Genomic DNA, 115343 nt, shown 5'->3' on the forward strand with positions numbered 1-115343 from the left:
TGCCAGTGAAAGTACGTATGCCAAATATGCATGGGGAATTGAAGACGAAATCCTTTCTCACCAGGGGAATATCTTTAATACCATCAACGAAACGGCTAAAGATCTATCATTAAATGCTAAAGCCATCAATATCCACAGTAGTGATATTTTCTACAGAAAAGATCCTAACACTCCGGAAATTGCAACAAAATACAACTGTCCTGCAGTAGAAATGGAAGCTTTTGGTTTATTTGCCAATGCTCAGCATTTAGGAAAAAATGCAGCGACTATTCTTACGGTAACGGATATTATTCCTACCCACGAAAAAATCTCTGCTGATGAAAGAGAAACAGCTTTGAATCCAATGATGGAACTAGCTTTGGAATCAGCTATAAAGAGTTTGTAAGAAATAAATTCATTATAAAAAAAGAGCTTTACTTCATCAGTAGAGCTCTTTTTTATAGTCTGAAAAAATTTCTGGCTGTTTCTGTAGTATCATCTGCCACTTCAGAAATGCTGATCTTCTTCAGATGGGCAATGGTTTGTGCTACATAAGGTAAAAATGAAGGTTCATTTCTTCTGTTCTGCATTCTCGGCATATTCTTCGGAAGCATAAATGGGGCGTCTGTTTCAATCATCATCCTGTCAAGAGGGACATATTTTATAACGTCTTCAAGGTGTTTAAATCTTTTCTCATCACTGATGGCTCCTGTAAATCCTAAATAAAATCCTTTATCCAGATAAGTTTTTGCTTCATTCAATGTTCCGGTAAAGCAGTGTACAACGGCTTCAGGTAACTTTGAAAGACAGTCATCTGTGATTTCATTAAATCTTTTAAATGCAGATCTTTCATGAAGAAAAAGGGGTTTGTTTACTTCAATGGCGAGTTCAAGCTGTGCCTGATAACATTTTTCCTGCAAAGGTCTGGGAGAGAAATCACGGTCAAAATCCAATCCGCACTCTCCTACTGAAATCACATGATCCTGCTTTAATAGTTTTCTGAGCTCATCAATACTTTGTCCATTAAAAGATTTGGCATCGTGGGGATGAATTCCGGCTGTTGAAAATAAAATTTCGGGATATTCTTGTGCAATTTCCGCAGACTCTTTGCTTCCACGTATGCTGGTTCCGGTGAGAATCATATGTTCAACCCCCTCGTCCAAAGCACGGTTAATAATTTCTTCGTGTTCATTGTAGAACTGTTTATTGGTCAGATTAATGCCAATATCAATATAAGTATTCATTCTTTTACTTTTTATTATTGGTTACTTTTAGTTAAAAAAATAGAAACAGACCGGATTCGAACCGATGACCTTCCTTTGAATGGAATATTTTTCCAGTTAAACTACTGTTTCTTGTTTATGTTTCTGCTCTCAGAAGATTAAAGTATTCTGAAGCTGTAAGAGGTCGTATTTCTCCGGTAGGAGTTACTTTTTCTTTCAATTCGCAGATGAGCAGATCTCCCTGTCTCTTCAAGCATTTTATATAAGGAATCAGATTACTGTGTATTCTGAAGGTAGATGCAATGGCCGTTAAAGCATCGGATTTATAATCGGATTCTATCCACAGCCAGTGTTCTTTTTCCGTAGATGGGCACCAACATTTCACTGCATAAGAATATTCTGCTCTGCTCCCCCAGATGAACACTCCCAATTTACGGTTTTCAATTTCATGTACTTCATAACGGTTAACTTTTTGGGTTAGTTTTTCGTTTCCGTTTTCATCATACTCCTCGTAGGCAATTTCAATTTCTTTTTCATTGATCTTTCTGGATTCAAGTTTTTTCATCAGATTTCCTACGCCATAATAACTGAAACAAAACAGTTTAAAGTTCCTGTCTTCTGCTTTAAAGAATTCCTCATATTTCATCGGCTCCACTTCTGTCCAGAGACTTTCAATTTTTCCTAAAACCTTTGTAAAAAATGGAGTATTAAAAGACTCCCATTGTCTTTCATACTCACGGGTTTTAAAATTCTGAAAGCTGCTGTGTCTTAATTTTAAGATGGCAACCAGTTTTCTCAAAGGATAACGCTTTTCCTGGAAAATATAAGGAAAAGATGTCCGTGAAATAATAAAATAATCTTTCGTAAGATGCAAATTATTATTTATTTTAAAATAAATATTCTTTGCGATATGTTCAAAGCCATCATAGGTACCGTACAAATAATTGTTGATACATTCCAACGCAGGAAACTTCAGGTCTTTCATTCTGGAATCTCCCCATTCCCCAAGATACTCCAACGATTTAAAATCTGTTGCAGGGTTCACATTATACAAAAACTGAATTTTCCCGTTCACTTTTTGAAGGTGTTCAAAACGATGGGTTTCATGGATAATCAGATCTCCCACTTCAGCAATGTTAGGAGCGAACGTATTATAGGTATTGAAAAAGCCTTTCACATATCGAAGAGCATTCAACTCACACTTTTCAGAACCATTATACATGAAATTTCCAATAATATCAGTCAAAACCGGAAATGCCCCTCTACTTCCTCCATTGAGCATTATATTACCGGATTTTTCAAGTGCCGGAAAAGTGACATAAGAACCGTTTTCCATATGAATACTTCCGCTGGTTTCCTGAAGTACCGGAAATGAGACACCGGTATTTTCAAATTTCAGGTTACCAATCAACTTCTTCAGCATGGGAAAATGATGGGTAAATTTATGCCCGATATGATATTCACTTCTTATTCTAAGCGTACCATGAACAAATTCCAGATTCGGGAATGAAACATTTTTCCCTACAATGGTAATTTTACCACGTATTTCCCGATGAGGAATTATAATATTATCTCCGAGAATATTGATATCAAAAATATCATCTTTCAAAAGCTCATCTGCCTGAAACTGGTACTGAACAGGAATAACATCTCTTGTTTTCAGCAACTTTCCATTTCTGGTATGTACTGTGGCATTCTTTACAGCAATACATCCTCCGATCGTTTCCAGGTTTTTAAAAGCGGCATCCACAATACACTTAAAATTGCCTCTGACTTTTCTAAGCTCATTCATCATGGTATGGCAATGCATGGTAAAATGACGTTCTACTGTTTCAAGTACCGGAAGTTCACAATATTTTGCATCAATAGAAAGATTTCCAGCGATATATTTCAACTCCGGAAAGCGGCAGCCTTCACCACGCAAATACAAGCTTCCTTCTATTTCTGTACAATGAAAGGTGATGTTTTTAGCATAAACTTCTATCAAAGCATATTTATCAAAAACAATATCCGCCCAGTCTTCTTCGGAGAATATTTTATATTTTCTTATGGTATCAGTCGTATGCATTTTCTATGATTTGAGTTATCGGGTTATATTCCTGCTGGATATACTTTACAAAGTAATCGCTTTCTATCCGCAGCATCTTATGTTCATTATGGGTGATAAAGGCATCTTCAGAAATCTGAAATGCTTCTGTAGTTCCGCTTTTAGCATAAATATGATATTGTTCTGTTTTCAACATATGCTGGTTGCTTGTTTTCTCAAGACAATATTCTTTATAATCCTTTGTATATTCTGCCAGATTATTAATTCTGTTCAAATAGTTTCTGTTGGTTTTCCTTTCTCTTACGGGGAGAATAGATTCTGTCACTTTCTTTCCTTTCACTAAGCTTTCTGAGGCTTCTCTTTTTTGTTCCTGCACAATCCTGCTTCTTTCTTTCAGCATTTCAGTTCTCGAACGCTCCAACGCTTTTTCCATTGGAGTTCTATCCCTCCTCTGTATAGGTACCGGAACCTGAATTTCATCAATAATGTTCAGATAAATCAATAGTTTTTTAAGCATGGTATTATATTTTAAAATGAAAGCCAAAGAGACCGGGATCGAACCGGCAACCTATCCTCCATGGATATGCTTTTCCAGATTAAGCTACTGCTCTGACTTTCTGATTAGGGAGATAAGCACGATTCGAACGTGCATCAATTCCGGGCAGGGAATCATTTTTCCGTTAAACTATTATCTCCATTGTTTGCATTGGAAGTACCGCAGGATTTGAACCTGCAGCTCGTCCCTGCTGAGGACGTATTCTTCTCCTTTTGAACTATGTACTCCTGTGAAACGGACGGGAATCGAACCCGCAGCCGTTGACGTGGATGGTCAAAGCTCTTCCGTTGAGCTACCGTTTCAATAGTTGGGAGATAAGCAGGAATCGAACCTGCAACTCATTTTAGCAAAATGTATTTTTCCATTATTACTATTATCTCCGTATGGATTTTACCAGGTATGAACTTTATAGTTTTTCAATAAAACTCCACTGAAGTAATTTCCTTTTATTCCTTCTATCACAGGGTGCAGAATTCTGGCCGCCCCATCCACAGAATCCAGCGGGGGAATATATCCCATCTCAAACTGTTTCTTTCTAAGACTTTCTTTGGCTCCTGTAGAAATCCACCCCACATCTACGGCACTCATATAAATCTGATCATTTTCAAATTCTTTTGCAGAAGTGAGGGTCATCATATTCAGAGCTGCTTTTGTCATATTGGTGTGCGGATGAAAAATCGTCTTATTTTCGTAGCTGAAAATTCCTTCTGATGAAGTGACATTGATGATAAATTTTTCTTTAAAAGCAGAGTTTTTCATCAATGGTTTCAACTCTTTGATCAGAAAATAAGGGGCAATATGATTGATGAGGTTCACCTCTACTAATTCAAACATAGAAACTTCTTCCAGCGTAGAATTCCAACTTGTTTTTTCTCTGTTATCTACCGGCTGTCCAAAACGGGTAAGTGCAACCTGCGTTTCTTCATTTTGAGCATATTCCAGTTTTGCTGTTTCATTTGAAATTTCCGTGTGGTTTGGAATCAGGGTATGAATATCTTTAAATGCTATCAGTTTTTCTTTTTCGCGTTTTATAATTGGCAGATAGTATTCGTCGGGATATTTAATAGTCTGGGCTGCATTATTAATGAGAATATCCAGCGTATCAAAATTCAACTTATAAAAATCAATAAAATCCTGGATTGCCTTCAGATTTCTAAGATCCAGTCCATAGATCCAAAGTCTGTCTTTCCAGTTTTCATAATCTGCCTCCTGCTGCATAAGCTCCATTGCCAATGCCGGAAAACGGGTTGTCAAAACCAAATTGGCCCCGCTTCTCAACACCTTCAATGCAGTAGCAAACCCCACCTTCACTCTTCCTCCTGTCAGGATTAAATTTCTTCCCGTAAGATCAGTTGTTTCAAAACGTTTTTCATAGTTTTCTCCGGCGCATACAGGACACAATCTGGAATAGAAAGAATGGGCATACTGATAACTTTGGTTACAGCAGTAGCAGTTTTTGGGAATCTGAAGCTTTGTAAGTTTCACTTCTTCCTTTTCATCATCATAAAAAGCAGAAATACCAGCCAATGCTTTCTGCATCAGTACCGCATTGGAATTTATCGCCAGATCATGAGACCTCATCTCAGAATAGTTTTCATGACGGCTTTGTCTTTTGGCATTTTTATGAATTTTGGTAATCAGTCCTGAAAATGTTTTATTATCAGGGTTCAGGAAAGGGGTTTCTTTCAAGGAATTAAGTACCTTGAGACATATTTCCCATTCTTCGGCTGAAAATTTTTGTTCTGATTGATTCATAGCTTCTGTTTTATGTCTGCAAAACTAGAAGCATGGTACGCAATGTTTTTACGCAGTTAAAAATTAAGATAAAAAAGACGAAAAACGAAAAGGTGCAATAGTTTTATGAGTAAAAGCAGCATAATCTGCGGGAACTTTTTTTCCCACAGATTTCGCAAATGCACAGATGTTTGTATTTATTTATTCGTTGATAAATTTTTCGAGAAAACCGATCAGCTTTGTTCCTCCGTGACTCCAACGAATTCCATGGCCTTCTTTTTCCCGGACTTCAAAAACCAGCTCATGCTTGTAATGGAAGAAAACATTCCACCAGGTTTTATGATCAAGGATGTCATTGATTTTTGCCATTACTTTTTCCTGCTTCTGTTGGTTATTTCCTTTTATCTCTCCCCAGAAATCATCATCCATTCTTCCAATATGCTTTTCCCAGGCTCTTTGTGCAATGGTAATTTCATTGTTGAATGGTTCTTTGCAGGCATTGATCAACGTTCCTTTCAAAGGAGGAATAGCATTTTCATCACGGATGCTGGCAGAGGTAAGCCTTTGTCCTAAAACATTCAGCCAATGTTCAAAAGGAATTTCTTCCAGAAGTTGAGCTTTTACATCATCTGAATCATTATTATCAAGAATCTTCATCAATTTTTCAAAGCTTTCTTTCCTGTCAATAATTATTTCTTCATTAAAATAAGGAAGGTGCAATTCTAAAGTATTGTCCTTAAACTTCTGGATATTTTTTTCCAGATATTTCAGATGTTCTTGTGCTAAAATGGCTTTGTATTGGCTTTTCCATGTTTCGGATAACAGGGCAATATAAGGTTCGAACGGATTCATATTTTACTTCATTTTGATCAGATTAACAGGAATACTTTCTTCTGTAATCAAATATCCGATCAGATTAAACCATTCTTTACAGTGGTCCAGAATCCAGGCATCTGAGGAAATAACGATGGCTGAACTTTCTACCAGGAATTTATCGGGATTGTATTGCAGATCTGCATCCCAATTGAGTTGATGCTCTTCGGCAAATTCCAGAATAATCTGTTTGATTCTTCCACTGTTGGAAACCGGCTTATCAAAGATCCATACCAATTGATCAATCTGACTTTTCCGGTAAAAAGAAGCTACCAATTCTACTGCTCTTAAGGTTTGATTCACTCTTTTATAAGTTCCATGCACACCTGAAAGATCACGGATACAGCCATCCAATCCTTCAAAAACATAAGCTTCGGAAAGCAGACTTTCCAGTAAAATAAGAACATTGAACCCATCAAGATATACCGTTTTATCTTTCAAATCTGAAGTACCAACATGCTTCAACTGTCTGTTATCAAGCTGTTGAATGGATGCTGACGCTCCCCTCAATGCTTGTATCTGACGGGTTTTCAGTCGATACCTGTTACCCACAAGATCAGAAGCCGCTTTTTCCGGATACTCTCTGCTCAACAGATACTGCATGTCTTCAACAGCCAGTCTCAGTTTGGAGATCTGTTTTTCTGAGCCAAATAAGGTATCATCACCAGTATTTTTTCCGCGGTTTCTGTTATTCATATTCAAAAATAGAGTTTTTGGTGAATTTTTATGGTAAGAAATTGATTTTAATAAATAATGCTAAAAACCACCCCGTCAAAAATTCTTTGAATTTTTGCCAGCCCTCCAAAGGATGGGAATTGGGTACTTTTGATGCAAATTTTGGACATAATACCATTTTTCTCATTCTGAACTGGGATCTGTTATGTTTTTTACAACAAAAGAGATATTTTATACAACATATTAACATTGATTAGGGATAAGTTTGCAAAGACTTAAAAATACCCTTATGAATACACTGAAAAAATTATGTTATCTGTCTGCTGCTATACTGTTATCAGCATCTTTTGTTTCATGCTCAAGTGATGACAATGAAATAAGTATTGAACAACAGACTCCCTCACAGCTATTGTCTTCCACTCCATGGGAAACTACAGCAGCCAAAGATAAAAATGGAAATAATGTAGCCCTTACCGATGCCAGCGTAGCCGGATATGTAGGTTTTGCTTACTTCAAAGCAGATGGAAAGTTTGCAATTTATAATCTGACTGACATATTAAGATCTATGGGAACATGGTCTGTAGATGCTCAGGGTAAAACAAGAACTATTGCAGCATTAAACCCGGATGGGACTACTATTTTCACCCGTGATGTTGAAATTCTTGTTTTGAACAGAAATGAGTTCACCTACAGAATTCGTCCTAACTCCAGCGATCAGTCAGTTTACTATGATATCATCCATACAAGAACCTCTCATGCGGAGCCAACGAACGAGCAGCTTACCCTGGCTTCTACTCCATGGGAAACTACTGGAGCTAAGGATAAAAGCGGAAATAATATTGCATTAAATGATGCCAGTGTAGCCGGATTTGTGGGATATTCTTACTTCAAGGCCAACGGAACTTTTAAAATTTTTGGTTTAAATGATGTGTTAAGATCCGAAGGAACATGGTCTATCTCTCCGGATGGAAAGAAAAGAACACTTACCACTCCTACTTTTACCCGTGTTGTAGATATTCTGGTACTGAACGAAACAACATTTACTTACAGAATTACACCTGATGCTGCAAATCCATCTGTATTTTACGATATTATTCATTCCAAGGTCAATCATAAAGAACCTTTGTAGTGATTATTTTTTTGATAAGAAGGAAGAAACCGGGCCAATAATGGACCGGTTTTTATTTTTCCAGTTCTATCGGATTATCATATGCCAGGTTTTGTTGTTGCTCTCTTTGCTTTTGTCGTACAATTTCCTGCCCTTTTAAAATTGTCGTTCCATAGCTTGCCAGTACAGCAGCCGCATTTTCTCTGGCAGTCTTTAATGCCTGTTCCAGTTTTGGCTGTGTAGTTTCTATGGCTTCTGTATATCTTCTTTTATTAATCTTAACAGGCTTACCTTTTAGTTCAGCAGTGGGTACGGATTTTACAAGTTCAAAATCAAAATCTCCTGTTTCATCGGCTATTTTGATGATCAGTCCCGGCAATCCACCAAATTTATAGGGACCATAGGGAAATGGAATTTCAGTGGAATACCATGCCACCCAGATTCTTCCTCTATAGCTGAGTTCGGCTTTTTTGCAGTGTAGTGTATTAATTATTTTTGATTCATTAATAAGTTTCCAGCCGTTCATAACGGGTTGCTTATACGTAAGCAATGACATTCCGGCTAACTGGAAATATTGTATATTTTCATTGGTCTGTAATATGGTGGAGAGAAATCTTGTTTTGGGTACTGATACTCCTGCAAGGCTAAGACTAATGCTTCCATCCGGATTCTTTGTTGTCTGCAGAGAGTTTTCTATCACCGAATCTCTTTTAAGAGATTGAACACTTGTAAAAAATGCCCGGTTATTACTTACCTGTAATGAGAACAGCTCCTCATGAATGTAATCTGTTTGTGTATTTAACCTGCCTTTTAAGCGGTATGTAAAATCTCCCTGCAAAGTATCTTTTTCATAGGATTGAGCGTATGACAAAATACTGTAAAGCAGAATTAACAATGTTATTAGTTTTTTATAGTAGTACATAAAAGGTTTTAATTATATATAGTCTTCCCACCATTTTTCCAGACTGCAGATCCCAACTGATCCAGATCTACTTTTTCTCCAATCATCGGAAGGGTTATAGGTATATTATTTTCTTCTGCATGTTTCGAAGCGAGCTCCAAAGGTTCATACCAGATGTGCTGGGCAAGCTTGAATTTAGAATTGTGTACCGGGATAAAGTTTTTGGCTTTCAGTTCTTTTATTTCTGTGATCAACTGATCTGGCAGCGTATGAATATAGGGCCATTTTTCATTATACTGCCCATTTTCCATTACGGCTAAATCAAATGGTCCATATTTTTCCCCTATTTCTGTAAAATGATTTCCATAACCGCTATCACCGCCTAAAAACAGATTTTTCGCAGGTGTTTTTAAAACAAAGGAAGTCCAGAGTGAGATATTACGGTTCAGCAATCTGCCGGAAAAATGTCTTGCCGGAGTGAGTGTAATTCTGAAGCCTCCTGCAATATCTATACTTTCCCACCAGTTTTTTTCGATAATTCTATCAAAGCTCCAGCCCCAATATTCGAAATGCTGTCCGGTTCCCAAACCACAAATAACTTTACCTACTTTATCTTTTAATTCATGAACGGTTTTATAATCAAGATGATCCCAATGGTCGTGGGAAATAAGCAGAAAGTCTATTTCCGGCATATGTTCCGGTTTGTAATAATCTGCCCCCTGAAAAGCTTTTATAGAACCGGGCATTGGAGAAGCATTTCCACTGAAAACAGGATCTATAAGAAATTTCTTTCCATCCAGCTGTATAAAATAGGAGCTGTGCCCAAACCATACCAACACATTTTCATCCGGACGAAGATTCTTAAGGTCAGTCACTATAAACGGGAGAGCGATTTTTGGTGATGTATTTTCTACTTTGCACAAGCTTTGAAGGAGCAATTTAGTCATGCTTTCTCCTTCTAACAGCGCCGGGGTTGTTAATATATTCTGAAATCGCCCGTTGAGATAATTCGGTAGTGTACTGAAATATTCTTTCCTTTTTTCATCCGGAAACTGTCCGAGCTGCTTTTTTAAACTTTTCATTCATTTAATTTTAAATCCAGTCATACTTTCCAGAGAATACACCCTGTTTTATTAACCGGAAAACCTTAATATAAAATAAATATAAGCATAAGATTTTGAGATATAAAAATAAATTGAACAGGATATGAAATTTAAATTCTTCGTTAATCAATGAAAGATTCTTAAAAAAGCCATTTAACCAATCCGAGCATGATGGTTCCTAATATTACACAGAATAGTATCATTATTACCAAAATCTTCCCACATTCTGTCCAAAACTTTTTACGATCGAAAGTAAAATCAACAGGATTAATATAATAGACCTCATAAACCAAAGGATTTATTCGCAAATCTGGTCGAAAATACACAATTCCCTGGATGTATCTTCTTCGTAAAGCTCTCAAATTTCCAATATAAGTAGTGTAGCCTGCATCCATTCCATTAAAATCAACGTCTGCTACCGAGCCATTGTTATTTACTTTCAATATATAAGTTTTATGCCTTGGACTGATACTCACATCATATTCATCAGAAAAGGAATATTTTTTCAGGCTATTGTACAAAATTTTATCTATTGTTCCATCGGCTCTCTCATAGTGAACTCCTTTATCATCAACCTCTATCTTTCTGACAATTCTTTTTCTGATTCTCCTTTGGTAAAGAAAAAAACGATATAAACCGAAAGCAAGTGCCGGATAGTATAGTATGGCTACAATAACAAATATAACCGGTTTATCACTCATCACAACAGGCAATCCTATTATGATCAGAAACGCTGCCAACAATAAAAGCCCCCCAAAAGTCCTGGTCAGCCAGGTCATGAACCACCATGTTTTAGAAACTAATGGCAAAAAATCTTTTCTTACATCCTCTTGCATCTGTTCAAGATACAAAAAAAGTAAATAACCTTCAGTAAGCAGTTATGATCTTAATAGCTTCCCTCCTCTGCTTCCAGCTTCCAAACTATAATACAAAAGAGCCACCGCAGTACACCGTGACTCTTTTTACTTAATTGAAAATAAGATATGATTATCGAAACTATAATATCGTATAGGTCTTTTCTGTACTTACACTATAAGTATCAGAGATGACATTGTCTACAAACCTCCATTCTGCAGTAGAACTTCCAGTGGTAAATTTCACATGCAGATATCCTCTTTTATAAAGATTGGCATAATCCAGATCATCAATCAGTAATGAAAATGCCTGGGCCAGTTCTATCGCTTTTGCAGGATCTGAAGTTATTCCCAGATATCCTTCCAAGCCAGGAGAAGAAACGGAACTGCAAGCCAATTCTGTTCCGATAAACTTCCCTTGTGCATCGTTCAGTTTTCCTAACCATGCATTGTGGGTATCTCCCGCTAATACCACTACATTTTTCCCTGCAAGAACAGAATAAAGTTGTTCCCTCTCCATAAAATATCCATCCCATGCATCCAGATTGTATGGTAAAGTAGTTGTGATTCTTGCAATTTCCTGCGGAGTCAGTGTTGGATCCTGCTGCTGGTGTCTTGTTTTAAGAATAATCAGTTGAGTGATGGTATTCTGAAGGGCCTGCATGGTAGCCGGCTGTGCACTTCCGTGTTGCTTAATTTCTGCAAGAATCTGATTCAGCAGCATCAATAACTCTGCTGGAACCATCATTTTAGTCATTAAAATCTGCTGGCCCAGCACTTTCCATTTTGCAGTATCGCTATTGATCTGAGAGCCCAGCCATGCCATCTGCTCATTTCCGATTAGTTTTCTGTTTGTGCTTAAAAAATCTGTTTTAAACTGTATTTGATTAAAATTCCCAGTGCTATCAATATAATCGGAATATTCCATTTGCTTATCTCTTGCAATCACCCTTGTATCCATCATGTATAGTGAAAGGATATTCCCGAAATTGAAACTTCTGTAAATTCTCATATCTTTTCCCGTTTTAAGAGGAATATATTCGCTATATGCCTGGAAAGCCGCCATTTTTCTTGCCTGGAAATCGCCTTCGTTGGGCTGATGATTTTCTGCTCCGGATTTATAGGTATCATTAGCAAATTCATGATCATCCCAAACACAGATGAACGGTTTTTTCTGATGAAGAAGCTGAAGATTTTTATCTCCTCTGTACTGCCTGTATCTTTCTCTGTAATCGCTGAGGTTAAGAATTTCCTTCGCCGGCTGATGAGCTCTTCCTAACTGATTGGTGTAAGGATTTGTTCCGTATTGTCCCGGAGCATATTCATAAATATAGTCTCCAAGGTGTACTACAACATCAGCTTCAGATTTTGCAATCGCACCGTATACATTAAAAAGTCCTGCAGGAAAGTTGGAACAAGACACCACTGCCATTTTCACTTCACTTACAGCATCCGATTTTGAAGGTAAAGTAAGGGTTTCTCCTGTCACACTCACTTCTTTGGTCTTACTGTTATAGAATCTGTAATAATATTTTGTGTTAGAAGAGATATTCTGTACATCTACAGCTATAGTAAAATCATTTACTGCCATAGCATTGGCCTGCCCTCTTCTTACCACCTCCGAAAAAGTATTGTTTTTGCTAATTTCCCATGTAATTTCTGCATCCGTTCCCTTTGAATATCGGGTCCAGATAATAATTCCTGTTGCACTCGGATCAAAACTTGCGACCCCGGATTCAAAACCTCCGTTTTGGAGATTATCGGGAGCATTTCCATTTTCAGTAAAATCGTCACTGCAACTTTCGATAAGAGGAGCAAGAAAAATTCCTCCGGCTGCCAATAGTGAATTTTTAAGAAATCTTCTTCTGTTGAATTGGTGGTTGTTTTCCATCATTACTTTTTTTGCAAAGCAACGGTATATGAAGAAGAAAATTGTTAACTAAATTTTAAATGTATTTTATGGTTTTTTAAACAAATGTTTAATGTTATGCATAGTAAGTTTTATGCTAAAATCATATTTGTTTTATTTTAATTCAAAATTGATTTTTCAATCTCTTTAATATAAATAGACGGAGTAGTTCCTGTCTTTTTCTTAAAAGCAATCGAAAATGCCTGAACGTTATTATAACCTATTTCTTCTGCAATAGCAGGTAATTTATAAGAACGAAATTTCTTATCTTTTACAAGCTGATCTAAAGCATAATCAATACGTAAATCATTAAGATAAGTTGTGAAATTTTTACCTTTATGATTATTAATAATCTCCGATAAGTAAGCAGTATTGGTTTTAATATTTTTTGCAAGACTTGTTAATGTAATCCCGTTTTTCAAAAAATGAAGTTTGTTTTCGAAATTGTCCAGATCCCTTAAGATAGATTGAGCAACATCTTCGGGAACCGTTTTAATTGTTTTGGTTTCACTTTCAACCTTTACCGGTTCGTATATTTCTACTGGTTTATCATTTTTACTTTGAGCTGCTTCAAGATTTCTTTTTTCAATCAAATGAATTAAGTCCTGAGCAATTTTTCGATGTTCTTTCTCAGCTTTCTTAGTTTTATAATAAAAATAGGTAAGTAAAAGTAATATTAAAGTTAAAATACTAACAGAAACATATAAAAATGTTTTTTTATTTTTTAATTCATTTATTATAACTTCTTTTTCTTGTAAAAGATTGGGCGTATCATATTTTTGGTGCAACTCCGTTGATAAGTATCGAAATTGTTCATCAAGCTTTTTATCAACTTTTAGAAAACGGTCAATATAATAGAGTTGCTTTTCTTTATCGCCGTTTTCCCTATAATAATCTATTAGAAAAGTATATACATCTCCTAACTCTGGAAAAGTAATCTCCGTTTTTTTTACATTGGAATCTATCTGAGTAAAATATTTTATCGCCTCTTGTTTGTTATTCAATTCTTCATAACATTTTCCCAGACTATATAATACAAAATTTTGATTGTTATCATTAATACTTGAAAAATAAGTATACGCCTTTGTTAACTCAGCAATTGCAGCTTGATAATTTTTGGTTTTAAGATGCAGCTGTCCAGATAAATATAAATACTGATTCCTATTATATATATTCTTTTGTACAAAGGGAGAATTCAATCCTTCCTGAATGAAAAAACTGGCAGAATCAATTTTATTTATTTTAATATAGCAGTACGCAAGACTTACCCGCATCTGATCATGCTGATATTCATCTGTTATATCGTGGGAATTCAATAAATAATATCTAAATGTTTTTGCTGCCTCTTTATTTTTCCCCATATAGCTATTTAAATAGGCAATGTTCATATTAGCATAAGCTATTTGCTTCAAATTCTTTTGCTTTTTAGAATATTCCAAACCTAAAATATAGTTATCAAGGGCAGCTTTTAAATTGTCATATTTATAGTATAAATTTCCTTTTATAATAAATGTTCTGGCTGGATATACATCTCCTTTCACATTTTTTGTAATCATAGCCAGACTATCAATATACTTTAAGGCCACAGGGAAGTCCTCAGTTGAATGCATAAGATTATATCCTTCTGCAATTTCAAGGATATTTTTTTCTTTTTTTGCTTTTGCTAAGTAATATTGAGAAATAACTTGTGCTTCTAACTTTTTATTAGATTCATCATAAACATTAAATTTATTTCTTAACTCCTCATAATTCAATAATTTTAAACTATCAATTTTGTTTTGAGCAAAAAATAGACTACAAAAGAATGCTAATAAAAGCAGGAATATCTTTTTCATTAATTTTTCTATACCGTACAAAAATATTCATTTTTTCAAGAAAATACATAATCTGTATTTTGATTTTAACTAATTGATCATTATTATTTTATTGACATTTTACAAATATGTATTTATAAATCTATAGATATATTTTCAGTGGGGTCAAAGAAATATTGCTTTCTTTGTAAAATTAATTTTTATAAACAATAACAATCATGAAAAAAGAAAACAACGCGCAAAAGAAATTGTCTTTAAAAAAAGTACAGATTATGAAGATTAATGATTTAAAGAGAATCCATGGAGGATATGGAGGGAATGGTAATCAGGTATCTTTAGATGAAAATGGCGAAGTTGATCCAAACACTCCCATTAAACATACAATCAAGCCTTAAATAAATATGAAAAACTTAATATTTGTCATTATTGCTATTTTATACGTACTTCCCGTAAAGGCTCAAAAAAACAATTTAGCACCTTCAAAACCTGTTACAGAAAATTATTTTGGAACTAAAATAATAGATGAATATAGAAACCTTGAGGATCTTCAAAACGCAGGAACTATAAATTGGATGCAGTCTCAAACCAATTATACCAATTCTATATTAAATCAAATTCCTAAAAAAAACTATTATGTTGAAAAAAGGTTAGAATTTGACAGAAGGCAGGGGTACTCTATATCAGATTTTGAAATTACCGATAATGACAAATATTTTTATTTAAAGAAAAATGGTGATGAAAAGATTGCAAGATTATATTATAAGGAAGGCTTTTTAGGCCAAGAAGTATTGCTATATGATCCTGCTATGTATAAAGAGAATAACGGAAGTCATTCTTTTGTTATCAATTATATAAGTCCATCTTCGGATGGCAGTAAAATAGCTGTTTCCATGTCTGAAAAAGGAAAAGAATTATCAGAAATAATTATCCTGGATGTAAAAACGAAATATGTACATCCTGAGATTATTACCAACTCTGCACCCGCTACTTTCGATGGAATAAAATGGATAGATGATAATACGGGGTTTATCTATGTCGAGTTTTCTACAACTGACCCAACATCTCAAAACTTTTATAAAAATACAAGAACTGTATTCTATAAAATTGGAACTGATCCTAATAAATCGGTTGACGTTTTTTCTGCTAAAAACAATCCTGATCTACATATTACCGAAGATCAATTTCCTATCATTTTAGACTTTAGTGCTGATGATCAATACTATATTGGCATGTTGGTTGATTTCCAGTCTTATAGAAAAACATTTATCATTCGTAAACAGGATTTATTATCAGGTAAAAAAAATTGGAGATTATTTTCCAATTCGGACGATAAAGCTAAAAGTTTAACTTTTCAAAAAGATAAAATATTTTTTATATCAGGTTACAATACTTCTCTCAATAAGCTATGTAAAACCAGTATTATCAATCCTGACTTTAAGAATGGCGAAGTTTTGATTCCTGAAAAAAAAGACGAAATTATTAAAAGCTATACCATCACAAAAGATGGTATTTATTATACCACTACAAAAAACGGAGTAGAAGCTAAACTATACTTATATAAAAACGGACAAAATCATTCTATTGAGCTTCCCTATCCATCCGGAGATATTAATTTAAGAGGCAAAGGAGAAAATCATTCTGATATCTGGATAACTTGCTCCGGCTGGGCCAATGATGAGCAAAGATTTAAATATGACCTAAAGACCAATTCTTTCAAGCCAGAAAATCTTACCCCTATTACTAAATATCCCGAGTTTCAGGATATTATTGTTAATGAAATCATCGTGAAATCAAGAGATGGACAAGAAATCCCGGTATCCTTACTATATAATAAAAACATCAAAAAAGATGGTAAGAATATGACTCTTATTAGCAGCTATGGTTCTTATGGTATTTCTAATAATCCCTATTTTTCCCCCACCTATTTATTATGGGTTCAACAAGGTGGTGTAGTTGCAATAGCTCATGTAAGAGGAGGAGGAGAAAAAGGAGAAGAATGGCGCTTAGGAGGATATAAAGAAACTAAACCCAATACCTGGAGGGATCTAATAGATTGTACAGAATATCTGATAAAAGAAAAATATACCTCACAAGAAAAAGTAGCGATTTGGGGTTCCAGTGCCGGAGGAATTACTGTAGGGAGAGCCATGACGGAGAGACCTGACCTCTTTAAAGTAGTTATTGCAGAAGTAGGAGTAATGAATCCGTTAAGAGATGAAATAACCCCTAATGGCCAGCCCAAAGAATTCGGAACGGTTAACGATCCAAAAGAATTCAAAAGTTTGCTGGAAATGGATGCTTATCAGCATATTAAAAAAGGAGAAAAGTATCCTGCTACTTTTATAACCGGAGGAATAAACGACCAGCGGGTTATAGTCTGGGAACCCGTAAAATATGCTGCTAAACTAATGTTTAATGATGCTTCTTCCAATCCTCAGTTATTAAAAATAGATTTTGAAGGAGGTCATGGAAATAATGTTGCAGTAGATCAAAGATATACTAATATTGATGATATATTTACTTTTGCATTTTGGCAATTAGGCCATCCCGACTACCGACCAAAAGAACAAATAAAAAATTAGATGTCACGCTTCCCTTATCATTTTTTTAATGAGTATATAGTACGAACCCCTTTATTCTCACTAAAGAGCTTTCAGGAACAACTTAGTCAAGATGAAATTTCAGATAAAAACTTAAAAGAGATTTTTAACAATCCTGTTTTTAGGGAGGCTATCTATCTTGCCTCCTCTCATCTATATGAAAAGTTTGACAAATGGCTCAGCTCAGAAAAACCATTATCATCCAAAGAGTTTCATAAACTCAAAAATACCCTTCTAAAATATTATAGCCGAATGAGTACCCGTTGTACTCCATTCGGCTTATTTTCTGGTATAGGATTAGGAGAATTTTCTTTAGAAGCATCAAAATTTTCCGACAACACAACAGGATACCAACTACCTACTGATCAATTAGTACGGGATACCAGATTAGATATGCATTTTCTTGTTTCTCTTGCACAATACTTTACACAACTACCCATAGTAAAGAATAAGCTTTTATTTTTTCCTAATAACAGCATCTATAAAATAGGTAATAGAATTCGATATATAGAATATCAATATACAGGAGGAAAAAGAGAATACATTATTTCCTCGGCTCCAATATCTGCAGAGTTACAGCAAATAATAAATTTTTCAAAACAAGGTAAAACCATTAGTGAAATTTCTCATATCCTGCTTAATGAAGAGATAACAGAAGATGAAGCAAGAGAATTTGTAGAAGAATTGATTGCTAATCAGGTTCTGGTAAGTGAGCTTGAACCTAATGTATCAGGAACTGATTTTTTAAATACTATTATTACTGTTCTAAATAGATTAAAAATAAAAAATGAAACTGATATTTTACTTTCTTTAAAGAATAACTTGGAGAAACTGGATTTAAATATTGGTAATCCTACTATATTATACGATGAAATCAGAGATCTGATACAATCGTTCACTATGGAGTATGAACAAAAATATCTTTTTCAGACGGATCTCTATAATATCTCTCCTTTTTACTTATCCCCAAGTTGGAAAAAACAATTAAAAACAGGAATAAGTTTTCTGAATAAAATCACTTTAACACAAAAGGAAAATCAATTTTCCAGATTTAAAAAAGCTTTTGTCGAAAAGTTTGATACTCAGGAAATGCCTCTGCTATATGTCTTAGATACTGAAATAGGTATAGGATATAAGCAAAATACATCTTCAAAAGGCATTCATCCTTATATAGAAGATTTAATACTCCCTATTTCACAGGAAAAACAAAATAAAAATCTTGAGCTTACTCCGATCCAGATAATACTTAATGAAAAGTTACAGGAAGCTCTACTAGATAACCAATATAGTATAGAACTAACTGATCCGGATTTTGAAGATTTCCAGGAAAACTGGGATAATATGCCTGATACCACCTCTATCATGGCAGAAATAATTTCTGAAAATAATCAGGAAAAAATATTCTTAAATGCAAGCACAGGAACTAGTGCCGGCACTCTTTTGGGGCGATTCTGTTCTGAAAAATCAAAAGTACAGAATCTTATCAAAAACATTGCTGAAAAGGAAAAAGAACTCAACTCTGACGTGATCTTAGCTGAAATCATTCACTTACCTGAAGCAAGGATAGGAAATATAATAAGAAGACCTACTTTGAGAACGTATGAAATTCCTTATTTAGCTCAATCTTTATTGCCTCAAGAAAATCAGATATCTACAGAGGATCTATATATTTCTTTAAAAAATGATGAGATTATTTTACGTTCAAAAAAACTAAATAGGAGGGTTATTCCTTATCTCACAAACGCCCATAATTACTATACCAATACATTACCTGTCTATCATTTCTTATCAGATTTACATACACAGAATATCAAACCCGGGCTTTATTTTAATTGGGGCGACTTAGAATATATTTATACATTTTTGCCAAGGGTAGAATATCGTAATATCATTCTTTCAAAAGCGCGGTGGAAGATTACAGAAAAAGATATTTTTTTGTTAGATCAATTAAAATTGAACAAAAAAGATTTTTTACAGGAACTAAAAAACTGGAGAAACAAAAGAAAAATTCCGGACTGGATTCAATGGTCCAAATTTGACAATACTTTAACCCTGGCTCTTGAAAATTATGATATGGCAAAGCTTTTTATTGAAACTGTTAAAAGCCAAAAATCAATCATTATAGAAGAATTTTTATCGAATGAAAACGATCATTTCAGACAGGAGTTTATTTTTCCACTGTATAAAGCCGTAAAAGAAAAAAATAAGTAAGATATTTAATAATGCAACGAACTTTTATCCCCGGAAGTAATTGGTTATACTTGAAAATATATACAGGTATAAAAACTTCTGATATAATCCTGGAAGAAGCCATACATCCTTTAATAGAGCTATTTCAGAAGAACGGCTATATTTCCGAATGGTTTTTTATACGGTATTATGATCCTAAATCTCATTTGAGGATAAGATTAAAATTAAATGATCCCCAATACTATCATGAAATTCTTAACACTGCTCAAAATATTTTTCAGCCATATATAGATAGTGGAGAGATTTTTACCATTATGGTCGACACCTATAAACGGGAAATTGAAAGGTATGGAAAGAATACCATGGAAGAAATAGAAACCCTATTTCACAAAAATAGTGAGTTCACGTTGGAGTGTTTACATTATGATGATGAGGAAAAGATCATAGTCAGCTTGTTTTATATGGATGAGATGTTGAATAAACTTAATCTTCCCATCCAAGAAAAGCTGGAGTGGATCAAATATTTTAATCATACTTTTAAACAGGAATTTAATGCCGATAAAAAACTCAATAGCCAGTTAGACAAAAAATACCGCGAGTTTAAACCTAAATTTGTAGACTTTATTAATTCTAAAGAATTTTTGGAAGAAAGAAACTCTATTATTTATAATATTGAAGAAAAGAACACTGCGCTACAAAACATTCTTCATAAACATAAAAATCAATCTTTAGAAATGCCTCTGCAATTCTTATTTCAGAGTATTTTCCATATGAATATCAACAGAATATTTGTTTCTCAGCAAAGATTATTTGAAATGGTTATTTATGATTATCTAGTGAGATATTATAAAACGCTTGCTTATGAATCATTCTTATAAAGAATTTTTCAAAATACCCCATTCTTTTCCCTCAGTTTCCTGATATTATTCGCCGAAAAAAAACACTTTCCAATAGTATCCTATAAATTCTTATGCAGGATACTATTGAAAACACAACAGACTAGCAAACAATAATTTACACAACATTCAATTCTCATTTAAATTTATAAATCCATAAGGATTTTCATCCAAAATTTATAAATCCCACTATACTTTTCTTGTATCATCGAAAAAGCACACGCATCTTTGCCTTGGTTAGAAACACAAATAATCTTAACCTTTTTATATCTGCGCAATATAAAAATGAAACAAGCCTGATCAGCAGAAAACCCATGTCAGGGATTATATGACAAAATTAATTATCATAAAAAAAACAAAATTATCATGAACAAAAAAATCAGAAACTCAGTTTTCGCAGGTGGAATGGCATTCGTATTTGCATTAAATTTTTTAGTACCTAATGTAGTTAAAGCACAAGGTATCGCCTATGGAGATCAAGTACAGTCTTCTAACACTTCACGCCAGGCGCTTCCTCCAGGTTCAAGTGTATCTGCTGTTGCCGGCACCGTTCTTCTTGCTGTAATGGTTGTTTCAGCTCTAGTAGATGGTCTTCACGCAACAGATGATGTTTCAGCAAACATCCAGAACTTAGACTAATAATGATTTAATGGCTCATTAATACAATGAGCCATTTTTATTCCTGACAGTTATGAAAAAAGCAATTAAAATATTTATCGTTACCTGTGTATCAATTTATTGGCTTTTTACATTTTTATACAATTCACCCAATAATTTTATAAAGATTGAGTATCAAAAAGAAATGAAACTATTTTCTACTTTTTTTGCTCAAAAATGGAGTTTTTTTGCCCCTCCACCACAATTTAACTACAAACTTTATTTTACCTATCTGGATGAGAATAAAAATGAAATTGCTGCTTTCGAAGTCTATTCTTCAATTATAGAATCAAAACGAAATACAAGGCCATTTAATGGCAGAGCCGAGATGGTAGACTATACAATTTATGGATCTATCGAAGGTATCGTTAATACAATAGTGAAAGAAAGAACTGAAATAAATACTACACAACCCGAGCTAAATCTTCACAATGCCAATCTTCTGGCAGTACAAAGACTCAATGAAGTTCCTGAACAAGTTCAAGGTTTTCTTCTTTTAAAAGACTATGCGAAGATTGTTGGAAAAGATAAAATGTCTGCCGAAAAGTTAAAGACAGTAAAATATGTAACGATAAACATAAATTCTGAGGAAATTAAAAAATTTGCTAATAGAGAAAGTAAAAAGCCAAATGTAGAATCTAAAGTAATTGCTTTCAATCCTTATCCTTTTTAAAATGAAAAAACTATTCCACTCAAATCACTATATATATCTTTCGATTTTCAGGATATTGATATCAATACACGTGTTTAAAAAATATTTACAATTATTTTTTAATAAGGATCTCATCACTGATGCTACATTTTTGAAAGGAGCACCTGTTAATCCAATATTTCAATTATTTGGAATTCAGCAATCCTCTATTTTTCAAAATATTAATATTATTCTTAGTGCTATAATGTTGCTAAGTATTTTATTTGCCTTTGGAATTTTCAGGTATTTCACTCCCTTATTGTTATATATTTCCGTAGAAATTGTTCAAAGAGCATATCCTTTTATATTAAATGGTGGTGATAATTTATTGAAATTTCTTTTACTGTACATGATTTTTACGGATTGCTACAGGTATTTCACATTAAATAACAGTACCGGACAAAAAAAGATAGTATCAGCTATTTTGTCAATCAAATATCCGTTTTATCTATAAAAATTCATTTATCTTTGATTTATTTCGTTTCTGCCGTATTCAAACTTAATGCTAAAGTATGGTTCAGCGGTGTTGCCACTTATTATACATTACAATTAGAAAGATTTAAGGGAACAGAAATGAATAATATACTAGCAAAAAATGGGATTTTTGTGACACTTTCTACCTATATTACTTTAATGTGGGAGTTAGCATTTCCTTTTCTTGCATGGCATAAAACCGGTAAATACGTTGTGTTTGCTCTTGGAATAATGATCCATCTGGGAATATACATTTTTATGATGATCCATGATTTTGAAATCCTATTTATGATGTGTTATGGTTTTTTCATAAGTGATGAAGAATGGAAAAAGGCTGGAGTATATTTTCAAAAAATTGTATCGCTATTCAAAAGAAAAATATTTATTAAAGAATATGCTTAAGAGATATCTGAAACTGAGATTAAAATTATTACTTAAAGCGTCAAACCAAAGTATGGATATTGGTGTTTTAGTAAGTATAATACTTTTATTTTTACTTTTTTTTAAAACGAATCATATTGGCTATTATGCATTAATTTCATCAACTGTTTTATTTATCATTCATTTTACTCGAAAGGATATTAATTTTTTAAAAAATATTTTAGGAAAGCAATTCTATATAAGCCTCGCATTAGAATATTTGATAATTTGGATATTTATAAATTTATTTTTCGTTTTCAAAGAAAATAACTTTGCCTTTTTGGGAAATGGTTTTATATGCTTCATTTTACCATTATTAAAGCTTAAAAAATATTTTGCAAACCCAAGGTTTATCAATAAACTCCCTAATGCATTATTAGAGTGGAAAGCCTATATACGAAAGAATATTATAATTTTCTTTTCCTTTGTATTACTTTCCGTTTTCTTAGGATATCATCCTGCAACTTTGATAATATTAGGATTATGCTGGCTACATATTCTTTTGCATGTTTATTCACTCCAGGAAAATAAAGAAATTCTCATTCTGCAATTCTCAAAATTCAGATTAGAAAAAAAAATCATATACTCTTTTCTGATTTGCTTGATGATCTCCATTCCTGCTATAATCAGCTTTGCATTTTTAAATCCTCTACAAAAAGATTATATAATTTATTTCAGTTTTTATCTTTTTCTTTCAAATTATGTTATTATTATTAATAAGTACGTAAATTATAATGAAAAATAAAGGTAACTCATATCAATGATGCTGAATTTTTCAAATTTACACTTATTATTGGGCTACTAATTCCAGCAATAATTTACATTATAAACAATAGAAAATCAGCCTTAAAGAAAATTACAAAGTATGTTTAGTATACAAAATATCACCTTGAGTTATAACTCCAAAAAAATTTTGGATAACCTAAGTTTAAATATAAATGAAGGAAGCATATTCGGTGTTCTTGGAAGGAATGGTGCGGGAAAAACAACTTTATTTGAATCTATTTTTCAAAATACAGGATACCATGGAAAAATAGTATTACAAGACCAACCCATATATAAAAGAGATATTTCATATTTGGAATCTGAAAATTACTTTTATCCTTATCTGTCGGTTAACGATATTTTAAACCTGTTTATTCATGATAACGAGGATGAAAAGATAACAAGACTCACAAATTTCTTTAATATTCCAACAGACGCTATTGTTGAAAAACTTTCATTAGGAACCAAGAAGAAACTTGCAATCCTTTGTAATATTTTAATTGACAGACCCATATACTTATTTGATGAACCATTTAACGGACTCGATTTTGAAAGTGTCGAAAAGTTTTATTTTATCATTGATGACCTCAAAAAAAGAAATAAGATCGTTTTGATAAGCTCTCATATTATGGAAACTCTTACAAATTGTTGTGATTATATCGGACATTTACAAAATGGAAAATTCGCTAAAATTTACCTATCAGAAGAATACCATTTAATAAGGACACATCTTACAGAAGATATTCAGAAAGATTGGGTCTCTTACATCAACATTTAGCATTTAAAAACTAATTTCTATGGACAATAACCTTATTTCATTGGAGTATATTTTTATTACTTCAATAGTGATCGCTTTATCCTTTACAGGATGTATTTATGGCATTGCATACTATCTTTCTTATGATAATTTTAGTATTACTGCAGTTGCTTTTTTCCCTATTCTATCATTGTTTATTGCTTTTATGATCGCTGCAATTATTTTGTTTCTGTCACTAAAGAAATATAAAAAGGTAAAACAGGTAAATCATATCGCCAATTTTTATTATGTGATTTGTACGTTCATTCTTAGCGCCATCATGATTTTTTTGATTGATGTTTTCGTGTATGCTTTAATTGATAAAACATTATCTTTAAAATATGCTGAAACATTGCAGATGATATCCAGACAATATGCGGTAACCTCAAAAAATATTGATTACATGAAAAAAATTCCATTTATTCTTCAAAGTGGAGTCATGATATTTACAGGGCTTTTGGCAGGGTCATTTTCTTCGTTATTCATTTTATCACAATATAAAAACATAAAAACGCAGCCAGACTTGCAATCTATTTAAAAATTCACAAAATGAAAGTTATTATTTATGATTCTGAATGTAAGTTTTGCACAAGGTTTTCCAAATGGAGCCAATCTAACGTTAAAACACTGGAAATCATTTCCGTAAGAAACAAAGAAGCAAGGAAAATTCTTCGTGATAAAGGAATTAAGTTTATAGATCTTCAGACCATCTATTTTGTGAATGATAATGAAGTCTGGGTACGTTCGAAGGCAATATTTGAAATATTTGCCCACTTTACTTCTCCCTGGAGAATTATTTCTTTTTTCTCTTTTTTACCTACTCCCTTCACGGATTTTTGGTATAAAATTTTTGCAAAATACAGATACAAATTTTAAAAATTAACCCATGAAATACTTATTGATACTACCGTTATTCTTTTTAACCACTATCAAAATCAAAGCTCAGGAGATCAATCGTTTTTTCTATGAAGTACAATATAAACCTAAAAAAGATTCTACAAGAAATGAAACTGCAATGATGGTTTTAGATATTAAAAAAGATCAATCGATTTTTAAAGATTATCAATTAATTGTTTCAGATTCAATCTCCAACGAAGTATTTAAAAAAATGCAAAAAACAGGCATTTACGAAAATCAGTCAGCACCTCCGAATGTCAGATTTACCTATTCTGTAACAAAAAAATATCCTGACATGGAAGTTCAATATACTGAAGATATTATGAACGGATTGACTCCTCTTACCTTTGGCTATCAGGAAAAAATAAATTTTGATTGGAAAGTTCAGAAAGAAAAGCAAAAAATCGGCGAATATAATGCCCAAAAAGCTATAGTAAATTTTGCGGGAAGAAAATGGGTTGCCTGGTTTTGTCCTGATCTTCCTTTTAATGACGGTCCTTATAAATTTAATGGTTTACCTGGATTAATTGTAAAAATAGAAGATGATCAACACAATTATTCATTTACCTTAAAAGGAAATAAAAAAGCGAAAGATAACAGTGAAGATTCACTTGTTAAAAAGTTCACCAATGGTAATGTGAAAATAGTAGAAAAAGTAAAATTTATAAAAACCTTTGAAAATTACAAACAGGATCCTTTAGCTGCCATGAGAAATGAGCTAACTCCTCAATTATTAAGTATGACAATGCCTGGAACTGATATGAAGGTAAAGGACTTTATTGAGAAACAAGGGAAGGAAATAAAAGAATCTTACAAGCTTAACAATAATCCTATTGAAAAAGAATAATAAAGTTTTTTAATAAAAAATCTATATGCAGGGCAGTATGTCCTACTTTTTTATAGCCCTGCACCAATACAGTATTATCATTTAAACCTGAACCTGTATTCAGTATATAGTTTTGGGACATAAAAAAAGCACCTACATTTCTGTAAGTGCTTGATTTTTTGTGGTCCCACCTGGGCTCGAACCAGGGACCACCTGATTATGAGTCAGGTGCTCTAACCAACTGAGCTATAGGACCTCAAAACTTGGTTAAATTTTGTGTTTGCAAAAATAGTAAAATTTCTTTCACTACAAAATTTTTTATTGCTTTTCTTGGCAAAGTTCTACCAGCACTCCGTTTGTAGACTTGGGATGAAGGAATACAACTAATTTGTTATCAGCACCTTCTTTCGGTTCTTCGGAGATAAACTGAAACCCCTCTTTTTTCAGTCTTTTCACTTCTTTCAGTATATTTTCAACGCCAAATGCCAGATGATGGATGCCTTCTCCCTTTTTATCGATAAATTTTGAGATCGGGCTCTCAGAATTGCTGGCTTCCAAAAGCTCAATTTTACTTTCTCCTGTTTCATAGAAAGAAGTTACTACCCCTTCCCTTTCCACTGTTTCTTTTTTATAGGATTCTTTTCCTAATAATTTGGCAAAAAGTTCATCAGAAACTCCTAAAGATTTTACGGCAATGCCAATATGTTCTAGTTTCATAAATACTAATCAATATAATTAAATCGTAAATTTGATACTGTAGTTGAATTTCAAAGTATCAATTCAAACAAAAGTACTAAATTTGCAGAAATTATGGAAAGTAACAGACAAAGAAAAGTAGCACAGATCATTCAGGAAGACTTCGCAGAGCTTTTCCGCAAACAGGCTTCAGAAAGCAAACAGAGCATATTGGTATCTGTTTCAGATGTAAAAGTAACTGCTGACTTAGGAATTGCTAAGATTTATTTAAGCATTTTCCCACAGGAATTCCGTACCGCTGTGATGAAGGAGATTGAAGAAAACAAACCTCAATACAGAAACTTCATTGGCCAGAAAATGGCAAAACAGGTGCGTATTATTCCACAACTTAACTTTTACCTGGATACCGCTCTTGATGATGTTGAAAGACTGGAAAGAGAATTAAGAGGTGAAGGCGACAATCCTGTTTTATAGATCTTGAAGAATATTGCATTTTACATAGCATCCAGATACCTTTTGGCTAAAAAGGGAAGTACTGCCGTTACGTTCATTACGTGGCTGGCTGTAGGTGCCATGACGGTTGCTGTGGCTGCAATGTTCGTCATTATTTCTGTTTTTTCAGGGCTTGAAGACCTGAACAAAGACCTTATTTCCAATCTTCACGCTGATCTTACGTTAAAAAGCACTTCCGGAAAAACCATCAAAAATCTGGATAACGTCAGTAAAGTTTTGAGCAACAATAAGGAAATCAGCAGTTTTTCCCGCGTTATAGAAGAAAAAGTATATATCAGTTTCAACGGAAAGGGTGATATTGCTTACCTAAGAGGGGTAGATTCTGCCTATGTTAAGGTAAATCCTATTAATAAAGAAGTGTTTTACGGAACTTATCCAAGTTTCAAATACTCGAATGAGGTGTTGATGGAAAACAGTCTGGATAACAGACTTTCAATTCCTGTGGATTCTTCCAATCATTATGCAACCGTCTTTATGCCCAAACCGGGAACAGGGATTATCAGTAAGGAAGAAGACATTTATAATAAAAGAGATATTCTGGTAACAGGTGTTTTCCCGGGAAAAGACCAGCTGGACAATTATATCGTTTCTCCTATTGAGCTTACAGAAGAATTACTCACTCTTCCTAAAAAGTCTGCTTACCAGATTGTTATTAAACTGAAAAATCCGGAAAATGCCGATGCTGTAAAACAAAGCCTGCTTTCTTCTCTCGGAAAAAATATTGAGATCAAAACCAAAGAAGAGGAAAATGCTGCTTTCTGGAAAATGATTAATACAGAAAAGCTATTCATTTACCTGATCTTTGCCTTGGTGATCTTTATTACGACTTTTAACCTTGCCGGAGCCATTATTATCCTTCAGCTTGACAAAAAAGAACAGGCAAAATCATTGATATCTTTAGGCTTTCCTTTAAGCCATTTAAGAATGACCTATTTCTACACTGGCCTCCTGATTGTGATTTCAGGTGTGATTACCGGATTAATTCTTGGAACAGCACTTTGCTACTTCCAGCTTTATACAGAGTTCTTCAGAGCTAATGAGGTTTTGCCATTCCCGGTAAAAATTGTGGGAAAAAATTATCTTATTGTAGCCCTTACAGCTTCCTTGTTTGGAATAACTATTTCATGGTTCTTTTCAAAAATCAGTAAAGAATATATTACTAAAGGCTAACATTTCAACTTTATATATTACATAGAATTAATACACTTCGGTTTCATTTTTTCGTACCTTTACGCCCCAATTTTAAAAAATGAAACAAATTTTATCTTTTTTTCTTTTAAGCGTTACATTTATAAGCGCTTTGGCACAGGCTCCGGCTGGATATTATAATCAATCGCCGACCTTAACAGGTGCAGCTCTTAAAACAGCTCTTAAAACCATTATCAGTAATGGACATATAGACAATGGTTACGGTGGCCTGTGGACAGGTTATGCTACCACAGACCGCGATTACTTCTATGAAAATGATGGAACAATTCTGGATATTTATTCTGAAAACCCCAATGGACCGGATCAGTATAATTTCACCCTGGGAACCAGTCAGTGCGGATCTGCCGGATATTCTAATGAAGGTGACTGCTACAACAGAGAGCACGTTGTTCCTCAAAGTTTGTTCAACAATGCTTCCCCAATGGTAGCTGACATTCATTTTATCCGTGCTACAGACGGAAAAGTAAACGGAATGAGATCCAACTACCCTTTCGGAATTGTAGGAACACCTTCTTTTACTTCTAAAAATGGATCAAAACTAGGAAATTCCGTTTCTGCAGGATATGCAGGTACTGTATTTGAACCCATTGATGCTTTCAAAGGAGACATTGCCAGAATGATCCTTTATTTCGTAACAAGATATGAAGACAAACTTCCTAATTTCACTACTGGTGACATGCTTGGTAACACAGCATTCCCGGGACTACAGCCTTGGGCACTTAATCAATATTTAGCATGGAATGCAATGGATCCCGTATCTCCGGAAGAAATTGCAAGAAACAATGCTTCTTATACTTACCAGGGAAACAGAAACCCTTTCATTGATCACCCCGAATATGTTACTCAGATCTGGGGAGCTCCGGTTGTTGATAACCAAGCCCCTACAGCTGCAACCAACCTTGTTGCCAGCAACCCAACTTCAAACTCTATTGCTTTAAGCTGGACAGCTGCTACAGATAATGTGGGAGTAACTTCGTATGATATTTATGCCAACGGAACCTTAAAAGCTACTGTTTCAGGTACAACAACATCTACTATTGTTTCCGGATTATCACCATTGACTCAATACACATTCTACATTATTGCTAAAGATGCTTTCGCAAACTCTTCCCCACAAAGTACAACAGCTACAGAAACAACTCTTGATGTACCTGCCGGAGGAGGAAACTGTGGAACTGAAAATTTCGAAATGATCACCGGTCCTGTAAATACATACATGACAGTAAACTGGACCAATAATGGAATTTCATGGACTGCTACAGACGCAAGAGTTGACCAGACCATCAATAATAAAGCCATTACCATAAAAAATGGAACTTTAACAAGTTCAACTTTCTCAGGTGGAGTTCAAAGCTTAACTTTAACAACTCAATTGAAATTCTCCGGAAGCGCAGGATACTTCAATGTTCTTGTAAACGACGTCAATGTAGGAACCATTCCTTACAGTAATGTTGTTACTACAACTACCATTAATAATATAAATGTAAACGGAAATGCGGTGATTAAACTGACAAATTCGTCTACGTCCAACAGAGTTGCTCTGGATGATCTTAGCTGGACATGTTTCGGAACTACGTTAGCTACCGCTGAAAACCAAAAAGATACATCAGCAATTACCATCTACCCTAACCCGGTAAGAAATAATGAATTATTTGTAAAAGGAGAAAACCTTAGCAAAATTTCAAAAGCTGAGATCTATGATCTTTCAGGAAAACGAATTGAAACAATTGCCAATCCTTTCAAACATTCAAACAAAATTAATCTTAAAGGTATAGTAAAAGGAACTTATCTCCTTAAAACAGATAATTTCTCTACTAAATTTATCGTAGATTAATTATTAAAAAATATTTCAAACCAAGGCCGGATTTATCCGGTCTTTTTTTTATTTTTGATGTATGGATTCCAATAAAAAATTAGGATTGATAGGACGAAATATTTCTTATTCTTTTTCTAAAAAATTCTTCGAAAACAAGTTCCAAAAGCTCATGCTGAAGAATTTCTCCTACGATATTTTTGATCTCAACGAAATCAATGAAGTAGAAAACCTTTTTGCTTCTCCGGACTTGTTAGGATTCAATGTGACCATCCCTTATAAGGAAAAAATAATCGATTATCTCGATGAACTAAGTGATGAAGCCGAGAAAATAGGTGCTGTCAATTGCGTTCTTATTCAGGATGGCAAAAAAACAGGGTATAATACAGATGCGTTCGGTTTTGAAAAGACGCTTCTTTTGCACAAAAAACCTTCTCAGGATAAAGCACTGATCTTAGGAAACGGAGGGGCAGCAAAAGCCGTCAAATATGCATTGGACAAGCACAATATTCCTTCTGTAACTATTTCAAGGAGTACAGAAATCAATTATGAAAATCTTGATCAGGAAACTGTTGCAGAGCATAAAATTATTATCCAATGTACACCGGTAGGCACTTTCCCGAATGTGAAAGACTGTCTGAACTTTCCTTTTGACGGGCTTTCTTCAGATCATCTCGTTATTGATCTGATTTACAATCCAAACTATACCCAATTCATCATCAATGCCTCAGAAAAAGGAGCAAAAACAGTGAATGGGTACTATATGCTTGAACAGCAAGCAGAAAAAGCTTGGGAAATTTGGAATTTTCAAAAAAAATAACATAAATTAGTACTTTAATTGGCCTTAAAGCTATATTTAAAGGATATTAACGCCACTCACATAAAAGATTTGCTATGACTACAGAAAACAATCTTTCTGAAAACGAAGAAAAGAAAAATCCTAACGAAGTATCTCAGGACCCATCAGAAAACACAGTTTCTCATGATGCAAACCAACATGAAGATGATGCAGAGCACCTGGATGAACATGAGGAAGAAATTTCCCTTGCCGATGCTTTAAAGGAAATGGAAAAAATCATCAACACTCCCAATGCCGGTGAGAACTTCAAAAGATTCAACCAGCTGAAAGAGAAAGCAAGTCATTATATCCATGATGAAGTGGAAGATAAAAAGCATGAATATGTAGAAGCGGGAAATCCAGCTGAAAATTTCAGCTACGAACACCCTTCTCAGGCTAAGTATTCTGCATTGGTTAATATTTTCAAGGAAAAACATGACGACTTCCAGAAAGGACAGGAAGAAGAGCAAAAGAAAAACCTTGACCACCGTCAAAGCATAATCGAAAGACTTAAAAATCTATACACCAGCTCAGAACCAGGAATCAATCTTTTCAGATCTATTCGTGAGATTAAAGAAGACTGGTCAAAAGCAGGACAGGTTGCAAAGTCTGAATTCAAAATTCTCAACAATAATTATTTCCACCACCTGAATCAGTTTTATCAGATGCTGGATCTTAATAAAGAATTTCTGGAGCAGGAATACAGCCACAATCTGGAAAAGAGAGAACATATTATTGCCCGCGCTAAAGAGCTGGAAAATGAACCCGTTATCCAGAAAGCTCTAAACGAACTTCAGTATCTTCATAAACTTTGGAAAGAAGAAGCAGAACCTGTTGCTGAAGAGTTCCGTGAGAAAACATGGGAAGAGTTTAAAGAAATTTCGAATAAAATTCACGAAAGAAAATCTGAACTTTCAGCTTCTATTGAAAAAGAACAGAGTGAAAATCTTGAAAAGAAAAATCAGATTATTGCGGAAATCAAGAAACTGTCTGAGCCTTCGGAAACGCCAAACCACAACTACTGGCAGAATGCCATTAAAAGAGTGGAAGATCTGCGTTCTGAATTCTTAAAAACAGGAAGTGTTCCAAGAAAACTTTCCAACCAAAACTGGAATGATTTCAAAACGACACTTAGAGGCTTTAATACAACGAAAAATAATTACTACAAATCGTTGAAAGGTTCTCAACAGGCAAATCTTGAAGAAAAACTTAAACTGATCCAGACTGCACAGGACAATATGAATAACGAGGAATGGGATATTGCTGTTCCGTTATTCAAAAAACTCCAGGAAGACTGGAAAAAAATCGGCCACGTTCCAAAGAGCATGACCAATAAAATCTGGGATGAATTCCGTGACGCATGTAATGCATTCTTCAATAATTACAGAGAGAAAAGCAATACCTCTACCGACAACTGGAAAGAAAATTATAAGAACAAAAAAGCTCTTCTTGATGAACTGAAAGAAGTTTCCAATGAAGAAGGAAGCATTGAAAGAATCGAGCAGATCAAAACTTCATGGAATAATATCGGAAAAGTTCCGAGAGATAAAATTTCAATCAACTCTGAATTCAACAAAACATTGAGAGAGAAATTGAAAATAAATAAGATCAACGAACTTGAACTGAAAGAAGAAGGTCTATCTGAAAACCAACTTACCGACAAAGCAAGAAAGATCAAAAATCAAATCTCTGATCTTGAGGCAGAAATTGTTAAACTGGAAAACAACCTTTCTTTCTTCAACAAACCGTCCAGAGAAAACCCTCTTTTAAAAGATACCTATAACACGATTGATGAGAAAAAAGCTCATCTTGAAACGTTAAAACAAAATCTTCACAGCATTATCAGCGGAGATTAATACATAACAAAATAAATAAAGGCGGAGCAAAGCAATTTGTCTTCGCTTTTTCTTTTTATACATATGAACAACGACGAATTTTATATCAAAAGATGTATCGAGCTGGCTCAAAAAGCTCTTGGCAACACCTACCCTAACCCTCTTGTTGGAAGTGTGATCGTACACAACGGAAAAATCATTGGTGAAGGGTATCATCACAAAGCAGGAGAACCTCATGCAGAAATCAATGCCATCAATTCCGTTAAAAATAAAGATCTGATTCCGGAATCTACAATCTATGTATCTCTGGAACCCTGCGCACATTATGGAAAAACTCCGCCATGCGCTTTGAAGATTAAAGAATTAGGATTTAAAAAAGTAGTGATTGGCGCAATGGACTCCCATGATAAAGTGAATGGAAAAGGAAAGAAAATCATTCAGGATGCTGGAATTGAAACCGTATCAGGAATTCTTGAAAAAGAATGCATTGAACTGAACAAAAGATTTTTCACCTATCACGAAAAGAAAAGACCATATATCATTTTAAAATGGGCAGAATCCGGTGATGGCTTTTTGGATAAGGATTTTACACCGACAGCCGTTTCCAATACATTAGTAAACCAGTTTGTTCATCAGTTAAGAGCTGACGAGCATGCCATTTTAGTAGGAACTCAAACTGCATTGAACGATAACCCCAGTCTTACCGTAAGAAATGCTGAAGGCGTAAATCCTGTAAGAATTCTGATTGATTTTGATTTAAAAGTTCCTGCCAGTTTCAATATTTATAACAATAAAGCAAGAACATTGGTTTTAAATTCCGTGAAAGAAGGTACTGAAGGACATATTCAATTCATTCAAATCAACAAAGCTCATTTTCTACCTGAGCTCATGGAGGCATTGTATAAAGAACAAATACAATCTGTGATTATCGAAGGGGGCCGCTTTACTCTGCAGGAATTTATTAATGCTAATCTTTGGGACGAAGCCATTGTAATTAAAAACGAGAATTTGACATTAGAAAATGGGACAAAAGCCCCGGAATTCAGTCAAGTTCCTGATACGATTGAAAATTTCAGAGATAATACCATTTCATTTTTTAAAGCAAAATAATACTTTTGTATCACCATCAAATGAAATAATTTCTTTACATTAGTCTTACAAATTAAAATTACTATGAAAAATTTAAAGAAAGTTTCGAGACAGAGTTTAAAAAAAGTAAACGGAGGAATTGCTCCTGAATATTGCTCATTCTATCCTCCTTCATTACAACATTGCTGCGCAACACCTTCCAGTATGAGTTGCCCACCACCTTGGGCAGATGGAACATTCCCTTGTTAAATTTTAATGTAAAACAAAAACTAATATCATGAAAAATTTGAAAAAAGTATCAAGAATCGGTTTAAAATCTATTCAAGGCGGAGCTTTTGTAAACTGTACTTTGCCTAATGGAGACCTTACAAGATGTAGAGATTTCTGTCCTACAGACTTTTGTGGTCCTACAAACTATATTTGTTTACTTCCGCTGGATTATTGCGGATAGAAATAACAAAAAGTTGCAATACATAAAAATTGGGAAGCTGTCAGAAATCTGACGGCTTCTTTCATTAAGTACTAGGATTTATTTAATATTTTTGCACAACAAAGCAGCAATTCCGATGACGTTCGAATACAAAACCATAGAAAGCCCCATAGAAAATACTCTTTTAAAAGAAAAAGGAAGCAAGTTTATCGGATTTGCTTATCCTGTGACTAATGAAAAAGAATTAAAGAGTGCACTGGAGAAAATAAGAGAAGAACATCCGAAAGCAACTCACCACTGTTATGCTTTCAGAATGGGATTGAATGGGGAAAACTATCGCGCCAATGATGACGGCGAACCTTCCGGAAGTGCAGGATTGCCTATTTACAATCAATTATTAGCGAATGAAATCACCAATGTCCTTGTCATTGTTGTCCGTTATTACGGAGGAACCAAACTGGGAGTTTCCGGCCTTGTAAAAACTTATAAAGAATCTGCGAAGATTACATTAGAGGCAGCCAGTATTATCACCAGAGAATTAGAAACAGAAGTAGAGATTCAATTTAACTTCAATCAGCAGAATACAATTTTTACCTTGCTTTCTAAATTTGATGCTAAAGTTTTGAACTTCGATGCGAATGAAAATTGTATTCTCACCGCGTCATTGAAACTGGCACAAAAAGAAAGCATCTCAGAAAAGCTTTCTGAGATGCAATATGTTTCATTTGAATTTAATAATTAATCCCTTCTCCCACCAAGAAGCAAAGATCCCCAGTAAAGAAGTTGTGCCAGAGAACCTAATGCAGCTACCACATAAGTTCTTGCCGCCCATTTTAAGCTATCCTGTACTCCAACAAATTCTTCTGCAGTTACAGTTCCAGTATCTTTAAGCCACTTCATCGCTCTGTTACTTGCATCGTATTCCACAGGAAGTGTTACAAAAGCAAAAAGTGTTGTCATGGCAAACATCGCAACGCCGATTGCCAGCACAGTAGTGTTTCCATTAGGGTTTTCAATTGTTCTGGACGCAGCCATTACTGCGATACCCGCAATAAGGACAAATTGCATCAGATTGGAACTTATATTGACAATAGGAACCAGTTTTGAACGTAAATTCAGCATAGAATACCCTACTGCATGCTGCACTGCATGCCCACACTCGTGAGCTGCCACTGCTGCGGCCGCTGCGTTTCTCTGCATATAAACACCCTCAGAAAGGTTCACTGTTTTATCTGCCGGATTATAGTGGTCCGTCAACTGCCCGGGTACTGATATGACCTGAACATCATTTATCCCGTTATCTCTCAACATCTTTTCCGCTACTTCTTTCCCCGAAAGGCCATTTCGAAGGTGCACATTGGAATAATATTCAAATTTCGATTTCAATCTGGACGAAACCCACCAGCTCACCAACATTGAAATACCAATAATGATATAATAACCCACCATTTTATATAAATTTTGTGTTTAATTTTACCCATAATCATATAAAAACTGTGCCAAAGTATACGATATTATTATTTATATTTGTCCTTTAATTCCTCTCAAAAAACATGTCTACAGTTTCAATTATTGAAGTAAAAACAGCGGGTCAGCTCAAGCAATTCGTAAGGTTTCCAATGGATTTGTATAAAAACAATCCCTACTATGTTCCGTCCTTTATCAATGACGAAATCAACATTTGGAATGCAAATGAAAATCCTGCGCTTCAATATTCAGAAGCCAAACAGTTTCTGGCTTATAAGAATGATAAGATTGTAGGAAGAATTGCTGTTTTGATCAATCACAAAGAAGAGAGAGAGTTAGGCATTAAAAAAGTACGCTTTGGATGGATCGACTTTATTGATGATGCTGAAGTTTCAAAAGCATTGATTCAAAAAGCGGTTGATTATGCCAAAGAAAAAAATATTGACAAAATTGAAGGCCCAATGGGCTTCACCAATCTTGATAAAGCAGGAATGCTGATCAAAGGTTTTGACCAGCTGGCGACGATGATCGGAATTTATAATAACGAGTACTATCCAAGGCATCTTGAGAACCTGGGATTGACTAAAGAAAAGGAATGGGTAGAGTTTGAAATAATCTTCCCCGAAACATTACCGGACAAAATTCATAAATTCAATCAGCTTATTTCTGAAAAATACAAGCTAAAAGTTTTAAAATTCAAAACAAAAGAAGAGATTATTCAGTATGTAGATCCTATGTTTGATCTTCTGGATGAGACTTACAAACATCTTTCTACATACACTCCGATTTCTGATGAACAGCGTAAAACCTATAAAGAGAAATATTTCAAACTTATTGATAAAGATTTCATTGTTTGTATTGCTGATGAACACAATAATCTGATCTCCTTTGCTATTACAATGCCTTCTTATTCCAAAGCTCTGCAGAAGTCCGGTGGAAAACTACTTCCTTTTGGCTGGTGGCATTTCTTACAAGCAGGAAAGAAAAATGACAGAGCGAACTTCTACCTGATCGGAATTCATCCGGATTATCAGAGAAGAGGAGTAACTTCTATTATTTTTAAAGAAATCTGGGATATTTTCAGAAAAAAAGGAGTAAAGTACCTTGAAACCAACCCGGAACTCGAAGAAAACAAAAGTATTCAGCTGTTGTGGCAGGATTACAATCCGGTGAATCACAAAAGAAGGAGAACATATTCAATGGAACTCAACTAATTGATACTGCATTTTGTAAAACGTAAACTCACTACCCAAACTTTGAACTTTATGAAACCACAGCTTATCATATTTGCTATTTTAATTGCCGGATTTATTGGTTATAACATTTTTTTTCAGTCGCCCGATGACAAAACCAATACGGTAATCAATATTCTTTTTGCCAGTATTCTTTTTGGATATATTTCCTTTATGGCCTACACTCTTTTGAAAAAAATGAAAAAATAAGCCATAACCATAGCCCAATAGGTCATTTAATCACTTGTTTTTATTCCTCAATAAATAAATTCAAAATATCCACGATATACATGATGGGATGCAATTTTTCCAGAGTTACTACAAAAAAAGGGGAAAAACACCACAAAAAAATAATCACAAAAAGCTAATTTTTATTGATTCTAAATTACCGGTTTAGCTCATTTTAATCCGACTTTTAAGCTGATAAATTTCATGCTTTCTTGTTTATTCGCTAAATTTGCAAATTGAGATAATAATGCAAAAATGAATTTACCTGAAAGTTATATTCCAATCCTTATCCAGGCTGGTGTAGCAGTAGGATTTGTAGCGGTTTCTTTGCTTGGAGCACATTTCTTAGGTCCACAGCAGAAAAAAGGAAACTCTGTAAAAAACCAAAGCTGGGAATGTGGAGTTCCTGTAGAAGGAAATGCAAGAACACCGTTTTCTATCAAGTACTTCCTGACTGCGGTATTGTTCGTACTATTCGATATTGAAATCGTATTCTTTTATCCTTACGCTGTAAACTTCAGAGAATTCGGTATGGAAGGTTTCCTTGCCGTGCTTACATTCGTTGCGATCTTCTTCGTAGCGTTTTTCTATGTCTGGAAACGAGGCGCACTGGATTGGGATAAATAAATTTTAACATTAAAAGATTGAATAATTTAATCGTTTAAAAACAGAGATGATTAAATTTATAAACGTTTTAATCTTTAAATATCAACAAAAGAAAATGTCAGATAAAAAACCAGTAATAAGAACAGATGCACCTGCTCCCGAAGGCTATGAAGGAGAAGGGTTTTTCGCAACAAAACTGAGCAGTGTAATCGGGATGGCAAGAAAGTTTTCACTTTGGCCGTTACCCTTTGCAACCTCTTGTTGTGGTATCGAGTTTATGGCTACCCTGAACCCGACATATGATGCTTCAAGATTTGGTATGGAAAGAAACTCTTTCTCTCCAAGACAGGCAGATATGCTGATGGTTTGCGGAACTATATCAAAGAAATTAGGACCTGTCCTGAAAGAAGTGTACACTCAGATGGCTGAGCCGAAATGGGTGGTAGCAGTTGGAGCTTGTGCTTCCAGCGGTGGTATTTTTGATACGTATTCTGTACTTCAGGGAATTGACAAGATTATTCCGGTAGACGTTTACGTTCCCGGATGTCCTCCAAGACCTGAACAGATCATTGAAGGTGTAATGCAGGTACAAGCTCTTGCAGAAAGCGAAAGCATCAGAAGAAGAGACATGCCTGAATATCAGAAATTATTAGATTCTTACAACATAAGCAACTAAACGGAAATGACAAACGAATTTGTATTAGAAGCAATCACAAGAGAATTTCCGGAATCTGTCATTTCAAGCTCAGAACCTTATGGAATGTTGACTATTGAAGTAAAGAAAGAAGATATTAAGAAAATCATTCACTATCTGAAAGATTCATCACTGGAATTTAATTTCCTTACGGATATCTGTGGTATTCATTATCCTGAATTCCCTGAAAAGGAAATTGGTGTTGTATACCATTTGCACAATATGATGGCCAATTTCAGATTACGTCTGAAAATCTTTATGTCCAGAGAAAATATTGAAGTAGACTCTCTTGTAGAGCTATTTGCAGGAGCTAACTGGATGGAAAGAGAAACGTATGATTTCTATGGGATTAAATTTAAAGGACACCCGGATCTCAGACCTATTTTAAATATGGAAGATCTTGGATACCACCCAATGTTGAAGGAATATCGCCTTGAAGACGGTACAAGAACCGACAAGAACGATAGCATGTTCGGAAGATAAAAAATAATGCAATAAGCAGTAAGCAGCAAGCAATAAGCTTAAAGCCTAGAGCCTATAGCCTAAAGCATTTAAATTATGAAAGATAACTCATTATCTAATATACTAAGCCAGTACGAAAGTAAGGAACAGATTGACGGACAATTATACACCCTGAATCTAGGACCTACCCACCCTGCTACGCACGGGATTTTCCAGAATATCTTAACGATGGATGGAGAAAGAATCCTTCACGCAGAGCAAACCGTAGGATATATCCACAGAGCATTTGAGAAAATTTCTGAAAGAAGAAACTATTCTCAGATCACTACCCTTACGGACCGTATGAATTACTGTTCTGCACCCATCAATAACTTAGGCTGGCACATGACAGTAGAAAAACTGATTGGCGTAGAAGTTCCAAAACGCGTAGACTATATGCGCGTTATCCTGATGGAGCTTGCCAGAATCGGTGACCACCTGATCTGTAACGGGGTAACCGGAATGGACTCAGGAGCTATTACAGGTCTTACTTATATGTTCATCGAAAGAGAACGTATTTATGATATGTATGAGCAAATCTGCGGAGCCAGAATGACAACCAATATGGGAAGAATCGGAGGTTTTGAAAGAGATTTCACTCCTAAATTCCATGAGCTGATCAAGGATTTCTTAAAAACTTTCCCACCAAGATTCAAAGAATTCTGTACTTTATTAGAAAGAAACAGAATTTTCATGGACAGAACCATCGGTACAGGAGCTATTTCTGCCGAAAGAGCTTTAAGCTACGGTTTCACAGGTCCTAACTTACGTGCAGCAGGTGTAGATTACGATGTACGAGTTGCGCAGCCTTATTCTTCATATCAGGATTTCGACTTCATTATTCCGGTAGGAACTTCAGGAGATACTTACGACCGTTTCATGGTTCGTCAACAGGAAGTCTGGGAATCAATCAAAATTATCAAACAAGCATACGAAAATCTTCCGGAAGGGCCATTCCATGCGGATGTCCCTGATTTCTATCTTCCTGAAAAGGCAGATGTATATCAGAAAATGGAAGCATTGATCTACCATTTCAAAATCGTAATGGGAGAAACCGATGTACCAAAAGGAGAAGTTTACCATGCTGTAGAAGGTGGAAACGGAGAATTAGGTTTCTATCTTGTGAGTGACGGAGGAAGAAGCCCTTACAGACTTCACTTCAGAAGACCATGCTTCATCTACTATCAGGCATACCCTGAAATGATTACAGGTTCTGTAATTTCAGATGCCATTGTAACGATGTGTAGTATGAATATTATTGCGGGAGAATTAGACGCATAAAAAGAAGATGTCAGACATCAGATTTCAGATGTTAGACTCTTCGCTTTATATATAAATTTAAAATCTGATGTCTGAAATCTGGCATCTGAAATCTTAGATAAAAAATGAGCGAAACAATAGCTTTTAAACCGGAAAGTTTAGCACAGGTACACAAAATTATCGCAAGATATCCTGAAGGAAGACAAAAATCTGCTCTTCTTCCTGTACTTCACTTGGCACAGAAAGAATTCGGAGGATGGTTAGATGTTCCTGTGATGGATTATGTTGCCGGACTATTAAGTATCCAACCGATCGAAGTATATGAAGTGGCTACTTTCTATACGATGTTCAATATGAAGCCGGTAGGCAAATATGTGCTGGAAGTTTGCAGAACAGGACCTTGTATGGTTTGTGGAAGCGAAAAAATTCTGGATCATATCAGAACCAAACTGAACATTAAGGATGGAGAAACTACTGAAGACGGTATGTTTACTTTAAAACCAGCTGAATGTCTTGGAGCATGCGGATACGCACCCATGATGCAGCTAGGGAAATTCTTTCATGAAAATTTAACGATAGAAAAAGTAGATGAAATCCTTGATCTTTGCAGACAGGGACAAGTTGCTTTAGACTAATAGAAATTTTAAATTCTACATTTTAGATTTTAAATTATTCAGTTATTTTCTTTAATAATTATAAAAAGCTAGAAGCCAATGGCCAATAGCGAAAAGCATAATAAACAATGAGTAAAAAACTTTTACTTAAAGACGCACATATAGAAGGTATCCGCTACTTTGAAACTTACCGTAAACAGGGAGGTTATACAGCAGCTGAAAAAGCCTTGAAGATGACTCCGGACGAAATTCTTGAAGAAGTAAAAGCTTCAGGACTGAGAGGTCGTGGTGGAGCTGGATTCCCAACAGGAATGAAATGGAGCTTTCTGGCCAAGCCTGAAGGTGTTCCAAGACACCTTGTTGTGAATGCGGATGAATCTGAACCTGGAACATTCAAGGACAGATATCTGATGGAGTTCCTTCCTCATTTATTGATTGAGGGAATGCTAATTTCTTCTTACTGTTTAGGATCCAATACTTCTTATATCTACATCCGTGGAGAATATTCGTGGATTCCGGATATCCTTGAAGAAGCTATTGAAGAAGCTAAAGCAGCAGGATTTTTAGGTAAAAATATTTTAGGAACCGGTTTCGATCTTGAAATCTATGTACAGAGAGGTGGTGGAGCATACATCTGCGGTGAAGAAACAGCATTGCTTGAGTCCCTTGAAGGAAAAAGAGGTAACCCGAGATTAAAACCACCATTCCCGGCTGTAAAAGGTCTTTGGGAAAGACCAACAGTGGTAAACAACGTTGAATCCATTGCGGCAGTAGTTCCGATCATTGATATTACAGGTGCTGAGTATGCTAAAATCGGGGTGGGAAGATCTACAGGTACGAAACTGATTTCTGCTTGTGGAAACATCAACAAACCGGGTGTATACGAAATCGATATGACGATCACCGTAGAGGAATTCATCTATTCTGATGAATATTGCGGGGGTATTAAGGATGGTAAAAAATTAAAGGCTTGTATTCCTGGAGGAAGTTCTGTTCCGATTGTTCCTGCAAACCTATTGCTGAGAACCGTGAATGGAGAGCCAAGATATATGAACTATGAATCATTGGCAGACGGTGGTTTTGCTACCGGAACCATGATGGGTTCAGGAGGTTTCATCGTTTTGGATGAAGACCAGTGTATTGTAGAACACACCATGACATTGGCGAGATTCTACAATCACGAAAGCTGTGGACAATGTACGCCTTGCCGTGAAGGAACGGGATGGATGTACAAGATTTTAAAGAAAATCGAGAAAGGAGAAGGAAAAATGGAAGATATCGATCTGCTTTGGGATATCCAGAGAAAAATCGAAGGAAATACGATTTGTCCGTTGGGTGATGCCGCAGCTTGGCCGGTTGCAGCAGCGATCCGTCACTTCAGAGATGAATTTGAGTGGCACGTAAAAAACCCAGAGTTGTCTCAGACACAAAATTATGGATTGGCACATTATGCTGACCCTATCCCGGCTGTTGAAAAGAACGCATAAGTAAAAGATGAAAAAATTATTGGTGGTCGGCTTAATGATGTCGAATTTTGTATTTGCACAAAATAAGAAAACTGATACTGCAAATTATAACAGATCCGTTGAAGAGGATTTGTCATATTTAGTGAGTGAGAAAGAGCAGATTAAAGCTGAGAGAAAGGAAAAACCTTTACCATTGAGCAAAAAAGGTCAGGTTTTCGTATTTTATGGTTGGAACAGAGCAGCTTACAGCAATTCTGACATCCACTTTACCGGAAACGGATACGATTTTCAACTGAATAATGTAAAGGCACAGGACAGACCTACAAAATTTGGAATTGTCTATTTTGATCCGAGCTGGTTTACTGTAACACAGTATAATTTCAGAATAGGATACTTTATTAAAGATAATTTAGCATTGGTATTAGGGATAGACCATATGAAATATGTAATGGATCAGAACCAGACTGTAGGTTTCAAAGGTCATATTTCAGATCCTGAATATGCAGCAATGGTTCAGAACGGGCAGGTTAATCTTGCAGATGAGAAGTTCCTTACTTTCGAACATACAGACGGGCTTAACTATGAAAACTTAGGTCTAGAGAAATACAAAAATCTTGTTCATAAGAAAAATATAGATTTAGTATGGTCTTATGGAGCCGGAATCGGATTTATGTTTCCGAAAAGTAATGTAAAACTTTTTGGTAACGAAAGAAGTGACCGTTTCCACGTTGCAGGGATGGGAACCGATATCAGATCCAGTCTTAACCTTGTATTCTGGAAAAACTGGATGCTGAGATTAGAAGGAAAAGCCGGTTATATCAACATGTGGGATATTAAAACTACATTAAATAACAAACCGGACAAAGCACGCCAGGATTTTGTTTTCGGACAGGTCCTTGGAGGAATTGGATATACATTTAATACAAAGAAATATAAATAACAAAGCCTATTGCTTAACGCATAAAGCTTAAAGCATATCATATGAGCGAAGAAGTTAAAAAATTCAAAATAACTATAGACGGACAGACTACCGAAGTTTTGCCTGGTACTTCTATTCTGGAAGCTGCAAGACAAATTGGTGGTAAATCTGTACCTCCTGCAATGTGCTACTACAGCAAGTTGGAAACCAGTGGAGGAAGATGTAGAACTTGTCTCGTAGAAGTTTCTAAAGGATCTGAAGCAGACCCACGTCCTATGCCAAAATTAGTAGCAAGCTGCAGAACTAATGTAATGGACGGTATGGAAGTAAAAAATCTTACTTCTGAGAAAGCTCAGGAAGGAAGAAAAGCGGTTACCGAATTCCTATTGGTAAACCACCCGCTGGACTGCCCTATCTGCGATCAGGCAGGAGAATGTCATCTTCAGGACTTAGGATATGAGCATGGTGTGGAAAACACAAGAACAGAATTCGAAAGAAATACTTACGAAGCTGATGATCTTGGACCAAACATCAAACTAAATATGAACCGTTGTATTCTTTGCGCAAGATGTGTACTGACTGCTAACCAGCTTACAGAAACAAGAGAACACGGTATCCTTTTCAGAGGAGATCACGCTGAGATTTCAACGTATTTAAATAAAGCTTTAGACAATGACTTCATCGGAAACGTTATCGATGTTTGTCCTGTAGGGGCATTAACAGACAGAACAGCCCGTTTTGCCAGCAGAGTTTGGTTTACAAAACCAATGAACGCTTCCTGTAAATGTGATAAGTGTTCAGGAAAAGCTGTAGTATGGATGAAAGGTGACGAAATTGTAAGAGTTACTGCCAGAAAAGACCAGTGGGGAGAAGTGGAAGAATTCATCTGCGATACATGCCGTTTTGAAAGAAAATCTTTATCAGACTGGAATATCGAAGGTCCTAGACATATCGACAGACATTCTGTAATTTCATTGAACCACTACGAAAAGCCAAAAGACGAACTAAGAGTTTTAGACAATCCGATGGCTAAAGAAATCAGTGAAAAAGACGAAAAATAATTAATAAGACATCAGATTTCAGATACCAGACTTCAGACAGCAAATTAAATCTGACATCTAGCATCTGACATCTTAATATCTAAATAAAAATGGATTTACTTACATTTAAACTTATACTTGTACTAGCACTTTTCCTGCTATCGCTGACGATTGCAGCCTACTCTACCTGGGCAGAAAGAAAAGTAGCCTCTATCATGCAGGATAGAATTGGTCCTAACAGAGCCGGACCATTTGGATTGCTTCAGCCTCTTGCTGACGGTGGAAAGTTTTTCTTCAAAGAAGACTTTACGCCTGCCAATGCAGAAAGATTCCTTTTCGTATTAGGACCAGCGCTGGTAATGTTTATTTCATTGATTACAGGAGCTGTTATTCCTTGGGGTAAAAGTTTAAATATTGCAGGTACTTCTTTTGATCTTCAGGTAGCAAACATCGATGTTGGTGTACTTTTCATCATCGGTATGGCTTCCATCGGGGTTTACGGAATTATGATCGGAGGTTGGGCTTCGAACAACAAATATTCATTACTGGGTGCTATCCGTGCTTCTTCTCAGATGATTTCTTATGAATTGGCGATGGGATTAGCACTTCTTTCTATCATTATGATGTCTGGAAGTTTGGATTTAAAAGAAATCACTGAAAGTCAGACAACCGGAAAATTATGGGGCGTTATTCCTTGGGTTTCTGGATTGAACTGGAACATTTTCTACCAGCCGATTGCATTCCTTGTTTTCTTTGTAGCTGCTCTGGCAGAAACCAACAGACACCCGTTCGATTTACCTGAGTGTGAATCTGAATTGGTAACAGGATACTCTACAGAGTACTCATCCATGAAGTTAGGTTTATATATGTTCGGAGAATATGTGAACATGTTTATCTCTAATGCTTTTATGGTTGTCCTTTTCTTCGGAGGTTATAACTATCCTGGTATTGAATGGGTAACTCAGAACTGGGGTGAAAACACTGCAGGGATTTTAAGTATCGTAGCATTCCTTACGAAAACAGTAATTGGAATTCTGATCTTCATGTGGATCAGATGGACACTTCCAAGATTCAGATATGACCAGCTAATGCACTTAGGATGGAAAACACTAATCCCTATGGCATTGGTAAACCTATTAATTACAGGAGCTGTAATTTTAGCGTTTGGAAATTAAATTATCTAAACCTAACAGGTTTTTGAAACTTGTTAAGTGTGTGAATATTGAATATTAAAAATTAAGATAACAGACAAGATTAGTCTAAAATCTGGTGTCTAACATCTAATATCTATAATTAAATGAAACTTACAAACAGATCAAAAGTTGTTTCCAATAAAGAAATGACCCTTGCTGAAAAAATCTACCTTCCTGCGATCTTTACAGGGATGGGGATTACATTTAAGCATGCTGTAAGAACCGTGATAAAGGGTGCTCCCGCAGTATATTCATATCCGGAAGTACAGAAACCAAGAACGACTATCTGGAGAGGTCAGCACGTTTTGAAAAGAGACGAAGAAGGCAGAGAAAGATGTACAGCTTGCGGACTTTGTGCGGTAGCTTGTCCTGCAGAAGCCATTACGATGACTGCTGCTGAAAGAACTAAAGAGGAAAAAGGTCTTTACAGAGAAGAGAAATACGCTTCAGTATATGAAATCAATATGCTAAGATGTATTTTCTGCGGTATGTGTGAAGAAGCTTGTCCTAAATCTGCCATCTATCTTACTGACAGATTGGTAGACGTGGAAACAAACAGAGGTTCTTTCATTTACGGAAAAGATAAATTAGTTGAAAAAATAAATGAAAGGATTGATATCACGACAAGACAATCCGAGAAACAAAAAAATGCGGTAAAATAATGGATCAGTTTTTATTTTTCTTGGTGGCGTTTTTAGCAGTGGCAAGTGCTGTTTACTTTGTATTTGCAAGAAATCCTCTTTATGCTATTTTGTCATTAATTGTTACGATGTTTTCAATTGCCGGAATGTACATTCTTCTCAATGCACAGTTCCTGGCAATCATCCAGATTATTGTTTACGCAGGTGCCATCATGGTACTTTTCCTTTACATCTTAATGATGCTTAACCTTAATAAACAAGACGAAAGTAAGAAGAACAATACTTTAAAATTTGTTGGAGTTTTTACGGCAGGTCTTCTTTTGGTAGGTGTATTAGGAGTTTTCAGAGGAGTAAAAGACAATCACATTGTTGTTGAAAATGTAGACAGAGGGGTAGGTCTTACGAAAAATCTGGGTAGACTTTTGTTTAATGAATATGTTTTACCGTTTGAGCTTGCTTCCATCCTAATTCTGGCAGGTATTGTAGGCGCGGTATTAATCGGTAAAAAAGATTTATAAAAATTATGGGAGAAGTAAATACATTTATACAAAGCATCCCTTTGGACTACTTCATCATTCTTTCATCAGTATTGTTCTGTCTGGGAGTAATGGGAGTATTGCTTAGAAAAAATGCTATTGTGATTCTGGGCTGTGTAGAGCTTATGCTGAATTCTGTAAACCTTTTATTGGCAGCTTTTTCAGCGTATAAAGGCAACGGCGACGGACAGCTTTTAGTTTTCTTCATTATGGTGGTAGCAGCGGCTGAAGTAGCAGTAGGTCTTGCAATTATTGCGATGCTATATAGAAACACCCGTTCTGTAGATGTGAGTATATTTAATAAATTAAGAGGATAAGAATGGAGAATCTAGTATATGCAATAGTACTTTTACCACTTTTAGGGTTTCTTATTAACGGGCTGTTCGGGAAAAATCTTCCAAAAATATTGGTAGGATCTCTGGCTACTGCTGTAGTTTTCGGATCTTTCTGTATTGCAGTAAGCCTTTTCATGAATTTCAATTCTGAAAGCCAGCCTGTCATTGTAAAAGCTTTTGAATGGTTTAGAGTCAATGGAGTTCAGATTAATTTTGGATTCCAGATTGATCAGCTTTCTTTAATGATGGTGATGATCATTACGGGTATCGGTTCACTGATCCACTTATACTCTATCGGATATATGAGTCATGATAAAGGATTCTACAAGTTTTTTACTTACCTGAATCTTTTCATCTTCTCAATGTTACTTTTAGTAATGGGAAGCAACTACCTTATCCTGTTCATTGGATGGGAAGGTGTAGGTCTTTGTTCTTACCTGTTGATCGGATTCTGGTATACCAACGAAGAATATGGTAAAGCAGCAAGAAAAGCTTTCATCATGAACAGAATTGGTGACCTTGCGTTATTGATCGGTATCTTCATGATCGCTTCTCAAACCAATGCTGTAGATTATCTTTCTGTAGCAGAAAACGCTTCAAAATTTGAATTAGACGGAACAGTGATTATCTTTATCACAGCGAGTTTATTCATCGGTGCTACCGGTAAATCTGCTCAGGTTCCATTATATACATGGTTACCGGATGCGATGGCGGGACCAACTCCTGTATCAGCGTTGATCCACGCGGCAACGATGGTAACAGCAGGTATCTATTTGGTAGTAAGATCCAACTTCTTATTTACTTTAGCACCAACTGTACAGGGAGGAATTTTGTTCATCGGATTCTTAACCGCTGCTTTGGCAGGGTTCTATGCACTTCGTCAAAACGATATCAAAAAAGTATTGGCTTATTCTACTGTTTCACAGCTTGGATTTATGTTCATCGCTTTAGGTCTTGGTGCCTATACAACAGCAATGTTCCACGTAATGACACACGCATTCTTTAAAGCGTTATTATTCTTAGGTGCAGGTTCTGTAATCCATGCTATGAGCAACGAACAGGATATGCGTTTCATGGGAGGCCTTAAAAAATATATTCCTCTTACCCACGCTACATTCCTTATCGGAACATTAGCCATCTCAGGTTTCCCTTTATTATCGGGGATGATCTCTAAAGACGAAATTTTAGTAGCAGCTTTCGCTAAAAACCCTGTTTACTGGGTCATCTTATTTGTTTTAGCGGCAATGACTGCAACTTATATGTTCAGACTATACTACCTGACATTCCACGGAGAATTCAGAGGTACTGAAGAACAGAAACACCACTTACATGAAAGCCCGTCAAATATGACATTACCATTGATCGTATTGGCTATTCTTTCTGTAATCGGAGGTTTTATCAACCTGCCACACTTTATCGGTCACGGGCATTATGCCAAACTGATGGAATGGTTAAAGCCGGTTCTTACGGAACAAAGCTACAGCCAGATGGAAGCTACTCTTTCAGGAGTACCTTTCAATACTGAAATGATCTTATTAGCAGCTACAGTCTTGATGTTCTTCACTGTATGGTTCATTGTTAGAAATACTTATGTAAGTAAGAAAAAGATGGCTGTTGCAGAGGAAAACTATACCGGATGGGAAAAGCTTTCTGCTAAGAAATTATACGTTGACGAACTTTACAACGCATTGATTGTAAAAACTGTTGAAGGATTAGGACGCGGAGGAAAAATGTTTGATAAGGGTATCTTAGACCGTTTTGTAAACTTTGTAGGTGATGGTGCTGAAGACAGCGGAAAAGCTATGAAGCGTGTACAGAACGGAAATGTAGAGACATATATCCTTATCATGTCTTTAGCGGTGGGAATTATATTAATTGTTAACTTTTTATTACAATAATAATGTCTTGTTTGTTATTAACATTATTACTATTACCTCTAGTAGGTTCGGGATTAGTTTTTGCCTGGAAGAATAATTCCAGCAAATATTTGGCGCTTGGAATTGCATTGGTACAAATGCTCCTTACGTTTTACGTACTTTCGGATTTTGATTTTACTCCGACAGTAGACAGCGTATTGCAGCATGAGATCAATTATCCATGGTCACAATTTATGAAGAGCTCTCTTCACTTCGGTATCGATGGAATGAGCATGCTTCTTTTATTACTGACCAATATTCTGGCTCCAATCATTATTTTATCATCTTTCAACGAAAATGTAAACTATAGAAATACATTCTACGGACTGATTCTATTGATGCAGTTTGGTCTAGTAGGGGTATTCACTTCTTTAGACGGATTGTTATTCTACATTTTCTGGGAAGTAACTTTGATTCCAATTTGGTTCATTGCCGGACTTTGGGGACAAGAGAATAAAAGGTTTGAATTCACTACAAAATTCTTCGTATATACTTTCGTGGGATCATTATTTATGTTAGCCGGATTGATTTATGTGTACAACCACTCTGCATCATTCGCTTTAACAGATTTATATAATGCTCAGCTTAACGAAGTACAGCAGACTGTGGTATTCTGGTTTATTTTCTTTGCTTTTGCAGTGAAATTACCGGTATTCCCTTTCCATACATGGCAGCCTGACACATATACCTACTCTCCTACTCAGGGATCCATGTTATTATCAGGGATCATGCTGAAGATGGCAGTATATGGTGTAATGCGATACTTACTTCCAATCACTCCGCTTCCGATTGCCGGAATTTCCGGACAGATCGTAATTATTCTTGCTATTGTGGGAATTGTTCATGGTGCATTGATTGCGATCATCCAAACGGATATGAAGAGAATCATTGCGTATTCATCTTTCTCTCACATAGGATTAATGGTAGCAGGGATCTTCGCTTCAGCAGTAGTTACTTTAAGAGGAACTTTCAATGTAGAAGGAGCTGAAGGAGCTTTGGTACAGACATTTGCTCACGGTATCAACGTAGTAGGTTTATTCTACTGTTGTGATATTTTATACAAGAGATTTAAATCAAGAGACATCAGACAAATGGGAGGTTTAGCTAAAGTAGCACCTAAGTTTGCTGTATTGTTCCTGATCATTATATTAGGTTCAATGGGAGTTCCATTAACCAATGGATTCATCGGGGAATTTATTTTGTTGAAATCGGTTTATGATTTTAACGGAACAGCAGCAGTAATTGCTGGTCTTACGGTAATTCTTTGTGCGGTGTATTTATTAAGATTCTACGGAAAAGCAATGTTTGGAGAAGGAGATGAAGCCGTTTTAAGTACAGCAAAAGATTTATCAGGCGTAGAATTTTCTGTATTGGCAAGTTTAGCGGTTTTTGTGATTTTACTAGGTATTTTCCCACAACCGGTAATCGACATGGTGAGTAGTTCGGTGAAGTTTATCTACCAATCAATGGTAAGTTAATTTGATATTTTAAGAAATGAGTGTTTTAATTATTGTTTTCCTAACGGCAGTTATTGCGTTATTTTCAGGAGTTTTTGAACAAGGAAAATTCGCAAGATACATTGGGATTTTGGGATTAATCATCGCATTGTACGTAAGTTTTATGCCGGAATGTTCGTTTTTCGACCATTACAAGCATATGTATGAGTACAGTGACAATACCGCATTATTCACTAAAATATCAATCGTAACAACATTATTGTTATTCTTCCTGGGCGGTTTTGCTTTCAGCAACCACAGAAGCCACCAGTCAGAATTATATGCATTGATGCTATTCGCATTATGTGGAGGGATCATCCTTTTCGGATACCAGAACCTGGTGACGATGTTCTTAGGAGTTGAGATCCTTTCTATTCCATTATATGTAATGGCTGGAGCTAACAAAACGGATTTAAGATCCAACGAAGCTTCTATTAAATATTTCCTTATGGGTGCATTCGCAACAGGTTTCTTACTGTTCGGGATTGCTTTCATCTATGGAAGTGCAGGAAGTTTTGATCTGTACAAAATCCACGACTTTGGAGTAGCAAATGCTGGAAATGTAATGTTCATCTTAGGTGTATTACTGATTCTTTGCGCATTGGCATTCAAGGTAGCTTTAGCACCTTTCCATATGTGGAGCCCTGATGTATATGCAGGTTCTCCTTCATTAATCACAGCTTTCATGGCGAGTGTGGTAAAAATCTCAGGATTCTTTGCCCTGTTCAGATTGATGACGCTTGGTTTCGCTGGGGTTACTCACGAATGGATTAATGTTTTAGGGGTATTCTTAATCATTACATTACTTTTGGCAAACGTTATGGGTCTTGCTCAGACGAATGCAAAAAGAATGCTGGCATACTCTTCAGTATCTCACGCAGGATATATCGGATTGGTATTCTTCGGAATGACAAGTCTTTCTACTTATAACCTTGCCTTCTATCTGTTTGCTTACTCTTTATCTACAGTAGGAGTTTTCATGTGTCTGATCTGGGTAGAGAAATTAAAGAGAGAAACGTCTTTCGGAGCTTTCAAAGGATTGGCAAAAACAGAACCTTTATTGGCAACAGCAGCAACGATCTCAATGCTTTCAATGGCAGGAGTTCCGTTAACAGCTGGTTTCATGGGGAAATTTGCTTTATTCTCCCAGGCGATGAACGGTGCTGCATTCTTAGTACTGGTAGCTGTGTTAGGTTCTGCCCTATCCATTGCTTACTATCTAAGACTGATCATTGCAATGTTCTTCTTTAAAGAATCAACATTCAAATCATCAGAAAAAGTAACCCTTACTTACAACATTATTGCAGTAGTGGTTATTGCCCTGATTGTTATCCTTGGTATATTCCCGGATATGTTTGCAAGAATGTTCGGATTATAAAATCTGAATTTTAGAATATAAAAAGCACAACTCTTCAGTTGTGCTTTTTTATTATCCTAACAGGGTAATGAATATCTCATCTAAAATGTTACAATTTTTATGTATCATTAAATCTATAATCTGTCTTTCAAAAAACCAATAAGGAATTATAAAATATGTTGCAGAATTTCCCAAAGCACATGCAAATTATATACAATAAAATAAAAATTCCACACGATCAATATTCTGCTTTTTTCATAACTTTACTTTAAATTTTTCAGCTCTTGGCTAATCTCTATAAAAAAGACTCTCCCTTTCAGGTTTATATATCATTCAAAAAATATTTGGATGTTCTGGAACATATCCGGTATAATGACAGACTGGAATACAGAGTGAACTACGCAGAGTCTTTGATTGAAAGCACAAGAAACTTTAAAGAGCTCAGAGAAGGCTTCCAGGATACTGCCCTTCTTGAAAAATACGAAGACCTGATCAGACTGCTTCTTGCGGATCTTTTCCCAACAGGCCTTACCAAAAACGAAATAAAGGCGGCAAGCATTCCGCTTTCCAATATCACCTTCAACTATACCGAAAGGTTTAAGGATATTCTGAAAGATGCCGGAAAAGACTTCGAAATAGAACTCAGAAATATTTCAGACAATGAATTTTATGTGTTCTGCTGTTGTCTGATTCTTCAAAGCTACTTTAAAAAAGATATTAAAAGTACGCTTCCGTTTTATTATGATATTCCCAATAAGCAGGGAATCATGAAACATTATAAAATTACGGTCAATTCTGACTTTACGGAAATTACTCCTACAGAAGATGCCAAAATTCCATCTGATGATATTCTGGATATGCTTTTGGAAAATCTGGATGATTTTAAACTCTGGAAAAAGTATTTCCCTTCTCAATCGTGGATATTAAAAGGATTTACGATTATTTCACTGGTAGACTGTACCTCTGAAGTCGCCCTTTCCGATCTGAAATCAAGCATGATTGAAATTGATCCGGAAAATATGAATCCCAACGAAAATCTTACGGAAATTTTCAAATCTTACTTTGATGTTCCGGAATTGAGCTTCGGACTGATGACTTTCAATAAAAAGGAACAGAAGCTGGATAAACTCCCGATTTATGAGAGTCTTCTTACGAATCATATCCTGGATTTCTGGATCAATGCATTTGATGAAGAAACCCGTAAGAGTACCTTCAATAATTTAAATCATAATTCAAAGCCTGTAGTTGTCTCCAATGTAAACAACCTGGACGAAAATGTCAAGCTGCTTCCTTCCTTCAGTATTTTAAAGGATAATAATGTGAACAGCTTCATGGTAATTCCTATCATGAAAGATGGTGAGCTTCTTGCAATCATGGAATTCACCTCTCCTATTGCCGGAAGTTTCAATGGCTTAAAGCTTAAAAAACTTGAGTTTTTTACTGATATGGTTCTTTTTTCTCTGAACAGATTTTATTTTGAGAAAAATTACCAGATTGAAGCCATTATCCAGCGTGAATATACAACCATCCATGACAGTGTGGTATGGAAGTTCAGAAATGAAGCTGAGAAATATTTTACAGCATCGCTTGGAAAGAAAATTTATACTTTAAAACAGATTGCATTCAAAAATCTGACACCTTTGTTTGGGGTTTCAGATATCCGTTCTTCTTCTGAAAAACGTTTTAATCTGATGCTGCAGGATCTTAATCAACAAATTGAATGGCTGAATGAAGTTTTGACACTCACCAATTCCGATTCGGAAAAATTTGTACTGGCACTGGATGTTTTTGAGAATGAGATCAACAATGAGATCAAAGCTGATACGGAACAACGTTTTCAGAGATTATTAAGGGAAGAAATTCATCCTTTTTTACAGGGAAAACTGGAAGTAAGAACCTCCAGAGAAATAAAAACAAAAATCAAAGACTATTTTTCACACATCTTTACTTCTACGGATCTGTTTTATCACCACAGGAAAAACCTTGATGACTCTATCACGCTGGTCAACCGAAAACTGGCAGATATGCTGGACGAAAGCCAGGTAAAAGCACAGGAAATTTTCCCGCATTATTATGAAAGATTTAAGTCTGATGGCGTAGAGCATAATCTATATATTGGTTCTACCATCGCTCCTGAGCTGCACTATACTTCGAAAGTAGTTCACAAACTGAGATACTGGCAGCTGAAAACCATCTGTAAAATGGAGCTTGAATTTCAGTCGTTCAAAAAGTATCTTCCGGTACCACTTGATATTGCTTCACTGATTTTCGTCTATAATGAAAAAATAGACATCCGTTTCAGAATGGATGAAAAACGCTTTGATGTAGATGGAGCTTACAACTCCTATTATGAGATTATCAAAAAACGTCTGGACAAAGCCCATGTGAAAGATTCTTCAGAACGCATCACTGCTCCCGGAAAGATCACCATCGTTTATTTCGGCATGGAAAACCAGAAAGAATACCTTGACTACATTTCCAAACTTCAGAAAAAAGGAGTTTTACAAAATGATATAGAATTTTTAAGAGTAGAAGACCTTCAGGGAATTACAGGATTGCTGGCATTGAGAGTATCATTTACACTTCCGCAGGAATAAAAAAATCCGGAATATACATTCGGCTTATCACTTTCCTTCAATAGTAATACTGATTTCAAACTCTTGCTTTACTGGATATCTATAGATTTTAGCTGAATACCAGTTATTGAGTTCGTTTGACTGAAATAAACGTTCAATTTCTTTCCTGGAAGCATCATCGGTATAGCTTAGAAAATCAATTTTTTCAATCGTATTTTCTTTTCCTACTGTTACGCGAAGCCTGTTTTCTCCTTTCTCTGCATTCGTCTGCACCTTAAAATTTTCAAATAAAATTTTTCGGAAATTGTTTATTCCTCCTTTAAAAGCAGCCTCAGTAGGTCCAAATCTTTCTATATCATCAATACAATTTCCATTTTCTTGCTGACACTTTTCCAATGTTGCCCAAGCCACAGATTTCAATGAATCAATTACTTTTCTTTCTTCTGGTGTAGGTGGAAGTATTTTTATATGCTCTAATGTCGATATATAATGAACTAATGAAACCCTCCTTGATCCACAACCAAAAAGGAAAGATAATAACATCAGTATCAAAATAATTTTCTTCATCAGCAATCAACTAATTGATGGTCTATTTTAATCCACAAAATAAGTATCCGGCTTCTTCAATTCCCCTTGAGGAATTCCTGCCTGCTCAAAAATAGAAAACTCAATCGTACGGCAGATGCTGTTTAAAGCAAGATCATTTTCCTCTTCACCAAAAGGTTCTCCAATCTCCTGAATAATAGCGTCAAGAGCAATAAAGGTGTAGCTGATCAATAAAACGATTAAAGGCATCATCCATCCCAAAGTATCTACCAGCCCGAAAGGAAGCCAGAAACAATATAGATACACGGTACGATGTAGCAAAACACTGTAAGCAAAAGGTAATGGAGTATTATAAATTCTCTCACACCCACCGGAAATAGTAGAAAACTGGTTCAGCTGATGGTCCATGGAAGTCATGACAATAGTGTCTATATTTCCTTTTTTATTCTGTACGTTGAGCCAATCTGCAATAAAGCCTAAAATAATATTGGGAATGAATTTTTTATTCTTCACCATTTCCAGTTGTTCGGGCGAAAGCAATCTCTCAAGATGCTCTGTCCCGGATTTATCTCTCAACTGAAAGTTCAGTGACCAGGAAAATGCAGAAATCAGTTTGATCATTCTCTCTTTTTCCTCTTTAGCTTCTGGAGAAGAATCATTTACTAAGAATAAAATCTGCCTTGTTAATGATCTTGTTTCAATCACAAGTAATCCCCAAAGTTTCCGGCCTTCCCAGAAACGGTCATAGCTTGCAGAGTTACAGAAACCCATAAATATGGCAAGTGCCAGTCCTATCAATGTAAAAATAGTAGGATTAAGATGCACTTTATAATCAAAGATTCTCCCTTTGAAAAAATAGATCGCCAAAGAAAACAGCGTGATGATGGAAAGCTGAACAATAATTTTCTTTAATACGGAGCCTCTCCATATAAATAACATTTTCAGCCAATTCGTACGCTGTCTAACGATCATTTGTGTGGATGTTTATTAATTAAAGACTAAGAAAAGCCGCCCCGAAAGACAAAACGGAAATAATAATTCCTGCCATAAAGATCTTATAGGTAATGGATAAAAGCTTGTATTTCCTGTTAAGAACTTTCCCCAGGTAATACAGATCTTTCACCATAGAATCATAGATATAATCCCTATCCTTAATGAGGTCTTTCATGGCATTGTTATAATCGTCAAACAACATCTGCTGAAAGTTCCCAAAGAACAGCAGGTTTACTTTTCTGTTGGCGATATCCTCAGACGTAAAAGTTGATTTTGTGACATTCGGTTTTGTGGACAGAATCGCAAATATGATCGTCAATACGCTTGATAACAATAATATGAAACTTGGAAGAATCAGATGTGAATTTTTAGGAGCATCCAGCTTCGGTACTAATACAGAAAGACAAACTGAAATAATAATGGCATTTACCGATAAAAGAATATTGGCTTTACTGTCTGCAATATCACTTAATCTTGTATGATTGTTCAGTGTAACTCTGAATAGGGTATCTACACTTCTGTCTGATTTTTCCTTTTCTTTTTTACCTTCCGAAACCTCCTTTTTATTTTCTTTTTTCTCCTCTTCTTTTTCCAGCTTCTTCTCGATTTTTTTAATATTTTTCTTTTTCAGCGGTTCCCAGTTTTCTTTAGCATAATCCGTATAAAAAGTATGCTTATTTTTCAGCATGTCCAGATTTCCGGCATTCCATTCTTCATTGGAAAAACATCTTACATTGGTAAGTTCCCATTCTTTTCTTAAAGCATCGGAAATATCACTGTAATCATGCCCTGCAAAATGGCTGAAATCTGCATCCTTTACAATTTTTTCAAGTAAATTCTGAGGTTCGTAATGTATTTTCGTTGCCAGAATCAGTTTTTCAACATCTGCAATATAGTTTTCAGGATAGTTTTGCTCGTGTAAAAAGGCTTTCATGACCTCTACACTTCTTTCCTCATGGTTCAGCGCACATTCTATATACCCTGTATCATGAAACCATAATGCAACGAGTACCTTCTCCTGATCCTCTTCAGAAACAGGAGTGTTTTTCATGATTTCCTCAGCCTTATTAACTGTATAGGCAGTATGGATAAAATTATGATAAAAATATACTGAAGATAACTTATCTTTGAATAAGATTTCAACATAATTTTTAGCTTTTTGTAAAATGCTCATCCCTGAAATTTTGTTAATGTAAATTTATGAATTTATCCTTTAAAACTCATCTAAAAAATACTTCTATTGTTCTTCGAACGGTAATGTCCGCAGGAGTCCTTTATTCCTGTGCTACCTATAACGTACAAAAGGGCAAAAACTTATTTGAAGTAAAAGATTCCGAAATAAAATCTGAAAATGATTTTAAACTCTTTCTGATTGGAGATGCAGGAAACTCGGATGAACCTCAGGCACAAAAAACACTTAATTTACTGAAAAGTAAGCTGGATTCTGCCAACAGTAACTCTATGCTGGTCTTTCTGGGCGATAATATCTACCCCAATGGGATGCCTAAAGAAACAGATAAAGATTACGCCACAGCGAAACAAAAACTGGAAAACCAACTCTCCATTACCAAAAATTTTAAAGGAAAAACTCTTGTGATTCCGGGAAACCATGACTGGTACAGTGGATTGGAAGGATTGAATACCCAGGAAGGGCTGGTTAAAAATTATCTTGATGATAAAAAAGCATTCCTTCCTAAAAATGGCTGTCCTATTGATGACATCAACATTTCTAAAGATATCAAACTTATTGCTATTGATTCGGAATGGGTGATCGCCAACTGGGACAATTATCCTGGAATCAACAAAAACTGTAATATCAAAACCCGTGAAGATTTTTTCACAGAGTTTAAAGATCTGATCATTAAAAATCAGGGTAAAAAAATCATTGTTGCCCTACACCATCCCATCATCAGCAGCGGAACACATGCAGGATTTAACTCTGCAAAATCTCATCTCTTTCCTTTAAAGAGTAAAGTTCCTGTTCCTGTAGTGGCAAGTGTCATCAATATATTAAGGAGTTCCTCAGGCGCAAGTCCTGAAGATATTAATAATCAACATTATGCAGATCTGGCCAACCGACTAAAAAGTATTGTTCAGGATAAGGAAAACATTATTTTCGTATCCGGTCATGACCATAATCTGCAATATCACGAAGATGGAAATTTAAGACAGATCATTAGTGGAGCAGGTTCTAAAACAGATCCTTCTACCATTGTAGAAAAAACAGACTTTTCCTACGGGGGCAGTGGCTTTGCGGTTTTAAATTTCAGAAAAGATGAAAGCACAGATGTAGAGTATTTTTCTACTAAAGATGCTCAGCTTCAAAAATTGACTCATATTTCCGTGATTTCCAAACCGGATGTGTTTGTCAATAATTTCCCAAATTCTTTTCCTGCAACATTCTCTTCAACTATTTACCCGGTACCGCTTACCGAAAAAAGAAAGTTTTACCGTTGGCTTTGGGGGGATCATTACAGAAGATATTACGGAATTCCCATTGAAGCTCCGACGGCTAATCTTTCAGAATTGAACGGAGGATACATTCCTTTCAGAGAAGGTGGAGGAAACCAGTCCAACAGTTTGCGATTGAAGTCTGCAGACGGACAGGAATTCGTGATGCGCGGCGTGAAAAAAAGTGCGATCCGTTTCTTAAATAATATGGCTTTCCAGAAAAGTACACTGGGAGAAGAACTTGCAGATACGTATCCTGAAAAATTCTTACTTGACTTTTATACCACTAATCATCCATTTACACCGTTTACCATTGGGAATATGTCTGAAAAACTGGGCATTTTCCACAGTAATCCAAAACTGTACTACATTCCTAAACAACGCGCTTTGGATAGATATAACGAAAATTACGGGGATGAAATGTATATGATTGAAGAACGTTTTTCTTCAGATCCTAAAACATTGGCTTATCTTGATAATGCAAAAGATATTGTTTCTACCGATGATGTATTAAAAAACCTCAGCAAGAGTAATAAATATTCTGTTGACAGAGAATCTTATATCAGAGCAAGGTTATTTGATATGCTTATCGGAGACTGGGACAGACATTCAGACCAATGGAAATGGGCACAATATGAAGAGGGTGATAAAGTGATTTATAAACCCATTCCAAAAGACAGAGATCAGGCATTCAGTAAATATGATGGAGCAGCCTTTAAAATCATTATGAATGTTCCTGCTATCCGTCATATGAAAACCTTTACAGAAGACATCAGCAGTGTAAAGTGGCTTGCTATGGAACCTTATCCGATGGATCTTGTATTCTTAAAAGGTTCAGATCAGAATGAGTGGGAAACCCAGGCAAAATATATTCAGGAACATCTTACGGATGCGGATATTGATGATGCTTTCCATAACCTCCCGAAAGAAGTGCAGGATGACACCATTGCTGAAATCCAGAGAAAACTGAAAATAAGAAAAACAAAGCTACAAAGCTATGCAGCTCAATACTATGATGTATTGCTGAAAAAAGTTCCTTTGGCAGGAACGGTAAACCCTGATAAGTTTGTCATCACCAAAAACGGACATTCTGTGATGGTACAGCAATACAAGCTTGGTAAAAATAAAGACCAGAATGAACTTGTTTTTGAAAAGACGTATCATGATTCGAAAACAAAAGAATTATGGATCTACGGACTTGAAGATGATGATACTTATGTAGTAACTGGAAGCGGAAGTCCTAAAATGAATATCAGACTGATTGGCGGATATAACCATGATACCTATAACGTTGCGGATGGAAGAAAAGTGAAAATCTATGATTTTAAATCTCAGAAAAACACTTACAATTCCGGAAATGCAACCAAAAACATTACGGATGATTATGACATCAACAGCTATAATTATAAGCACCCCAAATATAATTCCGTTGCAGGATACCCAAACCTGGATTACAACCCGGATGATGGTGTCATTGTAGGAGTTTTAGCTAATTATACGGTGAATAATTTTATCCGTGATCCATTTACTCAAAGACACAGTTTAAAAGCTAATTTTTATACAGCAACTGCAGGATTTAGCCTGACTTACAAAGGGGTATTTAAAAAGGCAATCTCAGGTTGGGATATCAATCTTGATGCATTTTATACAACTCCGAGGTTCTCTCAAAACTTCTTTGGACTTTCCAATGAAAGCGAGTATGATAAGGAGGATACAGAAAGAGAATACAACAGAGCCAGAATATCTAAGTTTAACTTCGCTCCTTCTATTTCTCAAAAGAGCTGGATGAACCTCAGCCATCAGTTTCAACTGACTTTTGAGGATAATAAAGTACAGAGAAAAGCTGACCGTTTCATCAATCAGTCACCGGATGTCAGACCTGGTGTATTTAACAGCCAGCAGTTTGTGGGAGCCAATTATACCTTTGGCTATAAAAATGCAGATAATGCAGCCTTCCCTACTCTTGGACTGGAATTTATGCTGAATGCAGACTGGAAAGCAACACTTTCTGATTTTAATAAGAATTTCGTAACCGTAAAAGGAAAGCTTGCCATTGACCACAGGATTGATAAAAAGGGAACATTTGTGTTCGCTAATTCCAGCAATGTGATGTGGATTAATAATAATAATTTTGAATTTTATCAGGCTGCAGCTATCGGAGGTAATAATGGAATGAGAGCCTTCAGAAATGAAAGATTCTCAGGAAGATCCTATTTTACCAATAACTCAGAAATCCGATGGGATTTTGGACGGGTAAGAAATAATATTGTTCCTGCGAACATGGGAATTCTTATCGGATATGATATCGGCCGTGTATGGAATGACAATGAAAACTCTAGAAAATGGCATCAGTCTGCCGGTGCCGGAGTATGGCTGAGTATTGTGGAAATGATGTCTGCGAGGTTGAATTATTTCTATGGCTCAGATGGTGGAAGAATTTCTGCCGGAGTGGGAATGAAATTTTAATCTGATAAATTAAAAAAAAACAATTCTCATTTTCGAACAGGTACTGCAATCCAACACTCAACATAAAACACTGTTTAACAACATATTAAACTATTTAAAATAAAAAATTTGAAAAAATTTCAATTTTAATAAAATTTAATAATTCAAATTTTCAACTCACATTTTTTACTGATAAAATAAATATGGCCTTTAATTAAAGGCCATATTTTCAGCTATATAAGTCAAAACCAGACATAGTTCAATATGATTATCAATTCCTTAAAAAATAGACATTTTAAAAACATTTTATATTTGTGGCAACAAAAAATCAACAAATGATGAAAAAAAAACTATTGTATATGACTTTATTTGTCATGTTCATTCAGTTAAATGCACAGATAGGGATTAAGACACCGACTCCTCAACATACATTGCATGTCAACGGTTCACTGCAGGTGGTTAAAGATCTTAATGTGGGTGGAGATGACAGAACAAAGGGAAATTCCGGAAACAAAGGTGAAGTTTTAATGTCAAATGGAGCAGGTAATGCACCTGTTTGGAAAACAATTGAGTCAGAAAACTTTCTAAAGGTGGTTTATGTCGGAAACAAAACAGACATCAGCCCAGTCAGTGGAAGTTATACAGGTACGCATTCTACACCAGTCAATACCCATGAAAGTTATTCACAGACCTATGTTTTTAATGTGAGTAATAAGATCGATACGGCTTATTTAACTTATAATTCTACAACAGGGCTTTTCACAGTAGTAAAACCTGGATTTTACAATATTGTTCCTTATGCTACTTATGATCTTAATTTAAATCCATCAGGACAAACTGCAGGAACAGCTAACTCATACATACAAAAAGTTTCTCCTGCACTCACAACGTTAGCAGGCATATCTACGGGCCATGGAGAGCGTACAACGGGATTGAATCATAATCTTTCCTCTATTAACTTTTTCAATGCAGGAGAAACATTCAGAATACGCTGCCGTTATACTCAGAACTTCAGATTATCCAGCGGAAATATTCATATCTCTTACCTTACTCCCTAAGCACTACAAACGTCAATCACTTCATTAACATTTCATATATTTAAAAACCCCACAGATTTCTCTGTGGGGTTTGATTTTTTATAGAGGTTTGTTTATTACAAAGAAAAAGTATACACATTTCCACCTTCATCTTTCCCTTTCTCATCTGCGATCATTAATGTCTTATCATCAAAGAAAACAACGGCTTCCTTCTGAGAATTATGATGTAAAGGGATTTTCTGGATTTTTGCAGTACTGAAATTGTCTGCTGTAAATCCGGTAAGAACGTGAACATTTTTATGGGTAAGCAATACAATCTTATCTTTTGTACTGTTGACGCTGGCAGAGGTAATAGCAGCATCGTTATACCCTCCATCAAGTTTTAACCTTCCTATTAACCTTGCTTCAAAATCGCCTTCTTTATTGGGTACCTGGAATACAAGGAAAGTTCCATCAAAACCTTTGCTTCTGTTTTTGGTGAATAAGTAAAAATTTCCGTCCATTTCCACAAAACCTTCACAATCGTACAAAAGATTTGATTTTTTGGGAGGAAACTCCGTCTGTCCCTGATAATGGAATTTTGTAGTCTGAACAACCTTGGCCACAATTTGTTTGGTATCTTTCAAATCTGTTTTTAAGATGGCCAGATCCTGTCGGTTATTGTCATTATTCCCAAAATCTCCGATATAAATATTTCCCTGGGGATCAGATATGATATCTTCCCAGTCTGTATTTTCAGCATTTTCTACCGGTATTTTTGCCAGCATATCGCCTTTATCACTTAGCCCGTATATTGCATTTTTATTTCCTCTGTCTTCTATCGCCCAGATTGTTTTCTTATCCTTTGACAAAGTAATTCCGGAAACTTCCTTCAACTTCTTGGGTAAGGAAAACTGTACTTTCAATTCGTCTTCCTTAGCAGGAGAATTCTGGGCTTTTGGATTGCAGCTTAACAAAAGCAAGGCGGGTAAAATAAGAAAGCGTAACATATTTATATTTTATTTTTTTAACTGAAGATAAGAAGCATTAATTGTTCCAATCGGCAACTATGAAAGTTTTTTTGCCTTTTCCCAAAGAACATCCATTTCTTCCAGAGACATATCTGCCAGTTTTAAATCCCGTTCCCCGGCAAGGTCTTCCATCTTTTGAAATCTTGAAATAAACTTCAGATTGGTTCTTTCCAATGCAGAATCGGGATTGATTCCTGAAATTCTTGCATAATTGATAAGTGAGAAGAAAACATCCCCCAACTCCTGTTCTTTTTTATCCAAATCCGTTTCAGCATGAAACTCCTGAATTTCTTCATCTACCTTTTTCCAGGCATCTTCTGCATCATGAAACTCAAAACCTATCCCTTTCACCTTATCCTGAATTCTGTAAGCTTTTACCAAACTTGGAAGACTTTTCGGAACTCCACCTAAAATAGATTTGTTTCCTTCTTTCAATTTTAATTTTTCCCAGTTCTGTTTCACTTCTTCCTCATCTTTTACATCAACATCTCCATAGATATGAGGATGACGGAAAATCAGCTTTTCATTAAGGGAATTGATAACATCTGCTATGTCAAAACTTTCTTTTTCAGAACCGATTTTAGCATAAAAAACCAAATGAAGCAAAACATCACCCAATTCTTTTTTTATTTCCTGTAAATCTTCCTGTAAAATAGCATCTGAAAGTTCGTAGGTTTCTTCAAGGGTAAGATGGCGAAGTGATTGGAATGTCTGTTTCTGATCCCATGGACATTTTTCACGCAAATCATCCATAATATCCAGTAATCTTCCGAAGGCCTCCAGTTTCTCTTGTTTCGTATTCATAAATAATGGGAAATTCAATCTTATACAAATGTAAGGGATATTCGGACATCATTACAAACGTTGGAAGTAAAAGTTGCAAAGTGCAGAATCCGGATAGATTCAATATGTAAACCCAACAGGATCTCGAAACCTGCTAGGTTTGGAATATTAGCATCAATTATTTTTTGCCTTGAAAAAAACAAAAAACCTTGTCCGGAAATTCCAGACAAGGTTTTGTATTTTTAATTCAAAAATGAATTATCCTTGTTTTCTGTGTGTACTTTTCGGAGCTGATTTTGCAGCTGAAGTAGCTTTTACTTTTGGAGCGGCTGGCTTTTCTGCTTTTGGAGCCGCTTTCTTAGCTTCTTTTTCAATGCTTACTTCTTCAGCTGGTTCTCCTTCCAAAGTTTCAGGCTCTGCTTTTACAAAGCTATCAGGAGTAATATATCCTGCTTTCTGAAGAATGTTATACCATTGAGCCAATTTCTTGATATCAGAAGAATATACTCTTTCTGTATCATAGTTAGGAAGTGATTCCAGCATAAAATCTTTCAGATCTGCATCAGAAGATTTGTGAGAGATTGTTTCCTTATAATCGTTGTTTTTAGCAATATTTTCAAATACTTCAAACAAAGGAACTTCTTTCTCAAATGTAAACATGGCAATATTATCCAATAAACTTACCTGGCTTGAGTTTCCAATGCTTACTTTTTTCTTTGAGGTAACATCTTCAATGATGAATCCGTTTCTTAATTGAGAAACTAATTTGAAAAGTCCTGGTTTTCCAGAAATTGAAATTATTTTTTCTAACAGCATAATTTTATTTTTTGTAAATTCTGCAATCAGCACTAGCTTTTTGCTTTTTATTATTCGTTTTAATCCTTATTTAATTATTTTGGAAATCTCATTTTGTAACCGATGTTCACGTCACCCTGAGAGATTTTGGTCAGCTTACCTTTTACGAGTTTCTTCTTCAGAGCGCTCAAGTGGTCGGTAAACAGAACTCCTTCAATGTGGTCATATTCATGCTGAATTACGCGGGCTCTAATATCGGAAAAAGTTTCTGTATGTTTCACAAAATTTTCGTCATAATATTCAATAACGATTGTTCCTTTTCTTTTCACATCTTCTCTTACATCCGGAATAGAAAGACAGCCCTCATTGAACTTCCATTCTTCCCCTGACTCTTCAAGAATCTGCGCATTAATGAATACTTTTTTGAACTCCGCCAACTCATCTTTAATATCTTCATAATCCTCATCTTCTGCAAGAGGCGTCACATCTATTACAAACAGACGGATATCCAAACCAATCTGTGGCGCTGCAAGACCTATGCCATTTGCACTGTACATGGTTTCGAACATGTTATCTATCAGTTCCTGTAATTCGGGATAATCTTTGTCTATATCTTTTCCCACTTTTCTCAAAACAGGATCCCCAAAAGCTCTTATCGGTAATATCATCTTAATCTTTGTTCTAAAAAATTCTGCAATATAATTGTTGCACTTACTTTATCTATTAATCCTTTTTCCTGCCTCTTTTTCTTGTTTTTTCCACTTTGGGAAATAAAAAAAGAAGCCATTTTGGAGGTAAATCTTTCATCAAAACGGTGAACTGCAATATCCGAAAATTCTTTTTTAAATTCTTCTATGAATTTTAAAATATCGGTTTCAACTTCTGAAACATTTCCTTTCAAATCTATGGGAAGCCCAACTACTACTTCATCCACCTTATTTTCATTGAAATATTTTTTCAAAAATTCCATTAAAAAACGGTTCTCCACAGTCTCCAGCCCACTGGCTATAATCTGCATATCATCGGTTGCAGCGATACCACAACGAGCCTTTCCGTAGTCTATTGCAAGGATTTGTCCCATAAGTTTGCAAATTTAGTAAAATTTACTGATTTTATTCATAACGCAGTTTTTTTATATAAATCATGTTTTATTCCATTATTTTTTTATAATTTTAATCTTCCAAAAAACAATTATATGAAGAAACTCATCCTCGTTAGACATGCAAAAAGCGACTGGCCGGAGGAAACGGAGGACTTTGACAGACCTTTGGCAGACAAAGGTTTGGAGGATGCTATGCACATGTCCAGATTCCTGAAAAGCAATAATATTTCCATTGATCATTTTGTGTCCAGCCCCGCGGTTCGTGCACTGAATACCTGTAAAATCTTTAATCAGGCCTATCAGCTGAACTGTTCAACTGATGAAAAACTATATAACCCTTCGGAAAGAAGCTTTGAATCTGTAATTTATGATCTGGATGACAACCTGAATTCAGTTGCGTTCTTCTCTCACAATAATGGAATTTCCAATTTTGCCAATTCCATTTCTGAAGATATTTTCCATTTCCCCACTTGCGGAGTTGCAGGTTTTGAAGTAGACTGTGAATCCTGGTCAGAATTCGATGGTGCTAAAAAGAAACTTCTTTTCTTTTATGAACCAGGGAAAATATAATTTCACTTTTCTATTTTTTTATGTCACAATAATTACCCTTCTTTTCTCTTGTCAGAAACAGAAGAAAAATTACTATGAATCTATTGCATTCAATGACATCAAACTTTCCTCTTCTCCCAAACCCGGAAGCTGGCGGTATAATCATGATGAACATTTCCAGACATTTGAAGATTTTCAAAAATTAAAAAAGATAAAACCACAGCCCGGAAAAAATATCATTTATCTTCAGCCTATAGGAACATTCGATGAACTTCAGAAAAAAGAAATAATCCTCACAAAGGAATATTTAAAAACATATTACCAACTGGAGACCAAAATACTACCAGCACTGCCTAACACGATATTTCCTGAAAATGTAAGAAGAATTTCGAAGGAAGGGAATGAACAGATTCTTGCAGAATATGTACTGGATAGCATTCTGATCAAAAGAAAACCTAAAGATGCTGTAGTACTGATGGGAATTACAGAAAAAGATCTTTTTCCAAGACCGGAATGGAACTATGTTTTCGGACTGGCATCTTATGAAAAAGGTCTAGGGGTAACGTCAATGTATAGATTTGCAAGCGGTCATTTAAGCGATTCCAACTTTAATGAGAGTTTTCTGAGATTAATAAAGATCAGTTCTCATGAGATCGGACATATGTTTGGAATAAGCCATTGTCTGAATGCCAACTGCGTGATGAATGGAACCAATACGCTTACTGAAACAGATTATCACCTCGCAAGAGCATGTTCACTCTGCCAGAGAAAACTCAATTCAAGTATCCATTATGATCCTAAGAAAAGACTTCGTGAATTGAAAAATTTCTTTGAAAAGCAACATCTTAACACAGAACTTTCCCTATCACAGCAAGACCTGAATCTTGTACAATAAACCAACATCCTTTTACCGACCGCCTATTCCCCTCCTCCAGAGGTGGCAAAAAATTTATTTTTTGAAGGGGTGATTAGCTTCGCCTAAAGCCATTATCGTTGTAAACATGAAAAAACGGTGTTCGTTCTTGAACTGGTATTTGTAACCTTTCAGCTTATGCTCAGGATGATAGCCCGTTTCTATTGAATTATTTCAGTTCTCATTTTCAATGATCATTAAAATGAGTGTTATCTGTGAATAAATTTGTGGCATTCGTGGTTAACAAACAAAAAAGAACGGATCAAAGCCCGTTCTCTATAAAATATCTTATGTAATTTCGATTTTATTTCTTCTTCAAATCCAGATCATCAAAATCAAAACTAAAATCCGTCACATCAGAGATCGCTTTCAATTTTGCAGATTCTGCTTTTCCGTTTTCGTCATAGCTGAAAATAATATAGGCATCTGCATCATAGCTTCTGTCGTCCCATTTAATAATAAAAGAATTATTAGAGTATGGAAGTAATTCTCCTTTTAATCTTGGAGAGTTTTTGCACGAAATTCTGTAGCTATTTCCCTGCTGAGCAATCTCTACATCACCAAACCAAATATCATTATATGTCCCTGTGAACTGTTCTGCTTTTGGCTGCAGTGCTTTTTCTTTTTTGAAGGCTTCGGATTTTGCAAAAGCATCTTTCTTTTGTTTGCTGAATTCGGCTTCCATTTTAGCCATTCTTTCGCCATAGGTTTTCAGCCAGTTTCTGTCGGCTACCCCAAGATAAGAATCTTTCACGGTATTCGTAATAGTATTGAAAGCGGCTCCTGACTGTTGGTTCGTCAAGACTACAATTCCCAGTTTCATATCCGGAATTAATGTAAACTGTGTTACCGTTCCGATCAATCCACCGGTATGCTGTACCTGCTTGTGTCCTTTAACATCACTTAAAAACCATCCTAAACCGTATCCATAGAAACTTGTATCATAAGGATTTTTTGCAGCCACTCTATCCGGAATCTGCAGACTCCAAAGTTGTTGAACATTCTTATCCGAAACCAGTTTTTTACCATCTTTTGTGGTGAAGTTATTCAACAGACATTCCGCCCACGTGGTCATGTCTTTAATGTTACTCATAATTCCTCCTGCTGCATTGCCCGTCTCATTCCAGTCGTGAGGAACAGCAATTGCTTTTCCGTCTACAGGAGCGTGTGCATCAATTTTATTAGCTATAGCTTTTGCTCTGTTATAGCTTCCGAAACTTGAAGTCATGCCTACAGGCTTCATAATTCTTTGCTCAATAAATTCTGCCCAGCTTAATCCCGAAACTCTGTGAATGACCTCTCCGGCTACAATAAACATGATATTGTTATAATCCAATTTTGTTCTGAAAGGATTTTCCGGTTTCAGGTATCTCACATTATGAACAATATCATTAACAGTCAAATTTCCTCCTTCAGGAAAGAACATAAGATCTCCCTGGCCAAGTCCTAATCCCGCTCTGTGAGTAATAAGATCTTTGATCGTTACATTTTGAGAAACGTAGGGATCATACATTTGAAACTCAGGAATATATTTTGAAACTTTATCATCCCAGTTCAGTTTTCCTTCATCTGCTAAGATGGCTAATGCTGTACAGGTAAAGCCTTTTGAGTTGGAAGCAATGCCTACCAGCGTATTGTCATCCATTGGCTGCTTTGTGGTAAGAGAACGCACCCCAAACCCTTTGGAGTAAATCATTTTGCCATCTTTCACAATTCCTACCGACATTCCCGGTACATCAAAGGTTTTCAGGGTATTTTGGATCAGTTCGTCCAGCTTTTTTTCTTCAACCTGCGCATTGGCCAATCCTACGGTCAAAAGAAAAATGAAAAAAGAAAGTTTCTGTTTCATTGTTTATTTTAATTTTCCCAAATTTACTAAATATTAAACGATGCTCATTTTAGCCCACGCTAAAACTTTACGATAAATCAGTTGTATTCATGAAAAAGCCTATTTGTATCTGTATTTTCTCTCTTTTCGCAGTCAGCGGTATCAAAGCCCAGGACAGAACTTCAAACCCTTTACTTTTGCAGACCTGGAATCTAAGTAAAATGGACACTTATATCTATACTTACGAAAAACAGGATGGTTTTGAGGCAAGAAGAGAAGGAATCAGATTTCAGAAAAATGGAAAAATCACAGGAAATCTAATTAAATCTACCTTAAGATATGATACCCTGGAAGAACCTGTAAATAAGAAAAACGAAAAGCCAGACCGTTATATCGGGAGCTGGAAAAAAGCTTCAGATTCTACAGTAACGTTGGTTTTCCCTTCTAATACCAATATGACCGGTACTTTTGTTATTTCAAAGCTTACAGAGAATCAACTGAAACTTAAAAAGGTCTTCAGTGCAGATATTGAAAAGAAACTTGATTCTATAAGGAAAACAAAAAATATTACTGATTAGCTTCTCCTGTGAATTGATAAAAGCTTCTTTATATTTGCAGTCTTAAAAATGGCAGTACATGACAAAAGTTCTTCTTCTTTCCGATTCCCATTCTTATATTGATGACCGTATCCTTGAATATGCTTCTCAGGCTGACGAAGTATGGCATTGTGGAGATTTCGGAAGTCTGGATGTCATTGAACAGCTGGAAAAAATAAAACCATTGAGGGGTGTTTACGGAAACATTGATAATGCCAAAATCCAGGCAGAATTTCCGGAAGTGAACCGTTTCTTTTGTGAAAAACTGGAAGTTCTGATGATCCATATCGGAGGTTATCCAGGAAAATATACTACACTTACAAAAAAAGAAATTGCAGAAAAAGCTCCGAAATTATTTATTTCAGGTCATTCCCATATTTTAAAAGCAATGTATGACCAGAAAAACAGTCTTCTTCATCTCAACCCGGGAGCTTGCGGAAAACAGGGTTGGCATAAAGTGAGAACAATGATGCGCTTTGTGGTGGATGGTGAGGAAATCAAAGATCTGGAGGTCATAGAACTGGGACCAAGAGTGTGATGAGGAAGAGTATGTGAAAGTTGGAGGGTTTGAGTGTTGAAAAGTTCGAAGGTAGAGGAGTTTGTGTTCATCCGTTTTACTTTTTACCTTTGCACAAATAATGGCTCACAGAAGTCTTGAAAAATATGAAAATTGGCGATAAGGTTTCGGTAGTAGATGAAGATTTAAGCGGAGTAGTTACTTCCGTGAAGGGTAATATTGTCGTTTTTAAAGACGAATATGGTTTTACTCATCAGTATCCCAAAGAAAAACTGGTTCCTAAAGATGCTGATCTTTATGAAAATATCAGAGTCGTAAGAAAAGCGGAGCCTAGAAAAATCATTTCTAAAAAACATCAGAAAAATCATTTGGTTTTAGACCTGCATTTTCATAATTTGGTAAAGAATCCCAATGATTATGACAGTTTTGAAAGATTGTTTATTCAAAAGGAAAAACTGATTGAAGTGATTGAGTTTTGCAGAAAAAACAATCTGAAGAGACTTGAAATTGTTCACGGCATTGGCGACGGGACTTTACAGAGGATGGTTCGGGATGTATTGGAAAGCCAGGTTAATATTGATTTTTATAATAAGGAAATACTTCACCATCAATCGGGTGCGGTAATGGTAGAATTTCACTAAATTTGCAGGAATTGAAATATGAACGTACTTAATTTACTTTTTACCAAAGACGGATTAATCTATCAGATTGTTAAAAACAAAAACATTCTGGAAGAAAAGTCTTATTTCGTTACTGAAGAGACACCAGCCAGTCTTATTGACCAAAAGCTGGATGAAGTTCTTATAAAGCAGCGCTATGACGAAATCCATGTGATTTCAGCATTGAACCACTTTACCCTGATGCCGGAAGGTTTTTCTGAGCATGATGCAGGATTTGATTTAATTGCCTTCAATGCTCCTACCGACAGAGAGAAAGAAGAACTGATGCTTTCTATCAACAAAAAATTCAATATTCAGTTTTATTATACGTTCCCGAAAAACTACTATAAGAAAATAAAAGAACTGGCAATACCGGTTCATTTTAATTTCTCCGGGGAAAAGTTTTTAAGTTCAATCAATAATAAAACGAATAAGGAAATTCATATCAATCTGTATCACAATCAATGTGAGTTTTTTGCGATTGATAATAAGAAAATCATCCTTTATAATAATCTGGATGTCAATTCTGAAGTAGATTTCCTTTACTTCATTATGTTTACATTGAGCAAGATCGGTTTCGGAATCAATGAAACCAGCTTTTATGCTTATGGAGAAACGACGGAAAATGAAACGTTTATTTCCGAACTTCAGAAATTTGTTAAAAATCTGAAAATTGTCTTTGACAATATTCCCAATAAGAATTTTATACTTAACTAGGTTTCAGGCCGCAGGTAATAGGGATCAGAATCCAAACATATTACCCAATACCTAAAATCTATTACCCAAACCCTAACAAAAATATGTTCAGAATAATATCAGGCAAATGGAAAGCCAAAAAAATTGCAGCTCCTAAAAACTTTGAAGTAAGACCTACCACCGATTTTGCGAAAGAGGCTTTATTCAGCATTCTGGAAAATAAATACGATATGCAGTCGATTTCCGTGCTTGATCTTTTTGCAGGAATTGGCTCTATCACCTTTGAATTTGCTTCCAGAGGATGTCAAAATGTAACGTCTGTAGAATTGAATCCGAAGCATACCGCCTTTATAAATACCACTGCATCTGAGCTTGACATGGCACTTCAGATCAATGTACAGCGAGGAGATGTTTTCGACTGGCTGAAAAAATTCAGAAATAAAAAATCTTTTGAGATTGTTTTTTCTGATGCTCCTTTTGAAATGGAAGAGAAAAAATACCACGAGCTGATTTCTCTTGTTTTAAACAATAAATACCTTAAGGAAAACGGAGTTCTTATTGTAGAGCACCAAAGTCGTATGAAACTTGACCATCCCAATTTAATAGATACCCGAAAATACGGAAATGTAAGTTTCAGTTTTTTTGAACCCAATAAAGAAGATAATCAGGAACTTTAATTCCTGATTATTTTTTTTGAGATGACCGGAGATTCTTCGCCCCATTTTGTTATAGCTTCTAAAACAGGTAAAAGCGTCTTTCCAAAGTCCGTTAATTCATATTCTACCACTAAAGGAGGTTTTTCTGTAAAAACTTTTCTGTCCACAATTCCGTCTTCTTCCAGTTGTTTTAGCTGTAAACTCAATGTTCTTTCCGTAATAGTAGGAATAGACTTTCTTATCTCGTTATAACGCTTAGCACCGCCAATAAGGTGATGTAAAATTACTGCTTTCCATTTCCCTCCGATAAATTTCATCGTAACGCTGGTACAGCAGGGATAGGATTTATTATCTATTGTATACATTTTTATACTATCATTTTTTACCGTTATTGCAAAGTTAGGAAACTTAAATTAATTTTGTAACTATAAAAATGATAGTATAAAATTATGAACTTTTTAGACCAAATGAAAAACAGGTATACTGTAAAAAAGTATAATCCACAGGGAAAAATCAGTGAAGAACAAATTGCAATGCTTCAGGAGATTTTAAACTTAAGTCCTTCCTCCATTAACAGCCAGCCATGGAATTTTATTTTCGTTAATGATCCGCAACTGAAAAAGGAATTGGGTGACAAGTCTTATTTTAATAAAGAAAAAGTACTGGATAGTAGTCATGTAATTGTTTTTCAAGTGATCAGAAACATAGAAAACTTTGAAAAGCAAATTGAAGAAAACCTTCCTGAAGGTTCTGTTAATTATTACCGAACGATGGTAAAACCTAAGGGAGAAGAAGCAATAAAATCATGGCTTGGTCATCAGGTATATTTATCATTAGGAGTTCTTTTGTCTGCATGCGCAGCAATGGGAATAGATTCTACTCCAATGGAAGGAATTGAACCGGAGGGTTATGATGCTGTTCTGAATAATGAAAAATATGAAACCTTATTTGCCGTAGCCATCGGACAGAGAGATGAAGCAGATGCTAATCAGCCGAAATTCAATCCGAAGAAAAGGCTGAATGCTGAAAAAGTAATTATAGAGGCGTAACATAAACACAAATTTCACAATCTCTTTCACAAAGGCCTAATAATAAAGTCTGCTTCAATATGAGGCAGACTTTTTATTTATAATACTTTCAATTCTAAATCGATGGTTTTTCCAAAGAACTTCTTGGAGATCTTTTCAAAATTCTTGGTAAGATCGGAAAGGTAGAAGTGATAATTCGGCTGGTGATTGTTATCATTTAAAAGACTATACTTATCCAGAATAATCTTCAAATGGTTAGCCACAATATTCGGAGAATCTATTACACGGACTCTGTTTCCATAATACTGCTTGATTTCATCTATTAAAAGAGGATAATGGGTACAGCCCAGAATCAAGGTCTCAATATTCTTCAGTTTACTGTTACTCAAGTAATTGTAGATTATAGCATGGGTGATCGGATGGTTTTTAAATCCTTCTTCAATGGCAGGAACCAGTAATGGTGTTGCCAGTTCATCCACTTTGATCCATTTATTATGTTTTCTGATGCTCTTTTTATATAATCCTGAATTCACGGTTGCTTTGGTAGCAATGACGCCTACATTATTATGGATTTCGTATGATACTTTTTCAGCAACAGGGTTAATAACGTCTATTACAGGTACTTTTCCCGCAACAGACTGCATCACTTCATTTAAAGCATTAGCCGTTGCCGTATTACAGGCAATGACAATGGCTTTACAGTTCTGCTCCAGCAGAAAATTGGTGATCTTTGTAGAATATTCAATAATCGCTTCCTTGGATTTTTCTCCGTAAGGAAGGTGCTTTGTATCTCCAAAGTAAATAAGGTCTTCGTGAGGCAGAAGTCTTTTAATTTCTTTGGCAACGGTAAGACCTCCTACTCCACTATCAAAAATTCCGATAGGCTGGTTGGGTGAAAGATGTGAATAATCTTGTTTTTTCGTTTTCAAATGAGTTGAAATTTTATACAAAAATAGTGAATTTTATGGCATGCTGTATACATACAAACATTATACAATAAACAAATCCGACGCAATTCCGTCTGCCATAAACCAATGTTTTTCAGGAATTTTTAAATGTTCATTCTCAATGATTAAAATACCTTCCTCAATTTTGAACTTGCTCTCTCTCTGAAAATGTTCCAGCATTCTGTCTGAAAATTTATTTTTTAAACTTTCCAGATCTACACCCCAAATGGTACGTAAACCAATCATAATCATTTCGTTAAACTGATCTTCATGGGAAAGAATTTCTTCTTCTTTAGCCAGAAGTTTATCATTCAGTTTTTTGATGTATTGCTGATTATTGGCTACATTCCAGCTTCTTACATCAAATCCGTTATAAGAATGTGCCGAGGGGCCTATTCCAAGATATTCATTGTATTTCCAGTAAGCAGAATTGTGTCGTGAGTAAAAACCAGGTTTTGCAAAATTAGACACTTCATAATGTTCAAAACCATTGTCTTTTAAAAAGTCTGATAGATAATAGAATTCACTGTTTTGCTCTTCTTCTTTGGGACTTTTTATTTTCCCTTTTGAAATCCAGCTTTCTAAAGCTGTTTTGGGCTCAACAGTTAATGCATAAGATGAAATATGAGGAACTTCTAAAGTAATTGTCTTATTCAGATTTTCTTTCCAGATTTCAAGATTGGATGTGGGTGAACCATAGATCAGGTCAATACTCAGGTTTTCAAAGCCGAAATCCTGTGCCCGTTTGATGGAACTTTCTGCTTCGGAAGCATTGTGAGCTCTGTTCATCAGTTTAAGATCTTCTTCAAAAAAACTTTGAGTACCAATAGACAGTCTGTTCACCGGTGTTCCCGCAAGCTGTTTTAAAAAGTCTTTATCCAGATCATCGGGATTGGCTTCCAGAGTGACTTCTATATCGTTTTCAAAACTGAAGTACTTCAGAACATCATCTATTAAAGAACTGATCTCATCCACAGAAAGAATAGAAGGAGTTCCCCCTCCAAAATACAGGGATTTCAGATTTTTATTCTGTAGCTCATCTTTTCTCAATAGTATTTCAGTTTTCATAGCACGAAGCATATCATCCTTGAAATTCAGGGATGTTGAAAAATGAAAGTTACAGTAACTGCATTTTTGTTTACAGAACGGAATGTGAATATAAATCATAAAAAAAGCTCTGAAAAATTTCAGAGCTCAAATTTATTTAAATTAAATTAATTAATATCTAAATCCTCTAGCATTAATGAAGTTGTCGAAGTTATACCCCAGACCAATCATGAAGCTGTTTCCTCCATAACTCTGGATGTCAGACAATCCAAGGTTATAAGTAGCTCCGATCATGAATTTGTTGAATCTTACTTTTACAATTGGAGAGATACTTAGGTTCTGATTATCAAATCTGTTCTGAACCGTTCTGTAACTTACCCCGAAAGAGAATGCGTTAATATCATTAGAGAATGTAGCCATTAGGTTCCAGTCTATCATTCTCGTTGAATTTGTATTAAGATTGATTAACGCTGAAGGTGCTAATGTAATATTATCAGCAATATTCCAGTTGTATCCTAAGTTTAAGAAGAATTTAATTGGAGAAGGCTCGTAGTTGTTTACAATAGAAGCATCATTACTTAATGCGATATCATTTACGGAAACACCCCCGAATAAACCTCTGTAGGTAGCTGCCAAACCGAAGTTTGCATATACCATAAAGATGTTACTTTCTTCACCTCTCAATAGTGGGTCACCACCTTCTTCAGTATTGATTTTTGAATAATCAAAATTCATGTTATAGAAGTTAACACTTGTACCGAAAGAGAATTGGTCTTTTCTGTCTCCTTCACTACTTAGCGGAATAAAATATGAAGCACCAGCCGTGATACCACCAGCAGAGATCGGTCCGTTACTGTCTCTAAACACGGAAATACCAGCACCTACTCTATCAAATATATTCGCATTAATCCCGATTGACTGAACATTCGGAGAATTACTGAATTTTGAAAATTGTTGTTGATAATTGGCGTTGAGCTGTACGTAATCTGTTTTTCCGTATTGAGCTGGGTTGAACAGGAACTCACCATCCAAAAGATATTGCTGATAGTATGGTAGTGATTCTTGTGCTTTGTATGCATTTGACAAAAGAGCTAAACATACGATAGCATATAGTTTTCTCATAACAAATCTTGATTTCAATTCAACAAATATAAAAAATTCTCAATATATTTTTAGTTTTCTAAATAATTTCTCCATTTTTTTACGGCATCCGCCATATCTTTGGGCATTGGGCTCTCAAAATATAATTCCTTTTTTGTTGTTGGGTGTATAAATCCTAGGGTATGGGCATGAAGGGCATGTCTTGGCAAAATTTCAAAAACATTTTTAATAAATTGCTTGTATTTTGGAAGATTTACCCCTCTTAAAGGTGTATGTCCTTCATATCTTTCATCATTAAATAAAGTATGCCCGATATGTCTGAAATGCGCCCTGATCTGATGCGTTCTTCCGGTCTCCAGTTTACATTCCACCCAGGTCATATATTTGAATCTTTCCAGCACTTTATAATGGGTCACCGCGTGTTTTCCCTGGCTGCCATCTTCATAAACAGACATCTGCATTCTGTTTTTAGGATGCCTTCCGATATGACCTCTGATGGTACCTTCTTCATCCTGCATATTTCCCCATACAAAAGCCCAATACAGCCTTTTGGTGGTTCGGTTAAAGAATTGTTTTGCCAGAAAACTTAATGCATATTCATTCTTGGCAATCACCAATAGTCCTGAGGTATCTTTATCAATTCTGTGAACAAGCCCTACCCTGTCAAGATCGGATTTTTCACCATTCTTTTCAAAGTGGAAGGCCAATGCGTTCACCAATGTTCCGTCCCAATTTCCAAATCCTGGGTGTACCACCATTCCCGCTTCCTTATCCACAACAACCAAGTCATCATCTTCATAAACGATGTTCACCGGAATATCCTGGGGAATAATGACATTTTCTCTTGGAGGATGGGTAAGCAAAACTGAGATCTGATCTCCCGGTTTTACACGGTAATTCTGTTTCACCGCTGTTCCGTTCACTATAACATTTCCGGCTCTGCAGGTCTGTGAAATTTTATTCCTTGAAGAATTCTGTCTGTATATTAAAAGGAACTTATCTATTCTTAATGGTTCCTGTTTGCTGTCGACAGTGATATTAAGATGTTCATACAATCCTTTATTTTCATCATCAATATCGATGTTTTCGATACTGTTGGAATCTAATAATTCTTCATCTAAAAAATCGTCGTTATCTTCTGACATTGTTTTATATTTTTTACACAAAAGGCTTCAACATTTTATAGTTGAAGCCTGTATTTTTGATATTAATCTGATCTTATTCTACGACAACCTTCTTAGCTTTTGGCTTTTGAGCAGGCTGTTGTGTTGTTGTTGCTGCAGGTTTTGTTGTACCTCCAGCAGTGTGAGTACCGTTCCCTACAGGTGTTTTAGGTTTTTCAACAGTTGCAGCAGCTGGTTTAGCTGCTGTAGTCTGATTTTTAGAGGCCTCTGTCTTCGGAGCTTCCGGCTTTGGAGTTTCTCTTTTTGGAGCAGGAGCGGGTACAACCGGAGCATCATAACTTGGCTCACTATGCACTTCTTCATATCGTACCGGAGGAAGTGAAGTATCCACTTTCATACGATAGATAGAATTCAACTGCTCTACTTTCGCTCTTAATTCTGCCGGAGTCTTTTTACTTGCCCAAAGATCGATCTGCATTCCCTGATCACGAACATCTCCGGAGGCAGGATCCTGATAATAAATAATATCAGATTCATCTTTACTTCCATCTTCATGCTCTACCAGCCCTACTTCAAACATACTCTTGGTAATGACAGCTCTTGCTTCTTTTACCGTAAGTCCTACAACATTAGGAATAGAAATATTTCTCATTGGCCCCGATCCTACCACAACATCAATGGTAGAGAATCTTGGTAAACGCGTACCTGGGTTTACAGCATTTCCTTTATATAATATTCTTAAAAGGGCATCTTTCTGAATACTAGGCTCATAAATCGTATCACCAATTTTAAGACCTACCTGATCCAATCTCTGAAAGGCCAGTCCGGAATATTTATTAATAACATTCGGCACCGCAATAGGAGCCCATGTTCTCGGATTTACTTTAAGCGTTACAGTTCTTCCGTCTTTTACACGGGAACCTGGTGCAGGATATACCTGCAATACCTGGAATGGTCTGTATTTCGGGTCGTAATTGGCACTGTCTACTTCATATTCCAGCCCTGTATCATCTAATATTTTTACGGCATCATGTACCGATTTATTTACAATATTGGGAACAGGAATTTCCTGACCGTGGTTAGTATGGTACTCCAACCAGCGAAATGTGAGCCATACCAGCCCAACGAAAACACCGATGGCTACTACTAAATTCAGTAAAACTTTCCAATTGAAAAGTGATTTAAGCATACTTAAAAATACTTTAATTATAACCGCAAATATAGCTAATAATTTTAGAATGGACTTTTTATTTAACACAATTCATTTTTGATTTTAAAATTTGCCGATTTCCCATATTGCATTGCATAAAATGATTAAATTTGCCTTAATTGATACTATATGGTTATGAATAAAAAAAGTGTTGCCGTAGTAATGGGAGGCTATTCCGATGAATATGTTGTTTCCTTAAAAAGCGGACAATTGATTTATGATTCTTTAGACAGAAATCTCTATGACGTATATAAAGTAGTAGTCCTTAAAGATGAATGGTATTTTTTAGGTGAAAATGATAAAAAATATGCCATCAACAGAGGAGATTTTTCTGTGACTTTAGATAATGGGGAAACTTTAAAATTTGATGTTTGTTTCAATATCATCCACGGAACTCCGGGAGAAAACGGAATTCTTCAGGCCTACTGGGATGCCATCGGTCAAAAATATACAGGTTGTGATTTTTACCAGAGCGCCCTTACTTTCAATAAAAAAGACACTCTTGCCGTGTTATCAAAATACGGAATTCCTTCTGCAAAAAGTATTTATTTAAGAAAAGGGGAAGACATCAATGTGGATGAAATTGTATCAGAACTTAACCTTCCTTTATTTGTAAAACCTAACCAATCAGGATCTTCTCTGGGAATTTCTAAGGTAAAAGAAAAATCGGAACTGATTGCCGCTACTGAAATTGCTTTCAAGGAAGATGACGAAATCCTGATTGAAAGTTTCCTGGACGGGATGGAAGTTTCTGTAGGAGTTATTGATTTTAAAGGAGAAACTATTGTTTTAGGAATTACAGAAATTGTTCCTACCAATGAGTTCTTTGATTATGAAGCAAAATATGAAGGTGCTTCTGAAGAAATTACCCCTGCAAGAATTGACGAAGAGACCACTAAAAGAGTGGAAGAAATCGCCAAAAGAGCTTACGATTCATTAGGCATGAGTGGTTTTTCAAGAAGTGAATACATTCTGATGAACGGAATTCCTTATATGCTTGAAATGAATACCAACCCAGGATTCTCTCCTGCAAGTATTCTCCCTCAGCAGGCAAGACATTATGGAATTTCCATTATGGATCTTTGTGGAAATGAAGTAGAAAAAGCACTTAATAAGTAAATATAGAAGTTAGAAATTAGAGGTTAGAAAATAATAAATACATAGCTTTTAACTGATAATTTACCATTCAACGTCATAACTCATACAACATGAAAATTGCTGTTTTTCCAGGGTCTTTTGACCCTATTACACTAGGACATTACGACATTATAGAAAGAGCGGCACCGCTATTTGATAAATTAATCATCGCTATCGGACAGAACTCTCAGAAAAAATATATGTTCCCTCTTGAAAAAAGAATGGAATTTATTCAAAACTCTGTAGCAGAATTTCCCAATGTGGAAGTAGATTCATTTGAAGGTCTAACAGTAGATTACTGTTTTGAAAAAAATGCTCAGTACATCATCAGAGGATTAAGAAACCCGGCAGATTTTGAATTTGAAAAAGCGATTGCTCATACCAACAGAACATTAGCTCATAAAAAACTGGAAACCGTATTCTTACTGACTTCCTCAGGAAAATCATTCATCAGTAGCAGCATTGTAAGGGAAGTTATTAACCACGGCGGCGAATATGAACTGATGGTTCCGGACTCTGTGAGAGTGGAGAGATAAAAAAATATAATTGATGAGCGATAAATGATAATTGATATAATGGCCAAGAATTTGCTTAAGCAGAAATCATTCATCAATTATCATTTATCAACAATCATTTATAATTATATATGCACGAACAGTTCAATTTTGCAATAGAAGTCCTGGGGACCATTGCCTTTTCCATGTCCGGAAGTTTTGCAGCGATGCAGAAACGGCTTGATCCGTTCGGAGTGCTTATTATTGCATTTGTAACTTCTGTAGGAGGAGGAACTGTAAGAGACCTGTTACTGGATATCCCTGTATTCTGGATGCATGATATTCTGATGTGTACCCTGATTCTGGCGACCAGTATTTTTTCAATGATTTTCAAATCTCTTGAGAAAAACTTTAAAGTAACTTTATTTATCTTCGACAGCTTCGGACTTGGATTATTTACCATAATCGGTGTACAAAAAGGTTTAAATGCAGGTATTCATCCAATGATCTGTATTGCATTAGGAACTATTACAGGTTGTTTTGGAGGGATTATCCGGGATATATTACTCAATAGAATTCCATTAATTTTCAGAAAGGAAATTTATGCCACAGCATGTATTGTGGGCGGAGCAGCATTTCTATTGATGACCAGATATACAGTACTTTCCTATACTTTTATACAAATCTTCACTATTTTACTGATCGTTGCGATTCGAACATTTGCTGTAAAATACCATTGGCAGATGCCTAAATTTTATGGCTATGATCAAAACTCAGAAATGTAAATTTGATATTTAACACATAAAAAAGCACCTCAAAAAGGTGCTTTTTATTTTTATTTTTATTTTTTTTGATTAGAAGAATTTCCCTCTGTTTCTCATATTCGGGTTATGCATATGCTTCTGCATGGTTGGCATTTTCAACTGATCTTTCATCATTTTGATCTGATCGGTCATCATTCCGGCACTGTCCAGTCTTTTTGCTTCTTCCAGCAACTTCTGACCTTCCTGCTTTCTTCCTTTAGAAATAGCTGCTGCAGCAAGATTTAAAGTAGCCATTGCTCTGTCGTGTTTCATATTCAAACCGTACTCCAACGCTTTCTTCATGAAAGGCTCTACTTTCGCAGGATGATCCTGAGCTTGCGTCAGTCCTGATAAATAGTGAAAATATCCGTATTGAGTTTTATGAAGCTGTCCTTTATAATCTGTTATTTTGGATAACCATTCTCCGGCTTTCTCCATATTTTGTTTTCTCAATTGCCAGAATGCCAATAGGATATATTCGTTTTTAAAGAATAGCAAGATGGGAAATGCAGCCAAAAGAAAAACAACAATACCCCAACCAAGATTTCTTGTGAAAATCATCATATAAAGTCCTAACAGGATAAGAACTGCTGCTACTGCAATTTTTATGTATTTATTCATTATTAAATTTTAGAAGTGCAAAGATAATAAATTTAGAGCTTAAAGTTCAAAAAGTCAATGGTGAATGGTCAATTCGCTGCGTTTGTTAATTTTGTAACTGCGGAAAATTCACGATTCACTTTGCGAAGCAAAATTAACTATTGATATCTAATCTTCTTTTTTGATTTTTTCAAATGTCTGGAAACAGAAATCATAGCCGTTCTTTTCATCTTTCTCATGGCAGATTTCGTTAGTCATTTTCCAGATTTTAGGATCTATTTCCGGAAAGTATGTATCAGCCTGAAGATCTGCTTTCACCAAAGTAACTTCAAGTTTGTCCACTACATCCATAGTCTGCTCATAGATATTTCCGCCACCGATAACGAAAACTTCCTCATCAATCTTCTTAGCAAATTTCAATGCTTCCTTGATGCTTCCTACAATAAGAATTCCTTCCTCAAACCAGTCTTTTTTTCTTGACACAACAATATTGGTACGGTTCGGAAGAGCTTTTCCAATACTTTCATAGGTCTTTCTCCCCATAATAACCGGATGTCCGGAAGTAATATCTTTAAAATGTTTCAAATCTTTAGGAAGATGCCAAAGCAACTGGTTTTCAAAACCAATTTCATTTTTCTCTCCCATTGCCACCACTATTGTTGTCATTCAAATAATTTTTTACAAAATTAGCACATAATTTGTATATTTGGTTAGCACAAAAAATTTAAAAAAATAAACTATGAAAAATAAAGGATGTCTGGGTGCAGGAACCATTGGTATTGCCCTTCTTATTATTGTTGCAATTCTATTCTTCTGGGGGAAAAGCGGATATAACAGCTTTGTCAACAAAGAACAGACTGTGAACGCAAAATGGTCTAATGTAGAGACTGTGTATCAGAAAAGAGCGAACCTTATTCCTAACCTGGAAAGAACCGTAAAATCGTATTCAAAATTTGAGCAGGAAACTTTAACACAAGTTGTGGAAGCCCGTTCCAAAGCTACTTCCATCAATATTGATCCTACGAATATGACCGAAGCTGATCTGGCTAAATTCCAGGCTGCACAAGGAGAATTATCGGGTGCATTAAGCAGATTGATGGCCGTGGTGGAATCTTATCCTAACTTAAAAGCAGACCAGCAGTATATCAACTTCCAGAGAGAATACACTGCTATTGAAAATAGTATCAGAACTGAAACGGTTTACTATAATGATGCTGCAAAGGATTATAATACTTCCATCAAGACTTTCCCGAATAATATTCTGGCGAATTTCACCAACTTCAAAGAAAAACCTTATTTCAAAGCTGACGCAGGCGCTCAAAAAGCTCCTGAAGTATTCAAATAATAATGGGTAATTTCCTAACAAATCAACAGATCGCTTCCCTTGTGGAAGCGATTCAGTCTGCGGAAGATCATTCTACGGGAGAGATCAGAGTGCATATTGATTCCAATACTGAAAACCGGGATGCCAAGACTGCATTTGAAGTTTTCAAAAAACTGGCTATGGATAAAACAGCAGACAGAAATGCGGTACTCTTCCATGTCAATTTTGAACAGAAATATCTTACCATCATTGGAGATACCGGCATTCATGAAAAAGTAAAACAATCTTACTGGGATCATCTTCACGATTATATCACCGCTGAATTTGCCAAAGGAAATTATTATCAGGCCCTGAAAAGTGCCATCCTGGAAACAGGACTTGAACTCAAAAAACATTTTCCTGTAAAAGGAGAAAACCCAAACCAACTTCCAAATGAAATTACGTTCTCTTAAAATAGTATTTTCATTTTTACTACTCTGCTTTTACACTTTTGTATCAGCACAATATACCATTCCTGAAAAACCTGCGGTGCTGTATCCTGTTTTTGATGAAGCCGGATTGCTTTCCCAACAGGAAAAAGATGCACTTAATCATAAACTGATCAAGTTTGCAGATTCTACCTCAACGGAAATTGAAGTAGTCATCATCCGCTCTACCAAAGGAGAAGATGTAAATTTTCTGGCCACCATGTTTGGTGAAAAATGGAAAATCGGAAAAAAGGGAGTAGATAATGGAGTTGTCTTTCTTATTGCTACAGAAGACAGAACGATGTCTATCCAACAGGGGCGTGCCGTAGAGCAATACCTTACCGCTTCTGTAGCTGGACAGATCTTAGATTACATCGTCACCCCAAATTTCAAGAAAGGACTTTGGTATGAAGGGATCAATGGTGGAACCTCAGCGATTATGGAGGCTGTTGAGGGAAAATTCAAACCTGTAGCCACAACAGCTCCTTCCGGCAATGGAAGTGCATTTAAAGTTCTTATTATTGCTTTTATTATTTTCATCATCATTGCTATCCTTTTTGGAAACAGAGGTGGCGGACGTGGCGGAAATAATGACGACGATGATGATGTGATTATCACCAGAAGAGGACGCAGAAATTATCCTGGTGGTTTCTTCCCGTTCCCTGGCAGCTTCGGAGGAGGTGGCTTTGGCGGTGGAAGTTCAGGTGGCGGAGGCGGATTCGGAGGCTTCGGCGGTGGTGGAAGTTTCGGAGGAGGCGGTGCATCCGGTGGATGGTAATCAAGAAATATTCAAAAATGATATAGAATCAGATCATCACGATCTGATTTTTTTTATTTAAAAACCAAAATAATACTGATTTATTAACTTTTATTAATGTTAAATTGATATTTAGCTATTAAAAAGTTAATAAAACATCATAAAAACCACCTTTTATTCAATATTTTTTCACTATATTTACTGAAAACAGGATTATGAAGAAGACACTGGTAGTATTTGCACACCCTTATCTGGAGCACTCCAATTCGAATGTAGAGCTCATCAATTTCTACGTTCGCCACCAGCATTATACCCTGAGAGATCTTTACGAAGAATATCCTGACTTTCATATCGCAGCTTTCCGGGAAAGAAAACGCCTTAAAAACTATGAGCGTTTTATCTTTCAGTTTCCCCTGATATGGTTCGGAATGCCTCCTCTTCTCAGATTATGGATTGATGAAGTTTTCGACAGAGACTGGCTGAAAGAAGGTGAACATAATCCCCTGGAAGGAAAAGAAGTCTATATTCTGGTAACCACAGGCGGAAAAGAAAGGTCTTTCACCAAAACCGGAACTTATCAATATACCATAGATGAACTCATCAGCGGGCTTATTGTTTCATTAAAAGTTTTTAAAGCAGATATCAAACATATCAAAATCGTATACGAAGCCAACAAGCTCTCTAAAAAAGAAATTATTTTACATAAAAAAGAATTCACAGAACTACTCAATCAATAGCATATGGAATCCAGCTTAGCGATGAACACATTAATTTTCCTGGGTGTAGCCATTATTATGGTTCCATTGGCAAGGAAATTAGGGCTGAGTTCTGTCATCGGTTATATTTTAGGAGGAATTATCATAGGCCCTTATGTCCTTAAACTTACAGGAAACAATGTCAATGACATTATGCATGCCAGCGAGTTTGGAGTGATCATGCTTTTGTTTTTGGTAGGTCTGGAACTAGAGCCCCGGAAGTTCTGGGAAATGCGAAAGAAAATAATGGGTCTTGGACTATCTCAGATGGCTCTTACCATTCTTCTGCTTTTTCTTGTATTCACAAGCGTAGGCTGGAGAGTAGACAAAGCGATTGCTATTGCCATGTGCTTTGCCCTATCTTCTACAGCTATTGTTCTGCAGACTTTACAGGAAAAAAACAACCTCAAGACTACCGCCGGAGAAGCTTCATTTTCTACCTTGCTGTTTCAGGATATTTCGGTAATTCCTATTCTGGCCATATTGCCTATTCTGGCCAATTATAAAGCCAAGCATCATGACAATGAAATTCAGATTCTGATCCAGAAACTCCCGGAATGGCTTCAGGCCGGAACCGTAATTTTCGGGGTAGCATTATTGATTTTACTCGGCAGATATGTATTTGTTCCCTTTCTGCGCTATGTTTCAAAATCAGGAATGTCAGAACTATTGACCGCGTCTTCGTTATTTCTGGTTATTGGAGTCTCGGAGCTGATGGTTGTGATTGGTCTTTCTCCTGCATTAGGAGCCTTCCTTGCAGGAGTAATGCTTGCCAACAGTGAATTCCGTCATGAGCTGGAAGCACAGATCGATCCTTTCAAAGGGCTGCTTTTAGCTGTTTTCTTCGTGAGTGTAGGATCAACCATTAATTTTAATATCATTCAGAAAGATCCCTTATTTATCTTCAGTACTGTTTTTGCGGTACTGGGTGTAAAGTTTGTGGTTTTATATACTATTGGAAAATTTTTCAGGATAGATACTCCCCAAAGTCTTTTTTATGCCTTTGCCCTTTCTCAGGTAGGAGAGTTTGCTTTTGTACTGCTGAATTACGCATCAGATCTTTATCTTTTAGGTCCCGAAATGAATGCACAGATGATGGCTGTTACGGCAATTACCATGTGTATCACTCCTATTCTTCTCATCATCAATGACAAATTTATTACTCCGAAATTTATCAAAGAAATTCCTGAAGAGGAACATGACTATAATATTCTTGACAGCAATGTTACTCAAAAGAAAATCATCATTGTAGGTTTCGGGCATTTTGGAAGTACGGTGGGACGTCTTTTAAAAGCCAATAAAATACCAGCTACCGTTCTGGATCGTGATTCTGACCGTGTGAAACTGCTTAGAAGCTATGGTTTTAAAGTGTATTATGGTGACGCAACGAGGATTCCTATTTTAAGAGCGGCAGGAATTGAAGATGCTGAAATTCTCGTTTTATGTCTGGATGATCCTGACGATAACAAGTTCATTGCAGAACTTGTCCGTGAACATTATCCTAACGTCAAAATTTTTGTAAGAGCCAAAAACAGGATTGATGCTTATGATTATCTGAACAATGGCGTCAATCATATTTACCGTGAAACACTGGGAACAGCCGTGGATATGGCTGTAGATGTACTTCATGAAACGGGAATGAGAAAATATGCTGCAAGACGTCTTGGCCAAAGGTTTATGGCCATTGACAAAGCATCAGTCAGAAAGCTGGCAAAATGAAGGAAAATGATGAAGATATTACTCTGTTTACCACAAAAGAAATCCTCCAGCGTGAGGAGGATTTATTGGCTTATGATAATCTTAATTTCGATAATAAAAACTGGGAAGGATCCTCATCAGCTGATGAAGAAGATGAGGAAGAGTCTCAGGATTAATTTACTGGATGTTTACGCTTCCACCGCTGCTTTCGTCTTTTATCACACTCTTAAGCTCTCCCTTTTTCGAGATATCCACACTTCCACCGGATGAAGCACCTGCTTTCACACTGGAAACAGCACTTATGTGTACACTTGCGCCACTGGAAGCATCTGCTTCTACATCATCAGCAATAACTCCTTTTGCAGAAACGCTGCTCCCTGAAGAAGCACTCACGTCTACCTTTTTTGCTTTACCGGAGAGGTCCAGAGTTGATCCTGATGAAGATTCAATATCAAGGTTTACGGCCCATATTTTACCATCGAAACTACTGCTGCTGCTTATATTGATATCCATGTCATTCGCTTCAAGATCTCCGGAAATACTTCCTGCGCTTGATGCTTCGATGTCTGTTTTTTCCTGAGTAAATTTATCTTTTACAATAATTCTCGCAGCCGAATCCGCAATAAGCTTACTAAAATCTTTTGTATAAATTTTAGCTGTCACTTTGCTGATGTTCATCACTCTGATCCCCGGCTTATAATGAATATGCAGTTTTCCGCCATCATTTTCCACCAGAATTTCATCAATGATACTTTGTGGCGCTGAGATTTCAACTTTCTCAGTTTCAGATTTTATAACTTCTGCTTCAATGGCTTGTGAAACCTGAATTTCGTCAAAATCTCCATTAAATTCCTTATGCTGTATCGGACCGCTTTCTTTGCTCACTACCTTCTCTACCCAATTACTTCGGTCTCCGTCTCTGTCTCTATTTCGGTTCTCATGTTTATCGTTACATGAGGCTAAAGCCACAAAGGCTGAAAAAATAAATAAAGTACTTGTTTTCATGCTTATTCCTTTTGTTAATTTTTTTATTGATTTCTTTATTTAAATAACAACTAATTTATAAAAAATATTACATTACATTTGAAAATACTGTAAATACAACAAAGGGCTTAAAGAAATACATTCGCCGAAATATGTTCTATGATACAAGTTTTTAATATCTTTATGCTTTAATAACAACTATATTTATGAAGAATATTTCATCGGTATTATTAATTTCTGCCTTGGCGTTCAATCAATCTTGTACTACAATGAAACAGACCGATATTCAACAGGAGCTTCCTGCACCTGATCCCTCTTTATCTTCAAATCCTTTTATGAAGAAGAGCAAGCTTCAATACGAAGCACCGGAGTTTGACAAAATCAAAAACGAACACTTCAAACCTGCTTTTAACTACGGTTTAAAGCAACATGAAGCTGAAATTATAAAAATTGCCAACAATCCGGCTGCCCCTACTTTTGAAAATACCATCGTTGCCTTGGAAAAAAGTGGTGAAGTGCTGAGAAGAGCACAAATTGTATTTTCAAATCTTACCAGTGCTAATACGAATCCTACATTACAGGCTTTAGATGAAGAATATGCTCCTATTTTTGCAGCACATTCTGACAAACTGTACCTGAATGAAAATCTTTATAAAAGAATACAATCCATCAAAGAAGATGGTCTGGATTCTGAAAGTAAAAGACTGGTACAATATTATAAGCAGAATTTTGAAATTGCAGGTGCTAACCTTTCTGCAGCTGATAAAGAAAAACTAAAGCAGCTCAATCAGGAGCTGGCTTCTCTTTCTACCCAATATGCCAACAAATTATTGGAAGCTAGAAAACAAGGAGGTGTATTTTTCTCCGATGCGAAAGAACTGGACGGACTTTCTGCCGATGAAATTGCAGCTGCAGCCTCTGATGCTAAAACGGCAGGACAACCTGGAAAATATCTTCTGGCGTTACAAAACACTACACAACAACCTCTTCTTCAAAATTTAAAAAACAGAACGACCAGAGAAAAGCTATTTAAAGCTTCATGGACCAGAGCTGAGAAAGGAGATGCCAACGATACGAGATCAACCATCGAACAGCTTGCTAAATTAAGATTAAAGAAAGCACAGATTTTAGGTAAGAAAAACTTTGCTGAATGGAAGCTTCAGGATCAGATGGCAAAAACCCCTGAAGCAGCTACTAAGCTGATGAACCAGATTGCTACTCCGGCAGTGGAAACAGCAAGACGTGAAGCAAAAGATATCCAGGATCTTATTGATCAGCAAAAAGGAGGCTTTAAAGTAGAACCCTGGGACTGGAATTTCTATGCTGAACAGGTAAGAAAAGCTAAGTTTGATCTTGATGAAAGTGAAATAAAACCTTATTTTGAAATCACAACTGTTCTTGAAAAAGGGGTTTTCTTTGCTGCTGAGAAATTCTACGGACTGACTTTCAAAAAGAGAACAGATCTTCCGGTTTATCACCCGGATGTAGTAACGTATGAAGTCTTCGATCATGATGGAAAATCTATTGCCATTTACTATCTGGATTTTTATACAAGAGATTCTAAAAACGGTGGAGCTTGGATGAGTAATTTTGTGGAGCAGTCTTATTTATTAGGAACAAAACCTGTCATTGTTAATTGCTATAATTATCAGAAACCTGCTCCGGGAAAACCTTCCTTAATCAGCTATGACGATGTTTCAACCATCTTCCATGAATTTGGTCACTCTATTCACGGAATGTTTGCCAGCCAGAAATATCCTTCACTTTCAGGAACGAATGTACCGAGAGATTTTGTAGAATTCCCATCTCAGATCAATGAGCACTGGGCTTTAGATCCTGTTGTTCTGAAGAATTACGCTGTACATTATGAAACAAAACAACCTATTCCACAGGCCTTGGTAGACAAGATAAAAAAAGCATCTACTTTCAATCAGGGTTATATGACTACTGAGTTGGTTTCTGCTGCTGAACTTGATATGGATTGGCATACGGTAAGCAATGAAAATCAGTTTATTCCTGTTTTAGACTTTGAAAAGCAGTCTTTAGCCAGCCATGGATTCAATTTGGCAACCGTTCCGCCGAGATATCACACGCCTTATTTTGCCCACATCTGGGGAGGCGGATATTCTGCAGGATACTATGCTTATTTATGGTCTGAAACATTGGACAATGATGCATGGGAGTGGATCAGTAAGAACGGTGGTTTAACCAGAGAAAACGGTGACCGTTTCAGAAAATATATTCTTTCCGTAGGAAATTCTGTAGATCTTAACCAGGCATTCAGAGACTTCACAGGACACGATCCGGATATCAAACCTTTATTGAGAAACAGAGGGTTTATTAAATAAATCAAGGGAAGCATTCTTTAATCAGAGTGCTTCTTTTTTATACCTATCTGTGATAAATAAATTTTCTATGTTTCGGCTAAAGCCGGTGGATTTTTTTGTTTATTTTGAGAGAGCTAAAGCCCATTCCTATTGAATTTCATTATTTTTACAGTTCAAAATTTAAAATACAATATATGGACTGTCCATGCTGTTCAGGGAAATCCTACGAAGAGTGCTGTAAACCTTATCATACAGGAGAAAAGCATGCCCCTACGGCTGAAGCTCTGATGCGATCGAGGTTCTCTGCTTTTGCCATTCCGAATGGTGAATACCTGATGGAGACTACCCTTCCGGGAAAAAGAAAATACCACAATAAAAAAGATCTGCAGGAATGGGGAGAGATCAACCAATGGACGAAATTGGAAATCATCAGAACTCCCGCTTTAAATCATGTAGAATTTAAGGCTTATTATAACGATCAGGACGGCCATCAGCAAGTTCATCATGAGTTTTCTGTTTTTCAGAAGATGCACGAACGTTGGTATTATGTTTCCGGGGAATTTTTGGATTAGAGAACGGATTGAGAAAATATAATGTAGTGATGCTTTGAGTATAGAACCATCCCGTTAAAAATTCTTTGAATTTTCGCCGCCCCTCCGGTGGAGTGTAATGCTAAGCAACCAATAACTATTATAATCTTATCAATAAAAATGAGCCACAGGATTATCTGTGGCTCATTTTCTTATCTAAACATGTCCGAAAATCGGGCATTTATATTTTTAGTGAGCTTCGTTTCCGTCAATTCCGTGAGCATGACCATGCGCCAGCTCTTCTTCAGTTGCCGGACGAGTGCTTAAAACTTCCACGTCGAAATCTAATACTTTTCCAGCCATCGGGTGGTTAAGGTCTGCTACCACAACTTCCGGAGTAATTTCTACTACAAAAGCCTGGAAGTTATTCCCCTGATTGTCTGATAAAGGAAGAATAGCTCCTACAGGCGGAAGTCCTGATTCTTTAAACATTTCCACTGGTAACTGTGCAATAGCATCCGGCTGTCTTTCACCGTAAGCTTCTTCAGGCTGAATCACAAAAGCCGCTTTGTCGCCAGCTTTCAAACCTAAGATATTCTGTTCAAATTTTGGAATCATCATTCCCACACCATACAAAAATGTAAGTGGATTTTCTGTTGTTGTTTCTTCTACAAGAATCTTACTTCCATCTGGTTCGATCGTGTGAAGTATATACTTTACAGCTACAACGTGATTGTTTTCGATTGTCATATTTTTTCTTTTTTTCGTGATTTTGCCTCACGATTAATCATACAAATATACTCTTTTTGAAATGATTCAATGAGCTTGAAAGATAGGAGATGGAAGATGAAGCTATGAAATGCATAAGGAAATATAATTTTCCTTTTTACTTTACATTACTTACATAATAACTCCCCGGCTTTATTTTTTTCTGTCCTCCTCCCTCTTTTTCTGTCTCAGGACAAAAAGATACAGGCTCTCTACTTTTGTTCTGGCCCAAGGTGTTTTTCGCAGGAACTTCAGGGAAGAGTTGATGCTTGGGTTATCTGTAAAACATTTAATATTGATCTGTTCGCCCAGCCTTTCGAAACCTTGATAGTATTCTACCAGTTCTTCCAGGATAGCATCAAGTCTTTTTCCGTGTAGAGGATCTTTGGACTGCTGTTCCATCTTTTTTTTACAAAATTAATTTATTATAAGTTTATATGGAAATCCACACCACTCTTCCTTTTTTGTTTCTTATTTTTGAAGAAGCGATTCCTTACCAATAAAAATTATCCGTTACAAAACATGAGCAAAAACAACGAAGCGAACAGGAAGAAAAATAAAAAGAAAATTGATCAGAAAAAACGTAAAATACAAAATGCAGAAGCTGAAAGAAAAGCAAGGTTAAAACAAATCCGGGAAGATTTCAAAGCAAGAGAAGCTGATAATAAGCCATAATTGTCTTGATCCGAAGTAAGGAAACCTTAATTTTTTAAATGAAGTATTCTCTATCTTTACATTGTAATAGCTGCAAAATAATTCTCTGCGAAACAACTTGAAAATTACGCTGCATATAGTCTTTTTAATTCTCAAATTTAAATTATGAAAATCCTCCACACTGCCGACTGGCATTTGGGTAAGCGCCTCGACCGTTTTTCAAGACTTGAAGAACAGGTTTTGGTTATGAATGAAATTGTTCAGATTGCTGATGAACAAAACGTTGATATGGTTTTAATTGCCGGTGATCTTTTCGATAATTTCAATCCAGGTGTAGAGGCTGCTGAACTTTTTTATAAAACATTAAAACGTTTATCCCTGAACGGAAAACGTCCTGTGATTGCTATTTCCGGTAATCATGATTCTCCCAGCTTAATCAATGCTCCCGATCCTCTGGCAAGAGAGTGCGGAATTATTCTCATTGGCCATCCTAAAGCGGAGATTGTGCCTTTCGGTACAGAATATTTCAACATTACCAACTCGAAAGAAGGTTTTATAGAGCTGAAAATTGATAGCATACCGTTTCCGATAAGAATTCTTCATACTCCTTTTGCGAATGAGGTTCGTTTAAAGGAATATTTTGGTGAAAATAAAGAAGAAGAAATCAACAGAGTACTTGCACAGGAATGGAAAAATCTTGCAGATCAGTTCTGCGATGATACCGGAGTGAATCTTCTGACTGCTCATTTATACATGAATAAAAGAGGGGCAGAAATTCTGGAAGAACCGGAAGGAGAAAAGCCGATTAAGATAGGAAACGCAGATTTGATTTTTTCGGACAGTATTCCCGAGCAGATTCAATATACGGCATTAGGCCACCTTCATGGTTTTCAGAATATCGGAACGAAGGAAAAACCTGTGATTTATTCATCCTCTCCTCTGTGCTACAGTTTCAGTGAAGCCGGACAGACCAAATATGTTTCTATTATTGATGCAGAGCCTGGAAAAGCTGTGTCTTTCGAGAAGAAAATATTAAAGAACGGCAGAACTTTGGTCCGAAAAAAGTTTAATTTCATTGAAGATGCGGTTCAATGGCTGAGCGCAAATCGCAACACATTTATTGAACTTACATTGGAAAGTGAGACTTTTTTAACGGCAGACGAAAGAAGAATCATTTATCAGTCTCATAATGGAATTGTTCACCTTATTCCAAAAGTCAGAAATCTGGAATTGGGAGAAAGTCAAACCCATGAAATCAATTTGAGTCAGGATATTGATATTTTATTCAAAGATTATTTTAAATCTAAAAACGGCGGGCAGGAAGCCAATGAAGAACTGATGAATTTGTTTAACGAAATTTTAAATGCATAAGCCATGATCCCTGTTCAATTAACTATCGAAGGACTTTACTCGTATCAGGAACGCCAGACCATTGATTTCAGAAATCTTACTGAGGCGGGGCTGTTTGGGATTTTCGGGGCTGTGGGTTCAGGAAAATCATCCGTTCTTGAGGCTATTTCGTTTGCTTTATACGGTGAAACGGAACGTCTGAATATGCGCGATAAAAGGGCTTATAATATGATGAATTTAAAATCAAACAGTTCTTATATAGAATTTGATTTTGTAAATTATGAGAATAAATTGTTCCGTGCCACCCGTGATTTTAAACGAAATTCCAAAAAATTTGAAGAAGTAAAACCTAATGCTGTTACTTTTTATGAGAACATCAATGGAAAATGGATTCCTTTAAATCATTCCAATGCGGAAGCTATTATCGGATTAAGCTATTCCAACTTCAAAAGAACCATCATTATTCCGCAGGGACAGTTCAAAGAATTCCTTGAATTAGGTGCTGCAGAGAGAACGAATATGATGAAGGAGATCTTTAATCTTCAAAAATTTGACCTTCAGAACAATGTTTCAGCACTTAATGTAAAAAACAGATCTGAACTGGATCAGCTGGAAGGGCAATTGAAAGGTTTTGAAGAAATCAACGAAGAGAAAATCAACATTCAGAAGGAGCAGCTGACAGAACAACAGAAACTGCTTTCTGAATCCAATGAAAAACTGGAAAAAATTTCCCAGACTTATCAACAGCTGAAAAACTTAAAAAGTGACTTTGACAGTTTACAACAGAATAAAGAAAAATTCAATAAACTCTCAGAAGAAAAACCCCAGATGGATGCTCTGGAAGCACAGGCAGAATTATACGACCGTATTTTCAGGCTTTTCAATCCGTTGATTATTGAAAAAAATAAGCTTTCAAAAGAGATTTCGGACAAGCGAAATGAGAAAGAACAGCAGATCAAAAGCCAGCAGGAAACAGAAAAGGCTTTTATTATCATCAAAGAACAACTTTCTGCTCTTGAACCACAATTTAAAGTTTTGGAGCAATCCAGAATTCAGGAAAATGATTTGAATCTTATCATTCAGATTCTTACGTTTTCTGAGGAAATCAAAGTTCTTAATGAAAGAACTCAAAAAGGCTCTGAAAAAGTAAAAGAAGTAGATCTTAATAAAGAGAAAATTCAAAAGATCATTGATGAGCTTTCCGCACAGATTAAAACTTTAAAAGAACAGAAACTGGATTCTTCCCTGCTTTCTGAAGTGGGCAGCTGGTTTATTCAGCAAAAGAATTTTAAAAAATCGCTTCAGGAACAAGCTGAAAAGATCGGGAAACATCAAAAGCAGATTGGAGAAATTACAGAAGAATTAAAGCCTTTTGCTTATACCGAAAATTATAAAGAAGATTTCACAATCAGAAAAGAAACCTTAGAGACTCAAAAAAAGGAACTTTCCCAGAAACTGGATCATCTCAAAATACAAAAAGAGCTTTCCCGTTTTGCCAGTGAGCTTCATGACGGAGAAAACTGCCCTCTTTGCGGATCTAAAGAGCATCCGCATATTGTTGAATTTCATGATGTGAATGCTGAGCTGAAGGAAATTCAGGAGAAAATAACTTCCGTGGAACAGGAAACTATTGGTCTTCAAAAACAGGAATCAGAAATTGACAAAATTCTGGCCCGTAAAAAAATCTTTGAGGAACAGCTTTTTTGGAACAGAAAATTGTGATCCAAATTCAGAAAGATCTTGAAAATCATATTCTGAATTTTACATGGAAAGCATTCTCTCCTGATCAGGAGGAAGAATTTGAGAAAAAACGTTCAGATTCATTCACTTTAGAAAAAAGATTGAGGAAACAGAACGGAATATTACTTTGGAGAGAGAAACTCTTGACAGAGAAATCAAAACCCTGGAAAAGTATAAGACAGCTCTGGAATCTTTCCGTATGGAGGAAGTTTCGAAACAGGAACAGATCAATATCAGCCGTTCCGGTCTTAAAATCCTGGACTGGAATCTGTATGTCCAAAAGGAAAAATCTGAGATTGAAGAATCTTATCAAAAGCTGGTACAATCCAACAAGGAAACTGAAGAAAATTACCGGAAGGCATTAGAACAGGAAAAAATTCTTTCTCCGAAACTGGCAGAGCAAAAGGCTATTGTAAGCCAATCTGAAAAGCAGATTACAGAGCTGGAGAAGGAAATTTCAGGGAATGAAGAGGCAGTTGTCAAAGCATTGGCTGATCAAAATTTCACAGAATTTAAAGAAGTTGAGAATATTTTACTTCAGGAAATTGATGTTCAGCTGGTGAGGACTAAAGTTCAGCTTTTCAAAGTTGAATTTGAAGCTTTGAAGAAATTCATCGGAGAGCTTGAATTAAAGCTGAAGGGACTTTCATTCGATAATGAACAGTTTTCTCTGACTGAAAAGCAATTTAATGAAGCGCAAACCGAACAAAAACAGATCAATGATTCTGTAGTTACAAAAACCGCTGAAATAGACCGTCTGGAAAAGGAATTTGTGAAAAAGGAGGAACTTCTGAAAGAACTGGCAAAGCTTCAGAAACGTTCGGAAAATCTGAAGATCATGATGAATTTGTTTAAAGGAGCAGGCTTTGTACAATATGTTTCGTCTATTTATCTGAGACAGCTTTGCGATCATGCCAATGTACGTTTTCACCGGATGACCAGAAATCAGCTGAGCCTCCAGCTGAATGAGAATAATGATTTCGAAATCATTGATTACCTCAACGAAGGAAAAAGCAGAAGTGTAAAAACACTTTCCGGAGGACAGGCCTTTCAGGTATCGCTGAGTCTGGCTCTTGCACTGGCAGAAAGTGTTCAGGCCAATGCGCAGGCCGATAAAAACTTCTTCTTTATTGATGAAGGTTTCGGAACTCAGGATACGGAATCTGTGAATATCGTTTTTGAAACGCTCACCAACCTGATGAAAGAAAACAGGATTGTAGGAATTATTTCGCATGTTGAAGAGCTGAAAGAGAAAATCCCAACGGCGCTCAACATCATTAAAGATGAAGAAAGAGGAAGTATCATTGAAATTATTTAGTTCAATATATTGTAAATAACAAAAGCCACAAAAGATTTGTTCTTTTGTGGCTTTTGCACCTCAAAAACTTCCCTGTTACAGTCCTTTTATAACAGGTTTCACTTCATTTCCAAACAATTCTATAGACTTCATCATCACATCATGAGCAGGATCTCCCACATCCATGTGCCCGATAAACCTTGTAATTCCGAAAATCTCTTTCATATAAGCAATCTTATCTGCTACTTCTGCCGGACTGCCGATGAATAACGCACCGTCTTTGCTTCTTCCTCCATCATACTGTGCTTTTGTGTAAGGTGCCCATCCTCTGGAAGCTCCAATCCTATCCATCTGAGATTTATAATTATGGAAATACCCATCCACCACTTTTTGGTCATCACTCACAAAAGTATGGGAGTGGATTGCGATCTGCATTTTCGAAACATCATGTCCTGCTTTTTGGTACTCCTGTTTATAGAATTCGATCAGATTTCTAAACTGGATAGGCATACCTCCAATGATGGCTACCACTAAAGGCATTCCAAGCTGGGCTGCACTTAAAACAGACTGAGGAGTTCCACCAACAGCTCTCCAGATGGAAAGTTTTCCGTCATTTTTTGCTCTTGGATATACCGTCTGATTCTGCATCGGAGCACGAAGTTTTCCTGACCAGCTAACGTTTTCCTCAGAATTGATTTTTAATAATAATTCTAATTTTTCGTCAAATAACTGTTCATAATCATTCAGTGAATAGCCATACAAAGGAAATGATTCGATGAAACTTCCACGTCCGACAAAGATCTCTGCTCTTCCGTCTGAAATTAAATCCAGTGTTGAAAAATCTTCATATACTTTTACCGGCTCTGAAGAACTTAAAACAGTTACTCCACTCGCCAGTTTTATATTTTTTGTAATGCTTGCTGCTGCAGCCAAAACAATCTCCGGGGAGGAAACAGCATAATCCGGACGGTGATGTTCTCCCATCGCGAAAACATCAATTCCCACCTCATCCATGAATTTTACCTGATCCAGTATCTCACGGATTTTAATTCCTGCATCTCTATATTTTCCGGTAGACTGGTCTAAAGCCAAATCTCCGAACATTCCTATTCCTAATTCCATATTGTTGATTTTAGTGATACAAAGTTACCACTATGGAAAATCAAAAACATTGATGTTTGTTAAGTTCGAAAAGTTACTTTTTTAAAACACAAATAACACTAATGTATCACTAATAACACGAGAGTGTAATTGCGAACAAAGCAAATTGTGCTTTTGTTGGAAAACGCAAAGGCGCAAAAAGATCTTTATCTTTCTGTTTAAGGCGCAAGAAAATCGAAGATTTTCAACAAAGATTAGTTCTTATAGTATTAGGGATTATAAAATTTTATCGCAGATAAAATCTTTGCGCCTTACGACATAATCCATTAATAATCTTGTGCCTTTGCGTTTTCCAAAAGATTAGCAAAAACAAAAAAATCCAGCCTTTCCGACTGGATTGTATTATTATTTCTTCAGATACAAATCAAAATAGTCTGTGATTTTCTGCATCAGATGAACCCTGTCTTTCCCGATCACATTATGCGGATGTCCCGGATAGGTAAAGTAATCCAGCTGAACTCCATTATCAACAGCAGATTTGATGAATTTAATAGAATGCTGCCATACGACTACATCATCCTGAGCGCCATGGATCATCAGTAATTTTCCTTTCAGGTTCTGCACTTTATCAAGAAGATTAGCCGTTGCATAACCTTGTGGATTTTCCTGCGGAGTATCCATATATCTTTCTCCGTACATGATCTCATACATACTCCAGTCGATTACAGGTCCTCCTGCTACTCCTACTTTGAATACATCCGGCTTACGAAGCATGAAACTTGTCGTCATAAATCCTCCGAAGCTCCATCCGTGAATTCCCATTTTATCTCCGTCTACATAAGGAAGAGATTTTAAGTACTCTACACCTTTCATCTGGTCGTTCATTTCTGTAGTTCCCAGATTTCTGAATACAGCCTGCTCAAACTTCATTCCACGGTTAGAAGAACCTCTTCCGTCCATTGTGAAGATGATGTATCCGTTCTGAGCCATATATTCATACCAAAGATTTCCTGAAGCCGGGAAGCTGTTGGTGATCAGCTGTAAGTGTGGTCCGTTATACAGATAAACAATGGTTGGATATTTTTTGTTCGGATCAAAGTTGGTTGGAAGGATAATCTTTCCATACAAAGGAGTTCCGTCATCTGCTTTTAAAGTTACGTTTTTAATTTCCGGTCTCTGATAATTTTTTAATGGATTTTCAGAAGTAAGGATATTCGTAGTTTTTAAATTAGCTGTATTGATAATGTTGGCAACTCTCGGTGAATTCGCATTGCTGTAAGCATCATACAGATAATTCCCATCGCCGCTCAAAGTTCCGATGTGCATTCCTTCTGCATTATCAAGCTTTTGCATTTTGAAGTTGGTCCAGTTGATTCTGTATAAATGTCTTTCCAAAGGAGTCTCTTTTGTTGATGTAAAGTAGATCTCCTTTTTCTTTTCATTGAATCCTAAAATATCAGTTACCAGCCAATCTCCTTTTGTAATCTGAGCTACCAGTCCTTTTTCAAGACTATAATGGAACAAATGATTATATCCTGTTCTCTGGCTCTGCCAGATAAAGTCTGTATTAGAGTTCGGGAAGAAAGTAAGTGGATGCTGTGGCTCAACGTATTTACTATCTGTTTCTTCAAATAAAGTTTTCACCAATTCTCCTGTCGCAGCATCATATTGATTCATTTTCATATGATTCTGACCTCTGTTCAGAACCCCTACAAAGATGTATTTTGAATCAGGACTCCAGGTAACAGCTGTTAGATATTGGTCTTTTTCACCCTCTACTTTTAAGAAAGTAGTAGATTGTGTTTTAATATTGAAAACACCTAATGTTACCTGATGAGAAGTCTGGCCAGCCATTGGGTATTTAATATTATGATTTACAGCCGGAGTTACAGACCAGTCAATGATCGGATAATCTGCTACCATGCTCTGATCCATCTTATAGAATGCTACACTCTCGGAATTAGGCGCAGGGAAAATTCCTGTATCAATACCGAATTCATTTCTATGAACTGCCTGACCACTGATTATATTTTCGTTGGCTTCGTTAGTTACAGCAATCGTTTTTCCGCTCTTGCTTACAAACAAATTATTCTTTACTGTGAAGGCAAAAGTCTGGTTATCACCAAACATTTTTACGTTGGCGGCATCCTGATCAATAGCAGCTGTGCTTTTTATTTTCCAATCGTTTCCAGATTTTTCAATCCAAGACATTTTGCCCTCTGTCGTAAAATATCCATTGGAATTCCCTGTAAATTTGATAGGCGGAACAGTTTTAAACCTATCATTGGAAAGATTTCTGTTCAGTTGACTCAATGAAATCAGAGTGTCCTGTTTGTTAGTCTTCAAATCTGTAATCAGATAGCCGCCTTTTACGGCCTGAATATAAGATTTTCCATCTGCAGCCCATGAAAACTGGGAGATATTTTTCACAGCAAGGTTGGTTCTCATTCCATTTACAGCCTCCGCCATGGTAAACTTCTGGGTTTGGGCAAATGCTGAACTGCCTAAAACCAGCATCAATAAAGAAAATTTATGTAATTTCATTGTATAAAATTGAATCCTCCAAAAATAAGAAATAAAAACCATTCGTTAAGAAATGTTAAATTAAAACATTCATAAAATGGAAATCATGCATTCAAAGGAATTATTTCTTAACTTAATAGTAGAATTTTTAAAAGGAACTTGGATAATGAATTGTGAACTGTCAATCCGCTGCGCTTGTCAATTGATGTTGAAATCAATTCACCATTCACCTGCGAAGCGAAATTCACCATTGATTATTAAATGAGTCAATCGTGAACTATCAGTCCGCTATGCTTGTCAATTGGATGTTGAAATACATTCACCATTCACTTGCGAAGCAAAAATTGACGATTGACAAAAAAATCTCATTTCTTATCCTATATCAATGACTTGTATAGGTACGCTGTCCTAAATTTGCATCATTAATAACAAACAAAAAATACAAAATACAATGGCAACAAAATGGATTTTAGACCCTACGCATAGTGAAATTACTTTCAAAGTAAAACACATGATGATCTCTAACGTAAAAGGAAGCTTCAGAACTTTCACTGCTGAAATTGAATCTGAAGACGAATTCTTTGCAAATGCAAAAACTACTGCTACTATCCAGACAGATTCTGTATTCACTAACAATACAGACAGAGATAACCACTTAAAGTCTGCAGAGTTCTTCAATGCTGAAGTACACCCTACCATCACTTTTGAATCTCAGGCGTTAAATAACTCTATCGTTGGAAATCTTACCATCAATGGAATTACAAAACCTGTAAATCTTGATGTAGACTTTGGAGGAATCAATGTAGACCCATGGGGAAATACAAAAGCAGGTTTCTCTTTTGAAGGAAAAATCAGCAGAAAAGATTTTGGATTAAACTGGAATGCCGCTCTTGAAGCAGGAGGTGTAATGGTAAGCGATGATGTAAAAGTAGCTGGTGAATTACAGTTTGTAAAACAGGCATAGTAAATTAATATATAGCATAAAAGGTTCGGGGATTTTTCTAAAAGCCTTGAACCTTTTATTTTTTTATAATCTTCAATATTTATGAACCTCAACGATCTCCAAAACATAAGTGACGGTTTTAAAAGTACACAAAGAATGCCTGTTTTATTTCTCGGACATGGTTCACCAATGAATGCCATTGAAGAGAATCAATTTGTACAGGGTTTCCGGAAAGCAGCCTCAGAAATTCCAAAACCTAATGCAATTCTTTGTATTTCTGCCCACTGGTATACAGACGGAACTTTTGTAACCGCAATGGATATGCCGAAAACCATTCATGATTTTTACGGTTTTCCCAAAGCCCTTTTTGATGTGCAGTATCCTGCTCCGGGAAATCCCGAACTGGCAAGAGAAACAGCAGAACTTCTTCTACCTGTAGATGTGGAAGAAGATCATAGCTGGGGACTAGATCATGGAGCATGGTCAGTTATCAAACATATGTATCCCGATGCTGATATTCCGGTGATACAGCTGAGTATTGATCATACAAAACCTCCGCAGTATCATTACGATCTTGCCAAAAGGCTGAACAAACTTCGTGAAAAAGGTATTCTTATTATCGGAAGTGGAAATATTGTTCATAACCTCCGCCTCATCGACTGGAAAAATATAAATACAGTGGGAGCCGGCTGGGACTGGGCAATAGAAGCCCGTGAAAAAACCAACAACTGGCTACTTGACGGTAACTTTCAGAATATTATTGATTATCAGAAACAAGGGACTTTCTTACAATACGCCGTTCCTACGCCTGATCATTATCTCCCTTTATTATATACTTTGGGTCTGAAAGATCAGTCTGAAGAGCTTAATTTATTCAATGATGAACTTATTGGTGGGTCATTGAGTATGACAAGTGTAAGAATCGGGTAAATTCTTCTTTTGTTTATCACTAAAAGTTTAGTAATATTGTTTACCATGAAAACAGTATTACTATTTTTTTTACTCACCACTTCCCTTTTTTCCGCACAAATGGTAAAAGGAACTGTGGTGGATGATACCGGCCACAGGATCTCTGGGGTTAACATTTATCTTGACGGGACGAAAACAGGAGTCGTTTCAGAAGAAGACGGAAGTTTCACATTACATGTCTCTGCTCAGAAATATGGAAATCTTGTTTTTCAAAAAGAAGATTATGAAACCTTTACCATCGGATTACCGGATATCATCAACAAGACTTTAAAAGTGGTATTGACCAAAACCAATGCTATTGAAGAAATAAGACTGGTTCCCTACACTTCCGAAGCTTATCAGAACTATATCAATTATTTTCTGAACACTTTTATAGGTAATAATCGTGATGATGTGAAAATCAAAAATCAAAGATCTTTAAAGTTCTCCTACGACAAAAAGAATAAGATTCTGAAAGTAAAAGCCCCCAATACACTCATTATTGAAAATAAAAATCTTGGCTATGAAATCAATTATAATCTGATCGCTTTTTCTTCGGATTTCAATACTAAAATGATTAATTATTCCGGGACCAGTTTTTTTAAAGAGACAAAAAATACGGATAAGGTGAAATTAAACCGTATGAATGCTTACGAAGGCAGTCAGCTTCATTTTTTCAGAAGTATCTATGAGAATAAAATTACTGAGGCAGGTTTTATAGTGAATCAGGTGGTAAGAGTTCCTAATCCAAAGTATCCCTCAGAAGAAGAATTAAATATTTTAAAAAATTATCTGGACCTCGTAACCCAACCTGATTTACATACGATTCCTGAAAATATCAGAGAAATTGCCCGTAGAAAAAATACTCAGAGCCCGTACATGCTGGCTATTGTAAAAACTAAAATCCCTGATTCAGATTATGTTAAAAGACAAGAAGGACATGTTTTTCTTGAATTTAAAGATATCCTGCAGGTCAACTATCCTAAGTTTTATTATGAACTTAAAGGAAAAGAATTTGTTAAAAGAACAGACAAAAGTATATTATCATCATTTCTGCATTCTGATGGAGAATCATTCGAAGTTTCAAAGGAAGGTAATATTACAATGCCTGATCAACTCATTAATGAAGGTGATTTTTCAAAAAATAAAATTGAAAATATGCTTCCTCTTGATTATCAATTAGGAGATTAGCATCAGGAACCGATTATTATATTAAAAATAAAAAGGAAATACCTCAGGTGAGATATTTCCTTTTCTTTTGATAAGGATATTATTTACTGTACAGCCTTCAGAACATTAATGTTTCCATAGCCATAGCTTGAATTTACATTAGGATAATAGGTAGCTGCCTGTCTCATTTTATTGAGTACCTGATCTCTCGTCCATGATGGATTTTTAGCCCAAACCAACGCTGCAATTCCCGCTGTAGCTGCTGTAGCCACTGAAGAACCACCCACATAATCTGCCTGACCATTGTAATAGCTCAATACAGGAACAGTATTTCCTGAAGGTCTCTCCATCTGGAAAGTAAAATCAATCTGACTTCCCGAGTGGCACACATCACATTTCTGATTGGAAGTATTTTCTTTCACTCCCGTTATAGCCTGAGTTTCCGGCATGGATGCAGGGAAAATTACTCCGACAAAACTAGTGAAACTGGTAGAAGTACCTCCGGCACAGAAGATCAGTTTTCCTTTAGAATAAGCATATTTCACACCGTCTTCAATTTTCCCGACAGAGAAAACATGTCCCATTGACATAGAAATGATCTTCACATTCGTATTGTTACCCAATTCTGTGAAAGCGGTCTTTACAGCAGTCTGTTCACTGGAAGTTTCAAGAACAACATTTTCTGCAGCTCTGTAAGCGATCAGATTGGCATTATAAGCTACTCCTACAGGTAATCCTGCATTATTTCTCGGAGCGGCCATTACGGAAGCCATTTTCGTTCCGTGTCCGCATTGATCTCCTGATCCGTCAGAATTATATACTCCATATTTACTGATTGTTCTGCCTGAAGAAGCACCATTATTAAAACTTCCTCCCAACAGAGTCTGTTCAGGTGAAACACCTGTATCAATAAGTCCAATGGTTACGCCAGCTCCAGTACTATAGCCCCAGGCTTCAGGAATGCTGTGTTTAGTGAAAGCCCACGGTATTTTTGCACTTGGTGTCGTTGAAGTATAGTCTGCTGTACTTAGTGTAGATGATGAAAATCCGCATCCTGATGAACCACTTCCTGAAGATTTTGCAGCTGCATTATATTGAGCTTCAAATTCAAAATAATGATAATCTGCAGGTTCTACATATCGGATGTTTTTCATTTGGCGAAGTGCGGAAACAGTTTCCTCATTTTCAATCACAACGTCCATCTGATTAAGATACTGATCTGAAAGAAGAAGGAAATTTCTTTCGTCTTTTCCTTCATATTTTTTGATCACAGAAAGAACTTCTTTTTCGATATCATTGCTGTTTGGAGATTTACTTCTGTCGAAATCATCTTTAGAAGTTCCAAAACCGATAGAAACCATTTTATTTCCGCGGAAAATAGCACTCCATACAAAATGATCGGATTCATTCTTCCAATTGAAAGTACCGTCCGTTTTAATCGCCTGATTGATCCTTTCGTTGATTTGTTTTGCAGTCAACGGATCTTTCTGGGACATTTCGGTTTTTACATTTTCGTTCTGAAGATCTTCTCTGGTGCACGAGTTTAAGGCAAAAAATATTGCCAGTAGGAATACAGTTTTTTTCATATGTTATAATTTTGGTTGAGACCACAATATAACACTTTAACGGGAATTAAAAATTGAAAAAAAATGAATTTAGCATTACATGAATATTAAATTACAATACTTTCTCGTAGCACACACTTTGCTCTATTCCAACGTATTGACCATAATTAGGTATTTTGTAAAAACCACTTTTTTCATACACCGAGATGGCACTCTTAAGATCCCTTGAAGTTTCCAATACAGCTTTTGTAAAGTTCAATTCTGTTGCCCAGCTTTGAAGTTCTTTCACAATAGCGGAACCTAATCCTTTTTTCTGAAATCAGGATGGGTAAACATTCTTTTTATTTCTACGGTATCTTCTGAAAATGGTTTGAATGCTCCGCAGGCTGCGGGAATATCATCTATATAGGCTACGATACAGTTTTTGATAGTATCTATTGTATTGAACTGAGCAAAGAAGTCATCATTTTCTCCATTATGTTCAGCTAAAGTGGCATCAAGGGATTTTACCAGTGTTTGAAAATCTTTATGGCTGGAATCTGTTCTGAGTATATTCATCTAATTGATTTAAAGATTTAAAAATTGAAGGATTTAAAGATTTGTGAAAACAAAAAGCTCCCTTCCGGAAGCTTTCAAGTATTTTGTATTAGTTGACAACAAATTTTCGTTCGTTAATCAATTCTGCAATGGCCAGCATATCTTTACCGATAAGTCTGTCATCTTCCAGCTTGGCAACTTTAGAACGAAGAATCGCAAAGTTTTCTTCAATTACTTTAGAGCATTTCGCAGGTCTTCTGAATTCCAGTCCCTGAGCGGCAAACATCAGCTCAACAGACAGAATATTAACAAGATTTCCCAGAACCTGATTGAATTTTCTTCCTGAAATACTTCCCATAGAAACATGGTCTTCCTGTCCTAAACTTGTAGGAATAGAGTCTGCCGACGCCGGGAAGCATAATGTTTTATTTTCTGTAACCAAGGCAGCTGAAGTGTACTGAGGGATCATAAATCCGGAATTCAATCCTGAGCTTTCCGTTAATAATCTTGGAAGTCCATATTTTCCTTCTAATAATAAGTAGCTTCTTCTGTCTGAAATATTCCCTAGTTCTGCAGCTGCTAATGTAGCATAATCTAAAGGCAATGCCATTAGCTGTCCGTGGAAGTTTCCACCTGAAATAGATTCTTCAGCGCTTAGGACAATCGGGTTATCTGTTACAGAGTTCAATTCTGTTTCAGCCATTCCTTTAAGGTGCTCAAAAGCATTCCTGCTGGCTCCATGAACCTGCGGTACACATCTCATGGAATAAGGATCCTGAACTCTCTCACAATCTTCATGAGCTTTCATATTTTCTGATCCCTTTAAGAACTTAAGCATTCTTGCCGCAACTTTTTTACTGCCTTCAAAAGGTCTGATCTCGTGAAGTTCTTTTTTAAATGGGCTTGCTGAACCTCTGTACGCTTCAAGACTCATTGCAGCTGTCATATCAGCAAGATCTAATAAGTATTCAAATTTTTCAAGTCCTTTGATCGCATGAGCAAGGATAAACTGCGTACCATTGATTAATCCTAATCCTTCTTTTGGACCTAAAGCTAATGGTTCAAGGTCATGTTTTTTTAAAACCTCAATGGTATCAGAAACCTGATTTCCTTCCCAAACCTGTCCTAAACCAAGTAAAGGCAGTACAAGATGTGCTAATGGAGCAAGGTCTCCTGAAGCCCCTACAGATCCTTGTTCAGGAACTACCGGAATGATATCTTTCTCAAGCATCAGAATCATTCTTTCAATAACTTCCAGGGAAACTCCTGAAAATCCTTTCGAAAGAGCATGTACTTTGGCAATCATCATAATCTTGGAAAGCTCTTTATCAATTGGCTTCCCTACGCCCACCGCATGAGAAATGATAAGATTATATTGTAACTGAGCGGTTTCATCCGCTGAAATTTTAGTATCACACAATGGTCCGAATCCTGTATTGATTCCATATACGCATCTGTCTGACTCTACTATTTTCTGTACGTTTTTCTGAGATTTTAAAATTTGTTCTTTTGCCGCTTTGTTTAGCTTGGCTTTATTAGGTTTTTTACATATTTCCAGAACATCATGGAAAGTAAAAACATCTACTCCGTATATCATTTCTAAAAAATTTCCTTAAAATTACGCATTTAACAATAATTGGAAAAGCTAAATTTCAATCTTCTATATTTTTATAAAACAAGCGAAATAATTTACTACTTTTAGCCCCGAAAATTAAAAACAATAATACATGAGACTGAAAACTCTACTCCTTGCTGTATGTGTAGCAAGCACGACAGCTTTCGCGCAGAAAGTAAAATATTCTAAAGAGGATATCAAAAAAATGGAAACTTACCTTTTTAATGAAGGTTTTAATACGCCATCACCTAAGAAAACATCTACCATTATCTTAAAAGACGGAACGACCTACAAAGGTTTCTGTAATAAGATTGAAACCAAAAAAGGACAGATCTATGAAGTTGCTATCAAAGACAGTATCACCAAAAAGAATACTACTTTCAATGCTGATCAGATCAATGAGATGTATGTGTATCCGAGTAATGCAGAGAAGATTGCAAAAGTGGCAAAATACATGGGGAATATCAGAAACTTCGGAACTAAGAAGTTGACGAAAAACACCAATAATGACAGAATTTATTTTATAAATCAGACTGTGTCCCTAAAGAACAAAAAGATGATAAGGAATTTCTGATGCAGGTTATCAATCCAGGTTTTGATGATATTATTTCAGTATACCACGATCCCAGGGCTAAAGAAACAACAGGTTTTTCTGTAATGGGATCTCCACAGCTTGGAGGCGGTGTTATCAAATCTTACTATGTAAAAAAGGGCAACAAGGTAATGTGGCTGCATAAAGATGATTTTGAAGACAATTACGATTTTCTTTTTGGAGATAATCAGGATTTCATGAAAAAATATCCTAAGAACTCTGTGGAGTGGGATTATTTCAGCTTTCTTGTAAGTGAATATACTGCAATGACCAACGGATAAAATATTTTGAGCCCTAAAATAAAACCTGTAGACCCATCTGCAGGTTTTTCTTTTTTAGATAGCGAAAGTTTCCTTAATTTTGTTATATGAATCCTTCTTTAGAACTACAGCTCAAAACCTTACCATCCGAACCCGGCGTTTATCGTTATTATGATAAAAACGAACAGCTTTTGTATGTGGGAAAAGCTAAAAATCTGAAAAAGAGGGTACTCTCCTATTTCAACAAAAACCTCTCAGGATACAGGATCAAAATAATGGTCAGTAAAATCCAGCGACTGGAAACGACAATTGTAAACAGCGAGTATGATGCACTTTTATTGGAAAATAATCTGATTAAAGAGTACCAGCCGTTTTATAATGTTATGTTGAAGGATGACAAGACTTATCCATGGATCTGCATCAAAAATGAAGATTTTCCAAGAATTTTTCTGACCAGAAATATGATTAAAGACGGATCTGAATATTATGGTCCGTATGCCAAAGTACGTCCTGCAAAGATATTGTTGGATACTATAAAACACATTTATAAGCTTAGAACCTGTAATCTTAATCTTTCTCCCTCCAAAATTGCGGAAGGCAAATATAAAGTCTGCCTGGAATACCATATCAAAAACTGCGAAGGGCCCTGTGAAGATCTTGAAAGCAAGGAAGATTATGACGAAAAAATAGATGCTATCCGCGGAATTATCAAAGGAGATTTCCGTAAAGCAAAAGATTATCTGGTGAATCAGATGATGAAGCTTGCTTCCAACCTGAAGTTTGAAGAAGCTCAGATCATTAAGGAAAGACTGGATATTCTTGAAGATTATCAGGCTAAAAACACAGTCGTAAATCCTAATATTGATGATGTAGATGTTTTCGGAATGACCAGTGATGAGACCGCTGCTTATGTCAATTTCTTTAAGATAAGAAACGGAAATATTATCCAGAGTTTTACTACTGAGATTAAAAAGATTCTTGAAGAAACTGATGAAGATATTATGGAAGAAGCTTTGATAGAGATCCGTCAAAAGTTTTCTTCAGATTCTAAGGAAGTTCTTTTACCGTTTCATTTGTCTGTAGAAATCCCAAATGTAAAACTGATTGTTCCCAAGGTAGGAGATAAAAAAAGAATTGTAGAGCTTTCTGAAAAGAATGCTAAAGAATACCGTCTTGAAAAGCTGAAGCAGGTTCAGATTGTAGATCCTGAAAGGCATACCAACAGAATTATGGCCGAAATGCAGAAACTGCTGAGAATGCCTGTGGAACCAAGACATATTGAAGGTTTTGATAACTCCAACATTCAGGGAACGAATCCTGTGTCTGCATGTGTTGTTTTCAAAGATGGAAAACCGAGTAAAGCAGATTACCGAATTTTTCATCCTAAAACAGTAGAAGGGCCAAACGACTTTGCAACGATGGAAGAGGTCATCTACCGCCGTTACAAAAGAATGCTTGATGAAGGAGAAAGCCTTCCTCAATTAATTCTGATTGATGGTGGAAAAGGACAACTTTCTTCTGCTGTTAAAAGCCTGAGGTTATTAGGACTTTATGGAAAAATTACCATTGTAGGGATCGCCAAGAGACTGGAAGAAATATTTTTCCCGGAAGATCCTATTCCTTTATATCTTGATAAAAAATCTGAAACGTTGAAAATCCTTCAGCGTGTCCGTGATGAGGCCCACCGATTTGGGGTAAAACATCACAGAACAAGAAGAAAAATTCTACTATAAAATCCGAACTGGAAGAAATTTCTGGAGTTGGAGAAAAAACAATCGAATTGCTTTTGTCTAAACTGAAGTCTGTAAAACGAATCAAAGAAGCTAATCTGGAAACCCTGGAAGAAATTCTGGGTAAGAGTAAAGCCAAGGTAATTTGGGAATTTTTTAATGCCAATTAATGTTCTGACATCGCGCAGTGGTTAAGTTTCCATAAATAAAAGGTCGTTTATTGGTAAAATTTCATCACAATCATCATTTTATCAAAATGAGACAAAAACCAAAATTCCTTTTAATACAAAATAAACACTACAACAAAATACACGAATAAATAAATATTTTACTAAAAATACTATTATATGTATTTTTTTCATAAATTAGAGTTATCAACTAATAACAATAATGTTATGAAATTTTACTCATTTTTATAAATACTTCCACCATCTTTTTACATTATGTATGATTAGATTACCTTCTATATTTATAAGATAGTATTAAAAAAAGTGAAAAACACATCAACATATATATTACAAAAGGCTCTTTTTCAAGAGCCTTTTGTACTTATATTTTATTAATTACTTTGCTGTAAAAACTTCTTTGGAGTATCTTCCATCCGTCTGTGGAATATCTATCACAATATTTCCGTTTTCAAAATATCCGATGGTAGTATTTCCATCAGACATTTTTACAAGGAAGACAGAGTTCTTTGAAGTTGCTTTGAAAACAGCAAAAGGTACAGAGCTACCAGACTTGGCTAAAATAAACTGGCTAGGATCAATCTGTATCTTCTGAAGATCCAGTTTCCCGTTCGAATAATTACTCGCCTCCGGAGTTGTTGTAGAGACTACAGATGCCACAGAGTCAGGAGATGTATGCTGAGTACTATTATTAGATGCAGGTAATAACGCAACGGGATTGGAAGCCGGTACTTTTATCAAAGCCTGCTTCAATGCTTCATCAAGTCCTTCTTCAAATTCTTTAATATTTGAACTCCCTTTAGATTCAAGTATCAAATTGTTATTACAATCTTTAAATTGTAATATCAGTTTATTTTTAAATATACTTTTATCATTGAGAACATCTGCCATAACCACATTACAATAATTGGTTTTAGCTTCAGATGGCCAGTTATCTTTAATGATAGGAAGAATTATATATTTTCTTTCTGTCAGAGCTTTAACAAAAGAGTTTTTTAATCCGTAATCTCCGTTGAAAGTCTGAAATTTTTCGGGAACTGCAACATATTTATAATCTGAAACCTTTTGTGCGAAAGCTATTGTTGAACAAACAGCCATAGCCAATATTGATAACTTTTTCATTTTTATAATTTTAATCGTTTCTAAATGCTCCCATATCCAGTTTTAATGAGAAGAAATTGGAATAGAAATTAGATCCGCCAATCCCTGAATTAGTAATTGCATAATCCAGTGTAAGGCCTCTATATCTGATCCCAAGACCTGCACTCGGCTGGAAAGAAACTTTTCTCTTAAGGTCTTCTATATCTGTAATAGACTGGAATCTGTTGATCCCCAATCTCACAAAAATCATTTTCTGATATCCCAGTTCAGCTCCCGCATACGGACTGATACTGGCAAAATCTGTTGAAATTAATGATGCTGTTTTAGCAAAATCAACATTAATACCTGCTTCCGGTAATACATACACACTGCTATTGATTTCGAATAATTTGCTGGCACCTACATTTAGCTTAGGCATTGTAAGTTCAAGTTTATCCTTAGGAGCTGGGTTAAATTCTTCCCCGTTTACAACAGTAGAAAGTTCTTTCTGATTAATCGTCCAGAAGTTTACGGTAGTCGTAATATCTCTCACCATTCCTCCGAATTTCCATCCGTTATCTGCCTTATAAATTGCTCCCACATCGAAACCAAAACCATAACCATTTGCAAATTTACCTACATTTCTATAAACAATTTTAGCATTCACCCCCACATCTAATTTTGGATTTCCTCCAGGTCTGAAAGCATAAGAAAGAATAGCAGCATAATCGGATTGGGAAAACTTGGTAATTTTATCATAATCGATATTCCCTTCAGAATCGATCATTTGGGTAGTATTTAAAATATTGTCTACTCCAAGCCTTACTACCGAAACGCCAAAAACACCTTCTTCAAGTACTTTTGCATAGGCCAGATAGTCATATTTCGCGATGGATTCAAAGTATTCTGCGTGCATTGCTGCCCCTTGCCAATCTCTTTCAACAGACATTAGACCTGCAGGGTTCCACATTGGGGAATATACGTCATCCTGGTTGGTAATTACTGCTCCTCCCATAGCAAGCCCTCTTGCTCCGGCACCGATATTTAAGAATTCATTGGAATATTTCCTGATAATCTGAGATTGAGAAAGCCCAAACAGCAGTGAAAATGCAAGTAAAAAATATTTTTTCATCATATAAATTTGATGCTTAGTTTAAGTTTTTAGTTTTTCTGGCTTTTATTAATCCATTTGCAATGATTGCCAGTATCATAACACCCGAAGCGACATAAAATATAGGGCTCATATGTTCTGATTCCCCAAAGATAAAAAAAGCTAGTATAATTCCGTAAACAGGTTCTAAATTAACTGTTAAAATTAAAGTAAAAGGTGATATATATTTCATTAAATTCACCGATTCCAGCATTGGAAAAGCAGTGAAAACACTTGCTAACAAGCATATTAACGCCAGATCCCTGTAGTTTATTTCATTCATTTGAAAAATTTGCCCTGAAAACAAATAAATTAACATTAAAATAAACCAACCACAGAAGATTTCATAAAAAATAATGTTCCCCGAACTTGTTTTCCCAAACATTTTACCATTAAAAACAGAAAAAACAGTTCCGAATATGGCACACAGAATTCCATAAATAATACCTTCTTTAAAATGAAATTCTGTTTTAAAGATCAATAGTATACAGGCCACAATAACAGTTCCCATGATCACTTCGGATACATCAATTTTCCTTTTGAAAATAATAGGCTCCAGAATTGAGGCAAAAAGAGTAGATAAAGAAAGACAACTTAGCGCAATAGAAACATTGGAAACTTTAATAGAATAAAAAAAGCAATACCAATGGAGTGCCATGGCAAAACCTATTGCTGCCAGCTGAAAAAATATTTTTCTGGAAACCTTTATGCTCTCCTTTTTAAAAATCCTGATAAATACATACAAAAAAATAGAGGCAAACAACATTCTGTAAAAAACCAGAATTTGTGCATTGGCCTGAATCAATTTTCCCAGAATTGCAGTGAACCCCCATAAAAAAACTATTAAATGCAATCTGAAAAGTGCCAATTTATGCATAACCTATCCGCTTTTTATTTTAACCCTGCAAATTTACAAATCACAAACCCAAATATTGATAAAAAGACAGCTTTAATCTAAAAAAAGTTAACAAAATTTAAAATAAATGTTAAACCATAAAAAAACCCTGAAAATTTATTAAACTTTCAGGGCCTTCAAATAATAAACTATTAAAAAAATAAACTAGGAACAGAGTAATTTTCAGAGGTTATCACCCTCCATTACTCTTATGTAAAGTTAGAAAAAATATAAATTATTTGAAAATATTTTTTAGTTAAAAATTTCACAAATTACTAAAAACCAAATAATTAAACATCTGTTTTACTTCCAATTCGTATTCCTCATAAAAATAGTATCTTTAAGCGTAAAAAATTGAAAATTTTATGGACATCGAATTCAATAAACGAGAAGATCAGAACAGATTAAAATTATCTGAAATTAATCGCTTACTCACTGAAATTAAAAAAGGCGGTGGTGAGAAGAGGCTTCAAAAGCTTCGTGATGAAGGAAAAATGACAGCAAGAGAAAGAATAGATTATCTTCTCGATAAAAATTCAGATTCCATAGAAGTAGGAGCATTTGCAGGATACGAGATGTATCAGGAGCATGGAGGATGTCCTAGTGGAGGTGTTGTAGTAGTTATTGGCTACGTTTCCGGAAGACAGTGTATTATAGTTGCTAATGATGCCTCTGTAAAAGCTGGTGCATGGTTTCCTATCACAGGAAAGAAAAACCTGAGAGCTCAGGAAATTGCTATGGAAAACAAACTTCCTATTATTTATCTGGTAGACTCTGCAGGTGTTTACCTTCCTATGCAGGATGAGATCTTCCCGGATAAAGAACATTTTGGACGAATTTTCAGAAATAATGCTAAAATGAGTTCTATGGGAATCATCCAGATCTCTGCCGTTATGGGGAGTTGTGTAGCTGGAGGAGCTTATCTTCCCATTATGAGTGACGAGGCGATGATTGTGGATAAAACAGGTTCTATTTTCCTTGCCGGAAGCTATCTTGTAAAAGCAGCTATCGGAGAAAGTATTGATAACGAAACATTAGGTGGAGCTACCACTCATTGCTCTATTTCAGGAGTAACAGATTATAAAGCGAAAGATGATAAAGATGCTTTGAATAGAATCAAAAATATCATGAAATCTATTGGAAGTAGTGAAAAAGCAGGCTTTGACAGAATAGAAAGCTTTCCACCAAAAGAAAACCCGGAAAATATTTTCGGAATTATGCCGGTTTCAAGAGCTGAACAATATGATACTTATGAAATTATCAAGTGTATTGTGGATAACTCCGAATATGAAGAATATAAACCAGACTACGGTAAAAGTATTATCTGTGCAACGGCAAGAGTTGATGGCTGGTCTGTAGGAATTGTAGCCAATCAGCGAAAGCTCGTTAAAAGTGGGAAAGGAGAAATGCAGTTTGGAGGAGTAATCTACTCTGATTCTGCTGATAAAGCGACCCGATTTATTGCCAATTGTAATCAAAGAAAGATACCTTTAATTTTCTTACAGGATGTTACAGGATTTATGGTAGGCTCCAAATCAGAACATGGAGGAATTATCAAAGACGGAGCTAAAATGGTAAATGCAGTTTCCAATTCTGTTGTTCCTAAGTTCACGATTATTACGGGTAACTCTTATGGGGCGGGTAATTATGCAATGTGTGGAAAAGCTTATGATCCAAGATTAATAGTTGCATGGCCTTGGGCTGACTTAGCGGTAATGGGAGGAGCACAAGCTGCAAAAGTACTGGCTCAGATCCAGGAATCAACATTGAAAAAACAAGGAAAAGAAATTTCGGCAGAAGAACACAATGAAATTCTGGATACCATTTCTAAGAAATATCAGAAACAAACAGAATCTACTTACGCAGCTGCAAGATTATGGACAGATGCCATTATCAATCCTGCAGATACCAGAAAATGGATTTCTATGGGAATTGAAGCAGCTAATCATGCCCCTATCACTGAGAAATTCAACTTAGGTGTATTACAAGTCTGATAACAATTTATAATAAAAAAGGGCTATCTCAGGATTTTGAGATAGCCCTTTTTTATTTATACTTTTAAAATGGGAAGTATTTTACTTACCATATTCTTCTTTACAAAATTCAATGGGCCCACCAAGTTTCATACAGCATTGATACTTAGTCATACAAATTCCATTTGGCCAGCCTGGAGGATAGCACATTCCAAATGCAGGATCATCAGGACATGTAGGTCCTCCACTTCCTTGTAATGATTTTAAACTCTCTCTTGAAATCTTCATTAGATTTTTCATAGTTATTTTAGTTTTAATTGTGTCCTACTCTATTTAAGCTTTTCGGATAACGCTTCTCTAAAATACTATTTATTCTACACATAGTGAAATTTAAATAAAAATTTTAATAATTAATCATTACTTAGTAGCTATTGCTGATTACTTAATGGTGATGTTATAGATTGTGCTTGGTTAAGTATCAAGAAAAAAATTGTCACATTGGAAGGGATCTTTTATGGATAATATAAATTGTTAATAAAGACACGTTACAACCCTAGAGTTACCAGATAAAAAAGCATATCTCAAATAAAAAATAGTAAAAAAATAAAATTCATGAACGATAACCTATAATCAATATTTTATCTTTTCAATATTACCATTAACAGAATATTATACGCTAAAATTCGGATTAAACGACAAAATAAATCTATTAACAATTGTAAATCAACACTTTACATATATTATTTATCATAAAGTATCATATTTTTTTTTAATATTGCAGGAGTAAGCAAATGATGAACAAAATGAAACAATTAAGTAAAGGGTTACCCGTGGCCGCCAGTGTTTTTTGTTTTTCTACTCAGTACAAAT

Annotated in this window: 113 protein-coding genes, 4 tRNA genes and 2 pseudogenes (1 of these 119 only partly in view); 72 read left to right on the forward strand and 47 right to left on the reverse strand. The window is 35.8% G+C overall.

Going from position 1 to position 115343, the window contains the following annotated elements:
• Positions 1 to 385 carry the 3' portion of a purine-nucleoside phosphorylase gene (gene deoD, locus KBP46_RS10930; protein WP_034693505.1) on the forward strand. The gene continues 326 nt to the left of window position 1, outside the view, so 385 of the gene's 711 nt are visible here — the last part of the coding sequence; the start codon falls outside the window, past its left edge; the stop codon is at positions 383 to 385.
• A gap of 52 nt (positions 386 to 437) precedes the next feature.
• Here the strand turns inward: deoD and KBP46_RS10935 are convergent, their stop codons facing one another.
• The 9 genes from KBP46_RS10935 to KBP46_RS10975 form a co-directional block, all read right to left on the reverse strand.
• Positions 438 to 1223 carry a TatD family hydrolase gene (locus KBP46_RS10935; protein ID WP_062675555.1) on the reverse strand — a complete coding sequence of 262 codons (786 nt, stop codon included), beginning with the start codon at positions 1221 to 1223 and terminating at the stop codon, positions 438 to 440.
• Positions 1224 to 1338: 115 nt separating this feature from the next.
• Positions 1339 to 3270, reverse strand: coding sequence for a hypothetical protein (locus tag KBP46_RS10940; RefSeq protein ID WP_216445366.1), 1932 nt, complete (start codon positions 3268 to 3270; stop codon positions 1339 to 1341).
• A complete protein-coding gene (locus KBP46_RS10945; RefSeq protein WP_216445367.1) occupies positions 3257 to 3766 on the reverse strand; it encodes a hypothetical protein in 510 nt (169 codons plus the stop codon). Before KBP46_RS10945 ends, KBP46_RS10940 begins: the two co-directional genes overlap by 14 nt.
• A 23-nt stretch (positions 3767 to 3789) precedes the next feature.
• Positions 3790 to 3861: transfer RNA gene (locus tag KBP46_RS10950), tRNA-Pro, on the reverse strand.
• A gap of 96 nt (positions 3862 to 3957) precedes the next feature.
• A tRNA-Ala gene (locus KBP46_RS10955) sits at positions 3958 to 4033 on the reverse strand.
• 2 nt (positions 4034 to 4035) lie between these two features.
• A tRNA-Gly gene (locus KBP46_RS10960) sits at positions 4036 to 4107 on the reverse strand.
• 88 nt (positions 4108 to 4195) lie between these two features.
• Positions 4196 to 5560 (reverse strand): SDR family NAD(P)-dependent oxidoreductase, encoded by a 1365-nt coding sequence (locus tag KBP46_RS10965; protein ID WP_216445368.1) that lies wholly within the window; start codon positions 5558 to 5560, stop codon positions 4196 to 4198.
• Between the two features lie 180 nt (positions 5561 to 5740).
• The gene (locus tag KBP46_RS10970; RefSeq protein ID WP_120233390.1) at positions 5741 to 6391 is read right to left on the reverse strand and encodes a hypothetical protein; all 651 of its coding nucleotides are present in this window, start codon (positions 6389 to 6391) and stop codon (positions 5741 to 5743) included.
• 3 nt (positions 6392 to 6394) lie between these two features.
• Positions 6395 to 7108, reverse strand: coding sequence for a DUF434 domain-containing protein (locus KBP46_RS10975; protein WP_216445369.1), 714 nt, complete (start codon positions 7106 to 7108; stop codon positions 6395 to 6397).
• Between the two features lie 268 nt (positions 7109 to 7376).
• Between KBP46_RS10975 and KBP46_RS10980 the strand changes: the two genes are divergently transcribed.
• On the forward strand, positions 7377 to 8216 hold the full coding sequence (locus tag KBP46_RS10980; protein WP_216445370.1) for a DUF4822 domain-containing protein: 840 nt from the start codon (positions 7377 to 7379) through the stop codon (positions 8214 to 8216).
• Between the two features lie 52 nt (positions 8217 to 8268).
• Here KBP46_RS10980 and KBP46_RS10985 read toward each other — a convergent pair whose 3' ends face one another.
• The 5 genes from KBP46_RS10985 to KBP46_RS11005 all read right to left on the reverse strand — a co-directional run bounded on the left by KBP46_RS10985 (position 8269) and on the right by KBP46_RS11005 (position 14797).
• Complete coding sequence (locus tag KBP46_RS10985; protein WP_062675561.1) at positions 8269 to 9117, reverse strand: GLPGLI family protein; 849 nt, start codon at positions 9115 to 9117, stop codon at positions 8269 to 8271.
• Between the two features lie 8 nt (positions 9118 to 9125).
• Positions 9126 to 10178, reverse strand: coding sequence for an MBL fold metallo-hydrolase (locus KBP46_RS10990; protein WP_253297269.1), 1053 nt, complete (start codon positions 10176 to 10178; stop codon positions 9126 to 9128).
• Between the two features lie 161 nt (positions 10179 to 10339).
• A complete protein-coding gene (locus KBP46_RS10995; protein WP_216445371.1) occupies positions 10340 to 11035 on the reverse strand; it encodes a hypothetical protein in 696 nt (231 codons plus the stop codon).
• Positions 11036 to 11195: 160 nt separating this feature from the next.
• The gene (locus tag KBP46_RS11000) at positions 11196 to 12947 is read right to left on the reverse strand and encodes an alkaline phosphatase (RefSeq protein ID WP_216445372.1); all 1752 of its coding nucleotides are present in this window, start codon (positions 12945 to 12947) and stop codon (positions 11196 to 11198) included.
• A 134-nt stretch (positions 12948 to 13081) separates the two neighbouring features.
• On the reverse strand, positions 13082 to 14797 hold the full coding sequence (locus tag KBP46_RS11005) for a helix-turn-helix transcriptional regulator (RefSeq protein WP_123278951.1): 1716 nt from the start codon (positions 14795 to 14797) through the stop codon (positions 13082 to 13084).
• 197 nt (positions 14798 to 14994) lie between these two features.
• Here KBP46_RS11005 and KBP46_RS11010 point away from each other — a divergent pair, with 197 nt between their 5' ends.
• The 12 genes from KBP46_RS11010 (at position 14995) to KBP46_RS11065 (ending at position 26009) form a co-directional block, all read left to right on the forward strand.
• Positions 14995 to 15171, forward strand: a complete 177-nt coding sequence (locus tag KBP46_RS11010; RefSeq protein ID WP_157885784.1) for a hypothetical protein — start codon at positions 14995 to 14997, stop codon at positions 15169 to 15171.
• 6 nt (positions 15172 to 15177) lie between these two features.
• Positions 15178 to 17358, forward strand: a complete 2181-nt coding sequence (locus KBP46_RS11015; protein ID WP_062675566.1) for a prolyl oligopeptidase family serine peptidase — start codon at positions 15178 to 15180, stop codon at positions 17356 to 17358.
• Positions 17359 to 19587: a lantibiotic dehydratase family protein gene (locus KBP46_RS11020; RefSeq protein ID WP_216445373.1), complete on the forward strand. Its 2229-nt coding sequence runs from the start codon at positions 17359 to 17361 to the stop codon at positions 19585 to 19587.
• Positions 19588 to 19637: 50 nt separating this feature from the next.
• Positions 19638 to 20444, forward strand: coding sequence for a thiopeptide-type bacteriocin biosynthesis protein (locus tag KBP46_RS11025; RefSeq protein ID WP_253297270.1), 807 nt, complete (start codon positions 19638 to 19640; stop codon positions 20442 to 20444).
• Positions 20445 to 20828: 384 nt separating this feature from the next.
• Entirely contained in the window at positions 20829 to 21101 is a 273-nt protein-coding gene (locus tag KBP46_RS11030) for a hypothetical protein (RefSeq protein WP_062675569.1), read from the forward strand.
• A 52-nt stretch (positions 21102 to 21153) separates the two neighbouring features.
• Complete coding sequence (locus KBP46_RS11035) at positions 21154 to 21792, forward strand: hypothetical protein (RefSeq protein WP_120233381.1); 639 nt, start codon at positions 21154 to 21156, stop codon at positions 21790 to 21792.
• Positions 21793 to 22278: 486 nt separating this feature from the next.
• Positions 22279 to 22686, forward strand: a complete 408-nt coding sequence (locus KBP46_RS11040) for a hypothetical protein (RefSeq protein WP_216445375.1) — start codon at positions 22279 to 22281, stop codon at positions 22684 to 22686.
• Positions 22687 to 22738: 52 nt separating this feature from the next.
• Positions 22739 to 23449, forward strand: a complete 711-nt coding sequence (locus KBP46_RS11045; RefSeq protein WP_216445376.1) for a hypothetical protein — start codon at positions 22739 to 22741, stop codon at positions 23447 to 23449.
• A gap of 168 nt (positions 23450 to 23617) precedes the next feature.
• A complete protein-coding gene (locus KBP46_RS11050) occupies positions 23618 to 24247 on the forward strand; it encodes an ABC transporter ATP-binding protein (protein WP_253297271.1) in 630 nt (209 codons plus the stop codon).
• A 19-nt stretch (positions 24248 to 24266) separates the two neighbouring features.
• The gene (locus KBP46_RS11055) at positions 24267 to 24803 is read left to right on the forward strand and encodes a hypothetical protein (protein ID WP_216445378.1); all 537 of its coding nucleotides are present in this window, start codon (positions 24267 to 24269) and stop codon (positions 24801 to 24803) included.
• An 11-nt stretch (positions 24804 to 24814) separates the two neighbouring features.
• Positions 24815 to 25141, forward strand: a complete 327-nt coding sequence (locus KBP46_RS11060) for a DUF393 domain-containing protein (protein ID WP_062675574.1) — start codon at positions 24815 to 24817, stop codon at positions 25139 to 25141.
• 10 nt (positions 25142 to 25151) lie between these two features.
• Positions 25152 to 26009 (forward strand): GLPGLI family protein, encoded by an 858-nt coding sequence (locus KBP46_RS11065; RefSeq protein ID WP_062675575.1) that lies wholly within the window; start codon positions 25152 to 25154, stop codon positions 26007 to 26009.
• Between the two features lie 161 nt (positions 26010 to 26170).
• On the opposite strand, the gene KBP46_RS11070 is transcribed toward KBP46_RS11065, so the two are convergent.
• Both KBP46_RS11070 and mce read right to left on the reverse strand, forming a co-directional pair.
• Positions 26171 to 26244, reverse strand: a tRNA-Ile gene (locus tag KBP46_RS11070).
• Positions 26245 to 26306: 62 nt separating this feature from the next.
• Entirely contained in the window at positions 26307 to 26705 is a 399-nt protein-coding gene (gene mce, locus KBP46_RS11075) for a methylmalonyl-CoA epimerase (protein WP_216445379.1), read from the reverse strand.
• A 93-nt stretch (positions 26706 to 26798) separates the two neighbouring features.
• Here mce and rbfA point away from each other — a divergent pair, with 93 nt between their 5' ends.
• From rbfA to KBP46_RS11120, 9 genes are all read left to right on the forward strand, one after another.
• Positions 26799 to 27158: a 30S ribosome-binding factor RbfA gene (gene rbfA, locus KBP46_RS11080; protein WP_034693455.1), complete on the forward strand. Its 360-nt coding sequence runs from the start codon at positions 26799 to 26801 to the stop codon at positions 27156 to 27158.
• Between the two features lie 3 nt (positions 27159 to 27161).
• Positions 27162 to 28367: an ABC transporter permease gene (locus KBP46_RS11085; protein ID WP_034693452.1), complete on the forward strand. Its 1206-nt coding sequence runs from the start codon at positions 27162 to 27164 to the stop codon at positions 28365 to 28367.
• A 79-nt stretch (positions 28368 to 28446) separates the two neighbouring features.
• The gene (locus KBP46_RS11090) at positions 28447 to 30240 is read left to right on the forward strand and encodes an endonuclease (protein ID WP_216445380.1); all 1794 of its coding nucleotides are present in this window, start codon (positions 28447 to 28449) and stop codon (positions 30238 to 30240) included.
• Between the two features lie 61 nt (positions 30241 to 30301).
• A complete protein-coding gene (locus KBP46_RS11095) occupies positions 30302 to 31039 on the forward strand; it encodes a shikimate dehydrogenase (RefSeq protein WP_123278971.1) in 738 nt (245 codons plus the stop codon).
• A 74-nt stretch (positions 31040 to 31113) separates the two neighbouring features.
• Entirely contained in the window at positions 31114 to 32913 is a 1800-nt protein-coding gene (locus KBP46_RS11100) for a DUF349 domain-containing protein (RefSeq protein ID WP_062675580.1), read from the forward strand.
• A gap of 63 nt (positions 32914 to 32976) precedes the next feature.
• Positions 32977 to 34002 carry a bifunctional diaminohydroxyphosphoribosylaminopyrimidine deaminase/5-amino-6-(5-phosphoribosylamino)uracil reductase RibD gene (gene ribD, locus KBP46_RS11105; RefSeq protein ID WP_216445381.1) on the forward strand — a complete coding sequence of 342 codons (1026 nt, stop codon included), beginning with the start codon at positions 32977 to 32979 and terminating at the stop codon, positions 34000 to 34002.
• Positions 34003 to 34065: 63 nt separating this feature from the next.
• Entirely contained in the window at positions 34066 to 34230 is a 165-nt protein-coding gene (locus KBP46_RS11110) for a protein with bacteriocin-type signal sequence (protein ID WP_216445382.1), read from the forward strand.
• Between the two features lie 28 nt (positions 34231 to 34258).
• Positions 34259 to 34432 carry a hypothetical protein gene (locus tag KBP46_RS11115; protein ID WP_157885786.1) on the forward strand — a complete coding sequence of 58 codons (174 nt, stop codon included), beginning with the start codon at positions 34259 to 34261 and terminating at the stop codon, positions 34430 to 34432.
• A gap of 115 nt (positions 34433 to 34547) precedes the next feature.
• Positions 34548 to 35153: a YigZ family protein gene (locus KBP46_RS11120; RefSeq protein ID WP_062675582.1), complete on the forward strand. Its 606-nt coding sequence runs from the start codon at positions 34548 to 34550 to the stop codon at positions 35151 to 35153.
• On the opposite strand, the gene KBP46_RS11125 is transcribed toward KBP46_RS11120, so the two are convergent.
• Positions 35150 to 35860: a zinc metallopeptidase gene (locus KBP46_RS11125; RefSeq protein ID WP_174525207.1), complete on the reverse strand. Its 711-nt coding sequence runs from the start codon at positions 35858 to 35860 to the stop codon at positions 35150 to 35152. The genes KBP46_RS11120 and KBP46_RS11125 overlap by 4 nt on opposite strands.
• 104 nt (positions 35861 to 35964) lie before the next feature.
• On the opposite strand from KBP46_RS11125, the gene KBP46_RS11130 reads away from it, so the two are divergent.
• From KBP46_RS11130 to KBP46_RS11215, 18 genes are all read left to right on the forward strand, one after another.
• Positions 35965 to 37092 carry a GNAT family N-acetyltransferase gene (locus tag KBP46_RS11130; protein ID WP_062675583.1) on the forward strand — a complete coding sequence of 376 codons (1128 nt, stop codon included), beginning with the start codon at positions 35965 to 35967 and terminating at the stop codon, positions 37090 to 37092.
• Positions 37093 to 37143: 51 nt separating this feature from the next.
• Positions 37144 to 37320 (forward strand): hypothetical protein, encoded by a 177-nt coding sequence (locus KBP46_RS11135; RefSeq protein WP_167348785.1) that lies wholly within the window; start codon positions 37144 to 37146, stop codon positions 37318 to 37320.
• Between the two features lie 273 nt (positions 37321 to 37593).
• Positions 37594 to 37965, forward strand: a complete 372-nt coding sequence (locus KBP46_RS11140) for an NADH-quinone oxidoreductase subunit A (protein ID WP_034693436.1) — start codon at positions 37594 to 37596, stop codon at positions 37963 to 37965.
• A 94-nt stretch (positions 37966 to 38059) separates the two neighbouring features.
• A complete protein-coding gene (locus tag KBP46_RS11145; protein WP_002983540.1) occupies positions 38060 to 38620 on the forward strand; it encodes an NADH-quinone oxidoreductase subunit B in 561 nt (186 codons plus the stop codon).
• A 6-nt stretch (positions 38621 to 38626) separates the two neighbouring features.
• Entirely contained in the window at positions 38627 to 39121 is a 495-nt protein-coding gene (locus tag KBP46_RS11150) for an NADH-quinone oxidoreductase subunit C (RefSeq protein ID WP_062675584.1), read from the forward strand.
• Positions 39122 to 39196: 75 nt separating this feature from the next.
• Positions 39197 to 40420: an NADH dehydrogenase (quinone) subunit D gene (gene nuoD / locus KBP46_RS11155; RefSeq protein WP_216445383.1), complete on the forward strand. Its 1224-nt coding sequence runs from the start codon at positions 39197 to 39199 to the stop codon at positions 40418 to 40420.
• A gap of 104 nt (positions 40421 to 40524) precedes the next feature.
• Positions 40525 to 41034, forward strand: coding sequence for an NAD(P)H-dependent oxidoreductase subunit E (nuoE, locus tag KBP46_RS11160; RefSeq protein ID WP_062675585.1), 510 nt, complete (start codon positions 40525 to 40527; stop codon positions 41032 to 41034).
• A 107-nt stretch (positions 41035 to 41141) separates the two neighbouring features.
• A complete protein-coding gene (gene nuoF, locus KBP46_RS11165; RefSeq protein ID WP_089697000.1) occupies positions 41142 to 42500 on the forward strand; it encodes an NADH-quinone oxidoreductase subunit NuoF in 1359 nt (452 codons plus the stop codon).
• A 7-nt stretch (positions 42501 to 42507) separates the two neighbouring features.
• A complete protein-coding gene (locus KBP46_RS11170; protein WP_117753116.1) occupies positions 42508 to 43419 on the forward strand; it encodes a hypothetical protein in 912 nt (303 codons plus the stop codon).
• A gap of 41 nt (positions 43420 to 43460) precedes the next feature.
• Positions 43461 to 44459 carry a 2Fe-2S iron-sulfur cluster-binding protein gene (locus KBP46_RS11175; RefSeq protein WP_062675587.1) on the forward strand — a complete coding sequence of 333 codons (999 nt, stop codon included), beginning with the start codon at positions 43461 to 43463 and terminating at the stop codon, positions 44457 to 44459.
• 89 nt (positions 44460 to 44548) lie between these two features.
• Entirely contained in the window at positions 44549 to 45613 is a 1065-nt protein-coding gene (nuoH, locus tag KBP46_RS11180) for an NADH-quinone oxidoreductase subunit NuoH (protein WP_216445384.1), read from the forward strand.
• A 122-nt stretch (positions 45614 to 45735) separates the two neighbouring features.
• A complete protein-coding gene (locus KBP46_RS11185) occupies positions 45736 to 46293 on the forward strand; it encodes an NADH-quinone oxidoreductase subunit I (RefSeq protein ID WP_040996950.1) in 558 nt (185 codons plus the stop codon).
• On the forward strand, positions 46293 to 46790 hold the full coding sequence (locus KBP46_RS11190) for an NADH-quinone oxidoreductase subunit J (protein WP_034693417.1): 498 nt from the start codon (positions 46293 to 46295) through the stop codon (positions 46788 to 46790). The genes KBP46_RS11185 and KBP46_RS11190 overlap by 1 nt, the downstream gene beginning before the upstream one ends.
• A 5-nt stretch (positions 46791 to 46795) precedes the next feature.
• Positions 46796 to 47125 (forward strand): NADH-quinone oxidoreductase subunit NuoK, encoded by a 330-nt coding sequence (gene nuoK, locus KBP46_RS11195; RefSeq protein ID WP_002983557.1) that lies wholly within the window; start codon positions 46796 to 46798, stop codon positions 47123 to 47125.
• A 2-nt stretch (positions 47126 to 47127) separates the two neighbouring features.
• Positions 47128 to 49041 (forward strand): NADH-quinone oxidoreductase subunit L, encoded by a 1914-nt coding sequence (gene nuoL, locus KBP46_RS11200; RefSeq protein WP_120233372.1) that lies wholly within the window; start codon positions 47128 to 47130, stop codon positions 49039 to 49041.
• Between the two features lie 2 nt (positions 49042 to 49043).
• Entirely contained in the window at positions 49044 to 50537 is a 1494-nt protein-coding gene (locus tag KBP46_RS11205; protein WP_216445385.1) for a NuoM family protein, read from the forward strand.
• Positions 50538 to 50553: 16 nt separating this feature from the next.
• Complete coding sequence (locus KBP46_RS11210; RefSeq protein ID WP_216445386.1) at positions 50554 to 51933, forward strand: NADH-quinone oxidoreductase subunit N; 1380 nt, start codon at positions 50554 to 50556, stop codon at positions 51931 to 51933.
• A gap of 263 nt (positions 51934 to 52196) precedes the next feature.
• Positions 52197 to 54509, forward strand: a complete 2313-nt coding sequence (locus KBP46_RS11215) for a GAF domain-containing protein (protein ID WP_062675592.1) — start codon at positions 52197 to 52199, stop codon at positions 54507 to 54509.
• Between the two features lie 27 nt (positions 54510 to 54536).
• Here KBP46_RS11215 and KBP46_RS11220 read toward each other — a convergent pair whose 3' ends face one another.
• From KBP46_RS11220 to KBP46_RS11230, 3 genes are read right to left on the reverse strand one after another with little or no spacing between them, the layout of a single operon-like run.
• Positions 54537 to 55055 (reverse strand): hypothetical protein, encoded by a 519-nt coding sequence (locus KBP46_RS11220; RefSeq protein WP_216445387.1) that lies wholly within the window; start codon positions 55053 to 55055, stop codon positions 54537 to 54539.
• 27 nt (positions 55056 to 55082) lie between these two features.
• On the reverse strand, positions 55083 to 56006 hold the full coding sequence (locus KBP46_RS11225; RefSeq protein WP_216445388.1) for a bestrophin family protein: 924 nt from the start codon (positions 56004 to 56006) through the stop codon (positions 55083 to 55085).
• 19 nt (positions 56007 to 56025) lie between these two features.
• Positions 56026 to 57201, reverse strand: a complete 1176-nt coding sequence (locus KBP46_RS11230; protein ID WP_123278974.1) for a Pycsar system effector family protein — start codon at positions 57199 to 57201, stop codon at positions 56026 to 56028.
• A gap of 26 nt (positions 57202 to 57227) precedes the next feature.
• Here KBP46_RS11230 and KBP46_RS11235 point away from each other — a divergent pair, with 26 nt between their 5' ends.
• Positions 57228 to 60944: a metallophosphoesterase gene (locus KBP46_RS11235; protein WP_216445389.1), complete on the forward strand. Its 3717-nt coding sequence runs from the start codon at positions 57228 to 57230 to the stop codon at positions 60942 to 60944.
• A 314-nt stretch (positions 60945 to 61258) separates the two neighbouring features.
• On the forward strand, positions 61259 to 61981 hold the full coding sequence (locus tag KBP46_RS11240; RefSeq protein WP_216445390.1) for a hypothetical protein: 723 nt from the start codon (positions 61259 to 61261) through the stop codon (positions 61979 to 61981).
• 95 nt (positions 61982 to 62076) lie between these two features.
• Here KBP46_RS11240 and KBP46_RS11245 read toward each other — a convergent pair whose 3' ends face one another.
• The 5 genes from KBP46_RS11245 to ruvX form a co-directional block, all read right to left on the reverse strand.
• Entirely contained in the window at positions 62077 to 62949 is an 873-nt protein-coding gene (locus KBP46_RS11245; RefSeq protein ID WP_216445391.1) for an SdiA-regulated domain-containing protein, read from the reverse strand.
• Between the two features lie 57 nt (positions 62950 to 63006).
• Positions 63007 to 63774: a nucleoside triphosphate pyrophosphohydrolase gene (gene mazG, locus KBP46_RS11250; RefSeq protein WP_216445392.1), complete on the reverse strand. Its 768-nt coding sequence runs from the start codon at positions 63772 to 63774 to the stop codon at positions 63007 to 63009.
• A 237-nt stretch (positions 63775 to 64011) separates the two neighbouring features.
• Positions 64012 to 64569: a DUF5606 domain-containing protein gene (locus tag KBP46_RS11255; RefSeq protein WP_062675600.1), complete on the reverse strand. Its 558-nt coding sequence runs from the start codon at positions 64567 to 64569 to the stop codon at positions 64012 to 64014.
• A gap of 74 nt (positions 64570 to 64643) precedes the next feature.
• Complete coding sequence (gene def, locus KBP46_RS11260; RefSeq protein WP_034693378.1) at positions 64644 to 65216, reverse strand: peptide deformylase; 573 nt, start codon at positions 65214 to 65216, stop codon at positions 64644 to 64646.
• Entirely contained in the window at positions 65213 to 65629 is a 417-nt protein-coding gene (gene ruvX / locus KBP46_RS11265) for a Holliday junction resolvase RuvX (protein WP_062675601.1), read from the reverse strand. The genes def and ruvX overlap by 4 nt, the downstream gene beginning before the upstream one ends.
• A 114-nt stretch (positions 65630 to 65743) precedes the next feature.
• On the opposite strand from ruvX, the gene KBP46_RS11270 reads away from it, so the two are divergent.
• Both KBP46_RS11270 and KBP46_RS11275 read left to right on the forward strand, forming a co-directional pair.
• Entirely contained in the window at positions 65744 to 66220 is a 477-nt protein-coding gene (locus KBP46_RS11270) for a histidine phosphatase family protein (RefSeq protein WP_103234333.1), read from the forward strand.
• Positions 66201 to 67094, forward strand: coding sequence for an archaemetzincin (locus tag KBP46_RS11275; protein ID WP_216445393.1), 894 nt, complete (start codon positions 66201 to 66203; stop codon positions 67092 to 67094). The genes KBP46_RS11270 and KBP46_RS11275 overlap by 20 nt, the downstream gene beginning before the upstream one ends.
• Positions 67095 to 67416: 322 nt before the next feature.
• Here KBP46_RS11275 and KBP46_RS11280 read toward each other — a convergent pair whose 3' ends face one another.
• Positions 67417 to 68961 (reverse strand): serine hydrolase, encoded by a 1545-nt coding sequence (locus tag KBP46_RS11280; RefSeq protein WP_120233358.1) that lies wholly within the window; start codon positions 68959 to 68961, stop codon positions 67417 to 67419.
• Positions 68962 to 69050: 89 nt separating this feature from the next.
• Here KBP46_RS11280 and KBP46_RS11285 point away from each other — a divergent pair, with 89 nt between their 5' ends.
• The 5 genes from KBP46_RS11285 to KBP46_RS11305 all read left to right on the forward strand — a co-directional run bounded on the left by KBP46_RS11285 (position 69051) and on the right by KBP46_RS11305 (position 72085).
• A complete protein-coding gene (locus tag KBP46_RS11285) occupies positions 69051 to 69518 on the forward strand; it encodes a hypothetical protein (protein ID WP_123278980.1) in 468 nt (155 codons plus the stop codon).
• Between the two features lie 58 nt (positions 69519 to 69576).
• Positions 69577 to 70074, forward strand: coding sequence for a metallophosphoesterase (locus KBP46_RS11290; RefSeq protein ID WP_216445394.1), 498 nt, complete (start codon positions 69577 to 69579; stop codon positions 70072 to 70074).
• Between the two features lie 125 nt (positions 70075 to 70199).
• Positions 70200 to 70694, forward strand: coding sequence for a Smr/MutS family protein (locus tag KBP46_RS11295; protein ID WP_120233355.1), 495 nt, complete (start codon positions 70200 to 70202; stop codon positions 70692 to 70694).
• A gap of 18 nt (positions 70695 to 70712) precedes the next feature.
• Positions 70713 to 71429 (forward strand): DUF3822 family protein, encoded by a 717-nt coding sequence (locus tag KBP46_RS11300; protein ID WP_120233354.1) that lies wholly within the window; start codon positions 70713 to 70715, stop codon positions 71427 to 71429.
• Between the two features lie 83 nt (positions 71430 to 71512).
• On the forward strand, positions 71513 to 72085 hold the full coding sequence (locus tag KBP46_RS11305; protein WP_062675611.1) for an RsmD family RNA methyltransferase: 573 nt from the start codon (positions 71513 to 71515) through the stop codon (positions 72083 to 72085).
• On the opposite strand, the gene KBP46_RS11310 is transcribed toward KBP46_RS11305, so the two are convergent.
• Entirely contained in the window at positions 72082 to 72429 is a 348-nt protein-coding gene (locus KBP46_RS11310; protein ID WP_034693356.1) for a helix-turn-helix domain-containing protein, read from the reverse strand. The genes KBP46_RS11305 and KBP46_RS11310 overlap by 4 nt on opposite strands.
• 84 nt (positions 72430 to 72513) lie before the next feature.
• Between KBP46_RS11310 and KBP46_RS11315 the strand changes: the two genes are divergently transcribed.
• Positions 72514 to 73113 carry a nitroreductase family protein gene (locus KBP46_RS11315; RefSeq protein WP_202843725.1) on the forward strand — a complete coding sequence of 200 codons (600 nt, stop codon included), beginning with the start codon at positions 72514 to 72516 and terminating at the stop codon, positions 73111 to 73113.
• Positions 73114 to 73190: 77 nt separating this feature from the next.
• Here the strand turns inward: KBP46_RS11315 and murI are convergent, their stop codons facing one another.
• The 5 genes from murI to KBP46_RS11340 form a co-directional block, all read right to left on the reverse strand.
• On the reverse strand, positions 73191 to 74021 hold the full coding sequence (murI, locus tag KBP46_RS11320) for a glutamate racemase (RefSeq protein ID WP_062675613.1): 831 nt from the start codon (positions 74019 to 74021) through the stop codon (positions 73191 to 73193).
• 60 nt (positions 74022 to 74081) lie between these two features.
• Complete coding sequence (gene hemW / locus KBP46_RS11325) at positions 74082 to 75206, reverse strand: radical SAM family heme chaperone HemW (protein WP_216445395.1); 1125 nt, start codon at positions 75204 to 75206, stop codon at positions 74082 to 74084.
• Between the two features lie 51 nt (positions 75207 to 75257).
• A complete protein-coding gene (locus KBP46_RS11330) occupies positions 75258 to 76208 on the reverse strand; it encodes a PorP/SprF family type IX secretion system membrane protein (protein WP_047428474.1) in 951 nt (316 codons plus the stop codon).
• A gap of 50 nt (positions 76209 to 76258) precedes the next feature.
• Entirely contained in the window at positions 76259 to 77332 is a 1074-nt protein-coding gene (locus KBP46_RS11335) for an RluA family pseudouridine synthase (protein ID WP_216445396.1), read from the reverse strand.
• 73 nt (positions 77333 to 77405) lie between these two features.
• A complete protein-coding gene (locus KBP46_RS11340) occupies positions 77406 to 78500 on the reverse strand; it encodes a PASTA domain-containing protein (RefSeq protein ID WP_216445397.1) in 1095 nt (364 codons plus the stop codon).
• Between the two features lie 156 nt (positions 78501 to 78656).
• On the opposite strand from KBP46_RS11340, the gene KBP46_RS11345 reads away from it, so the two are divergent.
• From KBP46_RS11345 to KBP46_RS11355, 3 genes are all read left to right on the forward strand, one after another.
• The gene (locus KBP46_RS11345; protein WP_062675673.1) at positions 78657 to 79640 is read left to right on the forward strand and encodes a D-alanine--D-alanine ligase; all 984 of its coding nucleotides are present in this window, start codon (positions 78657 to 78659) and stop codon (positions 79638 to 79640) included.
• A gap of 89 nt (positions 79641 to 79729) precedes the next feature.
• Positions 79730 to 80194 carry a pantetheine-phosphate adenylyltransferase gene (gene coaD, locus KBP46_RS11350; protein ID WP_034693345.1) on the forward strand — a complete coding sequence of 155 codons (465 nt, stop codon included), beginning with the start codon at positions 79730 to 79732 and terminating at the stop codon, positions 80192 to 80194.
• A 110-nt stretch (positions 80195 to 80304) separates the two neighbouring features.
• Positions 80305 to 80937: a trimeric intracellular cation channel family protein gene (locus KBP46_RS11355; protein WP_216445398.1), complete on the forward strand. Its 633-nt coding sequence runs from the start codon at positions 80305 to 80307 to the stop codon at positions 80935 to 80937.
• Positions 80938 to 81006: 69 nt separating this feature from the next.
• On the opposite strand, the gene KBP46_RS11360 is transcribed toward KBP46_RS11355, so the two are convergent.
• Together KBP46_RS11360 and KBP46_RS11365 are read right to left on the reverse strand one after the other, a co-directional pair.
• Positions 81007 to 81576 carry a membrane protein gene (locus tag KBP46_RS11360; protein ID WP_034693340.1) on the reverse strand — a complete coding sequence of 190 codons (570 nt, stop codon included), beginning with the start codon at positions 81574 to 81576 and terminating at the stop codon, positions 81007 to 81009.
• Between the two features lie 147 nt (positions 81577 to 81723).
• Positions 81724 to 82221 carry a dihydrofolate reductase gene (locus tag KBP46_RS11365; protein ID WP_216445399.1) on the reverse strand — a complete coding sequence of 166 codons (498 nt, stop codon included), beginning with the start codon at positions 82219 to 82221 and terminating at the stop codon, positions 81724 to 81726.
• A 73-nt stretch (positions 82222 to 82294) separates the two neighbouring features.
• Here KBP46_RS11365 and KBP46_RS11370 point away from each other — a divergent pair, with 73 nt between their 5' ends.
• The 5 genes and pseudogenes from KBP46_RS11370 to KBP46_RS11390 all read left to right on the forward strand — a co-directional run bounded on the left by KBP46_RS11370 (position 82295) and on the right by KBP46_RS11390 (position 86732).
• Positions 82295 to 82900 carry a LemA family protein gene (locus KBP46_RS11370; RefSeq protein ID WP_034693337.1) on the forward strand — a complete coding sequence of 202 codons (606 nt, stop codon included), beginning with the start codon at positions 82295 to 82297 and terminating at the stop codon, positions 82898 to 82900.
• Between the two features lie 2 nt (positions 82901 to 82902).
• The gene (locus KBP46_RS11375) at positions 82903 to 83331 is read left to right on the forward strand and encodes a TPM domain-containing protein (protein WP_183037458.1); all 429 of its coding nucleotides are present in this window, start codon (positions 82903 to 82905) and stop codon (positions 83329 to 83331) included.
• Positions 83312 to 84124, forward strand: a complete 813-nt coding sequence (locus KBP46_RS11380; protein ID WP_062675618.1) for a YgcG family protein — start codon at positions 83312 to 83314, stop codon at positions 84122 to 84124. Before KBP46_RS11375 ends, KBP46_RS11380 begins: the two co-directional genes overlap by 20 nt.
• A 194-nt stretch (positions 84125 to 84318) precedes the next feature.
• Complete coding sequence (locus KBP46_RS11385) at positions 84319 to 84840, forward strand: NAD(P)H-dependent oxidoreductase (protein WP_062675619.1); 522 nt, start codon at positions 84319 to 84321, stop codon at positions 84838 to 84840.
• 3 nt (positions 84841 to 84843) lie between these two features.
• Positions 84844 to 86732: pseudogene (locus KBP46_RS11390) on the forward strand (monovalent cation:proton antiporter-2 (CPA2) family protein).
• Position 86733: 1 nt separating this feature from the next.
• On the opposite strand, the gene KBP46_RS11395 reads toward KBP46_RS11390, so the two are convergent.
• Complete coding sequence (locus tag KBP46_RS11395; RefSeq protein ID WP_062675621.1) at positions 86734 to 87561, reverse strand: DUF2807 domain-containing protein; 828 nt, start codon at positions 87559 to 87561, stop codon at positions 86734 to 86736.
• A 185-nt stretch (positions 87562 to 87746) separates the two neighbouring features.
• Here KBP46_RS11395 and KBP46_RS11400 point away from each other — a divergent pair, with 185 nt between their 5' ends.
• Together KBP46_RS11400 and KBP46_RS11405 are read left to right on the forward strand one after the other, a co-directional pair.
• Positions 87747 to 89888: a M3 family metallopeptidase gene (locus KBP46_RS11400; RefSeq protein WP_062675622.1), complete on the forward strand. Its 2142-nt coding sequence runs from the start codon at positions 87747 to 87749 to the stop codon at positions 89886 to 89888.
• Between the two features lie 173 nt (positions 89889 to 90061).
• Positions 90062 to 90439 carry a YchJ family protein gene (locus tag KBP46_RS11405; RefSeq protein ID WP_216445400.1) on the forward strand — a complete coding sequence of 126 codons (378 nt, stop codon included), beginning with the start codon at positions 90062 to 90064 and terminating at the stop codon, positions 90437 to 90439.
• Positions 90440 to 90646: 207 nt separating this feature from the next.
• On the opposite strand, the gene KBP46_RS11410 is transcribed toward KBP46_RS11405, so the two are convergent.
• Positions 90647 to 91147 carry a peptidylprolyl isomerase gene (locus tag KBP46_RS11410; protein ID WP_062675624.1) on the reverse strand — a complete coding sequence of 167 codons (501 nt, stop codon included), beginning with the start codon at positions 91145 to 91147 and terminating at the stop codon, positions 90647 to 90649.
• Between the two features lie 171 nt (positions 91148 to 91318).
• On the reverse strand, positions 91319 to 91567 hold the full coding sequence (locus KBP46_RS11415; RefSeq protein ID WP_216445401.1) for a VF530 family DNA-binding protein: 249 nt from the start codon (positions 91565 to 91567) through the stop codon (positions 91319 to 91321).
• Between the two features lie 120 nt (positions 91568 to 91687).
• Here KBP46_RS11415 and KBP46_RS11420 point away from each other — a divergent pair, with 120 nt between their 5' ends.
• From KBP46_RS11420 to KBP46_RS11435, 4 genes are all read left to right on the forward strand, one after another.
• Positions 91688 to 91840 carry a hypothetical protein gene (locus KBP46_RS11420; RefSeq protein ID WP_002983641.1) on the forward strand — a complete coding sequence of 51 codons (153 nt, stop codon included), beginning with the start codon at positions 91688 to 91690 and terminating at the stop codon, positions 91838 to 91840.
• A gap of 144 nt (positions 91841 to 91984) precedes the next feature.
• Positions 91985 to 93190 carry an exonuclease SbcCD subunit D gene (locus KBP46_RS11425; RefSeq protein WP_216445402.1) on the forward strand — a complete coding sequence of 402 codons (1206 nt, stop codon included), beginning with the start codon at positions 91985 to 91987 and terminating at the stop codon, positions 93188 to 93190.
• Between the two features lie 3 nt (positions 93191 to 93193).
• Positions 93194 to 94891, forward strand: coding sequence for an AAA family ATPase (locus tag KBP46_RS11430; protein WP_216445403.1), 1698 nt, complete (start codon positions 93194 to 93196; stop codon positions 94889 to 94891).
• A 145-nt stretch (positions 94892 to 95036) separates the two neighbouring features.
• Positions 95037 to 96227, forward strand: a complete 1191-nt coding sequence (locus KBP46_RS11435) for an SbcC/MukB-like Walker B domain-containing protein (RefSeq protein ID WP_216445404.1) — start codon at positions 95037 to 95039, stop codon at positions 96225 to 96227.
• Positions 96228 to 96302: 75 nt separating this feature from the next.
• Here KBP46_RS11435 and KBP46_RS11440 read toward each other — a convergent pair whose 3' ends face one another.
• The gene (locus KBP46_RS11440) at positions 96303 to 97328 is read right to left on the reverse strand and encodes an LLM class flavin-dependent oxidoreductase (protein ID WP_123280034.1); all 1026 of its coding nucleotides are present in this window, start codon (positions 97326 to 97328) and stop codon (positions 96303 to 96305) included.
• Positions 97329 to 97712: 384 nt separating this feature from the next.
• Positions 97713 to 99851 carry a DPP IV N-terminal domain-containing protein gene (locus tag KBP46_RS11445; RefSeq protein WP_216445405.1) on the reverse strand — a complete coding sequence of 713 codons (2139 nt, stop codon included), beginning with the start codon at positions 99849 to 99851 and terminating at the stop codon, positions 97713 to 97715.
• Positions 99852 to 100281: 430 nt separating this feature from the next.
• On the opposite strand from KBP46_RS11445, the gene KBP46_RS11450 reads away from it, so the two are divergent.
• The 3 genes from KBP46_RS11450 (at position 100282) to KBP46_RS11460 (ending at position 102912) form a co-directional block, all read left to right on the forward strand.
• Positions 100282 to 100794: a YceI family protein gene (locus KBP46_RS11450; RefSeq protein WP_062675631.1), complete on the forward strand. Its 513-nt coding sequence runs from the start codon at positions 100282 to 100284 to the stop codon at positions 100792 to 100794.
• An 81-nt stretch (positions 100795 to 100875) separates the two neighbouring features.
• Entirely contained in the window at positions 100876 to 101703 is an 828-nt protein-coding gene (gene ygiD / locus KBP46_RS11455; RefSeq protein ID WP_062675632.1) for a 4,5-DOPA dioxygenase extradiol, read from the forward strand.
• Positions 101704 to 101748: 45 nt separating this feature from the next.
• Positions 101749 to 102912: a carboxypeptidase-like regulatory domain-containing protein gene (locus KBP46_RS11460; protein ID WP_216445406.1), complete on the forward strand. Its 1164-nt coding sequence runs from the start codon at positions 101749 to 101751 to the stop codon at positions 102910 to 102912.
• 83 nt (positions 102913 to 102995) lie between these two features.
• Here the strand turns inward: KBP46_RS11460 and KBP46_RS11465 are convergent, their stop codons facing one another.
• The 4 genes from KBP46_RS11465 to hutH all read right to left on the reverse strand — a co-directional run bounded on the left by KBP46_RS11465 (position 102996) and on the right by hutH (position 106590).
• Positions 102996 to 104477 carry a S8 family serine peptidase gene (locus tag KBP46_RS11465; RefSeq protein ID WP_216445407.1) on the reverse strand — a complete coding sequence of 494 codons (1482 nt, stop codon included), beginning with the start codon at positions 104475 to 104477 and terminating at the stop codon, positions 102996 to 102998.
• Positions 104478 to 104568: 91 nt separating this feature from the next.
• Entirely contained in the window at positions 104569 to 104745 is a 177-nt protein-coding gene (locus KBP46_RS23710; protein WP_253297272.1) for a GNAT family N-acetyltransferase, read from the reverse strand.
• A gap of 11 nt (positions 104746 to 104756) precedes the next feature.
• A complete protein-coding gene (locus KBP46_RS23715) occupies positions 104757 to 105014 on the reverse strand; it encodes a GNAT family N-acetyltransferase (protein WP_253297273.1) in 258 nt (85 codons plus the stop codon).
• 88 nt (positions 105015 to 105102) lie between these two features.
• The gene (hutH, locus tag KBP46_RS11475; RefSeq protein WP_120233338.1) at positions 105103 to 106590 is read right to left on the reverse strand and encodes a histidine ammonia-lyase; all 1488 of its coding nucleotides are present in this window, start codon (positions 106588 to 106590) and stop codon (positions 105103 to 105105) included.
• A gap of 130 nt (positions 106591 to 106720) precedes the next feature.
• Between hutH and KBP46_RS23720 the strand changes: the two genes are divergently transcribed.
• From KBP46_RS23720 to uvrC, 3 genes and pseudogenes are all read left to right on the forward strand, one after another.
• On the forward strand, positions 106721 to 107182 hold the full coding sequence (locus tag KBP46_RS23720; RefSeq protein WP_253297274.1) for a hypothetical protein: 462 nt from the start codon (positions 106721 to 106723) through the stop codon (positions 107180 to 107182).
• Entirely contained in the window at positions 107182 to 107481 is a 300-nt protein-coding gene (locus tag KBP46_RS23725; RefSeq protein ID WP_253297275.1) for a hypothetical protein, read from the forward strand. The genes KBP46_RS23720 and KBP46_RS23725 overlap by 1 nt, the downstream gene beginning before the upstream one ends.
• Before the next feature lie 86 nt (positions 107482 to 107567).
• A pseudogene (gene uvrC / locus KBP46_RS11485) lies at positions 107568 to 109360 on the forward strand (excinuclease ABC subunit UvrC).
• Between the two features lie 393 nt (positions 109361 to 109753).
• On the opposite strand, the gene KBP46_RS11490 reads toward uvrC, so the two are convergent.
• Genes KBP46_RS11490 through KBP46_RS11500 form a run of 3 tightly spaced genes read right to left on the reverse strand, consistent with a single transcriptional unit; the run spans position 109754 to position 112482 of the window.
• A complete protein-coding gene (locus KBP46_RS11490; protein WP_062675638.1) occupies positions 109754 to 110497 on the reverse strand; it encodes a hypothetical protein in 744 nt (247 codons plus the stop codon).
• A 10-nt stretch (positions 110498 to 110507) separates the two neighbouring features.
• Positions 110508 to 111590, reverse strand: coding sequence for a PorV/PorQ family protein (locus KBP46_RS11495; protein WP_034693290.1), 1083 nt, complete (start codon positions 111588 to 111590; stop codon positions 110508 to 110510).
• 13 nt (positions 111591 to 111603) lie between these two features.
• Complete coding sequence (locus tag KBP46_RS11500; RefSeq protein WP_062675639.1) at positions 111604 to 112482, reverse strand: DMT family transporter; 879 nt, start codon at positions 112480 to 112482, stop codon at positions 111604 to 111606.
• A 383-nt stretch (positions 112483 to 112865) separates the two neighbouring features.
• Here KBP46_RS11500 and KBP46_RS11505 point away from each other — a divergent pair, with 383 nt between their 5' ends.
• The gene (locus KBP46_RS11505) at positions 112866 to 114494 is read left to right on the forward strand and encodes an acyl-CoA carboxylase subunit beta (RefSeq protein WP_216445408.1); all 1629 of its coding nucleotides are present in this window, start codon (positions 112866 to 112868) and stop codon (positions 114492 to 114494) included.
• An 81-nt stretch (positions 114495 to 114575) separates the two neighbouring features.
• Here KBP46_RS11505 and KBP46_RS11510 read toward each other — a convergent pair whose 3' ends face one another.
• Positions 114576 to 114773: a hypothetical protein gene (locus KBP46_RS11510; RefSeq protein ID WP_062675641.1), complete on the reverse strand. Its 198-nt coding sequence runs from the start codon at positions 114771 to 114773 to the stop codon at positions 114576 to 114578.
• Between the last annotated feature and the right edge of the window lie 570 nt (positions 114774 to 115343).

Origin of the sequence: Chryseobacterium sp. PCH239 (assembly GCF_018924625.1) — a bacterium.
Classification (GTDB): Bacteria; Bacteroidota; Bacteroidia; order Flavobacteriales; family Weeksellaceae; genus Chryseobacterium; species Chryseobacterium cucumeris.

Bases quoted from the DNA above. Each gene is read 5' to 3' on its own strand.
- KBP46_RS11005 (WP_123278951.1), bottom strand. From the start codon at position 14,797: ATGAAAAAGATATTCCTGCTTTTATTAGCATTCTTTTGTAGTCTATTT.
- KBP46_RS11220 (WP_216445387.1), bottom strand. From the start codon at position 55,055: ATGAAGAAAATTATTTTGATACTGATGTTATTATCTTTCCTTTTTGGT.
- KBP46_RS11430 (WP_216445403.1), top strand. From the start codon at position 93,194: ATGATCCCTGTTCAATTAACTATCGAAGGACTTTACTCGTATCAGGAA.
- hemW (WP_216445395.1), bottom strand. From the start codon at position 75,206: ATGATTTATATTCACATTCCGTTCTGTAAACAAAAATGCAGTTACTGT.
- KBP46_RS11300 (WP_120233354.1), top strand. From the start codon at position 70,713: ATGAACGTACTTAATTTACTTTTTACCAAAGACGGATTAATCTATCAG.
- KBP46_RS11185 (WP_040996950.1), top strand. From the start codon at position 45,736: ATGAAACTTACAAACAGATCAAAAGTTGTTTCCAATAAAGAAATGACC.
- KBP46_RS11115 (WP_157885786.1), top strand. From the start codon at position 34,259: ATGAAAAATTTGAAAAAAGTATCAAGAATCGGTTTAAAATCTATTCAA.
- KBP46_RS11360 (WP_034693340.1), bottom strand. From the start codon at position 81,576: ATGAATAAATACATAAAAATTGCAGTAGCAGCAGTTCTTATCCTGTTA.
- KBP46_RS11245 (WP_216445391.1), bottom strand. From the start codon at position 62,949: ATGTTACGCTTTCTTATTTTACCCGCCTTGCTTTTGTTAAGCTGCAAT.
- KBP46_RS10965 (WP_216445368.1), bottom strand. From the start codon at position 5,560: ATGAATCAATCAGAACAAAAATTTTCAGCCGAAGAATGGGAAATATGT.
- KBP46_RS11225 (WP_216445388.1), bottom strand. From the start codon at position 56,006: ATGATCGTTAGACAGCGTACGAATTGGCTGAAAATGTTATTTATATGG.
- hutH (WP_120233338.1), bottom strand. From the start codon at position 106,590: ATGATATACGGAGTAGATGTTTTTACTTTCCATGATGTTCTGGAAATA.
- mazG (WP_216445392.1), bottom strand. From the start codon at position 63,774: ATGAATACGAAACAAGAGAAACTGGAGGCCTTCGGAAGATTACTGGAT.
- KBP46_RS10935 (WP_062675555.1), bottom strand. From the start codon at position 1,223: ATGAATACTTATATTGATATTGGCATTAATCTGACCAATAAACAGTTC.
- KBP46_RS23725 (WP_253297275.1), top strand. From the start codon at position 107,182: ATGCAGGTTATCAATCCAGGTTTTGATGATATTATTTCAGTATACCAC.
- KBP46_RS10970 (WP_120233390.1), bottom strand. From the start codon at position 6,391: ATGAATCCGTTCGAACCTTATATTGCCCTGTTATCCGAAACATGGAAA.
- KBP46_RS11460 (WP_216445406.1), top strand. From the start codon at position 101,749: ATGAAAACAGTATTACTATTTTTTTTACTCACCACTTCCCTTTTTTCC.
- KBP46_RS11280 (WP_120233358.1), bottom strand. From the start codon at position 68,961: ATGAAACAGAAACTTTCTTTTTTCATTTTTCTTTTGACCGTAGGATTG.
- KBP46_RS11490 (WP_062675638.1), bottom strand. From the start codon at position 110,497: ATGAAAAAGTTATCAATATTGGCTATGGCTGTTTGTTCAACAATAGCT.
- KBP46_RS10940 (WP_216445366.1), bottom strand. From the start codon at position 3,270: ATGCATACGACTGATACCATAAGAAAATATAAAATATTCTCCGAAGAA.
- def (WP_034693378.1), bottom strand. From the start codon at position 65,216: ATGATATTACCGATAAGAGCTTTTGGGGATCCTGTTTTGAGAAAAGTG.
- KBP46_RS11090 (WP_216445380.1), top strand. From the start codon at position 28,447: ATGAAACAAATTTTATCTTTTTTTCTTTTAAGCGTTACATTTATAAGC.
- KBP46_RS11045 (WP_216445376.1), top strand. From the start codon at position 22,739: ATGGATATTGGTGTTTTAGTAAGTATAATACTTTTATTTTTACTTTTT.
- coaD (WP_034693345.1), top strand. From the start codon at position 79,730: ATGAAAATTGCTGTTTTTCCAGGGTCTTTTGACCCTATTACACTAGGA.
- KBP46_RS10945 (WP_216445367.1), bottom strand. From the start codon at position 3,766: ATGCTTAAAAAACTATTGATTTATCTGAACATTATTGATGAAATTCAG.
- KBP46_RS11510 (WP_062675641.1), bottom strand. From the start codon at position 114,773: ATGAAAAATCTAATGAAGATTTCAAGAGAGAGTTTAAAATCATTACAA.
- KBP46_RS11065 (WP_062675575.1), top strand. From the start codon at position 25,152: ATGAAATACTTATTGATACTACCGTTATTCTTTTTAACCACTATCAAA.
- nuoF (WP_089697000.1), top strand. From the start codon at position 41,142: ATGAGTAAAAAACTTTTACTTAAAGACGCACATATAGAAGGTATCCGC.
- KBP46_RS11255 (WP_062675600.1), bottom strand. From the start codon at position 64,569: ATGCTGTTAGAAAAAATAATTTCAATTTCTGGAAAACCAGGACTTTTC.
- KBP46_RS10980 (WP_216445370.1), top strand. From the start codon at position 7,377: ATGAATACACTGAAAAAATTATGTTATCTGTCTGCTGCTATACTGTTA.
- nuoH (WP_216445384.1), top strand. From the start codon at position 44,549: ATGGATTTACTTACATTTAAACTTATACTTGTACTAGCACTTTTCCTG.
- ribD (WP_216445381.1), top strand. From the start codon at position 32,977: ATGAACAACGACGAATTTTATATCAAAAGATGTATCGAGCTGGCTCAA.
- KBP46_RS11010 (WP_157885784.1), top strand. From the start codon at position 14,995: ATGAAAAAAGAAAACAACGCGCAAAAGAAATTGTCTTTAAAAAAAGTA.
- KBP46_RS11240 (WP_216445390.1), top strand. From the start codon at position 61,259: ATGATGAAAAAAAAACTATTGTATATGACTTTATTTGTCATGTTCATT.
- KBP46_RS10995 (WP_216445371.1), bottom strand. From the start codon at position 11,035: ATGCAAGAGGATGTAAGAAAAGATTTTTTGCCATTAGTTTCTAAAACA.
- ruvX (WP_062675601.1), bottom strand. From the start codon at position 65,629: ATGGGACAAATCCTTGCAATAGACTACGGAAAGGCTCGTTGTGGTATC.
- KBP46_RS11380 (WP_062675618.1), top strand. From the start codon at position 83,312: ATGAAATTACGTTCTCTTAAAATAGTATTTTCATTTTTACTACTCTGC.
- KBP46_RS11205 (WP_216445385.1), top strand. From the start codon at position 49,044: ATGTCTTGTTTGTTATTAACATTATTACTATTACCTCTAGTAGGTTCG.
- KBP46_RS11465 (WP_216445407.1), bottom strand. From the start codon at position 104,477: ATGAAAAAAACTGTATTCCTACTGGCAATATTTTTTGCCTTAAACTCG.
- KBP46_RS11370 (WP_034693337.1), top strand. From the start codon at position 82,295: ATGAAAAATAAAGGATGTCTGGGTGCAGGAACCATTGGTATTGCCCTT.
- KBP46_RS11400 (WP_062675622.1), top strand. From the start codon at position 87,747: ATGAAGAATATTTCATCGGTATTATTAATTTCTGCCTTGGCGTTCAAT.
- KBP46_RS11315 (WP_202843725.1), top strand. From the start codon at position 72,514: ATGAACTTTTTAGACCAAATGAAAAACAGGTATACTGTAAAAAAGTAT.
- KBP46_RS11440 (WP_123280034.1), bottom strand. From the start codon at position 97,328: ATGGAATTAGGAATAGGAATGTTCGGAGATTTGGCTTTAGACCAGTCT.
- nuoL (WP_120233372.1), top strand. From the start codon at position 47,128: ATGGAGAATCTAGTATATGCAATAGTACTTTTACCACTTTTAGGGTTT.
- KBP46_RS11145 (WP_002983540.1), top strand. From the start codon at position 38,060: ATGTCAGATAAAAAACCAGTAATAAGAACAGATGCACCTGCTCCCGAA.
- KBP46_RS11035 (WP_120233381.1), top strand. From the start codon at position 21,154: ATGAAAAAAGCAATTAAAATATTTATCGTTACCTGTGTATCAATTTAT.
- KBP46_RS11140 (WP_034693436.1), top strand. From the start codon at position 37,594: ATGAATTTACCTGAAAGTTATATTCCAATCCTTATCCAGGCTGGTGTA.
- KBP46_RS11335 (WP_216445396.1), bottom strand. From the start codon at position 77,332: ATGTCAGAAGATAACGACGATTTTTTAGATGAAGAATTATTAGATTCC.
- KBP46_RS23720 (WP_253297274.1), top strand. From the start codon at position 106,721: ATGAGACTGAAAACTCTACTCCTTGCTGTATGTGTAGCAAGCACGACA.
- KBP46_RS11375 (WP_183037458.1), top strand. From the start codon at position 82,903: ATGGGTAATTTCCTAACAAATCAACAGATCGCTTCCCTTGTGGAAGCG.
- KBP46_RS11120 (WP_062675582.1), top strand. From the start codon at position 34,548: ATGACGTTCGAATACAAAACCATAGAAAGCCCCATAGAAAATACTCTT.
- KBP46_RS11060 (WP_062675574.1), top strand. From the start codon at position 24,815: ATGAAAGTTATTATTTATGATTCTGAATGTAAGTTTTGCACAAGGTTT.
- KBP46_RS11285 (WP_123278980.1), top strand. From the start codon at position 69,051: ATGAAAAAGCCTATTTGTATCTGTATTTTCTCTCTTTTCGCAGTCAGC.
- KBP46_RS11150 (WP_062675584.1), top strand. From the start codon at position 38,627: ATGACAAACGAATTTGTATTAGAAGCAATCACAAGAGAATTTCCGGAA.
- KBP46_RS11235 (WP_216445389.1), top strand. From the start codon at position 57,228: ATGAATTTATCCTTTAAAACTCATCTAAAAAATACTTCTATTGTTCTT.
- KBP46_RS11415 (WP_216445401.1), bottom strand. From the start codon at position 91,567: ATGGAACAGCAGTCCAAAGATCCTCTACACGGAAAAAGACTTGATGCT.
- KBP46_RS11505 (WP_216445408.1), top strand. From the start codon at position 112,866: ATGGACATCGAATTCAATAAACGAGAAGATCAGAACAGATTAAAATTA.
- KBP46_RS11135 (WP_167348785.1), top strand. From the start codon at position 37,144: ATGAAACCACAGCTTATCATATTTGCTATTTTAATTGCCGGATTTATT.
- KBP46_RS11425 (WP_216445402.1), top strand. From the start codon at position 91,985: ATGAAAATCCTCCACACTGCCGACTGGCATTTGGGTAAGCGCCTCGAC.
- KBP46_RS11130 (WP_062675583.1), top strand. From the start codon at position 35,965: ATGTCTACAGTTTCAATTATTGAAGTAAAAACAGCGGGTCAGCTCAAG.
- KBP46_RS11295 (WP_120233355.1), top strand. From the start codon at position 70,200: ATGAAAATTGGCGATAAGGTTTCGGTAGTAGATGAAGATTTAAGCGGA.
- KBP46_RS10985 (WP_062675561.1), bottom strand. From the start codon at position 9,117: ATGTACTACTATAAAAAACTAATAACATTGTTAATTCTGCTTTACAGT.
- KBP46_RS11125 (WP_174525207.1), bottom strand. From the start codon at position 35,860: ATGGTGGGTTATTATATCATTATTGGTATTTCAATGTTGGTGAGCTGG.
- KBP46_RS11305 (WP_062675611.1), top strand. From the start codon at position 71,513: ATGTTCAGAATAATATCAGGCAAATGGAAAGCCAAAAAAATTGCAGCT.
- KBP46_RS11190 (WP_034693417.1), top strand. From the start codon at position 46,293: ATGGATCAGTTTTTATTTTTCTTGGTGGCGTTTTTAGCAGTGGCAAGT.
- KBP46_RS11410 (WP_062675624.1), bottom strand. From the start codon at position 91,147: ATGACAATCGAAAACAATCACGTTGTAGCTGTAAAGTATATACTTCAC.
- nuoE (WP_062675585.1), top strand. From the start codon at position 40,525: ATGAGCGAAACAATAGCTTTTAAACCGGAAAGTTTAGCACAGGTACAC.
- KBP46_RS11270 (WP_103234333.1), top strand. From the start codon at position 65,744: ATGAAGAAACTCATCCTCGTTAGACATGCAAAAAGCGACTGGCCGGAG.
- KBP46_RS11385 (WP_062675619.1), top strand. From the start codon at position 84,319: ATGAAGAAGACACTGGTAGTATTTGCACACCCTTATCTGGAGCACTCC.
- KBP46_RS11340 (WP_216445397.1), bottom strand. From the start codon at position 78,500: ATGCTTAAATCACTTTTCAATTGGAAAGTTTTACTGAATTTAGTAGTA.
- KBP46_RS11395 (WP_062675621.1), bottom strand. From the start codon at position 87,561: ATGAAAACAAGTACTTTATTTATTTTTTCAGCCTTTGTGGCTTTAGCC.
- KBP46_RS11330 (WP_047428474.1), bottom strand. From the start codon at position 76,208: ATGAGAAAACTATATGCTATCGTATGTTTAGCTCTTTTGTCAAATGCA.
- KBP46_RS10990 (WP_253297269.1), bottom strand. From the start codon at position 10,178: ATGAAAAGTTTAAAAAAGCAGCTCGGACAGTTTCCGGATGAAAAAAGG.
- rbfA (WP_034693455.1), top strand. From the start codon at position 26,799: ATGGAAAGTAACAGACAAAGAAAAGTAGCACAGATCATTCAGGAAGAC.
- KBP46_RS11445 (WP_216445405.1), bottom strand. From the start codon at position 99,851: ATGAAATTACATAAATTTTCTTTATTGATGCTGGTTTTAGGCAGTTCA.
- KBP46_RS11345 (WP_062675673.1), top strand. From the start codon at position 78,657: ATGAATAAAAAAAGTGTTGCCGTAGTAATGGGAGGCTATTCCGATGAA.
- nuoD (WP_216445383.1), top strand. From the start codon at position 39,197: ATGAAAGATAACTCATTATCTAATATACTAAGCCAGTACGAAAGTAAG.
- KBP46_RS11290 (WP_216445394.1), top strand. From the start codon at position 69,577: ATGACAAAAGTTCTTCTTCTTTCCGATTCCCATTCTTATATTGATGAC.
- KBP46_RS11500 (WP_062675639.1), bottom strand. From the start codon at position 112,482: ATGCATAAATTGGCACTTTTCAGATTGCATTTAATAGTTTTTTTATGG.
- KBP46_RS11100 (WP_062675580.1), top strand. From the start codon at position 31,114: ATGACTACAGAAAACAATCTTTCTGAAAACGAAGAAAAGAAAAATCCT.
- KBP46_RS11495 (WP_034693290.1), bottom strand. From the start codon at position 111,590: ATGATGAAAAAATATTTTTTACTTGCATTTTCACTGCTGTTTGGGCTT.
- KBP46_RS11030 (WP_062675569.1), top strand. From the start codon at position 20,829: ATGAACAAAAAAATCAGAAACTCAGTTTTCGCAGGTGGAATGGCATTC.
- KBP46_RS11000 (WP_216445372.1), bottom strand. From the start codon at position 12,947: ATGATGGAAAACAACCACCAATTCAACAGAAGAAGATTTCTTAAAAAT.
- KBP46_RS11175 (WP_062675587.1), top strand. From the start codon at position 43,461: ATGAGCGAAGAAGTTAAAAAATTCAAAATAACTATAGACGGACAGACT.
- KBP46_RS11365 (WP_216445399.1), bottom strand. From the start codon at position 82,221: ATGACAACAATAGTGGTGGCAATGGGAGAGAAAAATGAAATTGGTTTT.
- KBP46_RS23715 (WP_253297273.1), bottom strand. From the start codon at position 105,014: ATGAATATACTCAGAACAGATTCCAGCCATAAAGATTTTCAAACACTG.
- KBP46_RS11210 (WP_216445386.1), top strand. From the start codon at position 50,554: ATGAGTGTTTTAATTATTGTTTTCCTAACGGCAGTTATTGCGTTATTT.
- ygiD (WP_062675632.1), top strand. From the start codon at position 100,876: ATGAACCTCAACGATCTCCAAAACATAAGTGACGGTTTTAAAAGTACA.
- KBP46_RS11015 (WP_062675566.1), top strand. From the start codon at position 15,178: ATGAAAAACTTAATATTTGTCATTATTGCTATTTTATACGTACTTCCC.
- KBP46_RS11055 (WP_216445378.1), top strand. From the start codon at position 24,267: ATGGACAATAACCTTATTTCATTGGAGTATATTTTTATTACTTCAATA.
- KBP46_RS11450 (WP_062675631.1), top strand. From the start codon at position 100,282: ATGGCAACAAAATGGATTTTAGACCCTACGCATAGTGAAATTACTTTC.
- KBP46_RS11275 (WP_216445393.1), top strand. From the start codon at position 66,201: ATGAACCAGGGAAAATATAATTTCACTTTTCTATTTTTTTATGTCACA.
- KBP46_RS11110 (WP_216445382.1), top strand. From the start codon at position 34,066: ATGAAAAATTTAAAGAAAGTTTCGAGACAGAGTTTAAAAAAAGTAAAC.
- KBP46_RS11230 (WP_123278974.1), bottom strand. From the start codon at position 57,201: ATGAGCATTTTACAAAAAGCTAAAAATTATGTTGAAATCTTATTCAAA.
- KBP46_RS11310 (WP_034693356.1), bottom strand. From the start codon at position 72,429: ATGTATACAATAGATAATAAATCCTATCCCTGCTGTACCAGCGTTACG.
- nuoK (WP_002983557.1), top strand. From the start codon at position 46,796: ATGGGAGAAGTAAATACATTTATACAAAGCATCCCTTTGGACTACTTC.
- mce (WP_216445379.1), bottom strand. From the start codon at position 26,705: ATGAAACTAGAACATATTGGCATTGCCGTAAAATCTTTAGGAGTTTCT.
- KBP46_RS11420 (WP_002983641.1), top strand. From the start codon at position 91,688: ATGAGCAAAAACAACGAAGCGAACAGGAAGAAAAATAAAAAGAAAATT.
- KBP46_RS10975 (WP_216445369.1), bottom strand. From the start codon at position 7,108: ATGAATAACAGAAACCGCGGAAAAAATACTGGTGATGATACCTTATTT.
- KBP46_RS11355 (WP_216445398.1), top strand. From the start codon at position 80,305: ATGCACGAACAGTTCAATTTTGCAATAGAAGTCCTGGGGACCATTGCC.
- KBP46_RS11095 (WP_123278971.1), top strand. From the start codon at position 30,302: ATGGATTCCAATAAAAAATTAGGATTGATAGGACGAAATATTTCTTAT.
- KBP46_RS11170 (WP_117753116.1), top strand. From the start codon at position 42,508: ATGAAAAAATTATTGGTGGTCGGCTTAATGATGTCGAATTTTGTATTT.
- KBP46_RS11020 (WP_216445373.1), top strand. From the start codon at position 17,359: ATGTCACGCTTCCCTTATCATTTTTTTAATGAGTATATAGTACGAACC.
- KBP46_RS11405 (WP_216445400.1), top strand. From the start codon at position 90,062: ATGGACTGTCCATGCTGTTCAGGGAAATCCTACGAAGAGTGCTGTAAA.